Genomic DNA, 110596 nt, shown 5'->3' with positions numbered 1-110596 from the left:
GGCCAGTAGGGCGACTCCGGCATAGGACACCTGAACGAAAGCCAGCGGCGGAGTGCGGCCGATGACCAGATCGCGGATCACACCGCCACCGGTGGCGGTGGCGACCGCGAGCACCGCGATGCCCACCACATCGAAGCGGCGACGCACCGCGAGCAGCGCGCCCGACACTCCGAATGCGAACACGCCCAGCAGGTTTCCCACACTCTGTGCCGCGTCGACAGGCGTACCGAGTTCGACGAGATCACTCACGTGTGGCCCACTTCCATCCCTTATCGCTAACTCTCGGCTACCGGCGCACAGTATGCCGCGCCCGCCACACCGGCACTCCGCCGTACGGTCGTAGTCCCTTTATGGTTGAGTCACCCTGTGTGCCGCACAATTGCCCAGCTAGACACGGAACTTACCGCGTGTCGCGCCTGCCCCCGGCTGGTGGCATGGCGCGAGCAGGTCGCACACGAGAAGCGGGCCGCCTTCAGTGACGAGGATTACTGGGGCAAGCCGGTTCCCGGCTTCGGTCCCGCGGACGCCCGGCTGCTGATCGTGGGCCTGGCGCCGGCCGCGCACGGCGGTAATCGCACCGGCCGCATGTTCACCGGCGACCGCAGCGGCGACGTCCTCATCGCCTGCATGCACGCCGCCGGTCTCGCCAACCAGCCCACCAGCGTCTCCGCCGACGACGGCCTGCGGCTGCTGGGCACCCGCGTCACCGCCCCCGTGCACTGCGCCCCACCGGACAACAAACCCACCCCCACCGAGCGCGATACCTGCCGCCACTGGCTGACCACCGAATTGACCCTGCTGGCCCCCACTCTCCGCGCAATCGTCGTACTCGGCGCCTGGGGCTGGCAAGCCACCCTGCCCGCCCTGGCCGAATCCGGCTGGGCCATACCCAAACCCAAGCCCCGCTTCACCCACGGCGCCCGAATCGAGCTCGCCCCAACCACCCCCGGCCGCGCCCCCCTCCACCTGTTCGGCACCTACCACCCCTCCCAGCAGAACACCTTCACCGGCCGCCTCACCCCGGCCATGCTCGAGCAGGTCCTCACCGACGCCGCCCACGCCGCCGGCCTCCCCGGCCACCACCCTTAGCCCCGGCCGACCGCGGCAGACAGCTCGGTTCGGCTGTGCGGGCCTGGCATGCCACGAGACCGCCGCCGACAGGTAGACGGCACAGTTCGACCGCCCCGGCCCGGCGTGCCACGAGACCACCGCCGACAGGTAGACGGCACAGTTCGACCGCCCCGGCCCGGCGTTCGACAAGGTCGCCGCCGACAGGATGGGTGGGCACGACGGCCAGGGCACACGGCACCCTCGATGGTGGGGTCGCCGGACCGGATACGATGCGGGCGTGAGCAGGGCCGATGACGAATCCGAGCGGGAAGGGGCGGCTGCCGATGGGGCGGCCGGGGGTGTGAAGGTGCGGCGCAGCCGGGCCGGGACGCGGCAGCGGCTGCTGGATGCGGCGTTCGAGGCCTTCGCCGAGGAGGGATTCGGCCGTTGTTCGGTCGAACACGTATGTGAGCGGGCCGGATTCACCCGGGGTGCGTTCTACTCGAATTTCACCTCACTGGAGGAATTGTTCCTGGCCATGTGGGAGCAGCGGTCGGCGTCGATGCTGGCCGAGGCGGCAGCGGTACTGGATGCGCCCGGCGAAGTGGGCGGCGATCCGCGGCGGGCGGTCGAGCAGGTGCTGGCGGCAGTTCCGGTGGATGACAAGTGGTTTCGTATCACCTCGGAATTCACCGCGCACGCCCTGCGCAATCCCGCATTGCGTCAGGTGATGGTGGCCCGAGAGGAGGCGATAGCCGCGGCACTCACCCCGGTGGTGGTCGCGCTCATGCGCCGCAATGGCAGGTGGGTACCGGATCCGGCGGCACTGGGCCGGGCATTGGTGGCGGTACACGACGGCACGCTGGGCCAGTGCCTACTGGAACCGGACAACCCGGCAGTGCGCGAGTACCGGCTCGATCTGTTCCTGAGGGTGCTCGACTCCTACAGCGAGTCCGCCTGAGCGCTCAGTTCGGCGCCTCGAGCCCGAACGGAGTTCGACGATAGGCCGGTTGCCGGGCACCTGTCCGCCCCCCATCCCAAGAAACCCTCTCCAACCAGCCGATTCGTCGACTCCCCACCCCACCTGCTAAAGTTCTCCAGCGCGGGTCGGAAACGTCCCCGCGGGGCTATAGCGCAGTTGGTAGCGCGTCTCGTTCGCATCGAGAAGGTCAGGGGTTCGATTCCCCTTAGCTCCACCGAACAGCAGAGCCGCAGGTCAATAGCCTGCGGCTCTGCTGTTTTCGTAGCAGCGCACGAACGGTTCGAGGCGGTCATGGGTGTGCGTTCCATAGGGCACTGACCGGCAGGGCGCGGAATTTCGGCCCGAAGGGGAGGGTTTCGGTGCCGGTGTAGAGCACGTATCCGGCGAGGAGGTCGTCGCCAAGGCGTTCTGCGAGGTGGCGGAGACCGCGGAAGTCTTCGCCCTTGACGGTGGCGGCGGCCTTCACCTCGATCGCAATCACCTCGCGTCGGTTGTTCTCGAGGATGATGTCGACCTCGACGTTGTCGCGGGTGCGGTAGTGGAACATCCGGGCCTCCTGGTCGGACCAGGTGAGCTGACGAGCGAGTTCGGCGGCTACGAAGCCCTCCAGAACAGATCCGAGCGGGCCGTTCACGGCCCGCAGCGCGCGCGGGTCGGCACCGCACAAATATGTGGCGATGCCGGAATCGACCATGAACACCTTGGATGTCGCGACGGCCCGGGTGGTCAGGTTTCGGGACCAAGCGGGGATTCGTTTGATCAGGAAAACCTCTTCCAGGAGGCGAAGATAGCGGGCGACGGTGTCCTTGGGCAGGCCGAGTTCATTACCGAGGGCGCCGGGCACCAGAAGTTGACCGGACCGGGCCGCAACAAGATTGGCCAGGGTGAACATCTCCGCGGAACGTTCGATCTCGGACAGCTGCATCACGTCTCGGTTGATCAGATCGGCGACGTAGGAGGAGAAGAACCGGGAACGCCGTTTGCCCTCTCGCGCAACGGCTTCTGGGAACCCGCCGCGTGCGATCCGTTCGATGTAATCATCGCGATTCTCGGTCCCATCGTGCCGGAGCTGCGGTCCGCGCTCGAAGGCGCAATCGATGAATCTGTCGGGCGCGCCGTCGATTTCGCCTTGGGAAAGCGGCCAGAGTTCGATCGTCTCCATGCGCCCGGGGAGGGCATCGGGAACGCTCCGAAGCGCCATGACGTGAGCCGAACCGGTCAGCAGGAACCGGCCGGGTCGTCCATCGGCGTCGACGGTCTCCTTGATCGCCAGCAACAGCTCCGGTACTCGTTGCACTTCGTCGATGATCAACAGGGAATCGTCGAGGACGAACTGTGTGGGGTCATAGCCGGCCGCCTGCCGAGTCTCCGGCTTGTCGAGGCTGCGCCAGGTCGCGCCGATCTCCCTGCCTATCCGGGAGACCAGCGTGCTCTTTCCGCACTGGCGAGCTCCGTTGACGAGAACGACACGAGTATCAGCAAGAGCTTCATGCACTGCCGAATGGGCGTGACGGGGAAGGATCCGACCAATCGGCGATGACGAGAAGGACGAGGTCACCGCAGTAGTATTGCAGACTTAATGCGCGATCTGCCTCAGAACTGGTGCGCGATCTGCCTCAGAACTGGTGCGCGATCTGCCGCAGGACGGGTGCGCGATCTGCCGCAACATGTGTGCGCGATCTGCCGCAATGATCGTGCGCTTCTTGCCGCCGCTGCTTCGCCAGAGCGTCGTCATTGAGTCGACGCCTTCGTCCTCAGATGATTCGTTGCGATCGGGCAGTGGGAGCGGTGGCGATCACCGGGCACCGCCAACCAGGCCTGACCGGGAACGAACCGCTCGAATCATGACGTCCCGCCCATCAACCAGCACCGCCCGGTTCGTATGCTGGTCCGTCAGGTCCACAATCACCGCAGGTAAAGGCCGATTCTCGCAGAGGATCGGCCCTTTGCATTTCCAGATCTGCCCGCAGACTGCTCGGTCCAGCGCATCGGTGGCGGCCTGGGTCGGCGCCGCAAGCGCTGACCCACACTCACAGTCGGCCAATCGCCTTGGCGCGGAATTCAAAAGGGTTCGGCGTTTGAGCGAGATCCCTTCACGCTGTTGGGGACACTGCGTCGCCAACTATGCTATGTTGGCGACGCAGTGTCCCCAACATGTCGAAGGTGGTCGGATTCGCGATGCCGAAGATCGATGCTCCGACTGTCGCCGAGCACCGGGCCAATCAGGAACGGGCGCTCCTGGATGCCGCGCGCGAGTTGTTGATCGAGGGTGGTGTCGATGCGGTCACACCGGCGGCGGTCGGGGCGGCTGCGGGGCTGGCGCGCAGCAGCGTCTACAAGTACTTCCGGTCGGGTGACGAGATTTTGGCGCGGATCGTGGCCGACTCCTTCGCGGAATGGGGTGCGCGGGTTCGTGATTCGGTCGATTGCGGTGACACGGCCGACGGCCGGATCATGGCGTACGTGCGGGTCACGCTCGAACTCGCGGCCGCCGGTGCGCATCGGGTTGCCGTACTGGGCGGAGGCATGCCCGCAGATCCCGCCCGGCGGGCGGTACTCGCCCGGCATCACCGCGATCTCGGCGCACCGCTGCTGACTGCCCTCACCGAACGCGGCGACCCGGACCCGGAGCTCACCGCCGAACTGGTCGATGGCGCACTGGGACGGGCCATCGAACGACTCGACGCCGGGAAACCGGTCGAGTACGTGACCCGCGTGACTACCGAATTCCTGTATCGCGCACTGCGAATCGCCGATTCCGAACACTGATTCACCAGGAGTAGACATGTTCGTCGTTATCAATGAGCTGTTCGTCGCCGACGAGAATCGCGCCGTCTTCGAACGCAACTTCGCCGCCAGCATGAAAGGCACACTGCCGGAGGTCTACGGGTTGTGTGGCGCGCGCCTGCAACGACCCACCGAATCCGACCGCGGCTACCTCTCGATTCTGGAATTCACCGACGAGCAGGCATATTCCGCATATCTGGAGTCCAACGCGTTCCAGGCCGCCCATCACTGGCCCGACCATGCGCCGATCGACGGCAACCGACTCTCCACCTATGAGGTACTCACCGACATCGAACCGCGGAGGGAGATTCCGACAGCCTGACTCAATCGCGCAGCAGCGCCTCGACCAGCAACTCGGCCAGCCAGGCTTCGTATCGTTCTGAGCTCCAGCCTCTTTCGATGACGAGCATGCGATAGGTCTCACGGCCGGACAGTGTCCAGAGAATGTCGCGGGCGGTCGCCACGTCGAGCCCGGCTTTGAGCCGCCCCGAGCCGACGAGCACGTCGATCACGGGAGCCTGCTGCTCGAAACGCATCTGCTCCTTCTCCTGGCCGATCGCGGCCAACTCCGGCGACACCGCCGCGGCGCCGTGCAGTAGGTGCATCTCGGAGCGTTCCGCATCCAGCACGCGGCGTGCGATCGCCGCGACCAGGCGTAGCCGCTGCACGGGATCGGTGGTCTCCTTGGCGGTGCGGACGGTAACGAGGTAGTCGTCATCGAAGCGGGCATTGTCCATCAACTCGGCGAGAATGCCCTTCTTGGACCCGAACACGGCGTACACCGTCTGCGCCGAAACACCTGCGGCGCGGGCGATCTCGGCGATGGTCGCGCCGTCGAAACCCTTCTCGGTCATGAGATCGCGCGCCGCGGACAGAATGCGCTGCCGATTCTCCTCGGCTTGCCGTCGGCGGTTCGACGACGAGTAGCGACGCGGCGTTGACACAAGAGCCTCCCGGAGGCATGATCGACTACATTCGATAGAGCTTCATCTATTGAATAGATTCTGCTCAGGCAGTGTATCCGGCCGATCGACCGACGCTGCCATGGAACATCAAGGACACACCATGATTGTTCGCTACCTTGTCGCCGCCGCCCTCGCGTGCTCGGGATTTCTGGCCGGCGCGTTCTCCTACGGATCGCTGGTCGTGCGGCCCGCCTACTGGTCCTCACCCGACCCCGTGCACATCGCCTACCGCGCACAGTTCATCCCGCACAACAATCCCGTCATGCCCACGGCCCAAATCCTCGGCGTCGCACTGGCTTTGCTGCTGGCCGTCGTCGCCCCCGACGTGACAGGGCGCCTGCTATCGGTCGGCGCGGCCGTGGCGACCTCGGCATGCATCGTGGTCACCAAGCTCGGAAACGTCCCCATCAACAACAAGATTCGCACGTGGGACCCGAACCACCCACCCGCCGACTACCGCACACTCCTGCATCGCTGGGACACCTATCACGATATCCGCACCGCCGCAGTCGTTCTCGCTTTCGCGCTCGTCCTCGTAACAACCGCGCGCATGATCGGTGAGACGGCGCGACGATCCTCCGCGCCGAAGACCGTTGTCGCCGTGTAGCCGAACGACATTCAGGAGGAGCCGATGCTGCGACACCGGCGCGCGATGACGGCAATGCACTGGGGGATCATCTCCGACGGCGGCGTCAAGGTGGCACTTGCCGCCGCGTACGTCATCGCTAGCGCGACCCTGGCTCACCGGCTCGGCGTGGCGACCTGGCAGATGCCGGTCTCGGGCGCGGCGCTGCTGATCGCCGGGGGAATCGAGATCACATACCTGCGGCGTCGCCCGCTGCGCACCTACTTGCGGTTGATGGCCGCCTACGACAGCGGCTGGGTGGCGGCCACGCTCATCGGCGTGCTGCTCGCGTTCAGGGGTAACAGCGCGGCGGGTGTGGTGTGGATCGGCTACCAGATAGTGGCTCCCCTCGCATTCGCCGCACTCCTGGTGGCCGCCACCCCCGTGCGGGCCACGACACCCCCGCACATTTCAGACCGCATACGCTGACAACCACTGCGGTGCTGCGACCAATATGACTGGAGGACAGTGCAAATGGAACGACGAGACGCGTTGCGAGCGCTCATGGCGGTCGGAGGTGCCGCCGCCCTCGCTGCCGCCTCGCCCGGCATCCGACCATCGGAAGCGAAGGCCGACGGGCAAGGCACGACCGGGGCCCTGCGCGTCCACATCGTCATGTTCGACGGTGTCGAGGAACAGGATTTCATCGGGCCCTTCGAAGTGTTCTCCCTTGCCGGCATGCTCGCCGAGCGCGGCGTGGATGTGCGATATGTGACAACGGGCCAACCCGGAACAATCCGCGCGGCCTACGGCACCGTCGTCCAGGTCACGCAACCGTGGGCACCCCAGGACGCCGATGTCCTCGTTGTCCCCGGCGGCGGCTACACCCACCGCGACCAGCCGGGCATCTGGGCCGAAATCAATCGAGGCGTCCTGCCCGCGTCCCTGGCGGCCGCATCGCGCGACGGACTGACGATTACCTCATTATGCACTGGCGCAATGCTTCTGGGCGCGGCCGGACTGCTCCGCGGCCGTCCCTGCACCACTCATCACGGCGCCTTCGACACCCTGCAACAACAAGGCGGAATCCTCACGAAGGCCCGCGTCGTCGACGACGGCAACCTGGTGACAGCCGGCGGCATCACCTCGGGCCTCGACTTGGCGCTTTGGCTGGTACGCCGCGAACTGAGCGCGGAAACCGCGACCCGCGTCGAGGAAATCTTGGAATACGAGGCACGAGGACAGATCTGGACCCGATGACCAGAGCTGGGCACACCGCGCTGCGCTCGAACTTCCGCCAATTCCGGGGAGGGCTTCATCCAGGTCCGGTGTCTCCGGACAACTACCTCTGCCGCCCCCGTGGGTCCCGCCGAGCAATTCCCCGGCGCTCCAACGCTGCACCAATCGTGTCCGCGACAACACCGAATCGCGCACCGACCCGCGCAAGAGACTCGCCACCTCGATACCAGGCCACTGCGGCGTCGATCTCCGCCTCGGTCAACCGACGTGGCGTCCGAACGGCCGCTCCCCCGGCACGGAGAATTCCCAGCACGGTCCCCTTACCCAACCGATGCTCGACCACTAGCCGACTAACCGCACTACCGGCCTCGTACTGTTCCACGAGTGCCGCCCGATGCTCGTCGGTAAGACGTCGCCGCGCACCGACCGCGCCACCGAAACCGCGTTCCTTCCTGCGTCTCTGGCCCCGTCCGCCCCTACTCGTTGCCGAAGCCCCTCGAGAACCGCAGTCAGGGTGCCCTGGTTCGAATAACATCGCATCAGGTCCACAATCACCGCAGGTGAAGGCCGGTTCCTCGTGAGGGACCGGCCTCTTGCTTTTCCAGATCTTCCAACTAACTCCCAACTAATTCCGTTTCCCTTGGCGGATCAGCCTGCCCGCTGACCGCCCGATCCAGCGCATCGGCGGCGGCCTAGTGTGCCCGCCCGCGAGCCATGTAGTGCCGTTGAGTCATGGCCGGGTCAACGTGCATGAGCACGTCCGCAGTCACCCGCGCCGACAATCCGGCATCGTCCAGAATCGTCGCGACCGCGCCCCGGAAGCTGTGCGCCGTCACGTCCTCCGGAATGCCGAGGGCGTCACGTACCCCTGCCACTCGTGGCCGACATTCTGCGGATCGCGCAGAGTCCACACGGTCGACGGAAACGCCAGATCCAAGACCTCTACCTTCGGATCAGGAGGCGAAGCGGCGCCAATATCCGCGAAACTGCTATGGGCAGCAACACCTTTCGCGTTGCAACGCTCGACCTCTAGACCAGCGGCACCGTCCCCATCGAACAATCGTTCTGCGGTAACCAACCCGCGCATATCAGTCTGACCACGCCGTCGCCAACCCCCACGACACGACCCGAGACAGACTCCGCCCGACCGCACACGATGTCGATGTCGGCGACCCGGGCGTTTAGGCGGGCCTGTTCGTAGGCGCTGATTCCGGGCCGGGTGGTGACGCCATTCCTGCGATGGTCGATCAGATCCTGGATCACCGTGGTCGGGTCGTACCGAACTACTCGCAGTCGTTCTCGGGAGACGAAGATCAGCCCGTGCTCGAAAAGCTCCAGCCACTTACCGGCCTTACGCTGTCCGTGGAAGAGCCCGTGCACAGTGGCGTACAGCGCCGCCAGCCCACGATCAGCGCGATGGAGACTGCGACCTCCAGCCAGCTGTATCGGCAAGCGTCGAATGCATCCTCAACCAACAGATAACGGCCGACACAGCGAACCCCCATCCTGCCGCTCTGCAGGTGGGGGCGCCATATTCTCAGTTCGATTCTCCGTGCGCGCTCGCTTGACGACGCACGGGGCGCAGCCTATCCGCTGAGAGAACTCAGTAGCGGGCCGATGACCGGTATAGAGGCAGCGCTTCCAGTCGACGCCGGCGCGGCGGCTACGGAAATATTGGCGATGATGGTCGAGAAGTATTGCGTGGTGCCGTTAAGGTCTTCCTGGACCCAAATCTGGTGAGTACCGGCAGTTTTCGGTGTCCACTGAGTGGAACCCGACCAGTTGGGTGCTGGAGTCTTCGTCGTACTGTTCAGATTATTACCGGTGACGTCTTGGTCGACCAGATAAAAGGTTGCGCCCGCCAGGACCGGGATCGTCGAAGTGACGGTATAGCTCTGACCGGCAGAGTAGTTGCTACCGATGAGAGTGGTGCTGCCGTTAGTAATGTCGGCCAACGCGGACGGCGCTGTGAGCGCCGATGCGGCAGCCAGTGTCGCGAACCCGGTCATGCCGATCCCCACCCGGCGGGTTCGTGCCTTAAACCCCATTACTTCTCCTGAATGCATTGTTCGAACCACTGCACCCGAGGGCGCACCCTCGAGTCGCGTGACCCTAACCAATCTTCTCAACGGCTACAACAACGTCATATCGGTCGTCGAATCGGTTGGGAGAGTGCCTATCTCGTCTGCGTTCGGAAGATTCCGACCTCGGGACGAACCTGGCGGATACATACAACTCAGTTACTCGAGACTGGTGTCAGGACCGGATCCAGGCCAGGATTCGGGTTCAGGTGCCTCGTCCGCGATATCCCGGAGAGGCCGCTAGCGCTGGCCATGTGGCGACCTTCGGGTGGCCAGACTCGGTGCGGCACAGATCATCCCCTATCGAACCCTGTGATTGGCGCAGCGTTTTGTTTCAGCGCAGCCTGTCGGTGCCAGCGGGTAGGACTTGGCATGTTGACGCGAAAGTGCTGTCGGGAAGGCGAGTAGCTGTGGGTGCGCGTAACCAGGCTCAATGGACGAAGCAGATCATCACCCGGTTGACAAAGGCCATGGCAGCAGAGGATTTCGCGGTCTGCGCGCCGCTGGAGAGGTGGCCCAGTGCCGGGAAACGTCTTTGGACGGAGGTCTACTTCAGTCCGACGAGCGAGTCGATCCCCAGGCTGACCTCGACTGTCGATGCCCACATCGAGCGTCACCGTGATGGTGGCCTTCGTCTCGAAGGGACTGCGCGGATCGGATCGCCGGCCGTTGATGAGGTCATGCGTGATATGCCCGGTGATGGGCTGAGTTACGGCGACATCGATCGTGGGCGCTTCGATCTGTTGGATGTTTCGCCGAAGCCGCCGGTGATGTCGATCGATTTCGACGCCGAGCTCGATGTGTCGGTGGCTCAGTTCATGGACTACGTCCGCGGCCCGGTACGTGAATGGTTCGCCAAACGATCCGCGTTCCCCGCTCTACTGCAGACGGCACGCGAACCGACAACCGCTCCGTGGGAAACGAATCCGGATCCGACGCTGCTGCGCGGAACAGTCGTGCTGTGTGTACTGGACGGCCGGGCACAGGACGCGGCATCGCTGATGCGCTGGTATCTGCAGCGGGACCAGTTCCACCGGTGGGACTCCCTCGAGGATGCGTCCGCGTTCGACGCCGCGATGCGCGAACGGTTCCCCGCTTACGCCGCAGAGAGATCTCACTAGCCATAGCATATGGGAACCACTGCAGTACAAAACATCCGCTGTTGCCGCATAGTGCGCTGACCGATGCGGCCACGGAACAGCTAACCCAAAATTGGCCGACGGCGCGACAGTCGTGGAGCAACTCGGGCCCGCCCAGTGGGCACCGATCTTCGGGATGCTGACCGACCGTTTCGGCGTCAACTGGATTCTCGACGCCGAAACGGTCAGCTACTGAACAGGTTCCGTCACCGTCGGCCGCCGTGGGCGATGGCGGCGGTACGGGTCAGGCGGGGCAGTTGGTGGGGGCGGGTTTGCCGGCGAAGCGGTCGGCGGCCCAGGCGGGGAAGCGGTCCGCGGCGGAAGGGACGACGGTTTCGTGGTCTTGGCCGGTGAATTCGTTGTAGTCGACGGCGACGCCGGAGTGGCACAGGGCCGTCCGCTCACGCTGGGTCAGGTCCTTCGGCACGACCGTGTCATCGACGCCCTGGTAGACGGCGAAGGGCATGGTGCCGGCGGGCTGCCAGTCATCGACGGCGGACATGGCGTTCCACCAGGTGCTGCCGGGGCTCAGGGCGTTGGGCTGATAGGCGTCGCGCAGCGGGGCCGCCGCATCCCAGATGTCGAAGCAGCCATTGGCGAGGACGGGGAGCATTTCCATCGCATCGGGCTTCAGGAAGTCGCGGTAGAGCAGGTCGGGATATGCGGCCTTGATGCCGGGCAAGGTGGAGATGACGTATCCGGCGTTGTCGGGGCCGCTCATCGAGTGCAGGGTGAGGTCGCGGATGCGGACCGCGGGTGCGATGAGCGCGGCGCCGACGCCCTGGAATTCGGGTGCGTAGGAGCGAGCCAGGGATTCCACGCGCATGGTGGTCTGGCCGCCCTGCGACCAGCCGTATTCGACGAAACGGTTGGAGGCGTTCAGTTCCGGCAGGTTGTGGACGGCGCGCAGCATGTCCAGGGAGGCTCGCGCGTTGACCGCACCGACCATGTAATAGGACGGGCCCGGCAGGCCCTGGCCCGGGTAGTCGCTCATGGCAACGACGTGGCCGGCCTTCAACATCGCCTCGATGGCCGGGACCCGGGAGTGTTCGCCGTCGGACAGGCTGCGGCGGGACGGCGCGCAGGCGTCGGCCAGGCCGGTGGTCTCGTGGTTCCACAGCACCATGTCCCGCGGTTGATCGGAATGCGCTGTGGGCGCGTAGATCTCACCGGAGACGAACTTCTTCACCCCGGGCTGGATCTCCGACACGTAGACGACATTCCAGCCCTGCGTGTCCGCGGGCGCATCGGTGCGCGGCTGAATCCAGTAGATGTCGCCGGGTTTGGCGTCCGGGGCGGGCTTGTCCTGCACATCCCAGAACGTGGTGCCCGCCGGCCCGGCCTTCGCGTGCAGCGAGATCGGCTGCGGCGCTGACTTGTCCGAGCCGCACGCGGCCAGGGTGAAGACGGCCGCGACGGCCGTGGCCGCCGCCAGGGCCTTGATCGCGGCCGGGGCACAGGCGCGGATGGGGCTCAACATGGGCACTCCGTGTTTCGTCGTTGAAATCTCGCCATCGGATACTGCCGGGGCAATCACCCGGACGGTCGGTACCTTTTCATTGAATGGAAGTGCCGTAGTGGCACCGAATGCCGCGGACCGATTCTGTGCGTACTTCACCAGCACAGATGAGGAGTTCGGTACAGATGCGAACCCGAGTCGCGATCATCGGATCCGGTCCCGCCGGGCTACTGCTGTCGCAGTTGCTCGATCTGGCGGGCATCGAATCCGTGATCGTCGAACGCCAATCCGCCGACCATGTGAAATCCCGTATCCGCGCCGGCATCCTGGAATCCGCCAGCGTCGACCTGCTGCGACGGGCCGGCGTCGCGGACCGACTGGATCGGGCCGCGATCGAACACCGCGGTATCTACCTGCAGTGGCCGGGCCGACGGCAGCATCTGGACTTCACCGAGCTCACCGGGCAAGCGGTCTACGTGTACGGCCAGACCGAACTGACCGCCGACCTGATGGCGGTCCGGGAAAAGGCCGGCCAGCTCGCCTTCTACGAGGCGACCGACGTCGCGGTGCACGATGCAGACACCGACCGTCCGTCGATCACCTTCGTCGACGCCACCGGCGCGGCCCGGCGAGTGGACGCGGAGGTCGTCGTCGGCTGCGACGGCTACCACGGCCCCAGCAAACAGGCGATCCCGGTCGGGCTGCGGCAGACCGTCGAACGCGCCTACCCCTTCGCCTGGCTCGGCGTACTGGCCCAGGTCCCACCATCCACCGACGAGCTGATCTATGCCTGGCATCCGAACGGATTCGCGCTGCACAGTATGCGATCCGAACAGGTGAGCCGCTTCTACCTGCAGGTCGATCCGAGCGAGCGCATCGAGGACTGGAGCGACGACCGCATCTGGGACGAGCTGTCCACCCGATTGGCGCTCGACGGCTGGACCCTGCGCACGGGACCGATCCTGGAGAAGAGCGTGCTCCCCATGCGCAGCTTCGTCACCACACCGATGCGCCACGGTCGCCTGTTCCTGGCCGGCGACGCCGCCCACATCGTGCCGCCCACCGGGGCCAAGGGCCTGAATCTGGCCATCGCCGACGTGGCCGTGCTGGCCCCCGCGCTCACCGCACTGCTGCGTGACGGTTCGACCGGGCCGGCCGACGCCTACTCCGATACCGCGCTGCGCCGGGTGTGGCGCAGCACCCATTTCTCCTGGTGGATGACGACCATGCTGCATCGTCACGGCGACGACTTCGATGCCCAGCTCCAGCTCTCTCAGCTGCGCCGGGTCATCGATTCGCCCTCGGCGGCAAGGGAACTCGCCGAGAACTATGCCGGGCTGCCGATCGCCGGAGGCGAGGACCGTGGCTGAATTCGCCGATCTGCGCGACGCCGTGCGGGACCTGGTGTCCGACGGCGCGACGGTGGCCCTGGAGGGTTTCACCCACCTGATCCCGACGGCAGCCGCACACGAGATCATTCGCCAGCGCCGCCGCGATCTGACGCTGGTGCGGATGACCCCGGACCTGGTGTACGACCAACTGATCGGCGCGGGATGCGCCCGCAAACTGATCTTCTCCTGGGGTGGCAATCCGGGAGTCGGCTCGCTGCACCGGTTCCGCGACGCGATCCAGCGAGGCTGGCCGCGTCCGCTCGAGATCGAGGAGCACAGTCACGCGGGCATGGCCAACCGCTATGCCGCGGGCGCGTCCGGACTGCCCTTCGCGGTGCTACGCGGTTACGCCGGAACCGATCTGGCCCGGGTGACCTCGACCATCGCCTTCCTCGACTGCCCGTTCACGGGGGAACGGCTGGCCGCGGTGCCCGCCCTGAATCCGGATGTCACCGTCATCCACGCCCAGCGCGCCGACCGCCACGGCAATGTCCAGCTGTGGGGGCTGCTGGGGGTGCAGAAGGAGGCCGTGCTCGCCGCACGCCGCAGCCTGGTCACCGTCGAGGAGGTGGTCGACGAACTGATCCCGCTTCCGGGCGCAATCGTCCTGCCGCACTGGGTGATCGACGCCGTCGCCATAGCGCCCGGCGGTGCGCGGCCCTCATACGCGCAGGGCTATTACGAGCGCGACAACGACGCCTATGCGGCCTGGGATGCCGTCGGCCGCGACCGCGATTCCTTCTCCCGCTGGCTCGATTCCCTTCAGGCCGAGGAGGTTTCACGATGACAGTGGAGTACGACGCCGACGAGATGATGACCGTGGCGGCGGCTCGCGCCCTGACCGGCGACCAGCGGGTGTTCGTCGGCATCGGCCTGCCGTCCACGGCGGCGAATCTGGCCCGCCGCACGCATGCGCCGGAGCTGGTGCTGATCTACGAATCCGGCGCGATCGGCGCGAAACCCGGACGGCTGCCCGCATCCATCGGCGACGGTGTGCTCGCCGACACCGCCGACGCGGTCGTGAGCGTGCCGGAGATGTTCAACTACTGGCTGCAAGCCGGGCGCATCGACATAGGTTTTCTCGGTGCGGCGCAACTGGATCGGTTCGGCAATATCAACACCACCGTGATCGGCGACTACGCCGACCCCGCCGTGCGACTGCCCGGCGCGGGCGGAGCGCCCGAGATCGCGGCATCCTGCGGCGACGTGCTGGTGGTCATGCGGCAGAACCGGCGCAATTTTGTCGACCGGGTCGACTTCGTCACCTCGGTGGGGCACGGCCGTGGTCCGGGCGACCGAGAGGCGCTCGGGCTGCGTGGTGCGGGCCCGACCCTGATCATCACCGATCTCGGTGTGCTGCGACCGGATCCGGACACGCGGGAACTGGTGCTCACCGCCCTGCACCCGGGCGTCACCGTGGACCAGATGATCGCGGCGACCGGCTGGCCGCTGCGGGTGGCGGCTTCCCTGTCCACCACTCCCCCGCCGACCGACGCAGAACTCACCGCGTTGCGCCGGTTGAAGGAGGCCCGATGAATTCGGCTTACCTCCTCGACGGCGTCCGTACCCCCTTCGGTCGCTATGGCGGCGCGCTGTCGAGTATGCGGCCCGACGATCTGGCCGCGCACGTGCTGCGAGAGTTGGCCCGGCGCACCGATTTCGATCCCGCGCAGGTCGACGACGTGATCCTCGGCGCTGCCAATCAGGCGGGCGAGGACAACCGCAATGTGGCGAGAATGGCGGCGCTGCTGGCGGATTGGCCGACGACCGTGACGGGGACGACGGTGAACAGGCTGTGCGGCTCCGGGATGGACGCGGTGTTCCAGGCCTCGCGCGCCATCGAAGTGGGTGACGCCGCACTCCTGGTCGCGGGCGGCACCGAGTCCATGAGCCGTGCGCCCTGGGTATTGTCCAAGCCCGCCAAGGGTTTTCCGGCCGGGCACGAGACGCTGCACTCCACCACGCTCGGCTGGCGGCTGGTGAATCCGGCCATGCCGGAACAATGGACGGTGTCGCTGGGCGAATCCACCGAACTGCTGGCCGAGCGCTATGGCATCGACCGCGCCGCGCAGGACGAGTTCGCGGCGCGCAGTCATCGCCGGGCCGCACGCGCCTGGGCGGACGGCTTCTTCGACGACGAGGTGAGCGCGCTCCCGGGCACCGACCTGACACGCGACGAACCGGTGCGCGCCGACACCACTGCGGAAAAGCTTGCCGCGCTGCGACCTTCGTTCCGACGGCAGGGCACCGTCACCGCGGGCAACGCCTCCCCGCTCACCGATGGCGCGGCGGCGCTGCTGCTGGCCGATGCCGCCACCGCGGACCGGCTCGGGCGCGAACCGCTGGCCCGGGTGGCCGGTCGGGGCGCGGCGGGTGTCGACCCCGACCTGTTCGGCATCGGACCGACCCGCGCCGCCGAGATCGCGTTGCGCCGTGCGGGAATCGGCTGGTCCGACCTGTCGGCAGTGGAGTTGAACGAGGCCTTCGCCGCGCAATCGCTGGCCTGCCTGGCCGAGTGGCCCGACCTGGATCCGGCCATCGTCAACGTCCATGGCGGGGCCATCGCCCTCGGGCACCCGCTCGGCGCCTCGGGCGCACGCATCGTCACGACCCTGGCGCGCCGCCTGCGGCAGCGTGGCGGCGGCTGGGGCCTGGCCGCCCTCTGCATCGGCGTCGGTCAGGGGCTGGCACTGGTCCTACACGCCTGACAATTGGGAGTTCCCGTGTACACAACACATTCGGCCCTGCCGAGCTATCGATCCGATCCGCCCGGCACCCATCCGCCACTGCTGTATCCCGATTACGGGTCGACGCCGGTGCGCGCGCCGGGGGTGCCGCCCATCTTGCTGCCCCAACAGCTGACGGAGATCACCGGGCCACTGTTCGGCCCGGGCCGCCTCGGCGCGACCGATAACGATCTCACCGCGCAGCACGCCGACGAGCCGCTGGGACAGCGGATCATCGTCTTCGGCCGGCTCCTCGACGGCGACGGCCATCCGATACCGGATTCGCTGATCGAGATCTGGCAGGCCAATGCCGCGGGCCGCTACCGCCACACCGGCGACCGCTGGCCGGGACCGCTGGACCCGAACTTCACCGGCGTCGGCCGGACGCTCACCGACGGGCAGGGCCGCTATCGGTTCACCACCGTCAAGCCCGGCGCGTACCCCTGGCGCAACCACGACAACGCGTGGCGGCCCGCCCACATCCACTTCTCGGTATTCGGGCGGGCCTTCACCCAGCGTCTGGTCACCCAGATGTACTTCCCGGACGATCCGCTCTTCGGCCAGGACCCGATCTTCAACTCGGTCCCGGAAGCCGCACGGCCTCGCCTGATCTCGCGGTTCAGCCTGGAAGACACGCAGCCGGAATGGGCGCTCGCGTTCGAATTCGACATCGTGCTGCGCGGCCGCCACGCCACACCGTTCGAGGAGCCACACGATGACTGACCGCATCCTGCCGTCGACGCCGTCACAGACCGTCGGACCCTACCTGCACATCGGATTGTCCTGGCCCGACGGACCATTCGTGGTACCCGAGGGCACGCCGGGCGCGGTGTGGATCCGCGGGGCAGTCTTCGACGGCGAGGGTGCGGTGATCCCGGACGCGCTGATCGAAACCTGGCAGGCCGATCCGCACGGACGATTCGATCATCCCGACGACCCGCGCCCGGGCACCCCGGGCTGGCGCGGCTTCGGCCGCAGCGAGACCACGTCGGGCGAATTCGCCGTCCACACAGTGATTCCGGGTGCGCTACCCGGTCCCGGCGGCCGGGAGCAGGCCCCGCACATCGACGTGTCGGTCTTCGCCCGGGGGCTGCTGCACCGGCTGGTCACTCGGATCTATTTCCCGGAGCAGGCGATCGCGAACGCCGCCGACCCGGCCCTGGGATCAGTTGCGCCGCACCGGCGTAGCACGCTGATCGCGCAACCCGCCGTGGACGGATACCGCTTCGACATCCGCCTGCGCGGCGAGCACGAGACGGTGTTCTTCGATGTCTGAGCTGTTCGGCCCGATCCAGGCCGCCGGCCCGGTCGCCGCCGCCACCGATGACACCGCCTGGCTACAGGCGCTGCTGGATTCGGAGGCGGCGCTGGCGCGGGCATTGGCCGACTGCGGGATCATTCCCGAGGCGCACGCCGGAGCCATCGCCGCGGCGTGCCGGGCCGAACTCTACGATGTCCGCGAAATCGGTGCGGCCGCAGTCGATATCGGCAATCCGGCCGCACCGCTGGTGCGCGCGCTCACCGCGCGGGTCACCGACCGCGAGGCAGCCGGCTCCGTCCATCTGGGCGCGACCAGCCAGGACATCATGGACAGCGCCGCCATGCTGATCGCGGCCCGCGCCCTCGATGCCCTGGAGGCGGACCTGTCGGCGTGCGCAGACCTGCTCGCGGAGCTGACACGCCAGCACGCGGCCACCCCGCAGGTCGGCCGCAGTCTGTTGCAGCAGGCGCTGCCGGTCACCTTCGGCCTGACCGCCGCCGGCTGGCTGTCGAGCCTGGGCGCCGCAGCCGATCAGCTCGACCGGGTGCACCGCTCACGCCTGGCGGCACAGCTGGGTGGAGCCGTGGGAACCCTCGCGTCGCTGGGTGATTCCGGAACGGACGTAGCGGAGACCTATGCTCGCTACCTCGGCCTGACCGCTCCGGAGCTGCCCTGGCACACCGACCGCACCCGGATCGGTGAACTGGCGGGCGCGCTCGGCACCGTGAGCGGTGTGGTCGCCAAGATCGGCCGCGACCTCACACTGCTGGCGCAGACCGAGGTCGGCGAGGTCAGCGAGGACGGCGCGGCGGGCGGGTCGTCGACCATGCCGCACAAGCGGAATCCCATTGCCGCGGTTGCGGCGGTCGCCGCCGCCGCACAGGCCCCCGGGCTGGTGGCCACGCTGCTGTCGGCCGCCGCACACGAGCAACAACGCGCCGCCGGATCGTGGCACGCCGAATGGCGGCCGCTCACCGAATTGCTGCGCAGCACCGGGTCGGCCGTGCATTGGCTGCGGGAAAGCCTGTCCCGCTTGCAGATTCACCCCGCCCGGATGCGCGGAAATCTGGCACTCACCGGCGGGCTGCTGATGGCCGAGCGGGTCACCGCCGTGCTGACCCCGGCACTGGGCCGGCTGGCGGCCCACGACGCGGTGACCGACTGCGCGCGCCGAGCCCGCCCGGACAGCGCGGCGTTCGGCGACCTCCTGGCGGCGCACCCGCTCATCGCGGGTCATCTCGATCGCTCCCGGATCGACGCGCTGCTGGAACCGTCCGCCTACCTCGGCAGCGCACCGACCTTCACCCGACGGGCCCTCTCCGCACACGAGCAGGGTCGAATCCGCACCCGCCGCATGAGGGGCGGCGGTGATGGCGGCCCGGGTTCCCTCGCCGGAACCCGGGCCACCCGCGCTGTCACCGTGCACCACCTCGCCGACGGCGACCCCGGCGGCACACCGGTGGTGTTGATCAATGCCCTGGGCAGCACCCTCGAGATCTGGTCCGATTACGTACATCCGATGCGGGACAGCGGTTTCCGAGTCATCCGCTACGACACCCGTGGCCACGGCGACTCTCCGGTACCAGCGGGGCCGTACGGTCTCGCGGACCTCGGCGCGGACCTGGAAGCGCTGCTGAACCGACTCGAGATCGAGGCCGCGCACCTGGTCGGGGTCTCACTCGGCGGCATGACCGCACTGTGGCTGGCCAGGCATCGCCCCGAGCGGGTACGTGGACTGGTCGCGTGCTGTACCTCGGCCCGGCCGGGCAATCCAGAGAGGTGGCGCGAGCGGGCCGCACAGGCCGGCGCGCAGGGTATGCGAGCCATCGCTGACGGCAGTGTCGAGCGCTGGTTCACCCCGGAGTGGCGGGCCGACAATCCCGAAACCACCCGCCATATGCGCGATCTCACCGCCGATACGCCCGCCCACGGCTATGCGGCCTGCTGCGCGGCGCTCGCCGATCTCGATCTGAGCGGCGAGCTACCGCACATCACCGCACCGACCCTGGTGCTGTCCACCGTCCAGGATCCGGCGTTCCCGCCCGAGCACGGACGGCTCCTCGCCGACCGGATTCCGGGTGCGCGCCTCGAAATCCTCGATGGCGCGGCCCATCTCGGCCCCACCGAACGCCCCGACCTGTTCCTCCCACCGATCCTCGACCACCTCAGGGGTGCTCAATGACCGACCAGAACACCACCCGGCCCGACAGCGATGCCGCCATGCGGGTGCGCCGCGCCGTCCTCGGCGACGAGCACGTCGATCGCGCACAGGCGCGTACCACCGATTTCACCCGCCCATTCCAGGAGTACATCACCGCCGCCGCATGGGGCGGGATCTGGACCCGCGAGGGCCTGGACCGCCGTACCCGCAGCGCCGTCACCCTCGCCCTGCTCACCGCGCTCGGCTGCCACGAGGAACTCGCCCTGCACGTCCGGGCCGCGATCCGAAACGGCCTGAGCCGGGCCGAGATCGGCGAGGTGCTGCTTCACACCGCCGCGTACTCCGGAATCCCCAAGGCCAATACCGCTTTCGCGGTGGCCGAGCAGATCCTCGCGGAGATCCCCGCGGACCCGGCGTGACGCACCGCTGAGCGTGTACCCCACGCGCATCGGCCGACCCGCCCGAAGAGAACTCAGGCCCCCTGCGAGATCCGCAGGGGGCCTGAGTTTTTCAGCTGGCCGACGATTCAGCCGGGGAAAGGCAGCTGCTCGGTGGCGACGGTGACCCAGCGGGTGTTGGAAAACGCCTCGATGCCCCAGCGACCGCCGAAACGACCGTAGCCGGAGTTCTTCACACCTCCGAACGGAGCCTGCGGCTCGTCGCCGACGGACTGATCGTTGATATGAACGATGCCGGTGTGCAGCCCGGCCGCCACCCGCAGGGCGTGGGTCGCGTTCTCGGTGATCACGCCGGCCGACAGTCCGTGTTCGGTGTCGTTGGCCTTGGCCACGGCCTCGGCGTCGGTCGCGAAGGTGTCCACCACGCAAGCGGGGCCGAAGATCTCGGCGTGGTGGATGTCGGCGTCGACGGGCACACCGGTGAGCACCGTCGCCCGGTGCACCGCGCCCTCCGGTGTTCCGCCACCCGCGCGCACCACCGCGCCCTTGGCCACGGCGTCCCGCACGAGCGACGAAACACGCTGAGCGGCAGCCTCATTCACCATCGGACCGATGACCGTGGCCGGGTCGGCGGGATCGCCGGTCGGCAGCGATTCCACGGCCGCGCAGAACTTCTCGAGGAACTCTCCCGCCACCGACTCGTGCACCAGGATGCGATCGGCCGACATGCAGATCTGGCCGGAGTTGGCGAAGGCCCCGAAAACCGCCGCGCGCACGGCGTAATCGATATCCGCGTCCTCGAGCACGATCACCGAGTTCTTGCCGCCCAGCTCCAGCACGGCGGGCTTGAGATGCTCGGCGGCCAGCGTGCCGATGATCCGGCCGACGGTCGTGGAGCCGGTGAAGTTGACCGCTCGCACGCGCTCGTCGGCGATCAGGGCCTGCGCCACCGCCGGCGCGTCGGCGAGATCGTTGGTGATCACGTTCAGCACCCCCGCGGGCAGTCCCGCCTCGGCCAGTACGTCTGCGATGAACAGTCCGCTGGCCAGCGGCGCGGCCTCACTCGCCTTGAGCACCACGGTATTTCCCGCCGCCAGCGGCGCGGCCACCGCCCGGGTGGACAGGATGATCGGTGCGTTCCAGGGCGCGAACGCGGCCACCACGCCGAGGGGACGGCGCACCGCCAGGCCGAGCACCCCGGGCTGCGCGGAGGCCAGCACCTCGCCGCGGGGCGCGGTGATCGCGGCGGCGGCCTCACGCAGCACCCCGGCGGCCACCGCGGCATTGAACTCGGCCCATGGCCGTGCGCCGCCCACCTCACCCGCCATGTACTCCGCGCCCTGTGCCGCACGGGATTCCAGCAGATCGGCGGCGCGGAGGAAGACGGCTCGGCGCTGGGCCGGAGGCAGGTCGGCCCACTCGCCGAAGGCGGCGTGGGCGGCGTCCACGGCGGCGGTCACGTCGGCAGGTCCGGCTGCGGCGACACTGGCGTACACGGCCCCCGTGTACGGATTGACGACATCGGTTCTGGCCCCTGAACGGGCGGGGATCTCGGCACCGCCGATGAGCAGGGCGCGGGCGATGGACATGGGCATCCTCTGATCGTTTTCCGGCGGCCCGCGAGCGCGGGGCCAATGCGTTCGCCCGAGCATGGGACCGGACTCCCCCATGCCTCCACGCCCCTTCCATTGAATGGAAGCGCAGGTGAAACCCGGCGCCCGGCGGCGGATCGGCCCCGGACGCGATGCGAAGATGGCCGGGTGACCGGCATTTCCGATGATCGCGCCATCGACGCGCCACCCTCGACGCTCTACCTGATCAAGCAGCTGGAACTCGCGGTGCGGGCGCTCATGGACGACGCGCTGCGGCCCCTGGGGCTGACCACGCTGCAGTACACCGCGCTGACGGTGCTCGAGCGCCGCAGTGGACTGTCCTCGGCGCAGCTGGCGCGGCGGTCGTTCCTGCGTCCGCAGACGATGAACGTCATGGTGCAGACGCTCGAGGAGCGCGGGCTGATCCGCCGTGATCGCGATCCCGGCAATCGCCGGGTGCTGGTGGCGACGCTGACCGAGCAGGGCCGGGAAACCTTGCGCGAGGCCGCGCCCCGGGTCGGGGAGATCGAAGCCCGGCTGCTGAGCGGGATGAGCGATCGCCGCAGCACGGAATTCCGCAGCGTGCTGGCCCACGGGGTGTCCGCGCTGGCGGACGAGGCGGCGCGGCGGCGGATTCCCGAATCACCCGGCGAGTGAACGGGTTCGGCGTATCGCTGGACGAAAACGACTGTTGACGTTTCACCGTCGGGACCTGTAGAACCGTCTCCACAATCATCAGCATTACTGATAAAGGAGCCCGATGAGCACCGTTACCGAACCCTGGGGCGACACCGTCACGGTCGAATTCGACGAGGGCATCGCCTGGGTCAGCCTGAACCGGCCCGAGAAGCGCAATGCCATGAACCCGAAGCTCAATGACGAGATGGTGGCCACCCTCGACCACCTCGAGTACGACGACCGCTGCCGCGTGCTGGTGCTCACCGGCGCCGGCGAATCCTTCTCCGCGGGAATGGATCTCAAGGAATACTTCCGCGCGGTCGAGGCCAGCGGCAGCATCGCCGCCCAGCAGCGCGCCCGCCGCGCCAGCACCGAATGGCAGTGGCGGCGGTTGTCCTACTTCGCCAAGCCGACCATCGCGATGGTCAACGGCTGGTGTTTCGGCGGCGCGTTCACCCCGCTCGTCGCCTGCGATCTGGCCATCGCCGACGAGAAGGCGCAGTTCGGTCTGTCCGAGGTGAACTGGGGCATCCCGCCGGGGAGCGTGGTCACCAAGGCCATGGCCGCCACCGTGAATCAGCGCGACGCGTTGTACTACATCATGACCGGCGAGCCCTTCGACGGCGCTCGTGCCGCCGAGATGCGACTGGTCAACGAGGCGGTCCCGGCCGAGCGGCTGCGCGAACGGACCCGCGAGCTGGCCCTGAAGCTGGCCGGTCTGAATCAGGTCATTCTGCACACCGCTAAGGTTGGCTACAAGTTTGCGGCCGAGATGACCTGGTCGCAGTCCGAGGACTACCTGTACGCCAAGCTGGACCAGTCGCGGACGCTCGATCCCGCTCACGGCCGTGAGAAGGGCCTGAGCCAGTTCCTCGACGACAAGAGCTATCGTCCGGGCCTCGGCGCTTTCGATCCGTCGAAGTAGATCCGAGGGACTGGGATGAATGTGCGCAATCGGGGGCTGGGGTCGTGGCCCGCACGCCGCGCCCGCATGACCCCGGACGCGGTCGCGATCACCATCGACGACCGCTCCGTCACCTACGCGCTGTTGCACGAGCGCGCGACCCGCGCGGCCTGGATGCTGCGGGGACTGGGAGTCGGCCCCGGCGACCGGGTCGCCTATCTGGGCCCGAATCATCCCGTCTATCTGGAGGTGCTCTTCGCCGCCGGGTTGCTGGGCGCGGTCTTCGTACCGCTCAATGCCCGATCCGCGGCGGCGGAGATCGAGTACGTGCTCGCCGATTCCGGCACGTCCGTACTCGTTCACACCGGCGAGCACGATGCCCTGGTGGCTGCCCTGCCCGGCACCGACCGCCCGGGCATCGTGCGCGTCGGCGGCCCCGGCGGCTACGACGAACAGTTGGCCGGGGCCTCGACCGCGGTCATCGACGAGTCGGTGTTGCTCGAGGACGACTGCCTGATCATGTACACCTCCGGCAGCACCGGGCGGCCCAAGGGGGCCGTGCTCACCCACGGCAACCTGACCTGGAACTGCGTCAATGTCATTGTCGAGAGCGATGTCGCGAGCGACGAGTCGTCCCTGCTGGCCGCCCCGCTGTTCCACGCCGGCGCACTCGGCATGGTGTGCCTGCCGACGCTGCTCAAGGGCGGCCGGGTGGTGCTGCTGGCCAAGTTCGACGCGGGCACCGTGCTCGAACTGGTCGAGCGCGAACGCATCACCTGGATGTTCGGCGTCCCGACCATGTACAACGCGCTGGCCGCGCACCCGCGCTGGGACGACACCGACCTGTCGAGCCTGCGCACCCTGCTGTGCGGGGGCGCGCCGGTGCCGCACCGCACCATTCAGCGCTATCTCGATCGCGGGCTCGGCTTCGTGCAGGGCTACGGCATGACCGAGGCCGCGCCCGGCGTGCTCGTGCTCGACCGCGCGCATGCCGAGACGAAGCTCGGATCCGCCGGTGTGCCTTCGTTTTTCACCGATGTGCGAGTGGTGGACGGCGAGGGCGCGGAGGTCGGGCCGGGTGAGCGCGGCGAGGTGCTGGTGGGTGGCCCGAATGTCATGCGCGGCTATTGGAAGCAGCCCGAGGTGACCGCGGATGTGTTGCGGGATGGCTGGTTCCACAGCGGCGACGTCGCCACCGTCGACGCGGACGGCTATGTGTTCATCGTGGACCGGATCAAGGACATGATCATCTCCGGCGGGGAGAACATCTACCCCGCGGAGGTCGAGAACGAGCTGTGCCGCCATCCGGCGGTGGCCTCGTGCGCGGTCATCGGCGTGCCCGACGACCGGTGGGGCGAGGTGGGCAAGGCGGTGGTGGTCGCCGTCGGCTCCGATCGCCCGGACCCGGCCGAACTGCTGAGCTTCCTGCGTGAGCGGCTCGCGGCCTTCAAGGTGCCCAAGTTCGTCGAGTACGTCGACGAACTGCCGGTCACCGGCTCCGGCAAGATCCGCAAAGCCGACGTCAAGCGGCTGTACGGCCGATCCTGAAGTACCGCAACACGATTGCCCGAAACGAATGAGCCCCCGAGCCGGTGATCCCGGCTCGGGGGCTCTTTCTCGTGCGGGTCAGCCGACGAGTTCGGGTTCGGGATCCGCCTCGCGCGGGCGCAGGGCCGGGAGATGTGCGATCAGGATCGCGACGGCCGACAGCACCGTCACGACGGCCAGATACAGGCCGATGTAGAGCGAGTTGCCGGTACCGGCGAAGATGCTGGTGGCGATGATCGGCGACAGCGCGCCGCCGAGGATCGCACCGAACTGATAGCCGATCGAGGAACCGGTGTAGCGCAGCCGGATCGGGAACAGATCGCTGATCACCGCGGGCAGCGGCGCATACTGCGTGGTGTTGGCGACGATGGCCAACGAGCAGCCGACGATCGCGAACGCCACCACGCCCGTATCGAAGATGGGGAAGAAGGCCAGCGCCGCGACCGCCTGGAACGCCGAGCCGATCAGCATCAATCGGCGTCTGCCCCAGCGGTCGGCCATCAGCGTGAGCACCAGCGTGGCCACGAATTGCACCGCGCTGGTGACGATCACGACGATCAGCAGCGTATTGCGGGTGTAGCCAACCTCTTTCGTCCCGTAGGACAGAATGTAGGTGAGCACGATATAGCCGATGGCAGGGCTCGCAGTGGCCGCGAAAACCGCCGTCAGCACGTGGCCGGGATAGCGGCGCAACACCTCGAGAATCGGCGCGCGGGCGACATCCTTCTCCGATACGGTTTCGGTGAACAGCGGACTTTCACTGAGCCGCCGCCGAATTCGGAAGCCGTAGCCGACCAGCACGATGCTGGCCACGAAGGCGACCCGCCAGCCCCAGTGATTGAAGCCCGCACCGGTGAACTCCGACAGCACCAGCATCATCCCGTAGGCGAACACCGCGCCCGCGGGCACGCCCAGCTGGGTCGCCGAACCGTAGAAGGTGCGCCGGTTCGGCGGTGCGTGCTCGATCGCCATGAGCGCCGCACCGCCCCATTCCGCGCCTACCGCGAGACCCTGGATCAGGCGCAGGACGAACAGCAGAATCGGTGCGGCGACACCGATTTGGGCGTAGCCGGGCAGCAGGCCCACCAGCACGGTGGAGCCGCCCATCATGACCAGCGAGATGACGAGCACCTTCTTGCGGCCGATGCGGTCGCCGAAATGCCCGGCGATCACGCCGCCCAGCGGTCGGGTCAGGAAGCCCACCGCGAAGCTGGCGAACGAACCCAGTTGGCTCGCGGCCGGATTGCTGGAGGGGAAGAACTGCGGGGCGAAGATCAGCGCCGCCGCGGCACCGTAGAGGAAGAAGTCGTACCACTCGATCGCGGAGCCGATGAAACTCGCGGTGGCGGCCTGCCGGGCCGCCACCGGATTGATGGCTCCGCGATCCTTGTGCTGGCTGTTCATCAACCGGCTCCTGTTCGGAATGTGATCTGGATCGCCGAACAGGAAAGGTCATGCGACGCCTACCCTCAACAGGGCCTTCCGTTCAATGAGAACCGGCTCACAAGTCGGCGCGGAGAGCTATAGCGCGGGTCGGTCCACGCCCAGCCCGAGTGCTCGAATCGCATTGTCCTTCATGATCTTCGGCCGCAGCTCGGGTTTGATCTCGAGCTTCTCGAAGTCGGCGATCCAGCGCTCCGGGGTGAGCGCCGGATAGTCCGAGCCGAACAGGACCTTGTCCGAGAGCATGCCATTGGCGGCCCGGATCAGCTGCGGCGGGAAGTATTTGGGCGACCAGCCGGACAGGTCGATGTAGACGTTCGCCTTGTGGGTGGCGATGGAGATGGCCGCGTCCTGCCACGGCACCGAGGGATGCGCCATGATCACGGTCAGCCCGGGGAAATCGGCCGCGACATCATCGAGCAGCATCGGATCGGAGTAGCGCAGCTTGATGCCGCGGCCACCCGGCAGGCCGGCGCCGATGCCGGTCTGGCCGGTGTGGAACAGGGCGGGCACACCCAGGGACTGCAACTCCTCGTAGAGCGGGTACACGCGGCGGTCGTTCGGCTCGAACGCCTGCAGGCTGGGATGGAACTTGAAGCCGCGCACGCCGTATTCGGTCACCAGCCGCCGTGCGGCCCGGACCCCGGCCGCGCCCCGGGCCGGGTCGATGGACCCGAACGGGATGAGCACGTCCGGATGCGCGGCCGCGGCCTCGGCCAGCTCCTCGTTGCTCAATGTCGGGTGCCCGGTGGTGAATTCGGCGTCGACGGTGAACACCACCGCGGCCATGTCGGCGGCACGGTAGCGCTCGGCCAGGTCTTCGACGGTGGGCTGGGGCATCGCCGGGCCCTTGAAGTAGCGCTCGGCGGCCGCCAGCAGTTCGTCGTCGAGGGAGAAGTGGCCGTGCCGGTCGGCGTGGATATGCGTGTGGACGTCGATCGCGACCAGGCGGTCGAGGTCGAGGGTGGGTGCGTTGACGGATGTCGTCTCGGAGTGGTACACATCTCATCTATATCAGTAATACTGATAATTCCGAAAGGAGCGCCCATGGCCAGATCGACGAGCGGCGAATCCCTGCTGTCCCGCGTGGTACGGATCTACGAGGCCTTCGGCCCGGACCACCGCGCGGTCACGCTGTCGGAATTGGCCAGGCGCAGCGACCTTCCACTGGCCACGGCGTCCCGGCTGGTCAACGAGCTGATCGAGTACGGCTGGTTGCGCCGTGACGCGCAGCGCCGGGTCTGCGTGGGAGTTCGGATGTGGGAGTTGGCGTCCCGGGCCGCTCCGACGGTCGGCCTGCAGGAAGCGGCCATCCCGTTCATGTCGGACCTGCACGCCGCCACCGGCCACCACGTTCAACTCGGTGTCCTCCAGGGCGGGGAGGTCCTCTACATCGAGCGGCTCTTCGCGCCCCGCTCGGTCCGCAACAGGGTGCGAGTCGCCGGCCGGCTGCCCCTGCACGCCACCTCCAGCGGCCTGGTGCTCCTGGCCCACAGCCCGCTCGAGGTTCAGGAGGCCACTCTCCGCCGCCCGCTGCAATCCCTCACTCCGCGCACCATCACCAACCCCGCCCTGCTGCGCTCGACCCTCAGCGAGATCCGCCACACCGGCGTGGCCTACTGCCCCGGCTACGTGGACGAGTGCGCGACCGGTATCGCTGTGCCGATACGCGCAACCGGCGGCCGGGTCGTCGCGGCGCTGTCCCTGCTCATGCCCAACGACGGCGCGGCCCGCGGTGCGATTCCCGCCCTGCGCACCGCCGGCCGCGGCATCTCCCGGCTACTCGGCGACACCGCCGAGGTCCGCAATATCGCCTGAGCCGCCAGGGCTGCGCCGACATGATCACCGGATGGGGTCTTGGCGTCTTGCAGCAACAGTGGGCCGCGCCGGCCCGCGCTCATACTGTCCTGGTTGTCGGCGACCGCAGCTCCGGCGGCGGTGGTCAGTGGTTTTGGGTTGTCCTCGAACATGATTGGATTCCTCGCCTATTCGGGCCAGCCGTTGTTGCGGATTATGTCGACGAAGTCCTTCCGTTCGAACGACGGGTCGAAATGCGCCAGGACGTCGTCGTTCATCGTGCCGAACGTGGTGTCGGGACGATTCGCCATTCCTTGGTAGAAGGCGCGCAGGATGCGGTTCTTGAAATCCGGTCGTGGATGGGCCGCGACCACTTCGGCGCGCTGCTGCTCGCTGATCTCGTCGAGATCGAGCCCGAGTACATCGGTCTCCACGCCCAGGGTGACGACAGCGACCTGCGGGGCGAGCCGCAGCGGAATCTCGGGGGTGGTGTGCAGCGCGATCGCCAGCCAGACATCGCGAGCGTCCTGTTCCGCGCGGCCGTGGTCGAGCAGGAATCTCGAGGCGGCATCCGCGCCGTCGAGCTCGAAACGCTGGTCCTTACTGGCGTATTCGGTGGTCAATCCGAGATCGTGGAACAACCCGCCCACATAGGCGAGTTCGGGGTCGACCTCGAGTCCGCGTGCGGCTGCCTTCAATGACCCCCAGAGAAATACTCGGCGGGAATGGTTGAACAGCGTGTCGTCGGCTGCTCTCCGCACCAACGAGGTGGCCTCGCGGACGAGTTCGGTATCCGGAATATCGACTCCGGCAATGGTTTCAGACATGGGATCTCCCGGATCAGACGATGCGGTTCTCGGAACCGAGCAGCCACGCCTGCTTCTCGATGCCGTCGATGATCTGGTGCAGCAGGTCCGCGGTGGACGGATCCTCGGCGTCGATGTCGTCGTGGACCTCGCGCAGCACGGCCGCGGTGCGGTGCAGCTGCTCGACGATCAGGTCCACGATGGTGCCGGTGTTCTGTTCACCGGATGGCAGCTCGGGCAAGGCGGTCGTCGCCGCCACGGTGGCAGGTCGGCCGTCGGGTACCGCCTCCAGCGCGCGCATGCGTTCGGCGATGGTGTCACCGGCGTCGCGGGTCAGCTCGACGATCTCGTCGAGCTGCAGGTGCAGGTCCCGGAAATTGGGTCCGACGACGTTCCAATGCGCCTGTTTTCCATTGAGCTGCAATGCGATCAGTTCGACGAGCACGCGCTGCAGCTGGTCAGCGAGGCGAATCGAAGCGCGGAAACCGGTGGTGGTCGGTAGGGAGGTCATGGTCTACTCCTCGGTTAAGTTGACTGATTCCAGTCTTGCTACCGGGCTGGAATCGGCCTACCGCGAGGATTGACGACTGTCCCACAGATTCGGACACGGCCGAAATGGCTCAGACGGCGTCAGGGGAGATGGCCTGCCGCCCCGGGCCCGTGGTTTCGAAACGGGCGCGGTACTGGGTCGGGGAGATTCCTAAGCGGGAGACGAAGATTCGGCGCATGGTCTCCGAGCTTCCGAATCCCGCCGCCCGCGCGGTCTCCGCGACGCCGCGCCCGGCGTCCAGGAGGGCCTTGGCATGATCGAGCCGCACCTGTTCGACGAACCTGGCCGGTGTGGTGTCCAGCTCGGTGGCGAACAGCCGCGCCAGGTGGCGCGGGCTGACGCCGACCCGCACGGCCAAGGCGCTCGCACTGTGATCGAGGGCGGGTTGCGCGGCAACCAGATCGACCACGGTGCGCAGGCTCGGCGCGGTCGGAAGATGGGTCTCGAGCGGCGCGGAGAACTGCGACTGTCCGCCGGGCCGCTGCATGAACATCACCAGACTGCGTGCGACCTCCCGCGCGACGCCCGGGCCGTGGTCCTGCTCGACGAGGGCCAGCGCGAGGTCGATGCCGGCCGAGACGCCCGCGGACGTGAAGACACCGCCGTCTTCGACGAAGAGGGCGTCGGGTTGCACATCGATGTCGGGATAGACGCGGGACAGCAACCGCGCGTGTCGCCAGTGCGTGGTGGCACGCCGACCCGAGAGGAGTCCGGCGGCCGCGAGAACGAACGAGCCGGTGCAGATCGATACGAGCCGCCGGGTCCGGGGGTGGAAATTCCGCACCGCCGCAATCAGATCGGCCGGGACCGGTTGCTCGACGAGTACATCGCCGCCCGCGATGACCACCGTATCGACCTCCGGGGTGCCGGTGGCCGGTCCGTCGACAGTCAGATCGATTCCGACCGACGTCTTGACCGGCCGACCCGACGGCGAAACATACCTGAGCCGATAACCGGCCCCGAACCGATTCGCCTCGGTGAGCACCTCGGCCGGGCCCGACACGTCCAGCATCTTCACGCCGTCGAATACGACGAACACGATCTGCCGATCCTTCGCCACGACACCTCCCTTCCGCGCTCTGCCCCTCTCGAGAGCATGACAGAAATCGCCGGACGCATGCCGCAGGCCGGGCGGTATTTACGTGCTCTTCCACGAACGCGTCGCGAAATCCAACCTGCTCGTAGTCGCCGGTGAAACCCACCAGTGCTTCGGACATTTCAGCGGCCAGGTGCACACCGACGACAGACGCCGCCTCGATCTCGACGGCGTCGTGGGCTGGGCGGAGCAGGCGCACAACCCGTGGTGATCCGGGAGGGCCCTCGTCACCGGAATCGGGACATCGTGATTCGCGTCGAGTGCGCTGCGGCCGCTAAGAACTCGACAATTTCGCGCCCGCACCGATGATGGAAGCGTCAAGGACCAAGGGGCGCCTTCCGGCTTGGGTATCCAATGGGAACCCAGGCCATGTCGAAGCTGGAGGCGAGGTTATGGGCATCATCGGCAGGGAAGTCAGGCTGTCGTCGGTCCATGTGCGGTGGTCGCCCACGGAGGAGGTGTACATCGCGCGGTCCGATCGGCATCCCGGTCTCGCCGCTCGCGATGAGTGGTCCTCCCTCGCCGCCGTCGACACCCTGATGGATCTGATCGAATGTCAAGGGCGGCACGATGATTGGTCGGGGCGGCCGGCCGCCTGAAATATGCGGGCCCGCCTACACCTCGATCTGCGAGCCCATGATGACCGTGCGGTCCCGGGGGAGGCCGAAGTATTCGGCGGCGTCGGCGGTGATGTGGCTGGTGGCGATGAACAGGCGTTTGCGCCAACGGGCCATGGTGGGTTGGGGGCCGGTGCGCAGTTCGATGGTGGACAGGAAGTACGAAGCCTCGGCCAAATTCAGCGGGCCTTCGGTTTCGGCGGGGTCGAGCAATGCGAGCGCGGCTGGGACGTCGGGGGTTTCCATGTAGCCGTAGCGGGCGGTGACATGGATGATGCCGTCCTCGCGGTAGTCCAGGTGGTCGACGGTGATGCGCCGGTCGGCCGGAACCCGCGGGACCGGTTCGGTTTTGATCGACAGGAATACGACCTGCTGGTGCCGTACGTGGTTGTGCTCGACGTTGGCACGCATGGCCAATGGAGCGGTTTCCTTGCCGCGGTTGAGGAATACCGCGGTGCCGGGGACGGTGACCGTTGCCGGCACGCCCTCCTGCAACTGGTCGATGAACACGCGCAGTGATCCTTCACGCTGTTCGCGTTCGGTGGTGACGAGCTCCCGGCCGTGCTGCCAGGTGGTCATGATGGTGAACGCGGTCAGGCCGATCATCAGCGGCAGCCACGCGCCGTGCACGAGCTTGGTGAGGTTCGCCGCGACGAACAGCAGGTCGACGGCCAGCAGCGGGGTCGCGGCGAGCACGATCAGCCACATGGGCGTATTCCATTTCGCCCGTGCGACATAGAAGAACAGCAGGGTGGTGATGGTGATGGTGCCGGTCACCGCCATACCGAAGGCGAAGGCCAATGCGGCCGAGCTGCGGAAGGCGAACACCAGCGTCAGGACCGACACCATCAGCAGCCAGTTGATCCACGGCACGTAGATCTGCCCGATGGTCGATTCCGAGGTGTGCGCGATCCGCAGCCGCGGTAGGTAGCCGAGCTGGGCGGCTTGGGCGGCAACGGAATACGCGCCGGTGATCACCGCCTGCGAGGCGATGACGGTGGCCGCGGTGGCCAGCACGACCATCGGCAGCCGCCCCCAGCCGGGGACGAGCAGGAAGAACGGGGCGCTGGCATTGGCGGGGTCGTCGAGGATCAGCGCCCCCTGGCCGAGGTAGCTGAGCGCGCAGGCCGGGAAGACGAGGAACAGCCAGCCGCGGGTGATGGCGCGCCGGCCGAAATGCCCCATGTCTGCGTAGAGCGCCTCGGCGCCGGTGACGGCGAGCACGATCGCCGCGAGTGCGAAGAACGCGATTCCGAAGTGGCCGAGCAGGAATCCCAGCGCATAGGTGGGTGAGAGCGCCTTCAGGATTTCCGGATGCGCGGCGATGCCGGTGCTGCCCAGCACGCCGATGGTCACGAACCACACGATCATCACGGGCCCGAACATTCGGCCCACCGCCGCGGTGCCGCGCCGCTGCACGAGGAACAGCCCGATGATGATCACCGCCGTGATCGGCACGACCAGCTCCGCGAGCGAGGGCTGCACCACCTTCAGACCCTCGACGGCCGACAGCACCGAGATCGCCGGGGTGATCATGCTGTCGCCGAAGAACAGTGACGCGCCGAAGATTCCGAGCGCCGACAGCGCGAGCGCGGTGCGCCGCCCGCCCGGCGCGACCCAGCGCCGCAGCAGCGTGATGAGCGCCATGATGCCGCCCTCACCCTCGTTGTCGGCGCGCATCGCCAGCAGGACGTAGGTGACGGTGACGATGATCGTGACCGACCAGAACACCAGCGACGCGACACCGAATACGTTGTCCCGGCTCACCGGAACCGGGTGCGGGTCACCGGGATCGAACACGGTTTGCAGGGTGTAGATGGGGCTGGTGCCGATATCGCCGAACACCACACCGAGCGCACCGACCACCACCGCCAGCCGGGCCGTGTCGTGCGCGACGGACGCGCCCGGTGCCGACTGCGGCGCGGGGGCGTCACCTGTCGCCCCCGTGGGTCGCTGCTCGGTCACAGTGTTACCTCCTCCGAGCGGGCGGCCGTGCGGCTGCCCGCGAATCGTGCCGGACGTTACCGGCTCGGAGGCACAACGTCCGATACGGCCTCATTCCAGCGCGCCGGTAACCACCACGGCCGATACGGGTCTCGGACTCCGCTACCGTGGTGCCACGGTCAGACTCGAGACGTCGCGGCGAGCCCTCTCACCCTGTTGCGACGAGCGCTCAGCACTCGGTCGGCGGCTCTTGCCAGGACTGAGCGATGCTCTGCGAGTCGGCCAGCATCGTGAGGAGTCCTTCTTGCGGCGATGTTCGACAACGCTTGCGCGACCGCCTCGCCCCGGTCGGTCAGCCGCAGCGGCCCGGGAATCGTCAGGGGCTCGTCCCAACTGCCGTGGTCATCGGTGGCGAGGAGTCCATGCGCTGCGATCAGGCGCAGGGCCGACGCCAGATCCGCGCCCTGCGCCGACATGAATCTCCTCAGAAGTGCAGTATTGCAACCTGATTCGGAAAGCATGTCGAGTATCTCGACGACGTGGCAATGGTTTGCCAGCTCGTCCAGCAGCACCGCGTCATCATGATCGCCGGCCATTCGAACCATCTCCTCGTTGCCCGGAAATACTCCGGGCGGGAGTTGGAAGATAGGCGTGTCCGAGCGGTGGCAACAGCTGCTTTGACGCACCCTTGGCGCTGTCGACCTGCTTCTTTGCAAGATCCATACGACCCGATGGCGAAGCCGCCGCCCCCTTTCGGGTTCGCGGCGGCTCCTGTCCTCGGCGCAACCATCACATGCCGGTGACGGCCGCGCCGGAGGTCGATCAGCCCTGGCCGGGCTTGTGGCCGTGATTCGCCTTCTTCTTGCGGCGGGCGCGCTTCTTACCGGCTCGTTTGGACACGTATTCCTCCCGGAGGATCGCCGACTGGGTCAGGCGGTGTGGGTGAGCTAATTGCTCCACGCGGCGAGCCGGGTGCGGGCACGCGAATTACGTACCAGCGCTGCGGCTTTCGTGGACTCAGCGCCTTCGTAGTAGCCGCCGTTCATGACCGGCGTGCTGGGTGTGGCCAGCTGCACCAGTAGGGCTGCGGCGCGGTCGAGCGGCGCGGTGCGGTGGCTGCGCAGGCGCGGCAGGTCGATCTCGAAGTCGGCCGGATGCACGCTGACCGAGGTCAGGCCGTCCGGCCCGGTCTCGGCCAGCGAGCGGCTGAACATGGTCAGCGCCAGCTTTGACTGCGCGTAGATCGCGAATGGGGTGTAGATGCCGCGGTTGCGATCCAGATCCGAGTAGTCGATGTTTCCGGCGGCGTGCAGCTTCGACGTGACAGCGACGACCCGCCCCCGAGCTGCTTCGAGCGCGGGAATCAGCGCCATGGTCAGGCGGTGCGGCGCGAGATAGTTGACCTGGAGTGTCAGTTCGTGCCCGTCCTCGGTGTGAGTGCGCGCATCGGGAGCCGCGATGGACGCGACATTGATCAGTGCGTCCAGGCGAGTGAACTCCGCGGCCAGGGTACGGCCGAGTTCGTCGACCTCGGCCAAGCGGGTGAAGTCGGCCTGCACCATGCGCACCTGGCCGGGCTCGGCCGTGGCCTGCAGGCGCCGCATCGTCTCGTCGGCGTGGTTCTTGTCCAGAATGTGCGCGATGACGGTATCGCCGTCGGCGATCACCCGCTGCGCCGTCGCGAAACCGAGGCGCGTATCGGCCCCGGTCACGAGGACGGTACGGGCGCTGGACAGGGTTGCGGACATAGCTCTCCGATCACTGAGGGGGTGGCCCGCGTCGAGGGACGGGAGCACACGAAAGGTTCGCGATGACGCTCGCGGGAAGGTGTGGAACGTCGCACTGACACTGGCGACACCGCGGCGCGAATACGCTGCGCGGCAACGGATATGACGAACGGGCTAGACCGGACTCGGCGGCTCGTCCTCACTCTGGAAGCCGAAGAGCTCCAAAGCGGACGGCATGCGCTCGACTCGGTGCCGGGCAACGTCGACAGCGACGCGCAGGGCGCGACGAGGGCCGACGATTGCAGTCACAACAGGGATATCACCCTATCGAGCAACTCTGGGCAAGACCTCCGGGCCCGGTTTGACGGATCTTTGACATGCCCCGAGCCGGAAGGCCGATAGCCCGCCATGACGGGTCACGCCCGCCCGCGACCATGTGGTGCTGCCGGGTCATGGCCGCGGTTGCCACGAGCAGCGTCGTCCTGCTCCAGGGCGATTGAACCGCCGATAGCCATCGGTGAAAATGGACAGTGCCGCCTTGTACCGATACCCGGAGGAGAGCGCCGAATGTGGTTGCAACTGGTGCTCATCGCGCTGCTGGGCATTGCGGTGATCACCGTGTCGCGACGGCTGTGGCCCGCCCGCAATCGAGGCCTGAGTGCCGACGCCACCGACAGCGACAACGATCCCGCCCACGAGTGGGGCGGACTGGCTGGTCTACTGGTCGCAGGGTTTCAACGCTTCGTAACCCCGAGAGTATGGCCACGGATCCAGAAACGACTGGACCGCCAGCGGGAGCGGCGGGAGCGGCGGCGACGCTGAGCCAACGGCGAGGCCGAACACGCAGATCGTGCCGTCCTCGTTGGCGCTGTATACGAATCGGCCGGGGTCGACGATGACGGATTCGGGTGGTGTTCGACGCCGCGGGCCTCGAAAGTTGTTGTCGCGGTTCGGCGGGCGAATCGGCGTCTCGACATGGACCGGTCGAATCGGGTGGGTGATGAATCCTTTTCGCGGTTGGTTGCTCTTATGGACGTGCGGGCATCGAGGTCGGCACGTGGAGAAAGGGTTCTCATGACCGTAGTCGTCGTCGCCGTGGTTGTCGCGGCTGTGTCGGTGTGTAGTTGCGTACTGTTCCTGCGTAATCGGAAGCGCTCGCGTGGGTAGGGGCGTGCCGTCCTCGTGGCCTGCGGCGGACATCGTGGTCGCGGCCCAGGGCGGAGATGAGGCGTCGATCGGGGCGTTGGTTTCCGGTGCGCATCCGCACGTGCGGCGGTTCGCGTATTCGTTGTGTGCGAGCAGCCAGGATGCTGAGGACGCGGCGCAGGAGGCGATGATCGTGCTGTATCGCAAGATCGGAACTCTGCGAGCCACGGGTGCGCTGGCCTCCTGGATGTTTCGGATCGTGCGGAACGAATGCTTGCGGCGAGTCACGGACATGGCCCGCCGCTCCGAAACGAGTGCCGAGGCGTGCACCGCCTCGGCCGAGGACGACGTGCTGGCCCGGCTGGAGATCGAGCGGGTGGCCGCGGCCATCGCATCCTTGCCCGCCGATCAGCGCCGGGTACTGATCATGCGTGACGTTCAGGGTCTGCCGGGAAGTATGGTGGCCGAATCGGTCGGGCTGAGCACTGCGGCGATGAAATCCCGGCTGCACCGTGCCCGCACCACCGTGCGCTCCGAGCTGGATTCCTGGAACGAGGCGGCAGCGGAATGACCAGTCGACTCACCTCGGGCGAACGGTCTTTCGCCAGCAAGTCCGTCCCCGCCCATCTGGCGCGAGGAGTCATCGGATTCGGGCTGCTCGCCGGATCGATCGCACTGGCACCGGTTTTCGGCGTACTCGGTCTGCTACTGCTGCCGGTCGGTGTCCTGGCCCTGCGCGGCTGTCCCATGTGCTGGGCGATCGGCCTGATACAGACGATCTCACGAGGGCGCCTGCAACGCTCCTGCACCGACGACGCCTGCCACCTGACCCGCGCGGGGCGTCGAGCCGGTGGTCGGTGACGGCACGTCATCACCCCGTGCCGGTGCCGATCTGCTGGGCACGGCGCAGCAGGAAAGGATCGTGGGCATTGATCAGCAGCAGGTCGGGGGCCTGCCCGGTCCACAGCTCGGCGAGGCGTTCGTGGTTGGCGCGAACTGCGTTCATGTCGTGCGCGACAAAGCGTTCCATCGCGGTCAGGGCTCGTGGCACCGGGCCGAGGCCGTCGATCTGGCCGTGGTGGTAGAAGGAGTCGCCGGCGTGGAGGATCCATCGTCCGCCGGTGTCGACGGCGATGGCGGCGTGGCCGCGGGTGTGGCCGGGCAGGCTGATCATGACGAGGCCGGGTGCGATCTCGGTGAGTTCCTTGGCGGCGGCGAAGCCGTACCAGGGATCACCGTCGCCGGGGGTGTGGCAAACCAGTGTCGGGTGGTGGTCGCGGTGGGTGGGCAGGTAGCGGGCCTGCTCGAGGAAACCTGCCGGTCGCCGGGCGGCATTCGCTTCATCGGCGGTGAGATGAACTCTGGCCCAAGGGAAGTCGGCGAGCCCGCCGGTGTGGTCGGCGTCGAAGTGGGTCAGCACGATATCGCGGACATCACGCGGGTCGAAGCCGAGACGTTCGAGTTGCCGGATGGCGGACTCGTTCGCGTCGAACCTGGGGCGCACGTAGAAGCGTCCCGGACCGAATCGGGCTGCGGGGTCGGCGGCATCGCGCAGACCCAGCCCGCTGTCCACCAGTACGAGTCCGGTGTCGGTCTCCAGGAGCAGGGCATGGCACACCAACCCCGCGGGGGTGCGTGGGGGATGCATTGTGCCGCAGTTGAGGTGGTGGACTTTCATCCCAGCGCTTCCAACATCGCCGTCATCACTGCGGGATCGCCCCGGATGAGGCCCGCGTCGATGGTCTGGATCGGGTTGCTGCCGTCCCAGTTCGCGGCTGCCATCCGCCGATGAGTGCACGCATTGTGGTCTTCTCCTTGCGTTCGTTCGAGTCCATCGTGGGAGTCAGTCGCCGAGGTCCGGGGGTGTGGTGTTCAGCAGGCGCGGGTCGGGTTCGCCGCCGGTGGCGGTAGCTCCGGCGAGGGCTCGCACGAGGGTGAGCAGGTCGCGGGGTTTGCGTCGGTCCAGCCCGGCCAGCAGTTGTTTGAGGACGGTGAGCTGGTCGAAATAGATCCGCTCGATCACCAGGTGCTCGTGCTCGTCGAACACGAAATAGGCGGTCATCCTGGTCCGATGGGCCGACCCGGTGGGCGGGATTTTGCCCAGCGGCCCCAAATGGGTTCCCAGCAGCCAGAATTCGACGATCACCGCGTCGTGACTGTGGCGCAGGGCGATGATCTCGTGGTCCTGGTCGGGGAACGCGACGCGGGTGTCGCGGTAGTAGTCGCGGACCTCGGTGTCGCCGTCGTGGACGACCATCGGTGCGATCAGCTCGTAGTGCGGGTGCGGGAACGTCGACAGCGTGGCGTCCCAGTCCTGGGCCACCTCGTCGTGGAAATGATCGAGGACCAGCTGCTCCCGAGCGCGCAGCACGGCCTCGGGCGGCAGGGTGAATCGTGAAGACATGGTTGGTCTCTCCTCAGCACTGAGGGCCATGAGTGAGGTGGCCGTGGTGGAAGGTGGGGTGGGTACCCGGGTTCGTCCACACGCCGGTGAGTTCGCTGGACGGGAAGAACTGCAGGAAGCGTGGGTCGGCTTGGCTGCGGTCGGCCAGCGTCTTCTCGAGGATGATCGAGTTGTACTGGTCGGCGGTGGTTTCCATGGTGTTGGCGTTGAGCACGATCTCCTGTCGCCATTCCCGCGCCCACCGCGCCAGCCCCGGCAATCGGGAGTGTTCCGGGGTGAGCGCCTCGGCCGCGATCACGTTCTCGCTGCTGACCCAGATCCCGGTCGAGGTGTTGACCACCAGGCTCTGATTGCCGAACACGTGCCCGGGAGTCTTGACCACGGCCACACCGGGCCCGAGGACGACCGAGCCCTCGATGGGCAGGAACGCCTCGGCGGGAACATCCCGGTAGGCGGCGGGCTGGTACCACGGCTGCTGCAGCGGATGCAGCTCGGCCATGCCCGCGAGCTCGTCGCGTTGAACGATGACCTTGGCGTTGGGGAAGATCGCCGCGGGTGTGGTGTCGAGGTCGGTCTGATGGACGGTGGTCCCGATCCAGCGCCGCAGGTCCTGGGTGTGGAGGTGGTCGAACATCAGATAGTCGACCTCGTCGCGCGCGATCCCCAGGCGCGACAGATGGCCCAGCACCGTGCCGTGTTCGGTGACCATCCGCCGCTCGATCATCGCCGGGGTCCGCTGGGAGAGACTGTCGAAATACGGTGTGTAGCGGCCGAGTTCGACGTCGGAGGGCTCGAACAGCAGGGTGCGGGGGCGTCCGCCGGAGTCTTGCCAGCGGATCACGAGCATTCGGTTGGTGATCGACAGGAACGGCGCGATCGCCCGCGAGGCGCGGAACAGACCGAACCGCGTCGGGTAGGGCAGGGTCACCAGATCGCAGGTGGTGATGCTGTCGGGGGTGCCGGTGCCCGGGAATTCGCGACGAAACGCTCGAGCCTGTTCACGAGCGACCCGCAGCCGTGCGCCCGGACCGCCCTCGACGTGCGCGAGATCGGTGAGAGTGTCGATACGGGTTCCAACGGTCGGTAGATCGACCACATCGGAAGTGCCCCAGGGGAAACGCATGCCGGACTCCAATATCCACAGCGTGGGTTTTATGCGGTCGTGACGATATACCCACGGTGTGGATTTAATCAAGGGTGTGCGGCAGAATGGCCGCATGACCAGCCCAGCCCCCTCGACGCGCCGGGGACGGCCCCCGAAAGGGACCGGCCAGCTCACCCGGGCGGGGATCGTCGCAGCGACCCTCACGGTGATCGACGGCGACGGCGTCGACGCTGTCGGGATGCGAGCGGTCGCACGCGTGCTCGGCGTCGATCCGAAGAGCCTGTACAACTACGTGGACGGCAAGGACGGGCTGCTCGATGCGGTGGCCGAGCATCTCCTGGGCTCGATCGAGCTGCCCGCCCGTCGCGGTGATCTCCGCGGCGACCTGCGAGCCATCGCGGAGGCGTTCCGCGATCGCGCTCTGCTGCATCCGGCGGCCGCCGCCCTGGTGCTCACGCGGCAACTGGCATCGGTGGAGGGCCTGGCACCGATCCAAGCCGTTCTGGAAGTACTTCTCGCGGCAGGCTGCGACCCACGGGAAGCGGTCCATCTGATGCGGACGATGGTGGCCGCCCTCATCGGCACCCTGCTGCGCGAAGTCAATGCCGGCCCCACCTACGGAACCAGCGACATCGCCGGGATCGCAGCACGCCAGGCGACGCTCGAACAGTCGGGATTGCCCGCCGTCGCGGAAGCCGCTCCCTACCTGGCGCGATTCGACAAGCAGGAGGAATTCGACTACACGATCGAGCTGGCACTCGACGCGGCCATCGCCCGCATCGACGGTTCGATGCGGAACCCCCGGTAGTCGGCGAAAGTCGCAGTCCTCACACGGATCCGAGATAGGCCAGGGCCGCCTCGGCGGCGTTGGCGCCGCACATGCCGTGGGCACCCGGGCCGGGTGGGGTCGCGGCGGAGCAGATGTACATGCCGGGGATTCCGATTGCATACGGGGACAGGGTGATTCGCGGTCCGAAGAGGAGCTGGCGGATGTCCTTGGATCCCGTCATGATGTCGCCGCCCGTGAAGTTCGGGTTGTGGGTGGCGAACTCGGTGGTCGGGTGGACGGTGTAGCCGATGACGCGGTCGCGAAAGCCGGGGGCGAACTGCTCGATGCGTCCGATGATCGCCTCGGCGGCATCGCCGGTATAGCCGTGCGGAACATGCGCGTAGGCCCACACGGGGTGGACGTCGCCCACCGAGCGTTGCGGGTCGGCCAGATATTGCTGGCCGACCAGGACGAACGGTCGCTCGGGCAGCCGACCGGCACGAATCTCGCGCTGCGCGGCGGCGACCTCAACGAACGGACCGCCCAGATGGACGGTCCCGGCGCGGCGGGCGTCCGGGTTGGTCCAGGGCACACCCTCCGCGACCGCGAAGTCGACCTTGAACGCACCCGGTCCGCGCCGGAATCGCCGGTACGCGTGCGAGATTCGCGATGGCAGCCGGTCGCCGAGGATCTCGGCCACCGATTCCGGGGCCAGATCGAACATGGTGAGGTCGGCCTGCGGCAATTGGGTGGCCGTCTCGATCCGGACGCCGGTCTCGAGCTTGCCGCCGAGGTCGGCGAGCAGGGCCGCCAGCGCGTCGGCGATGGCCTGCGAGCCACCGGCCGCCACGGGCCACCCGTAACGGTGCCCGGCGGTGAGGATGCCCAGGCCGATGGCCGAGGTCATGGGCAGGTGCAGCGGCCGGAAGGCATGCGCCGCAACACCTCCGAACAGCGCCCGCGCTTCCTCGGTCCGGAAGATCCGGGCCAGCGCCGAGGCGGGCAGCGGGGTCGGTGCGCCGAAGCGGGCCAGGGTCAGCGGGTGCCGGGGCACCCGCAGCAGGGGTCGCAGGATGTCCTCGGCCAGGGCGTCGTAGCGGGCGGCGGGCGCGCCGAACAACGACGTCCACCGCTGCCCGTCGCGGCCGAGTCCGGCGGCGGTGCGCTCGACCGACCGGTGCAGGACGCCGGCCCGGCCGTCGGCGAGGGGGTGCACGCAGTCGATCTCTGGTGTGCGCCAGGACAATCCGTATCGATCGAGTCCGAGTTCGCGCAGGAACGGCGAGCCCGCGGCCATCGGGTGAACCGCCGAGCAGTGGTCGTGCAGCAGGCCGGGAACGATGGCCTCCACGGTGCGGGTGCCGCCGCCGATCTCCCGGTCGGCCTCCAAGACGGTGACCCGCACACCCGCTCGGGCGAGGGCCACGGCGGCGGCGAGTCCGTTGGGCCCGCCGCCGACGACGGTCGCGGTGGTCATGCCAGCGCTCCGTGACCGTGCGCCTGCTCGGCGCGAATCTCCGCCGGGCCGGGCAGTGCCGGCTGCGGCCGGGTCCAGGTGACCGCGAGCGGGATCGGGCCGTTGGGCAGCCAGGGCTGCTCCGCCACGGCGTCGGCGACCTTCCAGGCGCCCCGCTCGATCACCCCGAGTGCGGCGTCGATGACCTGGTAGTGCTGCACCTTGCTGCCCCACGCCTGCGACTCCACCCACACGACGATCGCCTCACCCGGTTCGAAGCGGGCTTCGCGCTGCACGGCGGCGACGAAGTCCGCATTGTGCAGGTGCCCGTCGCCGAAGTTGAAGCCGATCACCGAGTTGCAGAGGAATTCGCCCTCGCGCACGGTGCGGGCATCGAGGTCGGGCAGGTTCTTCAGCAGCACCGAGAACAGGCCGCGACCCTGGCTGTGCATGGTGCGCCAGGCGACGACCTGCTGCATGGTCACCTCGGCCCACGCGGGCTCGTACCCGAATTCGACGAACTGGTCGACCTGGTTCTTGGCGGAGCGCGTCACCTGATCCAGTTTGCCCTCCGCGCCGGGGGCGAAGGCCCACACCGCCGAGGCCCAGTTGCCGGCGTACTGCCGCATGGACGGTAGGAACGACACCTTGTCGGGCCGGAAATTGCCGAGGATCGGGAAGACCAGCAGCCCGGCGATCAACCCGAGGGCCAGCCACGGCGAGGAGATGTCGAAGACGCCGTAGCCGTGCCAGTTCGGGAAGCCCAGGAACAGGAACACCGTCGCGTAGGCGAAGAGCGCGTTCCATTCCAGCGGCACCGCCAGCGGGAAGGTCGACACGATGAACAGATGGAAGATCACCATCACCGCGACGGCCGCCAGGGTGAGCCAGCGGTTGGTGGAGAAGAGCAGCACCAGCGGCGCGATCACCTCGACCGTGGTGCCGCCGACGTGCGCCATCACATCGGCGATGCGGGACGGGCGCAGATCGCGCGGGAAGTCCCGGTAGTGCGCGCGTTTGAACCAGGTGAACGGCACCGACGGGCTGTTGCTCACCATGGGCGGCACCACCAGCGCGAAGTGCTTGCCGAACTTCGACACACCCGCGCCCACCCATACGACGACGATGAGCAGTTTCAGCGCGATGATCATGTCGACGAAGGGCAACACCGCGAAGAAGAACAATGCGGGCAGGTACTGTTCGCCGCGCGCGGCCAGGAAAATGGTCTTGTCCCGCAACCCGTTCAGGACGAGCAGCACGATCGGCGCGACGAGCAGCGCCGGATTCACCAGGCCGGAGGTATTGCCCGGCACCGCCGCCGACAGCGAATCACTGTGCACGCCGGGCGAGAACAGCGCGACGGCCACGCTCACCAGCAGGGCGGCGTACAGCGTGATGTCGAACCAGCCGCGCCGGTCGCCCGCGGTGAACGGCACCCACGTCCACGGCCGCAGCCGGATGGTGCGCGGCCGCGCCCAGAACCGGATGCCGCCGGTCATGGGTTTCACCTTGCCCGCCAACGGCCCCCACGACCCGGCAATGCCGATGCTCTCCAGCAGGACGGTCCACAGAATGGCCTTCTGGTAGACGATCGGCTGATTCCACCACTGGCTCACGTGCCAGAACGCGGGCAGGTGTGAGGTGGTGGTGGCGACGACGATGCCGCCGAGGGCGTACAGCACGATCAGTTTCAGAATGTAGATCGTGTGCACCACGCGCGGTGAACCGAAGCCGTGTTCGGCCCAGTTGACGGCCAGGATCCGCATGCGCTCCATGAGCGGCAGCCGCAGGAAGTGCTCGGGCTCCACGGCGGGCAGATCGGGTTCGATGAATCCCATGACGATGCTCATTTCTGAAAAGTGTTGGTAATCAACGTGTTTGCGCGTCGAGTCGGCGCAGCGCGGGTTTGTCGATCTTGCCGACCGCGTTCTTGGGCAGCTCGTCGAGAATCGAGATGGACACCGGCAGTTTGTATTTCGCCAATCCCCGGCGGGTGTGCTCCCGAATGCTGTCGGCATCCAGGGCGGCGCCGGCGGTGAGGGCGGCGAACAGGATCGGCTGTTCGCCGTAGACCGGATCGGGCCGGCCCACGACGGCCGCCTCGGCGATCTCGGGCAGCTGGTAGACGACGGTCTCGATCTCCTTGGGATAGATGTTCTCGCCGCCGCGGATGATCATGTCCTTGGCCCGGTCCACCAGGACCAGATAGCCGTCCTCGTCCAGCCGCCCGATATCGCCGGTGTACAGCCAGCCGTCCACCACGGTGGCGACGGTGGCCTCGGGCCGATTCAGGTAACCGCGCATGACATTCGGGCCGGAGATCAGGACCTCGCCCGCCTCCCCTACCGGTGTGTCGTCGCCGTCCAGACCGACGATGCGGACGCGCTGGCCGGGCAGCGGCAGACCGACCGTACCCGGCTTACGTAGTCCGACAACCGGATTGAGCGTGCTTGCACACGTGCCCTCGGACAGGCCGTAGCCCTCGACGACCGGGATACCGTAGCGGGCCTCGAATCTCGCCAGCACCCCGATGCTCGCCGGGGCGGCCCCGCAGATGGCGAAGCGCACCGACGAGGTATCCGGGCGTACGTCCGCTGGCCGATCGGCCAGCATGGCGTAGATGGTCGGCACGGCGGAAAAGTATGTGGGACGGGCCTTTTCGATCCGGTCGAAGAAGGTGCCCGCGTCGAACCGGCCCGCGACGGTGGTGCGCCCGCCCGCCAGCAGCGGGGAGAGCACGCTCACCACGATCCCGTTGACGTGGAACAGCGGCAGGACGAGCAGGCTGTGGTCGCTCTCGTTGAGATCCAGCGCGTCGATGACCATGCCGCACATGGCGAGCAGGTTGGCGTGATCGAGCATGACCCCTTTGGGCCGCCCGGTGGTGCCGCTGGTGTAGATGACCAGGGCCAGCGCGCCGGGGTCCGCGTCGATCGGCTCGACGTCCATGCCAGGGCCCGCGAGCAGCTCACCCACGGGGACGACCGCGCACCCCGGGCCCTCGATCGGCGCATCGGTGACCAGAGCCTTCGCCCCGGCGTCGGTCACCTGGTACGCGATCTCGTCGGCGACCAGCGCCGGATTCACCGGTGTGACCGCCGCGCCCAGCCGCCATGCGGCGAACAGCGTCACCACCAGGTCCGCGGTATTGGGCAGCCGCACCGCGACCACGTCGCCCGCGCCGAGACCGTGCCCGCGCAGGGTCGCGGCGGCCCGCCGCACCGCCGCGAGGAATCGGGTGTTGTCGAGGTCGGCCCAGTCGTCGGCGAGGGCGGGGGCGGTCGGACGGGCGGCGGCCCTGCGATCGGGTAGTGCCGGGAGGTTCATGAGTTATGTCCTTGCGGGAGGAAAAGTGATGGCGACCACGGTAGAAATCGCCGACCGCCGCGCCACCGTCGTGCGTGAACGAAGTTCCTGGCCGCTTTTGTCGCCGGGAGACAACCCGCTCGGCCAATCCGCCGCCGCCGCGCGGTCGCAGATCTACCGTGGAGAGGTGACGGTTGCGCGGCGCGATAGCGATGTCGCGGTGGGCCGCTATGTGGAAGCGATCGCCGCCCGGCTGAACGTCAGGGTGACGCAGGTGAGCGCCGCCATTCGCGACGCGCTGGAGGACGATATCGTCGTGCTGCGTGGCGATCCCCGCACGGTGGACCTGCTCGGCGCGAGCGTCGAAGCCAATGTGGACACCCTGCTGCACGCCATGCGCCACGACATTCCGGTGGACCGCATCCAGGCCCCCGGCGCGGCCGTCGAGTACGCCAGACGTCTTGCGCAGCAAGGTGTTCCGGTCAATGCGCTGGTGCGCGCATATCGGCTCGGGCAGCGCCGGATGACCGAGATGGTGTTCACCGAGCTGCACACCATGGACATTCCGGCGGCCGAGCGCATCACCGCCATCGAGCGCATCACGGCGATCCTGTTCGAATACATCGACCGCATCACCGAGCAGGTCGTGGTGACCTACGACGACGAGCGCGAGCGGTGGTTGGAGAGCCGGAACAGCCTGCGCGCGCTACGCGTCCGCGAATTGCTGACCAGCCGCAAGACCATCGACACGGACGCCGTGTCCACGGCCCTCCGGTATCCGCTGCGCTGGCATCACGTGGCGCTGGTGCTCTGGTATTCGGACTCCGAGGACGACGAGATCCCCCGCCTGCAGCAGTTCGTCCGCGAGCTCGGCCAGGAGCTGGCCGTGGAGGCGAATCCCCTCTTCGTCGCCACCGATCCGGCCGGCGCGTGGGCCTGGCTGCCCTATCGCGCGGATCCCGGCGATCCGGTCGCGCGCATTCGGGCCCGGGTCTCCGCCGAGTCCGGCCCGCCCGGTATCGCCATCGGTCCGGCCCGGCCGGGCCTCGACGGTTTCCGGGCCTCCCATCGGCAGGCCGAGCGAGCCCACGGCGTAGCGCTCGCCCGCGGACTGCCGAATCCGCTGCTGGCCGCGTCGGAACCGGGTCTCGCGGCGGCGGCGCTGCTGGGCGGCGATCTCGGCGAAACCCGCGAGTGGGTGGGCGAGGTACTGGGAAAGCTGGCCTGCGACACCGGCAATGACGAACGCCTGCGCGAGACCCTGCGCGTATTCCTGCGCACCGGTTCGAGTTTCAAGGCGGCGGCCGGTGAACTGGATCTGCATTTCAATTCCGTGAAATACCGCGTCGGCCGGGCCATCGAGCGCCGCGGCCGGCCGATCACCGGCGATCGGCTCGATGTCGAACTCGCCCTGCTGGCCTGCCACTGGTACGGCCCGGCGGTGCTGCGACCGCAGGGCTGAGATCGCGAGCGGCTGCCGCACGCGGAAGACAAGACCCGGACTCATCTTCGTCTCCACGAGACAATGGCAGCGGCGCGCCGGCGGCCTACCTTTCTCGCCATGAATTCCCCCAATTCCACGAGGAGTGACTCATGGTGACCAATTCCGACTACGCCCGCGAACCAGCACAGGCCGACGAACTGGCCGCGCCGCTGGATCTACTGCTGACCGGCTCGGCAGTCGGCATCGGCCGCCGGATGCTGCCCAACAATTCCTGGAGCCGGCTGGCCGTGCACCTGGCCCGGCGGCCCGGCGTGGTGGGCGAGCGGGTGTCGGCGCTACGGCACGAGCTGACGGATATCGCGCGCGGACGGTCCCAACGGGCTCCGGCCAAGGCCGACAAGCGCTTCGCCGATCCGGCCTGGCAGAGCAATCCGATCCTGAAGCGCAGCATGCAGGCGTATCTGGCCGCCAGCGACACCGCCGACGAGCTGCTCACCGACGCACATCTGGATTGGAAGGACGAACAGTGGATGCGCTTCGTGATCGACAATGTCCTCGAAGGGGTGTCGCCGAGCAACAATCCGCTGCTCAATCCGCTGGGTTGGAAGGCGCTGGTCGACACCGGGGGGATGAGCGCGGTGCGCGGGCTCCGGCGCTTCGTCGGCGATATGACCCGAGCGCCCCGGGTGCCCGCCATGGTGGAGCCGAACGCCTTCACGGTGGGCGAGAACGTCGCGGTCACGCCGGGTTCGGTGGTGCTGCGCACCGAGGTCTTCGAGCTGATCCAGTACGCGCCGCAGACCCCGCGGGTGCATACGGTGCCCTTGCTCATGGTGCCGCCGGTGATCAACAAGTACTACATCATGGATATCGCGCCGCACCGCAGCATGATCGAGTACTTCCTGTCGCAGGGCCAGCAGGTGTTCGCCATATCGTGGCGCAATCCCTCTGCTGCGCAACGTGATTGGGGATTCGACACCTACGGCCAGGCCATCCTCGACGCGCTCGGCGCCGTCGAGACGATCACCGGTTCCGAACGCACCCACCTGCAGGCGTCATGCTCCGGCGGCATTCTGGCCGCCATGACCGCGGCACATCTCACCGAGATCGGGCAGGATCACCGGCTGGCCGGGCTGACCCTGATGGTGACCGTGCTCGACCAGGCCCGCGCCGGATTCGCCGCGGCCGCCATCGACGAGGAGACCGCCAAGACGGCCATCGCGGTCTCCCAGCGTCGCGGCTACCTGGACGGCCGCGCGCTGGCCGAGGTGTTCGCCTGGCTGCGGCCCACCGACCTGGTCTGGCGGTACTGGGTCAACAACTATCTGCAGGGTCGCGCGCCCGCGCCCTTCGACGTGCTGTTCTGGAATGCCGACACCACCCGCATGACCGCCGCCCTGCACCGCGACATGGTGCTGATAGGTGTGCACAACTCGCTCACCGTCCCCGGAGGGGTGCACATGCTCGGGACGCCCGTGGACCTGTCGCGGGTGACCGTGGACACCTATGTGGTGGCCGGGCTGGCCGACCACATCTCGCCGTGGCAGGCCTGCTATCGCAGCGCCCGGCTGCTGGGCAGCAAGGATTGCCGATTCGTGTTGTCCACCAGTGGCCATATCGCCGCGCTGGTGAATCCGCCCGGAAATCCGAAGGCCGCCTATCGCGTCGGCGCGCCCGACGACGCTGATCCGAGCGCATGGGTGGAAAACGCCGCGCAGCAAGCCGATTCCTGGTGGCCCGACTTCGCACACTGGCTCGCCGAACGTAGCGGACCGGACCGGGACGCACCGGCGACCCTCGGCGCCCCCGATCTGCCGGCACAGGACCCGGCCCCCGGCACCTTCGTGCTCACTCACTGAAAGGCATACCATGACAACACGACTCGACTCACCGGCCGACCTGATCGGCCTGACCGGACAGCAGCTCGGTACCACCGAGTGGATCGAAATCACCCAGCCGCAGGTAGAGCTGTTCGCCGACGCCACCGGCGATCATCAATGGATCCACACCGATCCGCGGCGGGCCGCCGACGGGCCCTTCCACGGCACCATCGCGCACGGCTATCTCACGCTCTCGCTGGCGCCGGTGATGATCGCCGACGTCCTCGAGATCCGCGACCTCACCGCGGCGCTGAACTACGGCCTGAACAAGGTCCGCTTCCCCGCGCCGGTGCCGGTGGGGTCCAAGATTCGGGCGGTGGTGACGCTGAATGCCGCCCAGCGGAAGACCTCCGGTGTGGAGGCGGTGTTCGGCCTCACCTACGAGATCGACGGCGGCAACCGCCCCGCCTGCGTCGCCGACGTCGTGGTGCTCTACCCGTGAGCACGCCGCTGCCCGCCGACGACGTCGAGCAACGGCTCATCCCCGTACTGGGACAACAGATTCAGGATCTCGCCGCGATTCTGGGCGAGCTGCTGCGCAAACTCGAATCCACGGGCAGGTCGATGTCCTCGGCCTGTCCCGGGGTGGCGCGCCGGCCCAGCAGTTCGCCTTCCAGCATCCACGCCGGTGCCACGCCCTCATCCTGGTCTCCACCGGCACCGGCGTGCTCATGGTCCCGGCGAACCAGGCGCGGGAATTGATGGGCGGCAATGACATTCCGATAGGGCACGCGGTGGTGCGAATCGACCGCACCGCCCGCGGCATCAGGAGACGACGCGGGCGGTATTCGCCTGTCGGAGCGCGGATTATTTGGCGGGTTCGGGGTGGGTCGTCGGGGTGTGGATGATGTCGAAGTAGACGGTTCTGTCGTCGGCCGTGGGATAGACGCGGTAGGTGAAGTCTTTATCGTTCAAGGTGACGATGTCGACCACACGGGTGAATTGTTCTTGGCCCGCATCATTTTTCGCGATGATGGTGCGAGTTCTGCCGTCCGGGGAGACTGACCAGTCGCCGTGCATTTTCGGAGTGTCGTCGAGGTTGAACATCGTGAAGGTGCCGTCGGACTTGAAGTAGGCGAAGCCCACGTAGTTTTTGACATGGTCGTCGGTGAGGGGGACCACGGTGCCGTGGGCGTCGGTCGCGGAAGTGGTTTCCCAGGGTGTGGCGGCCAGCATGGCGGCGGGCGAGCCCGGGGTGACCGCCGCGGATGCCGGGGTGGAGATGGTGGTCGGGATCGGCTCGCTGCTGTTGCTACTGCAAGCACCGAGCAGACCGACCGCCGCGAGGGCTACGGCAAGAGTCGCGATCCTTTTCGTCATCTCTTTACCTGTCATCGGACTCACTGTAGTTATCCGGCGGCGAGACTCCGCTCAACGAACCGCTGGCAGGCCTGGACCGCCGCGGCGAGGTCGAAGGCGTCGGGCGCGATGGGATGCTGGGCGTCGACGCCGCTCTCGAGGACGCGATCCGCTGCCGTCTTCACACTTACTGAACGCTCAACAGGTGTCGTGACGTTGGTCGGACGCCTTCGGCCGAACCGGGGATCCCCGGCAGGCGCACACAGCGAAAAAGCCCGGCCGGTCGGCGGGCCGGGCCACCAACCGGAGATACGACTCCGGAGGACGGGTCCGCCCGCCTGACCGGCCGGGTCGGGTTCGTCGACTCAGTTGCCCTGGGCGGCAACCGAAATCGGCTGCCACTTGCGCCAGGTCTCCAAGCGGGATTCGTAGTCCGCGGTGGCGATGGCCAGCGGAACCTCGCCGAGGAAGATGCGCAGCGGGGGCTCCTCGGCATCGACGACGGCGAGGATGGCCTGCCCGGTGGCGCCGGGGTCACCGCGGCGAACCGACGAACGCTGGGCGGCGCGGGCCGCACGGGCGCCGTCGTAAGCGGGATTGGGGCTGGCGTGCCGCGAGGACGGACCGGCCCAGTCGGTGTCGAAGCCGCCCGGCTCGATGAGGGTCACATGAATGCCGAAGGGCGCGACCTCCTGAGCCAAGGACTGGGACAGGCCCTCGAGTGCCCACTTCGAGGCGTGGTAGGCGCCCAGGTTCTGGAAGGCGGAGATGCCGCCGATGCTGGAGACCTGCAGGATGTGCCCGCTGCCCTGGGCGCGCAGGATGGGCAGTGCGGCCTGGGTCACCCACACCGCGCCGAACACATTGGTCTCCAGCTGATCCCGGAGCTCCTGCTCGGTGAGCTCCTCGATCATGCCGAACTGGCCGTAGCCGGCATTGTTCACGACGATGTCGAGGCGCCCGAAATGGTCGGCCGCCTGCCGCACGGCGGCGAAGTCGGCCGCGCGGTCGGTGACGTCGAGCCGCAGCGCCAGGAAGGTCTGCGGGTACTTGGCGACCAACTCGTCGAGGGTGCTCAGATCGCGTGCAGTACCCGCGACCCGGTCCCCGCGCTCCAGTGCGGCGAGCGCCCATTCCCGCCCGAAACCCCTTGATACACCGGTAATGAACCACACTTTGCTCATGTTCTCCGACCCTAAACAGCTGGAGTGCACTCCAAGCAAGGGTCGAGTCCGTCGACCCCGGACAGATGTGCCGATTCCGCCACGCATGCATATTGCGAGCCGGGTCACACCTGTGGCAAAGTGAGCTCCGCAATATTGAGACTATGCGGTCTCACAAGTGGGGATCAGGGTGAGGAAGTGGGTCGATGAAGACCAGGCGACTGACCGAGCGGTTACTGCGGCTCGGGACGGTGTCCATCAGTGCGCTGGTGGTGACGGGACTGACCGTGGGACCGGCGCCGGCCGATCCCGCCGCGCCCGTCCTGCCCTCGATTCAGCCGGCGCAGATCTTGCCGCTGCCACCGGAACTCGACCCGGGCTTCTACCAGCCACCCGCCGACGTGGTCGCAGCCGCCGCGCCCGGTGAGATCATCGCGGCCCGGCAGGTCAACCTCGCCAACCTCGGCCTCATCCCGCTCAATGTGGATGCCTGGCAGGTCTCCTACCGCTCCAACAACGGTCGCGACGAGGCGATCCCCGCGGTGGCCACCCTCATCAAGCCGCGCGGGGTCGCGCCGACGCCGCGCAAGCTGCTCTCGGTACAGATCGCAGAAGACTCGACCGCGGGCTACTGCAGTCCGTCCTATGCGCTGCAACATCTTTCGGCCGCGCCGTTCGTCGGGCAGATCGTCGCGCCCGCCGAGTTCCTGTTCGCGCAGGCCGCGCTGCAGAAGGGCGACGCGGTGGTGATCCCCGATCACGAGGGCCCGAATTCGGCCTATGCGGCGGGTCCGCTGGGCGGGCGCATCACCCTCGACGGCATTCGCGCGGCCACGTCCTTCGCACCCCTCGAGGTCGGCGCCGGCGCGCCGGTCGCCCTGTACGGCTATTCGGGTGGATCCATTCCCACCATGCATGCGGCCGAATTGCGCAAAACCTATGCGCCGGAACTGAATATCGTCGGTGCGGCGTCCGGTGGCACCGGCGCGGATCTGGGCACGGCCCTCCTCATGGCCAACAACCAGGCGACGGCGGGCCTGGTGCTCGGCGCGGTGCTGGGCCTGTCTCGCGAATATCCGGACTTCAACGCCCTGCTCGATCAGAAGCTCGATCCGCTCGGGCAGCTGCTGCGCGCAGTGAAGGCCCCGTTCTGTGTGCAGTACCAGACGGCGCTGCTGCCGTTCCTGAACATCACCGGCCTGATCAATTCGACCGACCCGCTGCAGGAACCGGCGGTACAGGCCATGCTCGAGGACACCCGCCTGGGCAAGAGCCTGCCCGATATGCCGCTGTTCATCTGGCACTCGCGCTGGGACGAGATCCTCCCGCTGCCCTCGACCAACCAGCTGGTCGACACCTATTGCCAGCATCCCGAGGCACAGGTGACCTATACCCGGGACTGGGCCAGCGAGCACATCATGGCCGAGGTCACCGGCGGCCCCGCCGCTCTCATGTGGCTGTTCGATCGACTGAACGGCGTTGCGGCGCAACCGGGTTGCGCCACCACCGACATGCCGTCCATGCTCGGCACACCCGGTGAGCTGCAGACCCTCGGCGACACCCTGGGAGAGACCCTCGCCTCCTTCTTCGGCAAGCCGATCGGAGCCTGACCGACGTCTGCAATGCGAGCCCAGTCCAGGCGTAGCAACGTGTCAGCTACCTTGGATTGGGCAGAAGAAATCGACTCCGTGGAGGGTGAGCATGCTGCATACAGATATCCCCACGCACGGCGAGATTCTGGCGCTGGCGTCGACCGCCGGACCGTGGTGCGTATCCGTCTACACCCCGACCGAGGCGGACACCCCGACCCCGGACAAGAACCGGCTGGTCTTCGAGAACCAGGCGAAAGAGGTGCTCGACCGGGTCACCGACAAGCAGGCCCGGATCGCGCTGACCGACGCGTTCGCCGACCTCGTCGACGACGAGGACTACTGGCGTTTCCAGTCCCGCACCCTCGCCGTGCACGCGACACCCGAGGGCATGCGCACCTACCGCCTGCCGAATCGGCTCGAACCCAGCGCCACCCTCGGCGACCGCTTCTACATCAAGCCGCTGCTCCGGGCGGTGACCTTCCCGCAAACCGCCTTCGTGCTGGCCCTGTCCGAGAACGCGGTGCGGCTGGTGGAGGTCGCGGCCGAGGGCCCGGCCGCGGAGGTGGCGGTCGCCGGACTCCCGACCGATCTGAACAAGTACCTGGATCTGCCGCCGCTGGGCCGCAGCCCGCACGGCCGCCTGCAGGGCAGCGAGGGCCGCAAGGTGCGGGTGCGGCAGTTCTGCCGGGCGGTGGACCAGGCACTGCGGCCGGTGCTGGCCGGCCACGACATTCCGCTCATCCTGGCCGCCGCCGAACCGACGGATTCGCTGTACCGGTCGGTCGACAGCTACCCGCTGCTGCTGGCCGAGGGCATCCCGGGCAATCCCGAGCACCTCTCCGACGGCGACCTGGCGACCCGCGCCCGGCAGCTGCTCGATCGGCACTACGCCGCCGAATTGGCCAATGTCCGAAGCGAATTCGAGAAGCGCCGCAGCGACGGCCGCGGCGTCATCGATCTCTCCGACATCGCCCGCGCCGCCACCTACGGCATCGTGCACACCCTCTTCGTCGATATCGACGCGTCGGTTCCCGGCGCCGTGACCGACGACGGTGCACTCACCGCGGCCACCGGTGACGGCGAGACCCCGGGCGTCCTCGACGAAATCTCCCGGCGCGTGCTCCTTTCCAATGGTCGTGTGCTGGCGGTCCGCGGCGACGACATTCCCGACGGCGCGCACGCGGCGGCCATCCTCCGCTACGCGCCCTAGCCCCACCCGGACACGCCGGGATCACACGGTCACCCGCACCCGACCGGTCCGCCGGAACCGGGCGCGGGTGACCGCGTTTGCGCTGCTCCAGCCCCCGCGCCGGGCCTGATCCAGGTCCTGGTGCGGTAACGACTCATTCGATCAAGTAACGTTCGGATCTCCTGTGGCGACGTCTCCGGTGATAAACGGCCCGGATGCGCACGGGGCCTGACAGTTCACTTGTCGGGGTGAGATGGGGATTCGGGCATGGATATTCGTGGCTTCATGAAGCGACATAGGATCGCGTCGGCCGTGGCAGCGCCGGCGACGCTGGGCGTAGCGGTGGCGGTAGCGGCCACGTTCGCGATCACATCGTCGCCGGACTCGAAGCAGGCCGATCCGGCGCTGAAGGCCTCGGTCACGGAGTGCCATGACATGGTGACCATCTCGGTGGCCGGGCGCAACGACTCGCCGCAGCAGGGCACCACGAAGATGCTGGTCGACGCCAATGGCAACGAGCTGCCCGCGGCCCTGTCGGACGACTACCAGAGCCACTGGGTGGATCCAGTGGTGAACGCGCCCGGCGGATCGGTCGACTCCAACTCGTACTGGGCCGTATACGTCTCCTATCCGGCGAACCTGAACAGCTACGAGGACGCCGTGAACACCGGTGTCGCCAATACCGAGCAGGTGATGCGCGACATCTCCGCGGCCTGCCCCAACACCAAGTACGCCATCGTGGGCTACAGCGAGGGCGCGGATGTCACGCGCCGCGTCGCCATGGACATCGGGCACCAGAGTGCGGGGGCGGACGGCAAGTACGGGATCGTCGATCCGGGCAATGTGGCCGGTGTCGTCATTCTCGCGGACTCGGGCCGGACGGCGGGCGAGGGCCCGTTCCCGGGCGCGAAGGACCCCAGCCATCCCGACAACTTCGACCAGAGCTATCAGACCGGCAAGGACGTCGCCGGCGGCCAGGGCGCGCTGCCGGACCACTCCGGTGATTTCGGCGCCTTGAACGGCCGGATCGCCTCCTTCTGCTCCGACGGCGACCTCACCTGCGCCGCGCCGAAGAACATCTCGCTGCTCCAACTGGCCATCAATGTCGGCCGCCAGATCAATGCCGACCAGATGCAGAGCGACGGCCTCACCCCCACCACGGGCATGGATGTGGCGGTGGTGCTGGGGAAGATCGCCGGTAACGCCTTCGCCGATATCGCGCACGACCCGGGCTGGTGGTCGAGCAAGGAGACCTTCCTCGACGTCCTGCTCAAGGTCTCGCAGCCGGGCTACAAACCGAATCAGGACAACCCGACCCCGGTGGCCGCGGATTCCATTCAGGCCGAGACCATGTCGCCGCTGGCGTACCTGCCGCAGAAGGTCTTCAACGAGGTCGTCGGTCTGATCACCACCAACCAGAACACCATCCCGGTGCTCCTGAACGACCCGTACAACCTGACCCTCGGCCCCAACGGCACCGGTCACCACTTCGACTACTGGCGAGATTCCAACCCGGACAACGGCAAGCCCCTGACCTCCGCGGACTACGCCGCCGCGTGGCTCACCGAGCTCGCCAAGGAGGCCCAGGCGGGCCAGCTGAACCCGAAGACGCTGACCTCGACCGCCACCACGGCCCCCAACGTGCTGGCCGCGGCACCGCAGAGCCTCACGTCCGGAACCACCACTCCCGCAACCGGTTCCACGACACCGGCCGCCGGTACCACCACCCCGGCCACGACGACGCCCGTCACCACGACGGCGACGCCGCCGACCACCACGGTCACCTCGGACGCGGCCACCCCGGCGACGACCACGCCGCCGGTCACGACCACCCCGCCGGTGACCACCACGACGGTTCCGGTCACCACCACTCCCCCGGTGACCACCACGACACCGCCGACCACCACTCCCACCCACTGACCCACCGACGAAACGAGCATGCGCTGGGCACACCCGGAAGGGTGACCCAGCGCATGCTCGTTTCCGAAGGAGCTCGCCGGTTCCGGCTCAGCGGATGGTGAACCAGACCAGGCTGCCGAGGCCCGCGACCAGGCAGTAGATGGCGAACGGGGTCAGGGTCTTGGTCTCGAAGTAGGCCGTGAGGAACTTGACCGAGATATAGGAGAGAACACCCGCGACCACACTGCCCGCGAAGGCCGGGCCGAGGATGGCGTGGTTCTCGTGCTTGAAGAGCTCCGGCATCTTCAGCACGCCCGCCGCCAGGATCACCGGCGTGGCCAGCAGGAAGGCGAAGCGGGCGGCATCCTCGTGGCGCATGCCCTTGAACAGGCCCGCGACAATGGTGCTGCCGGAGCGGCTGATTCCGGGGAAGAGGGCGGCGATCTGCGCGGCGCCGATCAGGGTGGCATCGCGCATGCTCAGCCGGGACAGCCGGACATCGGAGGCGCGGGCCGGGTCGGTCATGGGGAGCACGATGGTGTCCTCCATGGAGAGGTCACCGGTGCGGCCGGTGGGGCTGGCGAGCTGGAACTCGGGTTCGTGCTCACGCTTGCGCATGAGCTCGGCCGACAGCAGCACGAAGCCGTTGATCGCCAGGAAGATCGACGTCGGGATGGGCGTGCCGAGATAGTTGCGGACCGCCTTCTCCAGCAGCAGTCCGGCCAGGCCGACCGGAATCGTGGCGATCACCAGCAATACGCCCAATCTCGCTTCGGGCGTACGTATTTGGCGTGTCAGCACGACATCCCACAGCCCCTGAACGATGCGCACCCAGTCCCGCCAGAAGAAGATCACCAGGGCGAGCGCGGTGGCGACGTGCATGGCCACCAGCAGTGCCAGATACGGGGAGTCCTTGGCGGACATGCTCAGATCGTCGGCCCATTTACCGCCGACCCAGGCGGGCAGCAGGATGCTGTGGCCCAGGCTGGACACCGGGAAGAGCTCACTCACCCCCTGGAGCGCGCCGACGATGATCGATTCCAGGTAACTGATGGCCATTCGAATTCCTGTCGGGGGCGGTGCGGGGATCCGAACACCCCGGGCCGATACACGGGCATTGTGTGATCGCGCCGGGGCAGCTCGCTTGGCGAGGCTACTCGATGCGGTGTCCGCGTGCGCACACGTGGTGGATCGGCGGACGATGCGGCAGGATGAGAACGATCGGTATACCGGCGACTACCGGCGGGAGACGGAAATGCGAGCGGAACTCACGGAGTGGATGTCGCGGGGGAGCTACTTCGACTTCGGCAGGCATCGGATCTTCTACATCCGGGAGGGGAAGGGACCGACGCTGCTGTTGATCCACGGCTACCCCTTCAACTCCTACGACTGGCATCGCATCTGGCCGGACCTGACCGCCCACTACGACGTCATCGCGCCCGACATGCTCGGGATGGGCTTCTCCGACAAGCCCATTCGCCACCACTACAGCGTGCTCGAGCACGCCGATATGCACGAGGCCCTGCTGCGGCATCTCGGCATCGGCGAAACCCTGCTGCTGGCACACGATCTCGGCGTGAGCGTGGCGCAGGAGCTGCTGGCCCGCCGCCTCGACGGCACCGCGGCGGCCGACATCCGGGCCGTGGTGTTCCTCAACGGCGGGCTGTTCGTGGAGGCGTATCGCCCGCGCCTGGTGCAGAAACTGCTGGGCACCCCGCTCGGTCATCTGGTCGGTCCGCTCATGACCGGCGGGGTCATCGCGCCCGCGGTGCGCGAGGTGTTCGGCCCGGACACCAAACCCACCGACGACGAGATGCGGACGCTGCAGGAGGTGCTGCGCTACGGCAACGGCCGCTTCGTCAATCATCTGGTCGGTCGCTTCGTGGCCGAGCGCACCACCTACCGCGACCGCTGGGTCGAACCGCTGCTGCGCAAGGAGATTCCGATGCGACTGATCAACGGCCCGCTCGACCCGAACTCCGGTGCGCACATGGTGGCCCGCTACCGCGAACTGGTGGCCGACCCGGATGTGGTGAGCCTGGACCGGATCGGGCACTGGCCGCAGCTCGAAGACCCCGCCGGGGTATTCGATGCGGCGCACGCATTCCTGCGCGCGGCGAATTCGGCCTAGACGCAATCCATTTGCGCGACGCGGAGCCCGGCTGCGTGGAATACTTCCGCGATATGCAGTACAGGGGATTCGACAATCCCGACGCCGGCGAGGATCCCGAGTTAGCTCAGGCCCGCATCTTCCTGGACGAATTGGAAAGGCATGTAGTCAAACTGACCCGGCGATTGCAGACCGCGCCCACCCCCGAAGCCCGGCAGTCGATCAGTGCCGAACTCTCCACGGTGCGCCGGTATGTGGATCGCATTCACCGCAGATTCCCGGGAATTGCCGTCGCGAATCCATTTCGCGGCTCACCCCCCGGAGCGCCCGCGCTCTAGACCGGCCGCCGAGCCGGGTTCGATCGCGGCTCGACGAGCAGGCCTCGATTGCGGATCACCCGGCCAGGTGTGCGCGCCAGGCGTACAGGCGGGCCAGCACCGCCGATGCCATGCGCGGCATGCCGGACCGGGCGAACAGCGCCGCGAACTGGGCACTGAAATCGTCCAGCAGCGCCGCATTGCGGCCGTATTCGTCGACGGCAGCGGACCTTTCGCGGGGCCGGGGCCGGGGTGCGCGACGGCGTGAGCCCACCGCGGTGGCGGCCTGCGCCAGATCGGCGCGATAGCGGCCGGGCCCGCCATTGCGGGTCACCTCGCGGCTCACGGTGGACGTCGGCCGTTCGAGGCGGCGGGCGATCTCGGCATAGCCGAGTCCATGGGCCAGCCCCGCGGCGATGAGACGGCGATCCTCCTGGCTGAGTCTTCCTCCGGGCATCGGAGCGGCTCCTTCATCAGATGCCGCCGAGGCGGCGCGACTCACCCCATTGCAACACACGGCCTGCGGAACCGGCCTGGGATACGGTTGCGCCGAGACGCGAATTCCCTTGTCACACAGTCATTATCCGGGTCACGACGGCAGTCCCGCATTGCCATCCGTGTGAACGCAACGTAGCGTCCGCCCGCATTCGAACGAGCCCCCGGGGGCGAACGGCGGACGAGGACAGCCGATTCAGCGCCCGGTCAGATCGGCGATCACGCTGAAGTCCATGACATCCGCCCCCGCCAGGTACACCGGCTGCGTCGTGTGCGCCCCACGCACCCGCACCTCACCGCGCGGACCCCCGTAACTCACCCGCGCCGCCCCGCGCTCGATGACCCGCACATCCAGACTGCGTGCCGCCTCCGCCAGCGAGGCGAACAGCAGCAGGCCCTCGTAGCAGGATTCGCCGATATTGTTCAGCGCCGGGGACAGCTGCCCGAAGCGGGCCAGGTAGCGGCCGCCGAACGCCATGCCCTCGCGCGACACCAGACTCTCGAAATAGCCACAGGCCGTGAACAATCCGCGCGCGCTGTCCGGACCGCCCGCGTACAGCACGTCCTCACCGATCATCATGCTCAGCCGCAGCCGCCCGTCGTCCAGCCCCGCCGCCGCGAACGCCCGATTGAAGGCCGCGCAGTCCGCGCCCACCATGAACACCAGTACTCCCTGCGCGGGCGAGCGCCGGATCAGGTTCAGGGCGGCGGTGAAATCGCGGCCGCCCAGCGGGAGGAACACCTCGCCGACCACCTCGATATCGGTGCCGAGCGCGAATTCCCAAGTGGCCATGGCAGTTTCACGCGGCCACACGTAGTCGTTGCCGACGATGCACCAGCGTCGCACCCCCAGTTCGGAGCGGAACCAGCGCAGCGCGGGGAACAGCTGCTGGTCGGGCGTCTCCCCCACCATGTAGACGCCGTCGGAATCCTCGCCGCCCTCGTAGAAAGTGGTGTAGACGTAGGGCACCCGCCCCGCGGTGTGCGGCGTGATCACCTTGCGGGCATTGGACAGGTGCCAGCCGACCACCCCGTCGATCATGCCCCGGCTCACCATCCGGTCGATCTGCGCAGCCAGCACCGGCAGCGGCGCACCGGCGTCCACCGTGTGCAGCCGGACCGGCCGGCCCAGAATGCCGCCGACGGCATTGATGTCTTCCACGGCGAGCGTCGCACAGGCCTCACAGGACGGCCCGAAGATGCCCGCGGGACCGCTCAGCGGCACCACCAGCGCGAGGTCCACCGTGGCCCGGCGCGACCGGAAATCCCGTCGCGTCATCGATCATCACCACCGTCATCTCTGCCTGCGTCCGCCCGGTACGGAGCGGTACATGCCGAAGGGGCACGATAGTACCGTTTCGCGGCGAACCGGCGAATCGCTACAGCCGGGCCCGGCCCTATAGTGACCCCGGTGAACAGTCCTGACGCGCGCGAGCTGATCCTGCTCGCCGGTGAGCGCACCATCGCCGAACGCGGACCGGACGTGGCCCTGCGCGATATCGCGGTGGCGGCGGGACAGCGCAACAACTCCGCGGTGCACTACCACTTCGGTTCCCGGGACGGGCTCATCGCGGCCATCATCGAACGGCATCAACCGGCACTGGAATCCCGGCGCACCGCACTGCTGGCCGAACACGAGGCCACCGGCGCACCGGACAGCGTGGCCGCGCTGGTCGCCATTCTGGTGCGGCCCATGTTCGACGTGCCCTACGCCGAGGGGTCGACGCACTACGCGCGATTCCTCGAGCAGGCGCGCGCACATCCCGCCGTGACCGGGCCGAACCTGCACGAGAAACGCTGGGCCGCAACACGAGTCCTGGTGGCGCGGCTCTACCGCGCCATGCCCGAACTCACGCCGGCGCAACGCCGGTACCGGCTGCAGGCCATGACCACCGTCATGTTCGCCCTGCTCGCCGACTACGAGCGCCAGGACCTGCCCACCGCGGCCGAGCGGGCCGATGCCCGGGACAGCATCATCGCCATGATCGTCGGGCTGCTGACCGAACCGGTCGGTCAGGGCGCGGCGGTCCGGGCGTCCGGTTCGAAGCCGCCGGGGATCTCGTAAACCATCCCACATGCCCACCAACATGAACGCCATAGCCGAATGACTACGCCACACGAACTTTCGGCCCGGGAGCCGCCCCGGCGACGTCATCGTCGACTTCACCCGGGACGGGCATCCCGTCCTCGATGCGGCCCGCACGCCCACGTACTTCACGACCGGCGGACCGGCCGCGGCCCTCAACGCTCCGCCGGAACCGCTATGGGCCTGGGACCCTGGGCTTTTCGTGAGCGGGCAGCGGCTGCCCGATTCCGATCGCCCACTGTTGCGTGGCTCCGTGCTCTTCCTCTGATGCGATGATCCTGCCGCCCTGACTCCCGAGCAGATCGTCGCTCCGCTACGCACCCGGCTACCGATCATGGCCCAGCAATTGTGGGCGGGCACCAGCCGGACTTCCTCGGCCGCGCGTCCGCGGTCGGCTGGTCCTGATCAGAAGCGTCTGGCTCCGGCCATCGGCATGGTGGTCAGTGGTGAGATCTTCACGCCGGAACCGTAATCGCTGGCGTGGATGACGTTTCCGTCACCGAGGTACAGCGCCGAATGGCTGCCGCCGTAATAGGAGACCAGATCACCCGGCTGCAGATCGTCGACCGACACCGGCGTTCCGGCGGCCAGCTGCGAATAGCTGGTGCGCGGCACTTCGACTCCGGCCTCCCGATACGACCACTGCACCAAACCCGAGCAGTCGAAGGAGTCCGGGCCATCACCGCCCGTGCTGTAGCTCGCGCCGAGCTTGGTGCGGGCCGCCTCGACGGCACGTTCGCCGACGGTCTTCTTCGGCATGGCAGCGGGCACCGGTATCGGGGCCGCCGCGGGATCGGTCACGCCCGGAATTCCGACCAGCGGGGGCAGGATGCTGGGCACCGCGAAGGTGCCGAGACCGGCCACCACCACCAAGCGGGATTCCGGAGCCGGGCTCACGGGGTGCAGCAGCTCGGGCAAAAGCGACTGGACCGGAATCTGATCCGGCACGGGGTCGGCCGGAGGGACAATGATATGTCCCGGAATCCCGACCATGCGCGAGGCATCCGGCTCGTCGACGGCGAAGGTCTCGCCGACCGCGGGCTGCGGCGCGATATCCACACTCGGCACCGAAGCGAGGCCGAACTGGGTAGCGATCTCGGTGGGAATCTCGATCTCCCCGATACCGGGAACCGAGACCGGCGCCGCCTGCGCCTGGCCCGCTGTGAACAGCAGGGCTGCTCCGACGGCTGCCGCGCCGAGGACTCCTGTCACCAGGGTCCGCTGGCTCAGGCGCGGTAGAACTCGAACCTTCTGTCTATCACCGTTGGTTTCCATGAGCGGTCGTCCTCCGATCAAGCCGTGAAAGCTATTCGGTATCCGTCCATCACACTCGAACTCTTCGGTCCTGCAGCCGATCCGAGAGTGCATATTTCGCCGGAAGTGCAGAGGGTGCAACGAGTGACATGCGTGTTATCGATAACAAAACAGTAAACATTGACGATTGGGTCCAATTGGACACAGCCGATTTTCATCGAATTCGACGACATCGCGCGAGCCTTCACAGGCCTGGACGCGCGACCGTGTGAGACTGATCGACGGAAAAACAGCCCTCCCCATCATCAGGAGGATGATCGATGACCAAATCCGGTGCGCTGCCGAATCTTCCCGAACCCCTGGTTGTCACACTGGGGAATCTCAAAGGCGGCGTCGGTAAAACGACCTCTGCCTTCTTCCTCGCCTCGTATTTCGCTACGGTGCACGAACTTCGGGTGCTCGTGATCGACGCCGACCCGCTCAGCCAGACCGGTTATTCCTGGTATCGGCGGCTACAGCGGGCCGAGGTCGGTATTCCCTTCGAATTGCTCGCCTTCCCGTCCCGGCACGTGAACGACTGCATCACCGACAATTCCGCAAACTACGACGTGATCCTCGTCGACGCCGGCGGCGAATCGGCCGACATCTTCAAGGCCGCCGTCCCGGTCAGCGATGAGCTCGTTCTCGTCACCAGCGTCAGCCCGTCGGAGGTCAAACGCGTGCCCAGTACCTATCGCGCCGCGGAAGAGGCGGCCGCCGAATACGAAAAGGCCATCCGGGTACGGGTGCTCATGACCAAGGTGCCGGTCACCATGAAGAACGGCGTCAATGTCTCCACCGAATACCGCACACAGCGCGGCAATCTGCAGGACGCCGGATACGACGTATTCGAATCCTATGTGAGCGCCTGGAAATGGTACCGCGAAGCCGCCGACGGTGAGGTCGGCGACGGCGCCGAGAATCCGATCGAAGACCTCGGCGAATACCGCGCCGTCGGTGACGAATTGATCCGACCCTATCTGGAGGCCGCGCAGTCCGCTCGCATTCCGGTGGAGGTGTCGGCCTGATGCCGCCCCAGCGCCGCAAGAGTTCCATCGGCGGGGGCCTGGGCCGCAACCCGCTCGCCGACGAGGCCGAGCACACTCCCCCGGTCTCGCCGCTGCGCGACGCCAAATGGCCGCGCACCCCGAAGCTGTCCCAGGCCGCGACCACGGTGCTCATGGCACCGGCCAAACCCGCTCCGCCGGACGCGGACTCGGCGATATCCGCACCCGAACCCGAGCAGTCGAGACCGGCTCGGGCGACGGCCGCACCAGCGCCGGGAAAGCCCGAACCTGTGGCGCCGGCGCCCGAGCCCGCAGCGACCGTACCCGAACCGGTTGCCGCCCCGGCCGCTTCGGGACCGTCCGAACCGGCGCCGGCCCGGACGGTCACCCCGGCGGAGATCGAGCCCGTGCCCAGCGTGCTCGATCTCCCGCTGCCCAGTGCGGGTGGTGAGGGACCGCTCAGCCGGACCGAATTCGATCAGCTCGAGCTCTGCGAGTCCTCCATCGACGCGCTGCGGGTGGCCTTCTGGACCGCCGGGCGCGCCCTGCAGATCGTGCGCGACGGGCGGCTCTACCGCGCCGATCACGCCACCTTCGACGAGTACGTCGAGAAGCGGTGGGACATGCAGCGGTCCTACGCGCACAAGCTGATCCGGGCCTGGCCGCTGGCCGCCCGGCTGCACCCGCTCGCGCCCGCCATCAACGAGGGACAGATTCGCGAGCTGCTGCCGGTGGCCGCGGCCCACGGAGAGGATGCGGCGGTCACCATCTACACCACGCTGGCCGCCGACGTGAAGGTCACCGCGGGCAAACTGCGCGAAGCGGTCGCGGTGCTGCCCGACGACTACGACGAGGGCACGGTGGTGCAGCGGCTGCGGGCGTGGCTGCGCGGCGACCTCGTCGAGGAGCAGACGCAGACGCCCGACCTGTTCAGCTCGGCGGAGTCACGGCTCGCCGCGCTCACCCAGAAGGTGGTCAAGGGCTCCACCGACCATCCGGTCGCGGCCCGCGAATTCGCGGCCAAACTGCGGACGCTGGCCGAACTCATCGAGCGCCAGATTCCGGTTGCCGGGCGAATACCCGACCCCGAATAGCGTTTCTCCGTATCGCCGAAAAGGCCCGGCCGAGTGCCGGGCCTTTTCGATGTCCACGATCGAACCGTGGATTCTATAGGAATAGAGTCTTTCTGAAATAGAAATAACCTATTAACGTGGACTTTGCCCGCACAGCGAGAGGGCTCCCCGATCTCTCGGGGAGCCCTCGCACTGTGTCCGGTAGGTCTACTCGCCCACCGCGCGGCGTTCGCGGGCGCCGGCGGCGCGCTGGCGGGTGGCGCGGGCGGCCGCGGCGTCGAACAGCTCCAGGTGCTCGAACAGCGGGTCCTCGTCATCGGATTCGACCAGGACCGCCCGGCGCAGCTGGGTGCGGGTCTGCTCGCGATCCGGGCGCGGGCGTTCGCGGCGGCGCGACTCCTCCTCGCCCTCGCCGTCCTCGGCGAGCTTGCGGGCCAGGCGGGCAGCGCGGCGGCGGCGGATGTCCTCCTCGATGCGGACCTGTCTGCGTAGGTAACCCAGGTATGCCACCAGGACCGTGCCGGACAGGGCGCACAGCCACCACAGCACCGCCGAGACGGCGAGACCGGCGGCGGCCAGGATCAGGGTGGCCAGCGCCAGGCCCAGCACCGCGCGTTGGCGGAAGGTGTAGCGGGCCGCCCGGGCGGCGGCGTCGGCCTCGGGATCGAAGCCGCCGCGGCCGCGGCGGGACGGCACGAAATCCGGGTCCTCGTCCTCGGATTCGGGCTCCGGTTCCGGGGCCGGATCGGGCTCGCGCAGCGCGGGGGTGCGGGCGCGCTGGGGCGCCTCCTGCCGTTCTTCGCGCTCGGCCTTGCGGTCGGCGTCGTCTGCCACTGCCCCATCGTTCTCGGATTCATCCGCGGCCGTGGCGGTTTCGACGACCGTCTCGGACTCGGCGGGCTCGGACTCGGATTCGGCCGCGATATCCGCCGCTTCGACGACGTCGGCCGAATCCCCTTCGGGCTCGGGCGCTTCGGCCGGCGGCGTCTGCGCTTCGGCGATGGGCGCAGCCTCGGTGTCGACTTCCTTCTCGTCCGATGCAGCGGCGTCGTCCGATCTGGTCATCCGATCCTCCGGATCCTCGCTCGGGTGAAGCTTCCTGCGAACCGGCACGTAGTCCGGGTCGGTGTCATGTCCGGTCGCCGGACCTTTCCTGGTGCGCTGTTCGGCACCACCGCGATGCAGGACCCGCGTGGAGAGCGCGGCGTCGGTGTGCTGCCGGATACGGGGATGACGGTTGGCCAGCATCGGAAACAGGACGAAGACCCAGAGCACCACCAAACCGATCCACAAGATCGAATTCGGCATTGCTGTCACACCTCCGTCCCGCCCAGCTCATAGTCCCTTCGACGTGCACCGCAACGCCTACCGGTGGGAGAACAGACGTGCCACCGACGTCCGTAGGTTAATTCCACACCGAGGTTATTCCCCACAGGCGCGCCGACCACACAAGTAACACTAGTAACAGCCAACCCCTCGGTCGTTCTCCGGGTCCGGCCCCGGAAACCCGATTTCGAGGGGCAATTCTGGTGAGGCGCAGGCAGCGGCGGCAATCGGGCCGCCGAAATACACAGCGAGTTATCAGGCTCTGGCGGCGCGTCCGGCGCGAATCAGCCTGTCCACCACCGTCCCTGAGACCTCTTCGACCGTCATGCCGACCAGCAGGTGATCGCGCCAGGCCCCGTCGACATCCAGATAGCGCTCCAGCAGGCCCTCCTCGCGGAAGCCGACATTGCGCAGAACCGCCTGGCTGGCAAGGTTTTCCGGCCGCACCGTGGCCTCCACCCGATGCAGGCCCACCTCACCGAAGCAGTGGTCCAGCCCCAGCGCCAGCGCACCGGTGGCCACGCCCTGCCCGCTCAGCTCGCTCGACACCCAGTAGCCGATCCACGCCGAACGCAATGCGCCGCGCACGATATTGCCCACGGTGAGCTGCCCGCTGAACACGCCGTCGACCTCGATGACGAACGGGATCATGGCGCCGCGCCGGGCCTCGGCCTTCAGCGCCGACCACAATGCGGGCCAGTTGCTCGAGTGGTTGCGCGCCTCCCACGGGCCACGACCGGTCGGCTCCCACTTCTCCAGATAGTCCCTGTCCCGGATGCGAATCCGGCTCCAGGCGGAGGCATCACGCAAACGGATCGGACGCAGGGTGACGAGGCCCGCGGCGACCCGCACCGGCCCCAGATGCGCCGGCCAGCCCGGATGCTGGGCGGTCCGGAAGACATTCACGCTGTGCCCATTCGACATGCCCGGGGGCCCTCCATGGTTACGCTCGCAAGCACAGGGTGGTGGAGCGGCGACTCCGGGCCCTGACCGATCATGTCGGGCCTCACCCTCGCTGCGCAAGAAACGCGACCTGCACCTCGTCACCGGTGCGCACCTCGGTCACCTCGGGATCTATCACGATGAGGCTGTTGGCCTCCGCCATGGTCGCCAGCAGATGCGAGGACGCGCCGTTCGGGCCGCCCAGCGGCTGCACCAGGTAGTCGCCGGTCTGCTCGTCGCGCATGAGCTGCGCGCGCAGGTACCCGCGCCGGCCCGGAATCGAGGCGATCGGCAGGATGGTGCGCGCCCGCACCATCCGCCGCATGGGATGGCGGCGGCCCAGCGCGATCCGGATGAGCGGACGCACCATGACCTCGAAAACCACCAGCGCGCCAACCGGATTCGACGGCAGCAGGAAGGTCGGCACCTCGTCGCGGCCCAGCAGGCCGAAACCCTGCACCGAGCCCGGGTGCATGCCCACCCGGGTGATCTCCAGCTCGCCCAGGCCCTCGAGGGCCTCGCGCACCTGTTCCGACGCCCAGCCGCCGACCGCGCCCGCGATCACGACAACCTCGGAGCGAACCAGCTGGCCCTCCACCACATCTCGCAGCCGCTTGGGATCGGCGCTCACGATGCCGACCCGGTTCACGTCCGCGCCCGCGTCGCGCGCGGCGGCGGCCAGCGCGTAGGAGTTCACGTCGTAGACCTGACCCGGACCGGGGGTGCGGTCGATGTCGACCAGCTCGCCGCCGACCGACAGCACCGACAGCCGCGGCCGCGGATGCACCAGCACCTTGTCCTTGCCCACCGCGGCCAGCAGACCCACCTGGGCCGGGCCGATGATGGTGCCGGCGCGCACGGCCAGATCACCGGGCTGCACATCGTCGCCGATGCGACGCACGTAGTCACCGGAGCGCACCGACTCGTAGACCTTCACCCGAGCCCGGCCGCCGTCGGTGTTCTCCAGCGGCAGCACGGCATCGGCGAGGGTGGGCAGCGGCGCGCCGGTGTCCACGCGCACGGTCTGGCGCGGCTGCAGCCGGATCGGCTGACGCGAGCCCGCGACCACCTCACCCACCACCGGCAGGCTCAGGTGCACCGAATTACCGTCCTCGTCACGGATATTCGCGCCCGCGCCGGCCACATCCACACTGCGTACGGCGTATCCGTCGATGGCGGCCTGATCGAAGCCCGGCAGTGGACGCTCGGTCACCACGTCCTCGGCGCACAGCAGTCCCTGGGCCTCGCTGATCGCGACCCGGACCGGCCGCGGGGCCACGGCCGCAGCGGTCACCTTGATCTGCTGATCCTCAACCGAGCGCATGCCGCCCTTCCGTTGTCTCGCCCGCCGCCGTCGACGTGTCGCCCGCCGGACCGCCCACGCGACCCCGGCGTCTGTCCTTCACTTCTGTCCGTTGCGGCTATTCGTACGAGGTCAGCTGGGGATTCCAGCCGGACCCGAGTCGCTGCTCGAGCCACTCCCGCAGGGCGGGACCGTATTCCTCGCGTTCCAGAGCGAAATCGACCGCTGCTCGAAGATAACCGCCCGGGTTCCCCAGATCGTGTCGCGACCCACGATGCACCACGACGTGTACGGGGTGACCCTCGGCGATCAGCAGCGCGATGGCGTCGGTCAGTTGCAGCTCACCACCCGCGCCGGGGGTGATGCGGCGCAGCGCGTCGAAGATGGCGCGGTCCAACAGGTATCGCCCGGCCGCGGCGAAGGTGGAAGGGGCGTCGGCGATGGCGGGCTTCTCCACCATGCCGTTGACCTTGAGCACGTCCTGCGGGCGGCCCGGCAGCTCCTCGACGTCGAAAACGCCGTAGGCACTGACCTCTTCCTTCGGCACGTCGATGGCGCACAGCACCGAGCCGCCGTAGGTGCCGCGCACCTCGGCCATCAGCTCGAGCACGCCGCCGGGGAGCACCAGGTCGTCGGGCAGCAGCACGGCGATGGCGGACTCGTCCGCGTCGAGCACCGATTCCGCCTGTGCCACCGCGTGACCCAGGCCCAGCGGCTCCTCCTGCACCACCGAGGTCACGTCCAGCAGCGCGGGCGCCTTGCGCACCTTCTCGAGCAGATGGAACTTGCCGCGCTCGGCCAGGGTGCTCTCCAGCACCAGATCCTCGACGAAATGTGCGACCACACCGTCTTTTCCGGGCGAGGTCACGATCACCAGCCGATTGGCGCCGGACTCCGCGGCCTCGGCGGCGACCAATTCGATGCCCGGGGTGTCGACCACCGGCAGCAGCTCCTTGGGCACCGTCTTGGTCGCGGGCAGGAACCTCGTGCCGAGCCCCGCCGCGGGAACCACCGCGGTACGGAAGCACGACTCGGCTGCGCCGCCGTTCGACGACTCGGCTCCGCCGCCATTAGCTGTCATGAATTCACCCTATCCATCCGTCACACGCCCGAAACCGGCCCGGGGCCGCCTCGATATCCCCGAGAGCCTAAGGGGCGAGAGCGTCGAGAGCCCACCGAACGCCGGACCGGAGCGGAACTGGCAGACCGACCTGTTCATTTCATTTCATATTCGCCGCACTGTGACCTCTCACGTACCCAAAGGTTGTTAGCTGACACCCATGACCGACCGTGAGGATTCCCACAGCCCCGATTCGACCTCGGACAACCCAGCCGGATCCGCCGCGAACTCGCCCGACGCCGCGCGCGGGCTGAGCCGCCGCCGGCTGTTCGGGGCGTCCGCGGTGGCCGGCCTGGCCGGGCTCGCGGTCGGCGCCGGCGGAGCGGTCGCACTGCGCGGCAGCGCATCGAACGCCGAGGCGTGGCCGCGCTCGGCCGAACTGGTGACCACCCCCGACCGCGCGGCCGCGCCCCGGGTCGCGGGACTGCACCTGCAATTCGGATCCGACGCCACCCGCGAGGTCGTGGTCAGCTGGCACACCACCGGATCGGTCACCAAGCCCACCGTGCGCTACGGCACCGCCGACGCCGGCTTCGGCACGAGCGTGCAGGCCGAGACCCGGACCTACCGGGATGCCAAGTCCGGCATCGAGATTCAGGCCCACCACGCCCGGATCACCGGCCTGTCCCCCGACACCGACTACGTGTACGCCGCCGGGCACGACGGCGCGCCGCCCGAACTCGGCACCATCCGCACCGCGCCCGCGGGCCGCGCCAAGTTCCGGTTCACCAGCTTCGGCGACCAGGGCACCCCCACCGTCGGCAAGATCGTCGACGGCAAGGCCCTCAACGACAACCTCGGCTCCCAGTACGCCGGCGACGTCACCTCGGCGGTGGAATCGCTGGCCCCGCTGTTCAACCTGGTCAACGGCGACCTCTGCTACGCCAATATCGCCACCGACCGCATCCGCACCTGGAACGACTGGTGGGCCAACAACTCTCGCTCCGCCCGCTACCGGCCCTGGATGCCCGCGCCCGGCAACCACGAGAACGAGCTCGGCAACGGACCCATCGGATACCAGGCGTTCCAGACCTATTTCACCGTCCCGGACGCCGGCAGCGAGGACCACGCCAAGGGCCTCTGGTACTCGTTCACCGTCGGCGGCGTGCGGGTGATCGCGGTCGCCAATGACGACATCTGCCTGCAGGACGCCGGCAACTCCTACGTCAGGGGGTACTCGGGCGGCGCCCAGAAGCGCTGGTTGGAGAGCGAACTGGCCCGAGCCCGCGCCGACAAGGGCATCGACTGGGTGGTGGTGTTCATGCACCAGGTCGCCATCTCCTCGGCCGACAAGTTCAACGGCGCGGACCTGGGCATCCGGCAGGACTGGCTGCCGCTGTTCGACAAATACCAGGTCGACCTGGTGCTGTGCGGGCACGAACACCATTACGAGCGTTCGCATCCAGTGCGCGGGGTGACCGGGTCCGAGACACTGACCCCCAGGCCCGCCGACACCCGCAAGGACGTCGTCGACACCAGCAAGGGCACCGTGCACCTGGTGATCGGCGGCGGTGGCACCTCCGCGCCGTCGAATCAGCTGTTCTTCCCGGGCGACAAGTGCCGGGTCATCACCGCGGTCGGCGAGGTGGATCCGGCCACCGGCAAGAAGGCGCCGGTGTACGTCCTCGAGGACGCGCCCTGGTCGGCCTTCAAGGACGCCGAACACCCTTACGGTTTCTGCGCTTTCGACGTGGACCCGGGCCAGCCGGGCGGCCACACCACCATCACCGGCACCTACTACGCCCTCACCGGGCCGACCAGCGATCTGAAGGCCGTCGACACCTTCACCCTCACCCGGCCGCGCTCGGACCGCTGAACCACCCGTCCTAGGGTGGAAGCGTGACCGACGAGCGGGACAAGCGCGCCTGGCGCGAGGAGATCCTCGCGCGCCGCAAGGCGCTGCCCGCCGCCGACCGGGAGCGCGAGGCGGCGGCTCTGGCCACGGCGGCCGGGGCGCTCGCCGACGCGGAGTGGGTGTGCGCCTACGTGCCCGTCGGCGGGGAGCCCGGCTCACTCGCCATGCTCGACACACTCCGGGCCGCCGGAGCGCGGGTGCTGCTGCCGGTCACCGGCGAACCCGGGCCGCTGGAATGGGCCGAGTACACCGGGCCGGAGGGGCTGCGACGCGGGCGCTTCGGACTCCGGGAACCCGAAGGCGCGCCGGTCGCGAATGGGATCGCGAAGGCCGCCGCGATTCTGGTTCCGGCATTGGCGGTGGACCGGCGCGGGGTTCGATTGGGCCGCGGGGCCGGTTATTACGATCGAAGTCTGAGCGCATGCCGCACCGACGCGCGATTGATCGCGGTGGTCCGCGACGACGAACTCGTCGACCGTTTGCCGGAGGAGTCGCACGACCACCGAATGGGGTGGGCACTGACCCCGTTCGGGGGGCTGCGGCGGCTCGAAGATCGGATCGGGAATTGATACCCGATTGGCAGCGTTGGCACTGCCAGCTGTAGAGTGCTAATTCGACGAAGAGCGTGGAGGTTTCCCGATGCCTACTTACTCGTATGCATGCACCGAGTGCGACAACAAGTTCGACATCGTGCAGTCCTTCTCCGATGACGCACTGACCACCTGCGACCGGTGCAACGGCAAGCTCCGCAAGCTGTTCAACTCGGTCGGCATCGTCTTCAAGGGCAGCGGGTTCTACCGCACCGACAGCCGCAACGGATCGACCTCCTCCGAGCCGGCCAAGTCCTCGTCCACCTCCTCGGACAGCAGCAGCTCCAGCTCCACGGCGTCGAGCTCCTCGACCTCGACCTCGTCGACCAGCAGCTCCAGCACCTCCGCCGCCTGATCCGAGTTTCTCCACAGGCTTTTCGTTATCCACAGCCCGGGTTCCGCCCGGGCCTGTCGGTACCGGGGCGACCGTACGCTGCCCCGCATGACGCGACCGTATCGAGCCATCCTGCAGGAATTCCGTAGCCGCCTGATCTGGGCGGACTCGGTGCTACTGCGTCGGGCCGGGGCGGTCGCGCTGCTCGTTCTGGCCGGGTTTCTGGCCGTGCGCGCCGACCCCGCGGCCGGACACACCCCGGTCCTGGTCGCCACCCGGGATCTGCCACCCGGACAGGTGCTGAGCGACGGCGATGTGCGGGTCGCGGCGCGGGAGACGGCGACCCTGCCCGCCGGCGCCGTGCGGGAGGCCGCACGGCTACGCGGGGCCACCCTGGCGGGCGCGCTGGCGGCTGGTGAGATCGTCACCGAGGTCCGGGTGGTCGGGCCGCGGCTGGCGGCGGTGGCGGCGCAATCCGCCGATGCGCGCATCGTCCCGATTCGCCTGGCGGACAATGCCGTTGCCGAAATCCTGCGAGCCGGGGACCGGGTGGACGTGGTGGCGGGTGAGGACTCGGGCGGGGGCGGGCGTCCCGCGCGGCTGCTCGCCGCCGACGCGGCCGTGGTGCTGGTATCGGGAACGGAGAACTCGCGCGGGCGCACCGATCGGATCGTGCTGGTGGCATTGGATTCCCGGCGGGCCGCCGCGGTGGCCGCGGCCTCACTGCGCACGGCACTCACCGTCGTGTTCCACTGAACCGGCCCACGGGTGAACTAGCATCCCGTATACCCCTATTACTCTGCGTTCGATCCCTCAGGTAGAGGAGCTTCCGCAATGCTCAAGGGTTTCAAGGATTTTCTGATGCGCGGCAATGTCATCGACCTGGCGGTGGCCGTGGTCATGGGTACCGCCTTCGTCGCCATCGTCACCGCGTTCAGCGACGGCATCATCACGCCGCTGCTCGCCGTGTTCGGCGGCAACAGCCAGCTCGGCCTGGGCTTCCAGCTGGTGGCCGACAAGCCGGCGACCTATGTGGCCGTCGGACCGATCATCACCGCGGCCATCAACTTCGTGATCATCGCGGCACTGCTCTACTTCGTCATCGTGCTCCCGTACAGCAGGGCCAAGAAGCTGTGGGGCACCGCGGAGAACCCGGTCACCGACACCGAACTGCTGACCGAGATCCGGGACCTGCTCGCCGCGCGCAGCACCGGGGGCAAGCACGAGATCTGAAGGGGGACACAGCAATATCGAAGCGGAAATACGACGAACGGGCTCGGCGCGAAAAGCGCCGAGCCCGTTGCCATTACCAGCTGACGGGTTTTACCCCAGGCTGAAGGGCTGGCCCCACAGGGTGACCCAGCTGATGACGTTGTCGGTCTCGACCTCGACGCTCACGAAGGAGCGCGCCTGGGCGTAACCGGCACAGCCGTTCAGGCCGATGGTCTCGTCCGACCAGGTCACCGAACCGTCGGTGCCACTGAACTTGTTGCGGGTCTTGTGGGCTTCCTTGCCGTAGTCGTCCGGCATTTCCTCGTCGAGGACGTAGAACGACTTGGCCTGACCCGGACCCAGGGTCAGGTTGGCGCCGGAGTTGACGCCGGCCTGCGGGGTGACATTGCCGGAGTTGTCCCAGCTGGCACCGCCGGTCGCACCACCGTTGACGTTGCCGCCATCGATGGTGACCTGGCAACCCACGACGTAACCCGGGAAGATCTTCCCGCCGGTCGCGGTGGTGTCGCCATCGATGTGGACCTGCGCCGAGGCCGAGACCCAGGCGTTGCGGTGCACGGGGGTGGCACCCATCGACGGGCTGATGTTGGCGGACTCGCCGACCAGCTTCACCGTGACAACGGTGCCGTCGGACAGCGTCTGGGTGATTTCGCCGCCCGGCAGCGGCACGAAGGTGTCGGCGTTGGCCGCACCGGTGGAAAAAAGGCCAAGGGCAGCGGTGGCGACGGCACCGACACCGGCCACCCGCGCCGCGGTCTTACGGATGTTCATTTCTGGTTGTCCCTCAAAGGTTGAATTCGCTTACGCGAGAAAGGAGTTGGCGGGCGGGGACCACTAGCCGATGCTGAACGGCTGGCCGTAGAGAGTGGTCTTCGAGTAGTTGTCGCCGATGACCTCGACGACCGTGTACGCACGCGCCTGGGCGTAACCCGCGCAACCCTGGATCTGGATCTCGGCATCCCGGTACTCCACGGAGTAGGTGCCCGACTTCGGCACGTCCTTGGAGTCGATCTGCACGAATGCCACCTGGCCGGGGCCGAGGTTGACACCGATCGATCCGCCGACACCCGCGCTGTTGAGGCTCACGTTGCCGGAGATACCCGCCGAGATCGCGTCCTCGCCGATGGAGATCTGGCAGCCGACGATGTAGCCGGTGTTGATCTGCGACGTTCCATGCGTGGACGAATTGTTCGAGCCGGGGCCGCCGACCGGGCCGTTGTTCGGGCCGACGGTGCCGTCCGGCGTATCGATCACCGCGGAGGCGACGCCGCTCACCCACACCACACGGCCGGCACCGTTGGCTGAGAGTGACGGCGACACGATGGCGTGCTCGCCCGTCCGGGTAATGGTGACGGTGCCCGCCGGGTTCACCTTCTGGCCGTCCGGCAACGGCACGAAGGTGTCAGCGTTAGCGGCACCAGTGGAAAAAAGGCCGATGGCCACGGCCGCAGCCGCGCCGACGCCCGCAAAGCGGGCCGCGGTGCGCACACCGTGGGTGCGGTTCTCGCTCATACTTCCCCTCATCAGGTTTCAAGCAGTTCAACCTCGACCACCGAGGTTGAAAAGGGACCCTTCCGAATCCCCGGTTGAGTTTGTCGCCACATTGTTGCCGCCGTGTTACTGGCCACAAATTCTTTTGGCGTAGCGACGCAGGGCACTTTACATCACAGGAGTGGTCTCTGAGACGTGAGCGAACAGGATCGCTCACTCGCCAACACAAACCCGCAGGTATGTCGAGAAAATAGCGGATAGCAAAAGGGGCCCGGTGCGATATGCACCGGGCCCCTTGGGATTCCGCTGGAGGGAAACTGACTCAGCCGAGACTGAAGGGCTGACCCCACAGCGTGTAGGCGGTGATGACGTTGGCGGTCTCGATCTGGACCGCGACGAACGAGCGGGCCTGGGCGTAGCCGGCGCAGCCGCTCAGGTTGATGGTCTCGTCGGACCACGTCACCGAGCCGGAGTTGCCCCGGAACTTGTTGCGCACGTAGTGCGCCTCCTGGCCGTAGTCGTCCGGCGCTTCCTCATCGAGCAGGTAGAACGCCTTCGACTGGCCGGGACCCAGGGTCAGGTTGCCGCCGACATTGGCGCCGGCGGTCGGGCTGGAACCGTTGTAGTTGGCGCCCACGCTGGGACCGCCGTTGGCCCCGCCACCGGCGATATTGACCTGGCAGCCGACCACGTAACCGGGCACGATCTTGCCGCCGACATCGCCGTTGGTGCCGGACAGCTGCACCTGCGCGCTGCCGGAGACCCAGGCATTGCGGTGCAGCGGGGTGGCGCCCATGGAGGGGTTGATGTTTGCGGACTCGCCGGTCATGGTGATGGTCACGACGGTGCCGTCGTCCATGGTCTCGGTGATCGAGCCGCCCGGCAGCGGCACGAAGGTGTCGGCATTGGCGGCGCCGGTCGAGAACAGGCCCAGGGCGGCGGTGGCGACAACGCCGACGCCGGCGGCCCGCGCCAAGGTCTTGCGAACGTTCATAATGAAATCCCTCTAGGGTCGAATTCGCTTACGCGAGAAATGAATCGGGTGGTCGACCACACGTCAGCCGAGGCTGAACGGCTGCCCGTAGAGGGTGGTCTTCGAGTAGTTGTCGCCGATGATCTCGACCACGGTGTAGGCGCGCGCCTGGGCATAGCCCGCGCAGCCCTGCACGTCGACCGGCACATCCTGGTAGTCGATCGAGTAGGTACCCGGCTTCAGGATGTCCTTGGAATTGACCTGAACGAAGGTGACCTGACCGGGGCCGAGGTTCAGACCGATGGAGCCGCCCGCGTTCGCGCCGGTCAGGCTCACGCCACCGGAGACGCCGGCGGAGACCGCGCTGTCGGAGATGTTCACCTGGCAGCCGATGAGGTAGCCGGTGTTGATCTGCGACGCACCGTGGGTGGATGAGTTGTCGGAGCCCGGGCCGTTCTTGGGTCCGTTGTTCGGGCCGACGGTGCCGTCCGGGGTGGCGGTGACGTCGGCGACGGCCTTACCCGAGAGCCAGGCGGTACGGCCCGCGCCGTTCGCCGACAGCGACGGCGAGATGACGGCGTGCTCGCCGGTGCGAGTGACGGTAACGCCGGGTCCGACCTTCTGACCGTCCGGCAACGGCACGAAGGTGTCGGCGTTGGCGGCGCCGGTCGACAGGAGGCCGAAGGCCACGGAAGCCGCCGCGGCAACACCTGCGACACGTGCCGCGCGACGCAGACCGGCGGTCCGGTTCTCACTCATAGTTCCCTCATCAGTTTTCTTGCGGACAACCCCGACCACCGAGGCTGAAGAGGCCACTACGACACAGAATTCCGACGGAGGCAACGTTCAAGCACGCTACTCACACCTGTCAGAGCCGTAGCTTTGGCAACTAGAGAGAGATTTTAGCCACAACAGCTACTAGATGGCAACAATCTGATAACGGGCAGATCAAATCAGATAACAGCGCATCGGCAATTTTTTGGCGAATGACGCCGTCAGCCAGTGAACAGGCGTGCGGCATCGACGGCATCCAGCCGGACATGAATACGTCGCGAGCGACTCGACCGTGATACGGGAGCAGACTCAGCCGTGATGCGGCGGAACTTGGGAACGCAGCCAATCATCGGAGGATCGGCCGGATTCGGGCTCGGGAGTGCGCTCGTCCGTGGTCGTGGACGGCAGCTCGTCACCGAAGATGCGCGCCAGCCGGGCGCGCTCGGCGGGTGTCAAACGACGAGACCCCGCCCGGCGCTCGGCCGGACGGGGTGAGTCCGAGGTCTCGGATGACCCTGAAGTCTCCGATGACGCTGGAGGCTGCTCGGCGTCTGTCATTCCGACAGACCGGACAATTCATCGATGACCCGGCTGGCCAGCGGGCCCAGGGTGGCCATGCCGTCGCGGATCGCGGCACGCGAACCCGGCAGGTTCACCACCAGCGTGCTGCCCGAGACCCCGGCCAGACCGCGGGACAGGCCGGCGTCCAGCGAACCCGAGGCCAGCCCGGACGAACGCAGCGCCTCGCTGATGCCGGGCAACACCCGGTCCAGCACCTCCTCGGTGGCCTCCGGGGTGACGTCACGCGGCGACATGCCGGTGCCGCCGACCGAGATGACCAGGTCGACGCCACCGATCACCGCGGTATTGAGCGCATTGCGGATCTCCACCTCATCGGCCTGCACCGACACCGAGGCGTCCACCAGGAACCCGGCCTCGGTGAGTAGTTCGGTGACCAGCGGACCCAGGGAGTCCACCCCGCCATGGGCGGTTCGATCGTCGACGACCACGACAAGAGCACGGCCCGCCACAGCGGTATCGATTTCCATGGTGCTCACCGTAGCGCCCTTGTCCGACAACAGCTCCCAGCCCCCGTCCGTGGTGACGCGAATCGCCGGGGTCGGTTCTCTACCGCTCTCGTGAATCATCATCGGCCGCCCTCCGTAGCTGCCACGCCGAGGGTCACCTCGACGGTCTTGGGGTTCTTGCCCTGGTCGTCGGTGTAGGTCACCTTGACCTTGTCACCGGGCCGGTGCGAGCGCACCCCGGCGATCAGCGAATTGCCCGAATCCACAATCTGGTCATCGATTTTCGTGATGATCGCGTTTTTCGGAATGCCGGCCTTGGCGGCGGGGCCGTCGGGCGACACGTCCATCACGCGCGCGCCGTTGACGTCGTCTTGCGCCCGCACGGTCACCCCGATCTGGGCGTAGGTGGCCTTGCCGTTCTTGATCAGCTCGTCGGCCACCCGGCGCGCGGTGTCCACCGGAATGGCGAAGCCCAGGCCGATGGAGCCGCTCTGCGCGCCCGCCGACTCGGCGGTGCCCAAGGTCGCGATGGCGGTATTGATGCCGATCAGCTTGCCGCTCATATCGACCAGCGCGCCGCCGGAATTGCCGGGGTTGATGGCCGCGTCGGTCTGGATGGCATCGATGACAGTGCCCTGCGAACCCGGCTCGCCACTGGTGGAGACCGGGCGGTTGAGCGAGGACACGATGCCGCTGGTCACCGTGCCAGCCAGGCCCAGCGGCGAACCGATCGCCACCACGCCCTGGCCGACCTGCAGGTTCGCCGACTGGCCCAGGTCGATCGGCTGGAGACCGGTCTTGCCGGTGACCCGGATGACCGCGATGTCCGACACCGAATCCGCGCCCACCACTGTGGCCGGGGCGGTCGAGCCGTCACTGAAGGCCACATCCATCTTGGCGTTCTGGCCCGCGCCGCTGACCACGTGGTTGTTGGTGAGGATCAGGCCGTCCGAGGACAGGATCACGCCCGACCCCTCGCCCTCGGCCCGCGCGCCGGCGACCCGGATCATGACCACGCTGGGCAGCACCTTCTGCGCCACCGCCTGCACCGAACCGTCCGGCGCGGGCGCCGTCTTGCCATTGCCGACCGGCTGATCGAGTGCGTTGGTCACGGTGGAGCGGGTGTCGTTGTGGTGGGTGGCCAGCGCACCGACCGCGCCACCGATGCCGCCGCTGAACAGCGCCAGCACCACCGCACCCGCGACCAGACCCGTGCGGCCGGACCGCTTGGGCGCGGGCGCGCCCCCGTAGGGCATCCCCGGCACACCCGGCATGCCCGGGCCGTTCGGCGCACCCGGAATCATCTGTGTCGGATGCTGTCCGGTGGCGTACCCGGCCCCCGACGCCGCGTACGCCTGCCCGTAGGCGCCGACCGGAATCTGCTCGGTCGGATGCTTCCCTACCCCGTACTGCTCCGAATAGGGCTGTGCCCCACCGAAAGCCGCGCCGTAGGCCGGAGCACCCTGCGGCGCACCGTAACCCGCGCCCGGCAGGATCTGGGTCGCCGGGTCTGCGCCGTAGGCGGGGCCACCGGCACGAGGAAAGGCCGGTACGGGACCCGGAACCGGTTGTCCCGTAACGCCGGAACCGGGTCCGGGACCCTGTCCCTGCGCGGTGCCGGTGGAAAAGGACTGCGCCGCACCGAGTCCGGCGGGAGCCGCGGATTCGGGGGTGGCCGCCTCGGGGGCCGCGGGCGGGCCGGCGGGGGCGGGCGGGCCGGCGGGGGCGGGATGACCCGGCTGCGGCTGCGGGGCCGCGGAGGCGGCGAAGCCGTCGAAGGGCTGGGATCCGGCCTCGGGGGTGGCGGAGCCTGCGGGGTCGCGCTTGGGCAGGCCGGAGGCGGTGGTATCCGGGGTGTCGCCTTCGGGCCCGGTGCCCCGGGTGTTCGAATCCTCGGTCATTTCTCGTTTTCTCCTCGAGTCTCGTCGCCAAGCCTGGCGGGAACGACTGAGAGTGGACTGAGACCGTGCTTGCTTTTCGCCGAGCTTTCCAGCGCTCAGTCCGGCGCCGAGTCTGGCAGCGGCGGTGCGCCTTCTCCAGGCAGCACGATACGGATCAAAGCGCCACCACGGTCGGAAGTATCGATGTTGATGGTGCCACCGTGTTTGGTCACCACCTGCTTGACGATGGCCAGCCCGAGTCCGGAGCCGGGCATGGAGCGCGAGGCGGTGGTCCGGTAGAAGCGTTCGAACACCAGCTCCCGTTCGGCGGGCGGAATGCCGGGCCCGGCATCGTCGACGGCGAACTCCAGCAGCCCGCGTCCGCTCTCGCGCATGGCGACGAAGACCTTGGCGCCGTGGGGGCTCCATTTGGCAGCATTGTCGAGCACATTGAGCAGTGCGCGTTCCAGTCCCGGTTCGTCGCCGTAGATGAACCAGGGGCGCAATTGGGCATCGAATTCGATCCCGGTGCGCCGCCGCCGGACTCGCTCCAGCGCCCGCTCGGCCACGTCGCCGAGGTCGATCTGCTCGTAGACGGTCTCGGGCGCGTCCTCGCGGGCCAGGTCGACCAGATCGCCGACCAGTGTGGACAACTCCTCGATCTGGGCCATCACGTCGGAGCGCAGTTCGGCCATGTCCTCATCCGGGATGCGGGGCGCGCCCGGCCGGGAGGAGGCGATGAGCAGTTCCATATTGGTGCGCAAAGAGGTCAGTGGCGTCTTCAGCTCATGACCGGCGTCGGCGACCAACCGGCGCTGCCGTTCCCGAGATTCGCCCAGGGCCCGCAGCATGGTGTTGAAACTCTCGGTGAGCCGGGCGAGTTCGTCGTCGCCGGTGACCGGGATGGGGGTCAGGTCGTCGGTGCGGGCGATGCGTTCGGTGGCCGCGGTGAGCCGGGCGATGGGCCGCAAGCCGGTGCGGCCCACGGTGGTTCCGGCCGCCGCGGCCACGATGACCCCGCAGCCGCCGACCACGAACAGCAGCCAGGCCAGCCGGTCCAGCACCTCCTTGGTGGGCTCCAGCCGCTGCGAGACGACCAGGGTGGATCCGGAGTGCGTGCGCCGCGCCAGCACTCGCTGATCCTCGACGGTGCGCAGCGAGAAGCTGATCTCGCCGCGGGCCACCGCGCGCTCCTGATTGCCGATGGGCGGAAGCGTGGTCTGCGGGGGCACGTATTGCGACTGGTCCGGGAAGACCAGGGCGACGCCGACATCGCTGGAGTACAGCCCGGCGAACACCAGCGACTGGAAGCCGAGGCTGTCGAGGTTGTTGTCGATCATCACCGAAGCCCGCGCCCGCAGTTGCGAATCCACGTCCGCGTACAGCGAGCGCGCCACCATGGCGTAGGCGGCGATCGAGGTGAAGGCGACCGCGACGGCCACCACGGAGGCGGCCAGCAGCGTGACCCGCCAGCGCAGCGAAACCGACCGGGTCAGCGGCATGGGCGGCCGCAGCTCGGCCGACTCCGGACGCGACCCGAGTCCGGCGACCACCGGCCGCCGGGGAACGGTTCTTCCCACGAGCACGGCTCCTACGGCGGGGTCTCGCGCAGCACGTAGCCGACGCCGCGCACGGTATGGATGAGACGCGGTTCACCGTCGGCCTCGGTCTTGCGGCGCAGATAGCCGATGTACACCTCGAGCGCATTGCCGGAGGTGGGGAAGTCGTAGCCCCACACCTCCTCCAGAATGCGGCTGCGGGTGAGCACACGACGGGGGTTGGCCATCAGCATCTCCAGCAGCGAGAACTCGGTGCGGGTCAGGCTGATCTGGCGTTCGCCGCGGGTGACCTCGCGGGTGACCGGATCCAGCGACAGGTCGGCGAAGGCCATGGCCTCCGAGGAGGCGTCGACCGGATCGCCGGCGGTGCGGCGCAGCAGCGCGCGCAGCCGGGCCAGCAGTTCCTCGAGGGCGAAGGGCTTGGGTAGGTAGTCGTCGGCGCCGGCGTCCAGTCCGGCGACGCGTTCGGAGACCGAATCCCGTGCCGTGAGTACCAGAATCGGCAGATCGTCGCCGGTGCTGCGGAGTCGGCGGCACACCTCGAGCCCGTCGAGCCGGGGCATCATGACGTCCAGGACGAGGGCGTCGGGTCGCTGACTGGCGGTCTTCTCCAAGGCGTCCAGACCGTCGACCGCGAGGTCGACGGTGTACCCGTTGAAGGTCAACGAGCGACGCAGCGATTCCCGGACCGCGCGGTCGTCGTCGACTACCAGAATGCGCATGGTAACCAGTCTGCCCACAGCGACTGAGAGGTGACTGAGAAGGTCCCCTTCGACACGCCGGACGGGTTGGGCAGATGACCTGCGCATTTCGCGGAGGACCGACGCCAAGTGGTTGCGGTGTCACCCAAATTCGCGCGAAACCCCTTGCGGGAAGCCCTCATTCGGAAACTAAACCTCAAAGTCCTACGAATTGCCGTTAGTCAGCCCACGCGGTATGTTGCAGGCCGTAAAAGAAGACCCTTAGTTGGTTCCGCGCGGGTTCGACCCCAAAGCCGTACAACCGCATACGTACCCGAGGGGCAATCGTGAAGCGGAGGCGACGGAAGCGGGATGGAAGCAGCACCCCGGTCCTGGCAATTCAGCCTGTCCAACTGGCCCGTTACCCGCAAGGTCGGGATCGTACTGGTGCTCCCGGTGCTCCTCGCCGCGACCTTCGCGGTACTGCGCATCAACAGCGAATTGCAGACCATCTCGAAACTGAGCGCGGCGTCCGAGCAGATGGACGTGCTCCACCCCACCGTCAAATTCCTCGTCAGCAGCAACGAACTCGCGGTCGCCGCGATCACCGGCGGCAATCAGGACGCCGATCCCGACCTCGACGGCGCCACGGCCAAGTTCGATCAGGCCGAGGCCGAACTCGAAACAGTCCTCAAGTCCTCCAACGCCGATCCGGGTGTCACCAAGGAACTCGGCGCCGCCATCGCGGTCGCCAAGACCATGCGCAACAGCCTGCGCACCAGCTCCCCGCAGACCATCGGCGATCAGGTCGACGAGGTGCAGACCCGGGCGCAGAACGCGCTCGCGGGCGCTCCCACCGTCGGCGACCTCCGGGTGCAGCAGTCCTTCCTGCAGTTCGGTGCGGCCCAGACCGCCGCCCGCCTGCTCACCCAGGAGCGGATCATGCTCGCCGCACCCGGAGCGGGTTCCAATCCGGCGCTGCGGACCAAGCTGCTCACCGCCATCGGCGCCGAGATCACCATGATCGAGGTGTATCGCGGCATGGCGCCGGACGCGGCGCAGAACGCGAACACGCTGAAGGACAATGCCGGTGCGCGTGTCGGCATCCTGATGCAGAACGTGCCCGATCCGGGCAGCCTGCCGGCCATGCAGGACTCGTTGCGAGGCAGTGCCGACACCTACGACAAGGAAGTGTCCACGGTCGCGAGCTCGATGGACTCCAAGCTGGCCCAGCTCACCACCGAGGCGCGCAACAACGTCCTGCGCGATACCTCCATCGTGATCGGCATGCTGCTGGCCGGTCTCGCGCTGGCGCTGGTAGTGGCCCGCTCGCTGGTGGTCCCGGTCCGTCGCCTGCGACGAGACGCCTTGCAGGTGGCCCACATCGACCTGCCGCAGGAACTCGAGGTGGTGCGCGCCGGCGGCGCGACCCCGGAGATCTCGCCGGTCGACGTGCACACCACCGAGGAGATCGGGCAGCTGGCCCGAGCCGTCGACGACATCCACTCCCAGGCCCTCCACCTGGCCGCCGAACAGGCGCGCCTGCGCCTGCAGATCGGCAATATGTTCGAGACCCTCTCGCGTCGCAGCCAATCCCTCGTGGAGCAGCAGCTGTCGCTGATCGAGGAGCTCGAGCGCGACGAGGACGACTCCGAGCGCCTGCAATCGCTGTTCCGCCTCGACCACCTCGCCACCCGCATGCGCCGCAACGGCGACAACCTGCTGGTGCTGGCCGGAACCGCCCTGCGCCGTGGCCATCTCGCGCCGGTGCCGCTGTCGGACATGCTGTGGTCCTCGGTCTCGCAGGTGGAGGACTACCAGCGCGTCGAGATCGGCACCGTGCCCGACGGCATCGTCGCTGGTGAACCCGCCGTCGACATCGAGCACCTGCTGGCCGAGCTGATCGACAACGCGCTCCGCTACTCCCCGCCCACCACCCCGGTCGCGGTATCGGTGGCGCGCGCCGTGGACGGCGGCTACCTGATCGAGATCACCGACCGCGGCCTCGGCATGAACGCCGAGGACCTGCAGGGCATCAACGACCGCCTGGCCTCCGGTGGCGAGGTCAATGTCGAGACCGCCCGCCGCATGGGTCTTTTCGTCGTCGGCCGCCTGGCCAAGCGGCACAACATCACCGTCAGCCTGCGCCGCACCTCCGCCATGGTGCAGCAGCCGGGCATCACCGGCAGCGTGCACCTGCCGGGCAGCCTGGTCTCGCCCGCGCCTGAGCGCGTCGGTGACCCCACCGGGCAGTACCCCGTTGCCTCCCCGCTGCCGGTGCCCCCGGCGGCCCTGGCCTCCGGCCCGATCGCGGTGCCGTCCGGGCCGATTCCGGTGCCGTCCGGGCCGATTCCGGCGCCTGCCGGCCTGATTCCGGCACCCTCGGGCCCGATCACGGGCTCACAGCCCGCGCTCACCCCGCCGCGGCTGACCCCGGTGCCGAACCTGCCCGAGCCCGCCGCGGCCACCACCACCGGACGTTTCACCAGTTCCGGCCTGCCGCAGCGCAAGCCGGGCCCCGACACCGGTGAGCAGCCGATCGTCCCTACCTTCACCGAGCCGCCGCAGGTGGCGCAGGTGGAGGACCGGTTCTCCGACGGCTTCACCGACGCCTTCACCGAACCCGAGGACGCGCGCGCCTACAGCGTGTCCGCCCCGCGGCCGGAACCGGCTGCGCCGCAGCAGAGTCCCGCGCCGACGCACTACTACTGGGGCGAGGCGCGCACGCCCGAGCCGGAGCAGACTGCCGAGCCCGTCCGGATGCCCGAGCCCGTCCGGATGCCCGAGCCCGTCTGGATGCCCGAGCCCGTCGCGCCGGCCCCCGAGCCGCAGATCACGGAGCCGGCGCGAGGCTGGAACCCGAACGGCCCCGACACCGGCAGCTACTTCGGCAACGGGTACAGCGCCTTCGGCGACAACGATCGGCCCACGGTCCCCGCTGACGCCAACGGCGGCACGAACGGCAACGCCGACACCATTGTTCGCGGCGACGAGGCCGCACCCGCTGCCGCGCGCCCGGTCGCTCCCCCGCCCGGCCTGCGCCCGGTCGGCGCGGCCCCGACCCCGATCTATCAGCGCATGGTCTCCGAGTGGCTGGTGGAACCGGCCGACGGGAACCAGAACGGCGCTGCCTGGTCGTCGAGTTCGGACAGCGGCTGGGCCGCGGCCGAAGAGGCGGCCAACCCGACCACAACCAGTCGCACCGAGGGCGGCCTGCCGATTCGGCGACCCGGCGCCCAGCTGGTGCCCGGTGCCGTCGCCCAGGAGGACGACGGCAGCGGCCGCAATCCGGACGAGATCCGCGACAGCCTCTCCAGGCACCTCAGCGGCGTCCGCTCCGGGCGGGCCGACTCCCAGTACAACGACGGAGGGCATGCATGACCGACACACAGCGCACCACCACCGATGAGAATCTGAACTGGCTGGTCACCCGCTTCACCCGGGAGGTACCGGGCGTCTCGCACGCCGTCCTGGTCTCCGCGGACGGTCTGCTGCAGGCCACCAGCCCGCATCTGCCGGCCGACCGGGGTGAGCAGCTGGCCGCGGTGACCGCCGGTCTGGCCAGCCTGTCCGCCGGGGCCGCACAGCTTTTCGAGGGCGGCAAGGTGATGCAGTCCATCGTCGAAATGCAGCGTGGCTACCTGCTGGTCATGAGCGTCGGCAATGGCTCGCACCTGGCGGTGCTGGCCAACAAGCAGCACGACATCGGCCGCATCGGCTACGAAATGGCCCTGCTGGTCGACCGGGTCGGGTCCGTGGTCTCGGCCACCGCCCGTACCGCCTAGACGAGCTGCGCATGACCAATCCCCTTGGCGGCAGTAACCGGCCACCGACCACACGTGTTCGTCCCTACGCGCTGACCTCCGGCCGTACCGAGCCGGCGGTGGAGCTACCGCTCGAGGCGGTCGTCGAAACCCTGTCCTATACCGCCCATTTCGACTGGCCCGCCGGTGACGTGCGCACCGAGATCCTGCGACTCGGTACCGCGCGGCTCTCGGTCGCCGAGATCGCGGCTCATCTGGGCCGGCCGCTGGGTATGGTGCGAGTCGTCATCGGCGATCTCGTCGTCGCCGGAACCCTGCGTGTGCATTCGACTTTGAGCGATCAGGCGACCTTCGACGAGCGCCGGTCACTAATGGAGAGGACACTGCATGGACTCCGCGCCCTATGACGGCGGAGGCTACCCCGGTGGCCCGCACGGGGCCCCCGCATACACCACCGGGCAGTTCCCGAACCTGGCGCTGCAGTACCCGCCGCGACCGGGTGAGGAGTCGCGCACGGCCTCGACCAAGATCGTCGTAGCCGGCGGTTTCGGCGCGGGCAAGACGACCTTCGTGGGCGCGGTCTCGGAAATCGTGCCGCTGCGCACCGAGGCCATGGTGACCGGCTACTCCGACGGGGTCGACGACCTCGCCGCCACGCCGGGCAAGGAAACCACCACGGTGGCCATGGATTTCGGCCGTATCATCCTGCCCGGCAACCTGGTGCTGTACCTGTTCGGCACGCCCGGGCAGCGGCGGTTCTGGTTCATGTGGGACGACCTGATCCGCGGCGCCATCGGCGCGGTGGTGCTCGTCGACACCCGTCGCATCGAGGACAGTTTCGCGGCCGTGGACTTCTTCGAGGCCAAGTCGCTGCCGTTCCTGATCGCGGTCAACCGTTTCCCGGACGCACCGCGCTTCCCGGTCACCGAACTCCGTGAGGCGCTCAGCGTGCGCGAGGGTGTGCCGATCGTGGACATCGACGCGCGCGACCCGGCCGAGGTGCGCCGGGCGCTGGCCGCCGTCACCGAGTACGCGATCGAACGGCTGGCGGCCGCGCAGCGCGAAACCGCGCAGCACGGTTAGCGGTTCGCACGTCCAGGGTCGCAGCAGACGAAGACAGAGGTGTCGGGATGATCTACTTCTCCATGGGCTACTGGGTGCTGGCGCTGGCGTTGATCGTGTCGTTCGCGGGCGCGGCATGCGGTCTGGCCTGCATTCGCCAGTCCACCAAGTCGGTGACCCAGCGGTTCCGGATCGTGTGGCTGTTCGTGGCGGCGATATCCATCGGCGGCGTCGGCGTCGCCATGCCGGTCTTCGTGTCGATGCTCGGCTTCGATGTGCGGGGCAGCCAGCTGCGCTACGACAACGTGTCCATCACCCTGTTCTCGGTGCTGTCGGCGGCCACCGTGTTCGCGGCGCTGCTCATCAACGGCAGGCGGCTGGCCTGGTGGCGGCTGCTGGTGGCGGCGGCGGTAATGGCCTTCGGCTTCGGTGACGTCCACCAGTTGCTGCTGGGCGCCATCCGGATTCAGGGCAGTGTGGACCGCAGCCTGGTGTCCTCGGTGGCGGTGTACGTGATCGCCTTCGTGCTCTCGGCGCTGATGCTGTGGTTCAGCCTGTGGGTCGGCTCGGTGCCGATGGTGCTGGCCGGCGCGGTGCTGTACGCGATCCTGGTGATCGGCATGCACTACGCCGGGCTGACCGGGCTCCAGGTGCACGTGGATCCGGCCGCGGCCACACCGCACGGAAACGTGCTGTTCAACTTCTTCGTGCCGACCTTCATCATCGGCACGCTGTCGCTGGCGATTCCGATCACGGCCATTCTGGTCGCTCCGGACCGGCGCGCGGCGCGGGCCCCGATGACAACCGCGGATCCGCAGACGGCACAGGGCACTTCGCTGCAGGCGGCGTCGCAGCAGGCCGCGGCACGGCAGGGTCTGCGACGGCCGGAATCGGTGCGCTGAGCGTTCTTCCGCAGCGCGATCGTTCCTTTCAGCCTGCGGCTGCGGGCGTCTCGGCGGTGGTGGGATCGAGCAGGCCGAACAGTTCGCCCTGGGGCGCGGCCATGATGGCCATCCGGCCGAACGGTCCGTCGGTGGCGGACATGAGCACGGTCGCGCCCAGCTCCACGGCCCGGGTGAGGCCGGAGTCGATACGTTCGAACTGGAACCAGGTCAGCCAGTAGGGCTGGGCGGCGGCCACGCCGTTGACGCTGTCGTCGTTGATGCCGCCGACCGACTCGGTCCCGCCGGGCGGGGTGAAGGTGGCGTAGCGGATGGCCTCGTCGTCGAATTCGGTGAAGGTGAAGCCGAAGACCTCGCCGTAGAAGGCCTTGGCGGCCGCGAAATCGCCGGTGTGCAGGTCGTTCCAGACGTAGGCGCCGTGTTCGTTGTACACCGCCGCGCCATCGTGCGCGCGGGCCTCCCAGACCGCGAAGGGCGCGCCGGAGGCGTCGGCGGCCACGAACATGCGGCCGAACTCCATCACGTCGAAGGCCGGCACCAACAGGCTGCCGCCCGCCGCGGTCACCTGCTCGGCTGCCTTGTCGGCATCGGCGACCGCGAGATATGTGGTCCACACCGACGGCACCCCGGCCTCCGGCTTGGGCCCGATGCCCGCCACCGCCTGTCCGTCGCGTAGGGCCATGAGGTATCCCCCGGCGTCCTCGCCGCCGCCTTGCATGTCCCAGCCGAAGAGCGCGGCGTAGAACTCACCGGCCTTGGCCGGATCGTCGACCTGACAGTCGACCCAGCACGGTGTTCCCGGGGGCCAGGCCTCATTGCGTATCGGCATCGGTCATCACCTTTCCGCCTCTCCGCGACTTCAGCGCCCGGCTGAGAGCCGTTGACAGGCATGCATGCGGAGTGAAGTTGAGAGCCAACCCGATTCTGGACGTCCCCGGCGAGTTACCCCGATCGTGCGAAATCAGTTGTCGCGTTCGCTCATAGCCGACCAGTCAACCACCGCAATCCAGCACAGTCGGCGTGTCCACCGAATTACAGTGGGAACCATGCGTTTCGGGCTGGACTACGCCGCAGGTCGTCCCGCGCCGAGTGCCATCAGGGCAGCCGGATACGACTTCGTGATCCGCTACCTGTCCGATGGCGGGCCCACCCTGCCGGGCAAGCTCCTCACTCCCGCCGAGGCGGACGGCCTGCGCGCACAGGGCATTTCCATCGTCTCCAACTGGGAGACCACCGCCGCCCGTATGCTCGACGGCTATGGCGCGGGCGTCACCGATGCGCGCGCCGCGCTGGCCCAGGTGCTGCGCTGCGGGGGCCGGGCGGACCGGCCCATCTACTTCTCCGCCGATTTCGACGCCACCCCGCAGCAGCAGGTGCCCATCGACGCCTACCTGGACGGTGCGGCCAGCGTCATCGGACGCGCGAATGTCGGGATCTACGGCGGATATTGGCCGGTGAGCCGGGCGCTGGACAGCGGGACCGCGGCCTGGGCGTGGCAGACGGTGGCCTGGTCCGGCGGGAATGTCGATCCGCGGATCGCCCTCTATCAGACCGGCGAGCAGGTCACGGTCGACGGTGTGCAATGCGATGTGAACCAAACCGACAGAGCCGACTTCGGCCAGTGGGATGTGGAAACGGAGGAACCCGACTTGACTCCCGAGCAGGACGAGGTGTTGCGCGACATCCAGACTCAGCTGCGCGGTCCGGGCCTGCACGGCTGGCCGCAGCTGGGCACCGACGCCCAGGGCCGCGACCGGACGGTGGTGGACGGGCTGGCTGCGGCGCTCGCTCAGATCGACGAACTGCGTACCGAGATCAGCGATCTGGAGACGACGACGGCCGAGCTCAAGGACGAGGTGGCGCGGTTGTCGGGCCAGCATCGCTGGCCGTTCCCCTTCTCGCTGGTGGAGGGTCCGGCCACGGCGATCGCCGATCAGCTGGCAAAGCTCGAGCAGTTGCTGCCCGGAGTGCCGCTGCCCGGCTGGGGCACCGGCCCGAACGGTCATCCGGCCGCCGCGGGACAAGCTCCGGCGGAGCAGCAGCCGAAAGCGGTATCCGACAGTTGATTTGGCTGATTTGTCGGATTTATTTCAGCACACGGCCAGCGACCGAACGGACTGCACGTTACTGCGGAACAGTGCGTGAACTGCCGTTGAAGCGAGCCCGAACCGGCCCTGAAGTGGCGATGAGCGGGTTCTTCTGTAATCAGAAGAACCCGCCCTCAAGGCATGAGGATACCGTCGCCAGGCCACGAGTTCACAACTTCGGGGAAACTTTTTCGCGCCTGTGCAATATTCGGACGACCGAGCCCTGGCCGGGCCACGCTCGAGCAGATCTCCGGCGGGACAGCAATTTTGGGGCTATTGTCGGGCTTGTCCGATCTTCTTGTTGCGGTTCCCGACGGAGGAGGCTCCCGTGGCCGGCAGCGTGGTACTCGACAAGGCTCTCGAAGGCTGAGGCCGGGCAGCCTGATCGATCAGAGCTTCGCCGGATCGATCAGGCCGCGCTCCACCGCCCGCGCGAGTCGGCGCGGCACCTGGTACACCGCTCCCCCGACCTTGACCGGAATCAGATCCGGCGGGGCCGCCTTCCACTGCGAGCGCCGGCTGCGGGTATTGGCCCGCGACATTCTGCGCTTCGGAACGGCCATGGTCAGTTCTCCTCATCCGCAGTCGAATTGCGATTGCCGCGAACACGTTTGCCGTAGCGGCGCTCGAACTTCTCCACGCGGCCCGCGGTGTCGAGCACACGCTGATTCCCGGTCCAGAACGGATGCGAATCCGAGGTCACATCGACCACCAGCAGCGGGTAGGTATTGCCGTCCTCCCACTCGATTGTGCGAGTGGACACCGCGGTGGAACGGGTCAGGAAGCATTTTCCGGTGCTCACGTCCTGGAAGACCACCGGATGGTAGTCGGGGTGAATTCCCTGTTTCATCACTTCACCTTTCGTTGTTGCGAGTGGCGCTGTCCCCGGCGGCGGGCGCGGATCGAGCTGTGTCACAAGGCTCTTCGTGCTGGTCGGCGAACGGGTCCGGCCACAGCGCGAGGCGTTCGGGCGCGAATCGCACCTGTCGCAGTTCGTCCTCGTCCACCAGCGCCCAGTGCAGCGCGTGGCGGATCTCCTCGGCATCGGCGTCGGCGACCAGGATCACCAGCGAGGTGTGGCGGTCACCGAAGTGTTCGTGCCAGCGCAGAGACGCGAGCGCGCGGCGCTCCGGATCCACCTCGTCCAGTTCCCGGGATGTCATGGCGGCCAGCCATTTTCCCGCGCCGCCGACCCGCAGCCCGCCACCCGCGGACTCCAGCCAGACCACCTCGTCGGGCTGGGTGGCGAGCCACACCCGGCCGTGAGCGCTCACCACACCCGCGAGCAGGACATCGATCGCCGAGTGCAGTCGATCGGGGTGAAAGGGGCGGTCGGTGGCGAATTCCACCAGTGCCACACCGCAATCCGGCTCCAGCGGCGGACCGCCGGCCAGCAGCGGCGCGTGCGGGTCGAAGGGTGCGCCGCGCCGCGCGTCGGCGGGCACCCGACGCAGCAGCCAGGTCAGATCGTCCACCCCCAGCCCGGCCGGCCCCGCCACCCAGGCGACCGGAGCGCGCGGGGACAGCCGGGCCAGCACAGCCGCGGTGCGCTCGCGGTCTACCAGATCGGCCTCGCCGTCGAAAACCATCAGGGCATCGGCGAATTCGACCTGACCGACGGCCAGTTGCGCCACCGTGCGCTCGTCTTCGGCGGTAGCGTGGCCGCGTTCGGACAGCGACTCGTCGCCGGTGGCGTCGGCCAACCAGTCGCGGGCGTCGACACAGGTGAGGACGGTGTCGATGCGAACGCTGCGCCCGGCCGGGCCGTCGACGCGCCCGACCACGCCGGTCACCGTCACGTCGGTGATGGCCTGGCACACCGCCTCCGCCTCGAAGGCCGGGTCCAGCGCGAGCACGATGCGCCGCACCGAATCCCGCTCGGCCAGCAGACACAGGTAGGGCAGCAGGTCGGCGCGCAAGGTGCACGAGACACAGCCGTGCGCGAGTTCCAGCACGGTCGTGGTCTCCCGACCGTCGATGCGGACGATGCGCCGCACCACGCCCTGGCGCAGCTCGCTCAGGTCGTGCCGGACCACGACCGTTCCGGGCTTCCCGCCCAGCAGGTGGGCGGCCTGCTCGACACCCTCGGCGGCGCGTCCGGGGAGTCCCGCGAGGACGAGCACAGGCTTGCGTTGGGACGGCACCGGTCCCCCTTTCGACAATGATTTTCAATTACCGGAGAGTCAATGTACCTTGGAATAACTTCGTTGTCGAAAACGATTGTCATGAACGTCTACCACCGGAAGGGAGTGCCCATGTCGGCCATCTGCCAGGTCACCGGCCGCAAGCCGGGCTTCGGCAAGTCCGTATCGCACTCGCACAAGCGGACCAACCGGCGCTGGGACCCCAATATCCAGCGCAAGACCTACTACCTGCCCAGCGAAGACCGGCGCATCACGCTGACCGTCTCCGCCAAGGGCATCAAGACCATCGACCGCGACGGCATCGAGGCAGTGGTAGCCCGGTTGCGCGCCCGCGGCGAAAGGATCTGAAAGGGAGAACGATGGCATCGAAATCGACCGACATCCGGCCCGTAGTCAAGCTGAAGTCCACGGCCGGGACCGGCTACACCTACGTCACCCGCAAGAACCGGCGCAACGATCCCGACCGCATGATCCTGAAGAAGTACGACCCCATCGCCCGCAGGCACGTCGACTTCCGCGAGGACCGGTGACATGGCCAAGAAATCCAAGATCGCCAAGAACGAAGCGCGCAAACTCGTCGTGGCACGGTGGGCGCAGCGGCGCGCGGAATTGAAGGAGATCATCCGCAAACCGGCGAGCAGCGACACCGAACGGGCGGCCGCGCAGGCCGCCCTGCAGAAACTGCCGCGGGATGCCAGTCCGGTACGATTGCGCAATCGGGACGCCGCGGACGGACGCCCGCGTGGTCATCTCCGCAAGTTCGGCCTCTCGCGCGTGCGCGTTCGCGCGATGGCCCATCGAGGAGAGCTGCCCGGTGTGCACAAATCGAGCTGGTAAGCAACCACGATTCGTGAGTGAGGAACCGCTGACATGGCAGTGAAGCGAGCACCGTCGAAGAAGATCCGTGCCGAGCAGGCCCGTCGCCCGAAGAAGAATCCCCTGATCGCCGCCGGCGTCGAGACCGTCGACTACAAGGATGTGAACCTGCTCCGCACGTTCATCTCCGACCGCGGCAAGATCCGCAGCCGTCGCGTGACGGGGCTGACCCCGCAGCAGCAGCGCCAGGTCGCAGTCGCGGTGAAGAACGCCCGCGAGATGGCTCTGCTGCCCTTCACGAGCCGATAGCTCGCGACATCGCCGGACGAAAACCCAAGAGTTGAAACAACTCTCGGACTCTCAGGGGCTTCCCCTGAAACCCCAACTACGAAAAACAAGGCCCCCGAGTGCATTTGCACTCGGGGGCCTTGTTTTCACGTATGCGTGACGGAGCCGCGATTACGGGATGGTCAGCACCTGGCCGGGCTGGATGAGGTCGGGGTTGTCGATGCCGCTGGCGTCGGCGATCTCCTGGTAGCGGTTGCCGTCGCCGTAGAAGCGCTCCGCGATGGCCCACAGGGTGTCACCCGGCTCGACGGTGTAGGTCTGGGCGGCGGGCGGCGGCGGCGGGGGCACGTCCTCGACGACCGCGGCGGCCTGGACCTGGACCGGCTCCGGCGCGGGGAGCGGGTTGTCGGTGTTGGTGCCCGACGACCACACGGCGCCGTCGGAGCCGTACAGCACCACATTGCGGTCGGCCTGGACGACCAGGCGGTCCACGCTCTTGCCATTGGTCTCGGTGGACCAGGCGGCGCCGTCCTCCTTGTAGAGAACGAAGTTGCCGTCGTCTTGCAGGGTGGCCCGGACGACGCCCTGGCCGTTGGTGCCGGTGGCCCACACGACATTGCCGTTCGGTTCGGACAGCACCAGGTTGCCATCATCTTGCAGAGTCAGGGTGTAGGCACCGCCTTGCAGCGCCTGTCCACGACCGAGTTCTTCGCCGACCTTCAACGAGTCGCCCACGGTGTGTCCTTTCGGGAGGGGTGATCAAGAGATAAGCCGATGGCGCGGAACCGCATTCGCGCATCTGTCACGACACTACCGATCCAGCGCCGGTCATCGCACGGTTACGCGCCGGTTCTGCGAAGATTTCGGCGTGTCTTCGCCAGCAGTTCGCCAGGGGGTCGAATCCGGTGCGGGGAATCGGCCGCGCGGTCGCGGACACTAGGGTGTCAGCCATGTACTGGACATGGGGACGCCGCCTGATCGCTGCCGCCGCAGCCACTCTGATCGGACTCGCCATCGCGGCGTGCGGAAGCACGGAAAGCACTGGCGGCCAATCGAAGGCCAGCGCCGCCGCGACCAGCACCAAGACCACGCCCACCGAGGCACCCAGCGGACAGATCGGACGCGCTTTCACGGCGGATCCGAGTATCGTCAGCCCACACGGCATTTCGTTCGACAGCTGGACCCGCGTCGCACCCGACCGGATCGCGGTCAACTTCCAGACCGGCTCCCCCGAGTGCTACGGCGTGAACGCCACCGTCACCGAAACCGAAACCTCCTCGACCGTCACCGTCGACCTGAAGTCCGGGACCCTGCCCGACGCGGTCGGCAAGATGTGCACCATGATCGCCGTCTTCGGCACCCTCGAAATCCAGCTGAAGTCTCCGCTGGGTGATCGAAAAGTCCTCAGCGCCAACTAGTTCCCGGCACTGCGGCGGAGCCGGTCCACGCACGCGGCAGGGGCCCGGATCGATGTGCGATCCGGGCCCCTGTCCCGATGTTGTCGTCCCGCTACATGACTCGCGTCAGCGGGGGCTCACGCTCAGTGTGCGAAGTGCCGGGAACCGGTCAGGTACAAGGTCACTCCGGCCTCACGGCACAGCTCGATGGTGTCCTTGTCACGGATCGAACCGCCCGGGTGCACGATGGCGCGCACGCCGGCGGCCACCAGGATCTGCGGGCCGTCCGAGAACGGGAAGAACGCGTCCGAGGCCGCCACCGAACCCTTGGCGCGGTCACCGGCCCGCTCCACCGCCAGCTTGCAGGAATCGACCCGGTTGACCTGACCCATGCCGACGCCGACGGCCGCGCCGTCGTCGGCCAGCAGGATGGCGTTGGACTTCACGGCACGGCAAGCGCGCCAGGCGAATTCGAGATCGCGCAGGGTGGCCTCGTCGGCGGCCTCACCCGCGGCCAGCGTCCAGTTGGCGGTGCTGTCACCCGCGGCGTCGAGGATGTCGCGCTCCTGCAGCAGCACACCGCCGCTGACCGGACGCAACTCCGCGCCCTTGCGCCGGGCCGGCTCGGCCACCAGCACGCGCACGTTCTTCTTGCGCTGCAGCACCTCGACCGCGCCATTGGCGTAGGACGGGGCCACGATGACCTCGGTGAAGATGTCGGCGACCTGCTCGGCCATCTCCACGGAGACCTCGCGGTTGGCCGCGATCACGCCGCCGTATGCGGAGACCGGGTCGGTGGCGTGCGCCTTGCGGTGCGCCTCGGCGATGTCCGCGCCGACCGCGATGCCGCACGGGTTGGCGTGTTTGATGACCGCCACGGCCGGCTCGTCGAAGTCGTAGGCGGCGCGCCAGGCGGCGTCCGCATCGGTGTAGTTGTTGTACGACATCTCCTTGCCGTGCAACTGCTGCGCCTGCGCCAGCCCGACCGGGCCACCCTGGTTGGTGTACAGCGCGGCCGCCTGATGCGGGTTCTCGCCGTAGCGCAGCACATCCGCGCGCTGCCAGGTGCCGCCGATCCACTGCGGGAACTGCTGCGCGCCTTCAGATTCCGGCGCGACGGCCGGGACCGCGACACCGGTCATCCAGCTGGCGACGGCCACATCGTAGGTGGCGGTGTGCTGGAAAGCCTTGGCGGCCAACGCGGTCCGCTCGGCGAGGGTGAAACCGCCCTGCTGCACGGCGGCGATCACGCCGGCGTAGTCACCGGTGTTCACCACGACCGCGACCGACGGGTGGTTCTTGGCGGCGGCGCGAACCATGGACGGCCCGCCGATGTCGATCTGCTCGACGCACTCGTCGACGCTCGCGCCGGAGTCGACCGTCTGGGTGAACGGGTACAGGTTCACCACGACGAGCTGGAAGGCCTCGACACCCAGCTCGACAAGCTGGTCGACGTGCTCCTCCTTGCGGGTGTCGGCCAGGATGCCGGCGTGCACCCGCGGGTGCAGCGTCTTGACCCGGCCGTCCAGGGTCTCTGGGAAACCGGTCAGGTCTTCGACCTTGGTGACCGGAATACCGGCGTCGGCGATCTTGCCGGCGGTCGAGCCGGTCGACACCAGCTCGACACCGGCCTGGTGCAGACCGGTGGCCAGTTCGATCAGACCGGTCTTGTCGTAGACGCTTACGAGGGCCCGCTTGATCGGCTTGCGTTCACTCACCGGAGAACTCGCTCATCTGGGATAACTGCCTTTCGTCCATCGGAGACAATGCCTCGGGTAGCGACAGCGGCGACGACCTCCGCCAGCAGCCGGCGCTCCACAACCTTGATGCGCTCGTGCAGGGTGTCCTCGTCGTCATCGGGCAGCACCGTGACCGCCTCCTGCGCCAGGATCGGCCCGGTGTCGACACCCGTGTCGACCAGATGCACGGTGGAACCGGTTACCCGCACGCCGTAGGCGAGCGCGTCCCGCACCCCGTGCGCGCCCGGGAAGGCGGGCAGCAGCGCGGGATGGGTATTGATGATGCGACCTCCGAAACGCTCCATGAAAGCCGGGCCGAGAATCTTCATGAAGCCCGCGGACACCACCAGATCGGGTTCGAAGGCGGCGACCACCTCGGTGAGCGCGACATCCCATGCGGCGCGGTCGGCGAAATCGCGTAGCGCGACCTTGAACGACGAAACGTTGAAGGCTTCCGCGTGCTCGGTGGCGGCGCAATCGCGATCCACCCCGACGGCGACCACCGTGGCCGGATAACCCGGCTGCTGCGTCGCTTCCAGCAGCGAACGCAGCAGGGATCCGGTGCCGGAAGCCAGCACCACGACGCTCGCGGGCGCGGTCGGCGGCAGCTGCGGGGCGGGCGTGGACGTCAGCGCACTACTCCCTGTCGATCGGAGCGGGATGGGGACGGCGGAAGCGAACCCGCCGCCTCAAGCGTAACGACCGTCCAATTGCTACTTGTCCGGCAGGTCTCCCTCTACCACTTCGGCGTCGACAATGTCGGGGTTGTCGGTGGATTTCACAGCGGTATCGGTGGCGTACTCGTCCTGGTCGTCGACCAGTTCGGCGTCGAGGGCGCCATCGAGATCCTCGTCGTCGTACCAGCCGCTCTCGTCGTCGTGGCCGGCGCGGGGTTCGGTGTCGCCGGCGGCCTCGTCGTCGAAATCCTCGTCGTAGTCGTCGTACTCGTCATCGTCGTAGTCGTCGTAGTCGTCGTCCTCGTAGCCGCCGGGCTCGTCGTCGTAGTAGTCGTCCTCGTATTCGTACTCATCGTCATAGGCGTCGTCGACGGCCGCGGGGGCCACCACGGCCGGGCCACCGAACCACCGGGCGCCCAGCATGCCCACGTATCCGGCGAGGGCCAGCCAGACGAACACCAGCGCCGCGCCCACCGCATTCGGCGCGATCCGGCCGAAGGTGCCCAGCTCGCCCCCGGCCACCACGCCCAGCAGCGCCACCACGACGGCCGCCACCCCGGCGGCGGTCAGCGTCGCCCACGGCCCGGTCGCCCGATCATGCGAGGTGCGACCACAATCCAGGCCCGACAGCACCCCGATCGCCGCGGGCACCAGGAGCAGCACCAGCCACCACACCGCCACCGGACCCGACGGCACCGCGGCCGCCACCGGCACCGCGGGCACCGGCGCGCCCTGAATCGCGAACAGGCTCAACGATCCCGGGCCGATCTGTACCTGGCCGCCGGCCAGCACGCTCACCGCGTCGACCGCGACATTCGGCAGGTAGGCCAACGACAGCAGCGTCAAACCCAGTGCGCCGACCACGTTTCCGGCCGCATGGTAGGTGTCGCCGAGGCGGGACCAGTGCAGCAGGAACGACACCACCGTCACCGCGGTCGCCGCCAGCAGCAGGCGGCCCACCGCCCGCAGCCCCGCCCGGAAACCGGGAACCACCCAGTCCGGCAAGGGAATCGGCAGCAGATCGGCGAAGTCGCGCCAGCGCCGCGAACCGATGCCCACGAGCGCCGCCAGTAGATTCAGCCCGAGTACCCAGGCGAAGGCGGCCAGGGTGTCCGGCGGCTGCAGCGACACCACCGCCGCCGCGTCCTCGGCCACCGCGAGGCACACCGCGGTGATCAGCAGCGGGCCGCCCACCGCGGCGCCCACCACCCAGCCCAGCTCGGCGGTCTCGCACTCGGGCCCGGCGGCCTGCGCGCTGTCCCGCGCCACCAGCCACAGCATCAGCAGGGTGGGCAGCAGCGGCCACAGCCCGATCCCGGTCTTGCCGATCACCAGCGGAACCTGGTGCACCGCAAGCCAGCTCGCGGCAATGGCGCCCGACGAACCGCTCATCTCGCTGCCCGCCGCGAACAGGGTGCCGTACACCAGCACGAAGATCACCAGCAGCGTGATGGCCGACGCACGCGCGGCGACCAGCATCAGCACCCGGGCACGTTCCGGCGTCAGCGATCCGAAACCCCCGCCGCTCCCGCCGCGCCGCCGGACCGGCGGCCGCGGCCGCTCCCGGAGATCGGGGTCGCTCAGGCGAGCCAGGGCAGCTCTCGGGGCACTCATGGACATCCAGCGTGGCAGCATCTCGGAAACCGTAGGGTCAGGCGCGCCGGGACGACCGGCGCGCTGGCAAAAGAGAACGGCCCCCGGTGACATACCGGAGGCCGCTCCTGACTGGAGGCGAAACTACTTGTCGTCCTGGCCCGGCCGGAAGGCCCGGGTGGCGTCCGCCGACGGATCCGCCGCCTGCTCGCCGCCGAACGGCTGCGCCGGGCGCTGCGCCTGAGCGCCGAAATGCTGGGTCGCGTCCGCGCTCCCGGCCGGCTGCTGCGGCGCGCCGTACGGCGACTGCTGTCCGTAACCGGGCTGGGCGGGCTGCTGACCGTAGGACGGCTGCTGCTGACCGTAGGTCGGCTGGGATCCGGTGCCGTAGCCCGCGGGCTGCTGACCGTAGCCGGCCTGCTGACCGTAGGCCGGCTGCTGCGGCTGCTGACCGTACCCGGCCGGCTGACCGAACGACGGCTGCTGCGGCTGCTGACCGTAGCCGGCCTGCTGGCCGAACGCCTGCTGCTGGTACTGCGGCCCGGTGGAGCTGAACGGCTGCGGCTGCTGACCGTAACCACCCTGCGGCACGGCCGGTTTCGGCTCCGGCGCCTTCACGATGCCGAGCTCGAACAGCAGCGCCAGCACGGCCACCACGGCCTGCACGAACGACAGGAACAGGATCACCCAGCCGCCCCACTTCAGCGTCACGCTGTCGCCGAGGTCGAAGGAGCCGAACAGGATGCCCAGGAACGCGCCGAACGAGGCGGCCGCCACGATGCCGGTGTTGCCGTTCTGCTTGGGCAGCAGTGACAGGCCGGCCAGCAGACCCGCGATCAGCAGGATCGTCACCAGCGCCGCGGAGCCGGTGCTCTCGAACAGGCTGAAGCTGGTGTCACCGCCGACCCGGGTGTTGCCGATCTCGACGGCCTTGGTGCCGACATAGGGCGCGAAGCCGAGCAGGAAGTTGATGACGCCGAGGACGGCCACGCCCACGGCGAGGAAGAACGGCAGGCCCTTACCCGCAACGGGCGACGTGCCCGACCCGGCAGCAGGAGCGCCCATGGGCTGCGAGCCGTAGCCGGGTGCGGAGGAGGGCGTCGGCTGGGGCGCGTTGTATCCCGAGCCCCCGGTCGGGTATGACATGTCGTCGTCTCCTATCGAGTCGTTCACGAACCTCCACCGACGCTACTGCACTCGACGGCCGCGGGCCATCTACCACCAGCCGTGCCCTGACCGCAATACCCGAATCGGCGCAGCACACGATCGCCTCACCCGCCCCGCCGCGCCTGGAAAACCCCGCCCCGGCAGGTAGGTCACAGTCCCGCGAATCACGAAGGCCGCCTGTCGAATTCGACAGGCGGCCTTCGTATTCAGCGGTTGAGCCAGGCGGGACGAACCCACCGCCTCCCGGCCTGCGCCCCGCTTCCGCCGGGAAGCGGGGCACGAGAATTCATCAGGCGCTGATGGAAGCCTTCTCGAGGATCTCGCGCGCCAGGGCGGCGGTCTCGGACGGGGTCTTGCCGACCTTCACGCCCGCGGCCTCGAGGGCGTCCTTCTTGGCCTGGGCGGTACCGGCGGAGCCGGAGACGATGGCGCCGGCGTGGCCCATGGTCTTGCCCTCCGGCGCGGTGAAGCCCGCGACGTAGCCGACGACCGGCTTGGTGACGTTGGCCTGGATGTAGGCCGCGGCCCGCTCCTCGGCGTCGCCGCCGATCTCGCCGATCATGACGATGAGCTTGGTCTCGGGGTCCTTCTCGAACGCCTCGATGGCGTCGATGTGGGTGGTGCCGATGACCGGGTCGCCGCCGATGCCGATGGCGGTGGAGAAACCGAAGTCCCGCAGCTCGTACATCATCTGGTAGGTCAGGGTGCCGGACTTGGAGACCAGGCCGATCGGGCCCTTGCCGGTGATGTTGGCCGGGGTGATGCCGACCAGCGACTCACCCGGGGTGATGATGCCGGGGCAGTTCGGGCCGATGATGCGGGTCTTGTTGCCCTTGTCCACGTTGTAGGCCCACGCGTAAGCGGTGTCCTGCACCGGGATGCCCTCGGTGATGACCACGAGCAGCGGGATCTCCGCGTCGATGGCCTCGATGATGGCGTCCTTCGAGAAGGCCGGGGGAACGAACGCGATGGAGGTGTCCGCGCCGGTCTTCTCCATGGCCTCTGCGACGGTCGCGAAGACCGGCAGCTCGACCTCGTTGCCCTGGGCGTCGACGTGCTTGACGGTGGTGCCCGCCTTGCGCGCGTTGACACCGCCGACCACGTTGGTGCCCGCCTTCAGCATCAGGGCGGTGTGCTTGGTGCCCTCGCCGCCGGTGATGCCCTGGACGATGACCTTGTTGTCCTTGTTCAGGAAGATAGACATGTTGGTTCGTGTCCTTACTTGGCCGCAGCCAGCTCGGCGGCCTTGTCGGCGCCTTCGTCCATGGTCTGAGCGAGGGTCACCAGGGGGTGGTTGGCGTCGACGAGGATCTTGCGACCCTCCTCGACCTTGTTGCCGTCCAGGCGGACGACCAGCGGCTTGTTGGCCTCGTCGCCCAGGATCTCCAGAGCCTTCACGATGCCGTTCGCGACCGCGTCACAGGCGGTGATGCCGCCGAAGACGTTCACGAACACGGACTTGACCTGCGCGTCGTTGAGGATGACGTCCAGGCCGGCGGCCATGACCTCGGCGGACGCGCCGCCGCCGATGTCGAGGAAGTTGGCGGGCTTGACACCGTTGTGGTTCTCACCGGCGTAGGCGACGACGTCCAGGGTCGACATGACCAGGCCGGCGCCGTTGCCGATGATGCCGACCTCGCCGTCCAGCTTCACGTAGTTGAGGTCGTTCTGCTTGGCCTTGAGCTCGAGCGGGTCGGTGGCGTCGATGTCCGCGAACTCGGCATGGTCGGCGTGACGGAACTCGGCGTTCTCGTCCAGGGTCACCTTGCCGTCGAGGGCGAGGATCTCGTCGTTGGGGGTACGCACCAGCGGGTTGACCTCGACCAGGGTCGCGTCCTCCTTGATGAACACCTCCCACAGCTTCTGGATGGTCACCGCGGCGGCGTCGAGGATGTCGGCGGGCAGGTGGCCCTGCTCGGCGATGGAACGGGCGAAGGCCAGGTCCACGCCCTTGACGGCGTCGACCGGCACCTTGGCCAGGCGGTCCGGCTTGGTGGCGGCCACCTCCTCGATCTCCATGCCGCCCTCGACCGAGCACATGGCCAGGTAGGTGCGGTTCGAGCGATCGAGCAGGAAGGAGATGTAGTACTCCGAGGCGATGTCCTTGGCCTCGGCAACCAGGATCTTCTTGGTGATGTGGCCCTTGATGTCCAGGCCCAGGATGTTCTGCGCGTGGGTGAGGGCGTCGTCGGGGGTGGCGGCGTACTTCACGCCACCGGCCTTACCGCGGCCACCGACCTTGACCTGCGACTTGATCATCACCGGCTTGCCGATTTCTTCCGCGATCGCACGGGCGTCCTCGGCCGAGTCCGTGACGCGGCCCTCCGACGAAGGCACTCCGTGCTTCACGAAGAGTTCCTTCGCCTGATATTCGAAGAGATCCATGTACTCACCGTCTCGTCTGCGTTGTTGTGACAACGTCTTGGTTGGCGGCCCGTCGTCGGAGGCGGGTCGGATCGGACTCTAATCAGTCACATGGAGCGGAAATCAGCCGCATACAGCCTAAGTGGCGCAGGTCACGGTACTGTCTCCGCGATCCCAAAAGCCCTCGTCAATGCTACTCATCGGTAGCTTGTTGACCCCGCGCCAGGTGGGACACACGAACCCCGGACGGTGATACCGGCTACTACGTTGCGTCGTCGACAAACCTCACCCGGTTACCCGATGCACAGTGAGCGCATTCCCGCTCGGAATGTGATCAATATCACAGCAGCGTGTCGAACCAAGTCCATCGCTTGCTGAGCCGCAATCGTTTCGTTACCGTCGTTGCGGTCGATGTCACAACCCGGTCACGGACAGGAGGACGGCAGGCTTGACGCAGCACAGCGCTCCCCAGGAAATGAGCCGCTCCGCAGGCGACTTGTCGGCCCCGCAGCACTCTCCGGACCGGCGCAAATGAGCGACGGCCCCTTCCCCTCGCAGCCCCGCGCCCGCCGCGGACATCGCTATCGCGAGGACGCAGAGAATTACGGCGGCGCGATCACCTTCGATGATTCCGCCACTACGCACAGCGGGGTCGCCCACGGCGACTGGGAGGCCACCCAGTCCTGGAACGGCGACACACACTGGGATTCCGGTGCCGAGTGGAAGTCCGATGCGGACTGGAACGGCGGTCAGCAGTGGGGTGAGTCCCCGCAGTGGGACGAATCCGCCGACCGGCAGCCCGAACCGAACTGGGACTACAACGCCCAGACCACCGTGAACGGCTGGGCCGCACCGAATCCGAGTGATTGGGCCCCGCAGTCGCGGACCAACTGGGATCCGACCGCGGACCCGACCCCCTCCGACGAGTACCGACCGGTCTACACATTCAAGACCGCGTCCGGCGAGAAGCTCCAGTTCTCCGGCGACGGCGCCCGCCTGAATCGCAGTGCGCGGGAAGCCGATGTCGAGCACGACGCCGACTACGACGAGCCGCGCCCGACCCGCTCCGGCGGCAAGCGTCGCTCCGGCGGCACCCACCGCCTACCCGCCCCGCCCACGGCGCTCAAGGGCCGTGCCGCGGTCGTCGCGGTCGCGGCCGGTGCGGTCGTGGCCGCGGGCCAGGCCACCATCGAGTCCACGGGCCACGACAACAGCAATGTCGACTACCAGGCCGCCAATCAGGTCAAGGAGGTCGCGGCGACCTCGGTGGTCGGCGACGGCGCTCCCGGATCGCCCCAGGTGGTGAGCCCGAACGCGCCCGCGAGCCTGGACCAGTTCAACGACATTCTGGCCAAGGGCAAGCAGTTCGCCACCGACATGGCCAACCAGGAGGCGTCGAAGAACCGGCCGCTGTGGACGAGGTTCGCCAACGGCACCTTCACCTCCGGCTTCGGTATCCGCTGGGGCGTCGCCCACCAGGGCGTGGACATCGCCGCACCGATCGGCACCCCGATCTACGCGGTGGCCGACGCCACCGTGCTCGAGGCCGGTCCCGCCTCCGGTTTCGGCATGTGGGTCCGTCTGCTCCACGACGACGGCACCGTCACCATCTACGGGCACATCGACACCGCGACCGTCTCGCAGGGCCAGCGCGTGCTGGCGGGCGACCAGATCGCGACCGTCGGTAACCGCGGCTTCTCGACCGGCCCGCACTGCCACTTCGAGGTCTGGCTGAACGGCGTCGACAAGATCGACCCGCTGCCCTGGCTGGCCTCGCGCGGCATCTCGCTCGGCCCCGAACGGGACTGACCCGCAACCGAACCCGATCGAAAGGCGCGCCCGGCAGGGCGCGCCTTTCGGCGTTCGGGCGGCTCCCGGCGGAATCGGGCACGGCGGCGTCAGGGTGACCCTGCTGGGCCGGTCGGGGCGTGCCGGACGGGCTGACCCCCGTCGACAGGATCGAACCCGTCATGCGAATCGTGCGGATAGCCGATGATGCGGAGGCGTCGTGGCGGACCGGTCGGGTGCCGCGGTCGCGGAGGTCTATCAGGCGCTCGCGGAGGACCGGCCCCATCGCGCGGCCCTGACGGCCTCGGAGCGGGTCCGGCCGCTGCGGCCGAGGCACGGTCCGGGCGATTGGATCCCGTCGCGGTACGGGCGGTTCTGGACGCCGCGGGGCATCGACCGCCACGCCGCGCACCAATGGTGCCGCCCGGCCCGTTCGAGCTGACCTGGCGCGGGAGGTGGCGGGCCGGTTCGAATCGGCCGCGCGGAGCGGCGAGACCCGATCAGCGCGGCCCGGACCCGATCAGTTGCGGTTGGAGCGGTACCAGCGGATCAGTTCGTCGGTGGACGAATCCGATTGCGGCGCGGGCTCTTCCGCCGCGGTCAGCAGCGGCGCCAGGGCCAGCGCCTGCTGCTTGCCGAGCTCCACTCCCCACTGGTCGAAGCTGTCGATGCCCCAGATCGCGCCCTCGGTGAAGACCTGGTGCTCATAGAGGGCGATCAGCTGGCCCAGCACCGACGGGGTCAGCTGCGGCGCCAGGATGGCCGTGGAGGGCCGGTTGCCGGGCATCACCTTGTGCGGCACCAGGTTCGGGGCGGTGCCCTCGGCCGCGATCTCCTCGGCGGTCTTGCCGAAGGCCAGCACCTTGGTCTGGGCGAAGAGGTTGCTCATCAGGATGTCGTGCATGCTGCCCGAGCCGTCCATGGTGGGCAGATCGCTGACAGGACGGGCGAATCCGATGAAGTCGGCGGGCACCAGCCGGGTGCCCTGGTGCAGCAACTGGTAGAAGGCATGCTGGCCGTTGGTGCCGGGCTCGCCCCAGAAGATCTCGCCGGTGGAGGTGGTGACCGGGGTGCCGTCGGCACGCACGGACTTGCCGTTGGACTCCATGGTCAGCTGCTGCAGGTAGGCCGGGAAACGGGCCAGGTCATTGGAGTACGGCAGCACCGCGCGGGACTGCGCGCCGAAGAAGTTCGAGTACCAGACGCCCAGCAGCCCGAGCAGGATCGGGCCGTTCTCCGCCAGCGGCGCATTCGCGAAATGCTCGTCCACGGCGTGCATTCCGGCCAGGAACTCGGCGAAGCGCTCCTTGCCGATGACCGCCATGACCGACAGGCCGATGGCCGAGTCCACCGAGTAGCGGCCGCCGACCCAGTCCCAGAAGCCGAACATGTTGGCGGTGTCGATTCCGAAGTCCGCCACCCGCTGCGCGTGGGTGGACACTGCCACGAAATGCTTTGCGACAGCGTCCTCGCCGAGCGCGGCCACCAGCCACCGCCGGGCCGCGGTGGCATTGGTGAGCGTCTCCAGGGTGGAGAAGGTCTTGGAGGCGACGATGAACAGCGTGGTGGCCGGGTTCAGGCCGTCCAGCTTCGACACCAGATCCGCCGGATCGACATTCGAGACGAACCGCGCCGAGATGCCCGCGTCCGCGTAGTGCCGCAGGCCCAGCGTCACCATGGCCGGGCCCAGATCCGAGCCGCCGATGCCGATGTTCACCACCGTGGCGATACGCTCGCCGGTGGCGCCGCGCCACTGCCCCGAACGCACCTGGTCGGTGAATTCGCTCATGCGACGCAGCACTTCGTGCACGTCGGTCTCGACGTCCTGGCCGTCCACCGTCAGCCGCCGGCCGACGGGCCGGCGCAACCACACGTGCCCGACCGAGCGGTCTTCGGAGGTGTTGATGCGCTCGCCCGCGAACATGGCGTCGCGCCGCTGCTCCACCCCGGCGGTCTGCGCCAATTCGGCCAGCAGATCCAGGGTTTCGCGTGTCACCCGATGCTTGGAGTAGTCGATGTGCAGGTCGGCGACCTGCACGGTCAGGTCCCGACCGCGCTCGGGATCCTCGGCGAAGAACTCACGCAGATGCCGCCCGGCGAGAGAGGCGTGGTGATCGTGCAGTTTCCGCCAGACCGCCGATGCGGTGATGTCGCTGCTCACGATCGCCGAGGTTACAACCACTGTGACTTTTTTGCCCTCCGCTTCACTCCGGGCGGGTTCGCGGCCCTGAGGTCTCGATTCTTCCCTCCTCCGCTCCTCCGCTCCGCTCCCCCGTTCCAAGGCGGAGGTCTATTCCAGCCGCAGTCCAGGATCGAGACGGCCGCGAACCTTTCAGGTGAACGAATAAGTGCTGGTTGCAAACAGACACGGCCTGATTCAGGCCAGCAGGTAGCGGTCCGTCCTAGGCTGGCGGCATGGTGTCTGCGAGCGAGCTACTTTCGTCCATTCCCACGCGACTTTGGATCGGCGGACCGGTGGATGCCACCGGTGGCGCGACCTTCCCGGTGCACAATCCGGCCACGGGTGAGGTCATCGCCCGGGTCGCCGACGCGACGCCCGAGGACGCGGTGCGCGCTCTCGACGCGGCCGCGGCCGTGCAGGCCGAATGGGCCGCGACCCCGGCCCGGCAGCGCGGGGAGATCCTGCGCGCGGTGTTCGAGGCGATCACCGCGCGGGCCGAGGAGTTCGCTCTCCTCATGACCCTCGAAATGGGTAAAGCGCTGCCGGAGAGCCGCAATGAGGTCCGCTACGGCGCGGAGTTCTTCCGCTGGTTCAGCGAGGAGGCGGTCCGCATTCACGGCCGCTACCAGCCCGCCCCGGCCGGGACCGGGCGAATCCTGGTGCACAAGCAGCCCGTCGGCCCGTGCCTGGCCATCACGCCCTGGAACTTCCCGCTGGCCATGGGCACCCGCAAGATCGGCCCGGCGCTGGCGGCGGGCTGCACCATGATCGTGAAGCCCGCGGGCGAGACCCCGCTGACCATGCTGCTGCTGGCCCAACTCTGCAGCGAGGCCGGCCTGCCCGACGGCGTGCTGTCGGTCATCACCACCTCGCACTCGGGCGCGGTCACCGCGCCGCTGCTGAACGACCGGCGGCTGCGCAAACTGACCTTCACCGGTTCCACGCCGGTCGGCAAGAAGCTGGTCGAGCAGTCCGCGCACGGCCTGCTGCGCACCTCGATGGAGCTCGGTGGCAATGCCCCGTTCGTGGTCTTCGACGATGCCGACCTGGATGCCGCCGTGCAGGGCGCGCTGCTGGCCAAACTGCGCAACGGCGGTGAGGCGTGCACCGCAGCCAACCGCTTCCACGTCCAGAATTCGGTTCGCCAGGAATTCACCGACAAGCTGGTGGCGGCCATGGCGGAGTACAAGCTCGGCAATGGCGTGGACCCGGACACCACGCTGGGCCCGCTCGTCAACGAGAACCAGCTCGACACCGTGAGCGAGCTGGTAGACGACGCGGTGTCGGCGGGCGCGCAGGTGAAGCTGGGTGGCAAGGCCCCCGGAGGCCCGGGCTGGTTCTATCCGGCCACAGTGCTCACCGATATTCCGGCGCAGGCCCGCATCCTGCGCGAGGAGGTGTTCGGCCCGGTCGCCCCGATTGTCGGCTTCGACACCGAGGAGCAGGGCCTGGCCGCGGCCAACAACACCGAATTCGGCCTGGTCTCATACGTTTACACGCGCAGTCTGGACCGGGCGCTGCGGGTGGCCGAGGGCCTGGAGACCGGCATGGTCGGGGTCAATCGGGGCGTCATCTCCGATCCGGCCGCGCCCTTCGGCGGCGTGAAGGAATCCGGTTTCGGCCGTGAGGGCGGCTTCGAGGGCATCGAGGAATACCTCGACACCAAGTACATCGCCCTGCCCTAGACGGACACGGCGAGACCGTTCAGCACCGAGTCCAGTGCCAGCGCCCAGCGCCGGTCCACGGATTCGGCGGTGCCGCCGAGGCGTCGCGCTGCCTCGGCGGCCGCCAAGCCCTGTACCAGCGCCACCACCACGTGCGCGATGTCGGTGGCGTCGCCGTGCACCACGCCCGCGTCCACGCAGCGTTGCACCAGGTCCACGATGAAAACCCGCAGTGCGGCACTGCGTTTCAGCTCCTCGGGGCCGGGGTCGAAGTCGGTGAACGGCCGCGCGAACATGATCTCGGCGAGCACCCGGTGGTCGAGCATCCATCCCCGGTAGGCGTGCATGACGGCCTCGAGATCGGCGCGTGGATCAGTGGTCCGGGGGAACTCGCCCAGGTGCGCACGCAGCAGACGGAAGCCTTCGAAGTACACCGCACGCACCAATCCGGCCTTGTCACCGAACGACCCCGGGGCCACGGTGGCGCTCGGACTTTCGATGAGCGGTTCCGAGTACCTGACCGCCATGGCCGAGGGGAGGCTGCCGTCCTCACCGATCGTGTCGACCACCGGAATGGAGGCGATCCGCATCGAACCCGGCGACGTGCTCATGCGCTGCGCCGCCGCCGAATCGTTCCTCAATCCGATCGGCGTGGTGCACGGCTGCGTGCGGTGCGCGCCGGCGACGAACTGCTGGTGCACGGCTGGGTGGTCAAGCCGGGCTCGCGGATCGCCTTCGCGGAGGCCGACATCCGCTCGGCGGAGGGCAAAACAGTGGCCACGGCCTCGACCAGCCTGCTCGTCATCGGCGGCTGAGCTCCGAACAAGACAAAACCGCCCCGGGGCCGAAACACCCGGGGCGGTCTAGGGGAGCTGCATCCGTGACACGCATGCAGCGTGGTCTGCGCGGTGCCGCACTTCGCGACGTGCCGCATGTTGTATCGAGCATGCAATGCCCGCCGTTAACGGGCCATGCCGAACGCGGCAGGTCCGGAGGTTTCAGGGGGGCGCAGCAGGTCCCCGAGAGTCGTCAGTGCCCGAGACGGCCGCGGCCCAGGCGCAGCAGCAACATCGCCAGGGTGTGACCCTCCTGACCCAGCTCGCTGAATCGCTCCAGCACCTTCATCTCGCGGGAGTGGACGAGCTTGGGCCCGCCGTTCGCCATGCGCGTTCGCCCGATGATGCGCGAGACCTCGGTGCGGCGCTTGATAGCGGCGAGGATTTCGGCGTCCAGCTTGTCGATTTCCAAGCGCAGCTTGTCGATCTCAGCCTCGGAGGGCAGGGCGGAGTCCGAGCCGGTGGCAGACTCGGAATGTCCCGTCGTCGAGATGCTCATTCTTCAACTCCTCGTGGTCCAGAACGTCGATCGGCGGGTGGACCCAACCTGTTACCGATCGGTTCTTCACCAAGAATCAGACCTGTTGGCCATACATTGTCCCCCTGGGACTGCACAACATTGTCCCCCCGGGATCGGGCTCAGGTGCAATGCGTCGCCTTCGAGCCGGTCATGGGACGAGTGTGCCATGCATAGGGACCTATGCAAAACAGGTACGTTTGTGAATCTCCTGAATTTCCCGACCAGGTACGGTTCACCGGATGTTCGCCGGACCGGCACTTATCGGACACCTGTGCGATCCGCCCCGCCGCCTGTCGGTGCGCGCCGGTAGCGTGGATGGGCGATGAATACGACGGTGGCACAGGACGAGCAGAACACCGAGCAAGCGCGGGGAGGCGAAGCGTTGCTCGAGGGATTGAACCCACAACAGCGCGCCGCAGTGATGCACACCGGCACCCCGCTGCTGATCGTGGCCGGGGCCGGGTCGGGAAAGACCGCGGTCCTCACCCGTCGCATCGCCTACCTGCTCGACGCCCGCGGGGTGCGGCCCGGCGAAGTGCTGGCCATCACCTTCACCAACAAGGCCGCCGCCGAGATGCGCGAGCGGGTGGCCGGGCTGGTCGGCCCGCGCGCGGCCGGCATGTGGGTATCCACCTTCCACTCCAGCTGCGTGCGCATCCTGCGCACCCAGGCGTCGCTGCTGGCGGGGCTGAACTCCAACTTCTCCATCTACGACGCGGACGATTCCCGGCGGCTGCTGGGCATGATCATTCGCGACTTCGAGATCGACGCGAAGAAGTACTCGCCGCGCCTGCTGGCCACCGCCATCTCGAATCTCAAGAACGAGCTCATCGACCCGCCGCAGGCCGCGGCCGACGCCGAGACCGAGGACAGCGAGCTGCCGCGCATCGTGGCCCGGGTCTACGACGAGTACCAGCGGCGGCTGCGCGCGGCCAATGCCCTCGACTTCGACGATCTGATCGGTGAGACGGTGTCGCTGCTGCAGCGGCATCCGCAGGTGGCCGAGTACTACCGGCGGCGCTTCCGGCACGTGCTGGTCGACGAGTACCAGGACACCAACCACGCGCAGTACGTGCTGGTGCGTGAACTGGTGGGCCACCATCGGGGCGGGCGGGGTGACGATGCCGCTTCCGCGGATCGGGTGCCGCCCTCGGAGCTGTGCGTGGTGGGTGACGCGGACCAGTCCATCTATGCCTTCCGCGGCGCCACCATCCGCAATATCGAGGAGTTCGAGCGCGACTTCCCGGATGCGGAAACCATTCTGCTGGAACAGAACTACCGCTCCACCCAGTACATCCTGACCGCCGCCAACGCGGTGATCGCCCGCAACGAGGGCCGCCGCGAGAAGAAGCTGTGGACCGATCAGGGCGACGGCGATCTGATCGTCGGCTATGTGGCCGACAACGAGCACGACGAGGCCTCGTTCGTGGCCCGCGAGATCGACAGGCTGGTGGATCAGGGCGACGCCAACTACGCGGATGTGGCGGTCTTCTACCGCACCAACAACAATTCGCGGGCGCTGGAGGAGATCTTCATCCGCATGGGGCTGCCCTACAAGGTGGTCGGCGGGGTGCGCTTCTACGAGCGCAAGGAGGTTCGCGACATCGTGGCCTACCTACGCGTCCTGGAGAACCCGGATGACGCGGTGAGCCTGCGGCGGGTGCTCAACACCCCGCGCCGCGGCATCGGCGACCGCGCGGAGGCCTGCGTGGCCGTGCACGCCGAGCAGCGGAATATCGGCTTCGCGCAGGCGCTCCGGGACGCCGCCGCGGGCAAGGTTGCCCTGCTCAACAGCCGCTCACAGCGGGCCATCGCCGGATTCCTGGAGCTGCTGGCGGAGATCCGGGCGGCGGGCGCGCAGGCAGACATGGACTTCCCGGATGTGGGTTCGGTGGTGGAAGCGGTGCTGGACCGCACCGGCTATCGCGCCGAGCTGGAGGCCTCCGACGATCCGCAGGACGGCGCGCGCCTGGACAACCTCAACGAATTGGTCAGCGTCGCACGCGAATTCAGTTCCGAGGCGCGCAACAATGTGGAGGCCGCGCGGGCCGAGGGCATCCTGCCCGAGCAGGCCGAGGGTGAACCGGAGCCGGGTTCGCTGGCGGCGTTCCTGGAGCGGGTCTCGCTGGTGGCCGATGCGGACCAGATTCCCGAAGAGGGTTCGGGCGTGGTCACGTTGATGACCCTGCACACCGCCAAGGGCCTGGAGTTCCCGGTCGTGTTCGTGACCGGCTGGGAGGACGGCCAGTTCCCGCACATGCGCGCCCTGGGCGATCCGACGGAGCTACAGGAGGAGCGCCGGCTGGCGTATGTGGGCATCACGCGCGCCCGCAAGCGCCTGTATCTGACCCGGGCCGTGGTCCGTTCGGGCTGGGGGCAGCCGGTGTCCAATCCGGAATCCCGCTTCCTGCAAGAGATTCCGGGTCATCTCATGGATTGGCGGCGGCTGGAGCCCGCCCAGTCACAGACTTCGCGCGGTTTCCGTCGGCGCGGCGAAGACGAAGGGCTGGAACGGGATTGGACCCGCGGTGACGGCTGGTCGGAGCCCCGCCCCGGTCTGCGCGATCGCGGCGAACGAC

Annotated in this window: 111 protein-coding genes, 1 tRNA gene and 3 pseudogenes (2 of these 115 only partly in view); 58 read left to right on the top strand and 57 right to left on the bottom strand. The window is 68.0% G+C overall.

The features are described 5' to 3' along the window. Nucleotides 1–249 carry the 5' portion of a trimeric intracellular cation channel family protein gene (locus tag ABZ909_RS00810; RefSeq protein WP_356995520.1) on the bottom strand. It extends 411 nt beyond the left edge of the window, so 249 of the gene's 660 nt are visible here — the first part of the coding sequence; the start codon lies at nucleotides 247–249; its stop codon lies beyond the left edge, outside the window. A 117-nt stretch (nucleotides 250–366) separates the two neighbouring features. On the opposite strand from ABZ909_RS00810, the gene ABZ909_RS00805 reads away from it, so the two are divergent. The 3 genes from ABZ909_RS00805 to ABZ909_RS00795 all read left to right on the top strand — a co-directional run bounded on the left by ABZ909_RS00805 (nucleotide 367) and on the right by ABZ909_RS00795 (nucleotide 2246). Next, a complete protein-coding gene (locus ABZ909_RS00805) occupies nucleotides 367–1089 on the top strand; it encodes a uracil-DNA glycosylase (RefSeq protein WP_356995519.1) in 723 nt (240 codons plus the stop codon). Nucleotides 1090–1417: 328 nt separating this feature from the next. Next, nucleotides 1418–2011, top strand: a complete 594-nt coding sequence (locus ABZ909_RS00800) for a TetR/AcrR family transcriptional regulator (protein WP_356995894.1) — start codon at nucleotides 1418–1420, stop codon at nucleotides 2009–2011. A gap of 162 nt (nucleotides 2012–2173) precedes the next feature. Then, a tRNA-Ala gene (locus ABZ909_RS00795) sits at nucleotides 2174–2246 on the top strand. 75 nt (nucleotides 2247–2321) lie between these two features. On the opposite strand, the gene ABZ909_RS00790 is transcribed toward ABZ909_RS00795, so the two are convergent. Beyond that, the gene (locus tag ABZ909_RS00790; protein ID WP_356995518.1) at nucleotides 2322–3527 is read right to left on the bottom strand and encodes an ATP-binding protein; all 1206 of its coding nucleotides are present in this window, start codon (nucleotides 3525–3527) and stop codon (nucleotides 2322–2324) included. Nucleotides 3528–4186: 659 nt separating this feature from the next. On the opposite strand from ABZ909_RS00790, the gene ABZ909_RS00785 reads away from it, so the two are divergent. Together ABZ909_RS00785 and ABZ909_RS00780 are read left to right on the top strand one after the other, a co-directional pair. Beyond that, nucleotides 4187–4801, top strand: a complete 615-nt coding sequence (locus ABZ909_RS00785; protein WP_356995517.1) for a TetR/AcrR family transcriptional regulator — start codon at nucleotides 4187–4189, stop codon at nucleotides 4799–4801. Nucleotides 4802–4817: 16 nt separating this feature from the next. Beyond that, nucleotides 4818–5141: an antibiotic biosynthesis monooxygenase gene (locus tag ABZ909_RS00780; protein ID WP_356995516.1), complete on the top strand. Its 324-nt coding sequence runs from the start codon at nucleotides 4818–4820 to the stop codon at nucleotides 5139–5141. A 1-nt stretch (nucleotide 5142) separates the two neighbouring features. On the opposite strand, the gene ABZ909_RS00775 is transcribed toward ABZ909_RS00780, so the two are convergent. After that, nucleotides 5143–5763, bottom strand: coding sequence for a helix-turn-helix domain-containing protein (locus tag ABZ909_RS00775; protein ID WP_356995515.1), 621 nt, complete (start codon nucleotides 5761–5763; stop codon nucleotides 5143–5145). Between the two features lie 121 nt (nucleotides 5764–5884). On the opposite strand from ABZ909_RS00775, the gene ABZ909_RS00770 reads away from it, so the two are divergent. From ABZ909_RS00770 to ABZ909_RS00760, 3 genes are all read left to right on the top strand, one after another. After that, the gene (locus ABZ909_RS00770) at nucleotides 5885–6391 is read left to right on the top strand and encodes a DUF1772 domain-containing protein (RefSeq protein WP_356995514.1); all 507 of its coding nucleotides are present in this window, start codon (nucleotides 5885–5887) and stop codon (nucleotides 6389–6391) included. A gap of 24 nt (nucleotides 6392–6415) precedes the next feature. Then, the gene (locus tag ABZ909_RS00765) at nucleotides 6416–6838 is read left to right on the top strand and encodes a hypothetical protein (protein WP_356995513.1); all 423 of its coding nucleotides are present in this window, start codon (nucleotides 6416–6418) and stop codon (nucleotides 6836–6838) included. Nucleotides 6839–6913: 75 nt separating this feature from the next. Continuing rightward, nucleotides 6914–7609: a DJ-1/PfpI family protein gene (locus ABZ909_RS00760; protein WP_356995512.1), complete on the top strand. Its 696-nt coding sequence runs from the start codon at nucleotides 6914–6916 to the stop codon at nucleotides 7607–7609. Nucleotides 7610–8280: 671 nt separating this feature from the next. Here ABZ909_RS00760 and ABZ909_RS00755 read toward each other — a convergent pair. From ABZ909_RS00755 to ABZ909_RS00745, 3 genes and pseudogenes are all read right to left on the bottom strand, one after another. After that, nucleotides 8281–8522 (bottom strand): annotated as a pseudogene (locus ABZ909_RS00755) (tyrosine-type recombinase/integrase); the annotation flags it as partial. 95 nt (nucleotides 8523–8617) lie between these two features. After that, on the bottom strand, nucleotides 8618–9040 hold the full coding sequence (locus ABZ909_RS00750; protein WP_356995511.1) for a hypothetical protein: 423 nt from the start codon (nucleotides 9038–9040) through the stop codon (nucleotides 8618–8620). Between the two features lie 134 nt (nucleotides 9041–9174). Next, nucleotides 9175–9636, bottom strand: a complete 462-nt coding sequence (locus ABZ909_RS00745; protein ID WP_356995510.1) for a hypothetical protein — start codon at nucleotides 9634–9636, stop codon at nucleotides 9175–9177. A 443-nt stretch (nucleotides 9637–10079) separates the two neighbouring features. On the opposite strand from ABZ909_RS00745, the gene ABZ909_RS00740 reads away from it, so the two are divergent. Continuing rightward, nucleotides 10080–10790: a hypothetical protein gene (locus ABZ909_RS00740; RefSeq protein WP_356995509.1), complete on the top strand. Its 711-nt coding sequence runs from the start codon at nucleotides 10080–10082 to the stop codon at nucleotides 10788–10790. A 262-nt stretch (nucleotides 10791–11052) separates the two neighbouring features. On the opposite strand, the gene ABZ909_RS00735 is transcribed toward ABZ909_RS00740, so the two are convergent. Next, entirely contained in the window at nucleotides 11053–12288 is a 1236-nt protein-coding gene (locus tag ABZ909_RS00735) for a lipase family protein (RefSeq protein WP_356995508.1), read from the bottom strand. A gap of 164 nt (nucleotides 12289–12452) precedes the next feature. Here ABZ909_RS00735 and ABZ909_RS00730 point away from each other — a divergent pair, with 164 nt between their 5' ends. From ABZ909_RS00730 to pcaC, 8 genes are read left to right on the top strand one after another with little or no spacing between them, the layout of a single operon-like run. Then, nucleotides 12453–13637: a 4-hydroxybenzoate 3-monooxygenase gene (locus ABZ909_RS00730; protein WP_356995507.1), complete on the top strand. Its 1185-nt coding sequence runs from the start codon at nucleotides 12453–12455 to the stop codon at nucleotides 13635–13637. Next, on the top strand, nucleotides 13630–14445 hold the full coding sequence (locus tag ABZ909_RS00725) for a CoA-transferase (RefSeq protein WP_356995506.1): 816 nt from the start codon (nucleotides 13630–13632) through the stop codon (nucleotides 14443–14445). Before ABZ909_RS00730 ends, ABZ909_RS00725 begins: the two co-directional genes overlap by 8 nt. Nucleotides 14446–14447: 2 nt before the next feature. After that, nucleotides 14448–15194: a CoA-transferase gene (locus tag ABZ909_RS00720; RefSeq protein WP_356995893.1), complete on the top strand. Its 747-nt coding sequence runs from the start codon at nucleotides 14448–14450 to the stop codon at nucleotides 15192–15194. After that, the gene (locus tag ABZ909_RS00715) at nucleotides 15191–16366 is read left to right on the top strand and encodes a thiolase family protein (RefSeq protein WP_356995505.1); all 1176 of its coding nucleotides are present in this window, start codon (nucleotides 15191–15193) and stop codon (nucleotides 16364–16366) included. Before ABZ909_RS00720 ends, ABZ909_RS00715 begins: the two co-directional genes overlap by 4 nt. A gap of 36 nt (nucleotides 16367–16402) precedes the next feature. Next, nucleotides 16403–17107 (top strand): protocatechuate 3,4-dioxygenase subunit beta, encoded by a 705-nt coding sequence (gene pcaH, locus ABZ909_RS00710; protein ID WP_356995892.1) that lies wholly within the window; start codon nucleotides 16403–16405, stop codon nucleotides 17105–17107. After that, on the top strand, nucleotides 17100–17660 hold the full coding sequence (gene pcaG / locus ABZ909_RS00705; protein ID WP_356995504.1) for a protocatechuate 3,4-dioxygenase subunit alpha: 561 nt from the start codon (nucleotides 17100–17102) through the stop codon (nucleotides 17658–17660). The genes pcaH and pcaG overlap by 8 nt, the downstream gene beginning before the upstream one ends. Beyond that, nucleotides 17653–19827 (top strand): 3-carboxy-cis,cis-muconate cycloisomerase, encoded by a 2175-nt coding sequence (pcaB, locus tag ABZ909_RS00700; RefSeq protein ID WP_356995503.1) that lies wholly within the window; start codon nucleotides 17653–17655, stop codon nucleotides 19825–19827. The genes pcaG and pcaB overlap by 8 nt, the downstream gene beginning before the upstream one ends. Continuing rightward, nucleotides 19824–20225 (top strand): 4-carboxymuconolactone decarboxylase, encoded by a 402-nt coding sequence (gene pcaC, locus ABZ909_RS00695; RefSeq protein WP_356995502.1) that lies wholly within the window; start codon nucleotides 19824–19826, stop codon nucleotides 20223–20225. Before pcaB ends, pcaC begins: the two co-directional genes overlap by 4 nt. Before the next feature lie 107 nt (nucleotides 20226–20332). Here pcaC and ABZ909_RS00690 read toward each other — a convergent pair whose 3' ends face one another. After that, on the bottom strand, nucleotides 20333–21799 hold the full coding sequence (locus tag ABZ909_RS00690) for an aldehyde dehydrogenase family protein (protein WP_356995501.1): 1467 nt from the start codon (nucleotides 21797–21799) through the stop codon (nucleotides 20333–20335). A gap of 165 nt (nucleotides 21800–21964) precedes the next feature. Here ABZ909_RS00690 and ABZ909_RS00685 point away from each other — a divergent pair, with 165 nt between their 5' ends. From ABZ909_RS00685 to ABZ909_RS00675, 3 genes are all read left to right on the top strand, one after another. After that, entirely contained in the window at nucleotides 21965–22453 is a 489-nt protein-coding gene (locus ABZ909_RS00685; RefSeq protein WP_356995500.1) for a MarR family transcriptional regulator, read from the top strand. A gap of 103 nt (nucleotides 22454–22556) precedes the next feature. After that, entirely contained in the window at nucleotides 22557–23399 is an 843-nt protein-coding gene (locus tag ABZ909_RS00680; RefSeq protein ID WP_356995499.1) for a p-hydroxycinnamoyl CoA hydratase/lyase, read from the top strand. A 15-nt stretch (nucleotides 23400–23414) separates the two neighbouring features. After that, nucleotides 23415–24926, top strand: a complete 1512-nt coding sequence (locus ABZ909_RS00675) for a long-chain fatty acid--CoA ligase (RefSeq protein ID WP_356995498.1) — start codon at nucleotides 23415–23417, stop codon at nucleotides 24924–24926. 78 nt (nucleotides 24927–25004) lie between these two features. Here the strand turns inward: ABZ909_RS00675 and ABZ909_RS00670 are convergent, their stop codons facing one another. Both ABZ909_RS00670 and ABZ909_RS00665 read right to left on the bottom strand, forming a co-directional pair. After that, nucleotides 25005–26330, bottom strand: coding sequence for an MFS transporter (locus ABZ909_RS00670; protein ID WP_356995497.1), 1326 nt, complete (start codon nucleotides 26328–26330; stop codon nucleotides 25005–25007). A gap of 117 nt (nucleotides 26331–26447) precedes the next feature. Then, entirely contained in the window at nucleotides 26448–27371 is a 924-nt protein-coding gene (locus ABZ909_RS00665) for an amidohydrolase family protein (RefSeq protein ID WP_356995496.1), read from the bottom strand. Between the two features lie 45 nt (nucleotides 27372–27416). On the opposite strand from ABZ909_RS00665, the gene ABZ909_RS00660 reads away from it, so the two are divergent. Next, the gene (locus ABZ909_RS00660) at nucleotides 27417–28187 is read left to right on the top strand and encodes an IclR family transcriptional regulator (RefSeq protein ID WP_356995495.1); all 771 of its coding nucleotides are present in this window, start codon (nucleotides 27417–27419) and stop codon (nucleotides 28185–28187) included. 167 nt (nucleotides 28188–28354) lie between these two features. On the opposite strand, the gene ABZ909_RS00655 is transcribed toward ABZ909_RS00660, so the two are convergent. From ABZ909_RS00655 to ABZ909_RS00645, 3 genes are all read right to left on the bottom strand, one after another. Further along, nucleotides 28355–28993 carry an HD domain-containing protein gene (locus ABZ909_RS00655; RefSeq protein WP_356995494.1) on the bottom strand — a complete coding sequence of 213 codons (639 nt, stop codon included), beginning with the start codon at nucleotides 28991–28993 and terminating at the stop codon, nucleotides 28355–28357. Nucleotides 28994–29006: 13 nt separating this feature from the next. Next, nucleotides 29007–29483 carry a DNA starvation/stationary phase protection protein gene (locus ABZ909_RS00650; RefSeq protein WP_356995493.1) on the bottom strand — a complete coding sequence of 159 codons (477 nt, stop codon included), beginning with the start codon at nucleotides 29481–29483 and terminating at the stop codon, nucleotides 29007–29009. A gap of 109 nt (nucleotides 29484–29592) precedes the next feature. Then, on the bottom strand, nucleotides 29593–30582 hold the full coding sequence (locus ABZ909_RS00645) for a GlxA family transcriptional regulator (protein ID WP_356995491.1): 990 nt from the start codon (nucleotides 30580–30582) through the stop codon (nucleotides 29593–29595). Nucleotides 30583–30664: 82 nt separating this feature from the next. Between ABZ909_RS00645 and ABZ909_RS00640 the strand changes: the two genes are divergently transcribed. Further along, nucleotides 30665–30829 (top strand): DUF2804 family protein, encoded by a 165-nt coding sequence (locus tag ABZ909_RS00640; RefSeq protein ID WP_356995489.1) that lies wholly within the window; start codon nucleotides 30665–30667, stop codon nucleotides 30827–30829. Nucleotides 30830–31232: 403 nt separating this feature from the next. Here ABZ909_RS00640 and ABZ909_RS00635 read toward each other — a convergent pair whose 3' ends face one another. From ABZ909_RS00635 to ABZ909_RS00620, 4 genes are all read right to left on the bottom strand, one after another. After that, nucleotides 31233–33101 (bottom strand): potassium transporter Kup, encoded by a 1869-nt coding sequence (locus ABZ909_RS00635; protein WP_356995891.1) that lies wholly within the window; start codon nucleotides 33099–33101, stop codon nucleotides 31233–31235. Between the two features lie 257 nt (nucleotides 33102–33358). Further along, nucleotides 33359–33775, bottom strand: a complete 417-nt coding sequence (locus tag ABZ909_RS00630; RefSeq protein ID WP_356995487.1) for a hypothetical protein — start codon at nucleotides 33773–33775, stop codon at nucleotides 33359–33361. A 226-nt stretch (nucleotides 33776–34001) separates the two neighbouring features. Continuing rightward, nucleotides 34002–34139 carry a hypothetical protein gene (locus tag ABZ909_RS00625; RefSeq protein ID WP_356995485.1) on the bottom strand — a complete coding sequence of 46 codons (138 nt, stop codon included), beginning with the start codon at nucleotides 34137–34139 and terminating at the stop codon, nucleotides 34002–34004. Further along, nucleotides 34127–34927, bottom strand: coding sequence for an SDR family NAD(P)-dependent oxidoreductase (locus ABZ909_RS00620; RefSeq protein WP_356995483.1), 801 nt, complete (start codon nucleotides 34925–34927; stop codon nucleotides 34127–34129). The genes ABZ909_RS00625 and ABZ909_RS00620 overlap by 13 nt, the downstream gene beginning before the upstream one ends. Before the next feature lie 546 nt (nucleotides 34928–35473). On the opposite strand from ABZ909_RS00620, the gene ABZ909_RS00615 reads away from it, so the two are divergent. The 3 genes from ABZ909_RS00615 to ABZ909_RS00605 all read left to right on the top strand — a co-directional run bounded on the left by ABZ909_RS00615 (nucleotide 35474) and on the right by ABZ909_RS00605 (nucleotide 36913). Further along, nucleotides 35474–35728 (top strand): hypothetical protein, encoded by a 255-nt coding sequence (locus tag ABZ909_RS00615; protein ID WP_356995481.1) that lies wholly within the window; start codon nucleotides 35474–35476, stop codon nucleotides 35726–35728. Between the two features lie 337 nt (nucleotides 35729–36065). Continuing rightward, entirely contained in the window at nucleotides 36066–36623 is a 558-nt protein-coding gene (locus tag ABZ909_RS00610; protein ID WP_356995480.1) for a sigma-70 family RNA polymerase sigma factor, read from the top strand. Further along, on the top strand, nucleotides 36620–36913 hold the full coding sequence (locus ABZ909_RS00605; protein WP_356995478.1) for a hypothetical protein: 294 nt from the start codon (nucleotides 36620–36622) through the stop codon (nucleotides 36911–36913). The genes ABZ909_RS00610 and ABZ909_RS00605 overlap by 4 nt, the downstream gene beginning before the upstream one ends. 10 nt (nucleotides 36914–36923) lie before the next feature. On the opposite strand, the gene ABZ909_RS00600 is transcribed toward ABZ909_RS00605, so the two are convergent. The 3 genes from ABZ909_RS00600 to ABZ909_RS00590 all read right to left on the bottom strand — a co-directional run bounded on the left by ABZ909_RS00600 (nucleotide 36924) and on the right by ABZ909_RS00590 (nucleotide 39579). Next, nucleotides 36924–37730 carry an MBL fold metallo-hydrolase gene (locus ABZ909_RS00600; RefSeq protein WP_356995476.1) on the bottom strand — a complete coding sequence of 269 codons (807 nt, stop codon included), beginning with the start codon at nucleotides 37728–37730 and terminating at the stop codon, nucleotides 36924–36926. 165 nt (nucleotides 37731–37895) lie between these two features. Further along, nucleotides 37896–38456, bottom strand: a complete 561-nt coding sequence (locus tag ABZ909_RS00595; RefSeq protein WP_356995474.1) for an ester cyclase — start codon at nucleotides 38454–38456, stop codon at nucleotides 37896–37898. A gap of 13 nt (nucleotides 38457–38469) precedes the next feature. Continuing rightward, entirely contained in the window at nucleotides 38470–39579 is a 1110-nt protein-coding gene (locus ABZ909_RS00590) for a hypothetical protein (protein WP_356995472.1), read from the bottom strand. A gap of 94 nt (nucleotides 39580–39673) precedes the next feature. Between ABZ909_RS00590 and ABZ909_RS00585 the strand changes: the two genes are divergently transcribed. Continuing rightward, nucleotides 39674–40369, top strand: coding sequence for a TetR family transcriptional regulator (locus tag ABZ909_RS00585; RefSeq protein ID WP_356995470.1), 696 nt, complete (start codon nucleotides 39674–39676; stop codon nucleotides 40367–40369). 19 nt (nucleotides 40370–40388) lie between these two features. On the opposite strand, the gene ABZ909_RS00580 is transcribed toward ABZ909_RS00585, so the two are convergent. Genes ABZ909_RS00580 through ABZ909_RS00570 form a run of 3 tightly spaced genes read right to left on the bottom strand, consistent with a single transcriptional unit; the run spans nucleotide 40389 to nucleotide 45113 of the window. Continuing rightward, on the bottom strand, nucleotides 40389–41807 hold the full coding sequence (locus ABZ909_RS00580) for an NAD(P)/FAD-dependent oxidoreductase (protein ID WP_356995468.1): 1419 nt from the start codon (nucleotides 41805–41807) through the stop codon (nucleotides 40389–40391). Continuing rightward, nucleotides 41804–43624 carry a DUF3556 domain-containing protein gene (locus ABZ909_RS00575; RefSeq protein WP_356995890.1) on the bottom strand — a complete coding sequence of 607 codons (1821 nt, stop codon included), beginning with the start codon at nucleotides 43622–43624 and terminating at the stop codon, nucleotides 41804–41806. The genes ABZ909_RS00580 and ABZ909_RS00575 overlap by 4 nt, the downstream gene beginning before the upstream one ends. Nucleotides 43625–43655: 31 nt before the next feature. Further along, a complete protein-coding gene (locus tag ABZ909_RS00570) occupies nucleotides 43656–45113 on the bottom strand; it encodes an AMP-binding protein (protein WP_356995466.1) in 1458 nt (485 codons plus the stop codon). 28 nt (nucleotides 45114–45141) lie between these two features. On the opposite strand from ABZ909_RS00570, the gene ABZ909_RS00565 reads away from it, so the two are divergent. The 4 genes and pseudogenes from ABZ909_RS00565 to ABZ909_RS00550 all read left to right on the top strand — a co-directional run. Beyond that, nucleotides 45142–46554 (top strand): helix-turn-helix domain-containing protein, encoded by a 1413-nt coding sequence (locus tag ABZ909_RS00565; RefSeq protein WP_356995464.1) that lies wholly within the window; start codon nucleotides 45142–45144, stop codon nucleotides 46552–46554. A 131-nt stretch (nucleotides 46555–46685) separates the two neighbouring features. Then, nucleotides 46686–48395, top strand: coding sequence for an alpha/beta fold hydrolase (locus ABZ909_RS00560; RefSeq protein ID WP_356995462.1), 1710 nt, complete (start codon nucleotides 46686–46688; stop codon nucleotides 48393–48395). A 10-nt stretch (nucleotides 48396–48405) separates the two neighbouring features. After that, on the top strand, nucleotides 48406–48858 hold the full coding sequence (locus tag ABZ909_RS00555; RefSeq protein ID WP_356995460.1) for a MaoC family dehydratase: 453 nt from the start codon (nucleotides 48406–48408) through the stop codon (nucleotides 48856–48858). Between the two features lie 68 nt (nucleotides 48859–48926). Next, a pseudogene (locus ABZ909_RS00550) lies at nucleotides 48927–49102 on the top strand (alpha/beta hydrolase); the annotation flags it as partial. Nucleotides 49103–49223: 121 nt separating this feature from the next. Here ABZ909_RS00550 and ABZ909_RS00545 read toward each other — a convergent pair. The 3 genes from ABZ909_RS00545 to ABZ909_RS00535 form a co-directional block, all read right to left on the bottom strand. Further along, on the bottom strand, nucleotides 49224–49751 hold the full coding sequence (locus ABZ909_RS00545) for a DUF4822 domain-containing protein (RefSeq protein WP_356995889.1): 528 nt from the start codon (nucleotides 49749–49751) through the stop codon (nucleotides 49224–49226). A 14-nt stretch (nucleotides 49752–49765) separates the two neighbouring features. Continuing rightward, nucleotides 49766–49900: a hypothetical protein gene (locus ABZ909_RS00540; RefSeq protein WP_356995458.1), complete on the bottom strand. Its 135-nt coding sequence runs from the start codon at nucleotides 49898–49900 to the stop codon at nucleotides 49766–49768. Between the two features lie 180 nt (nucleotides 49901–50080). After that, nucleotides 50081–50899, bottom strand: coding sequence for an SDR family oxidoreductase (locus tag ABZ909_RS00535; RefSeq protein ID WP_356995456.1), 819 nt, complete (start codon nucleotides 50897–50899; stop codon nucleotides 50081–50083). Between the two features lie 185 nt (nucleotides 50900–51084). On the opposite strand from ABZ909_RS00535, the gene ABZ909_RS00530 reads away from it, so the two are divergent. From ABZ909_RS00530 to ABZ909_RS00520, 3 genes are all read left to right on the top strand, one after another. Beyond that, a complete protein-coding gene (locus tag ABZ909_RS00530; protein WP_356995455.1) occupies nucleotides 51085–52488 on the top strand; it encodes a lipase family protein in 1404 nt (467 codons plus the stop codon). A gap of 91 nt (nucleotides 52489–52579) precedes the next feature. After that, a complete protein-coding gene (locus ABZ909_RS00525; protein ID WP_356995453.1) occupies nucleotides 52580–53680 on the top strand; it encodes a hypothetical protein in 1101 nt (366 codons plus the stop codon). Between the two features lie 246 nt (nucleotides 53681–53926). After that, the gene (locus tag ABZ909_RS00520) at nucleotides 53927–55579 is read left to right on the top strand and encodes a cutinase family protein (protein ID WP_356995451.1); all 1653 of its coding nucleotides are present in this window, start codon (nucleotides 53927–53929) and stop codon (nucleotides 55577–55579) included. A gap of 87 nt (nucleotides 55580–55666) precedes the next feature. Here ABZ909_RS00520 and ABZ909_RS00515 read toward each other — a convergent pair whose 3' ends face one another. After that, entirely contained in the window at nucleotides 55667–56623 is a 957-nt protein-coding gene (locus ABZ909_RS00515) for an undecaprenyl-diphosphate phosphatase (protein ID WP_356995888.1), read from the bottom strand. 190 nt (nucleotides 56624–56813) lie between these two features. Between ABZ909_RS00515 and ABZ909_RS00510 the strand changes: the two genes are divergently transcribed. Both ABZ909_RS00510 and ABZ909_RS00505 read left to right on the top strand, forming a co-directional pair. Next, on the top strand, nucleotides 56814–57689 hold the full coding sequence (locus ABZ909_RS00510) for an alpha/beta hydrolase (RefSeq protein WP_356995449.1): 876 nt from the start codon (nucleotides 56814–56816) through the stop codon (nucleotides 57687–57689). Between the two features lie 53 nt (nucleotides 57690–57742). Then, the gene (locus ABZ909_RS00505) at nucleotides 57743–58006 is read left to right on the top strand and encodes a hypothetical protein (protein ID WP_356995447.1); all 264 of its coding nucleotides are present in this window, start codon (nucleotides 57743–57745) and stop codon (nucleotides 58004–58006) included. A 256-nt stretch (nucleotides 58007–58262) separates the two neighbouring features. On the opposite strand, the pseudogene ABZ909_RS00500 reads toward ABZ909_RS00505, so the two are convergent. Next, nucleotides 58263–58442, bottom strand: a pseudogene (locus ABZ909_RS00500) (helix-turn-helix domain-containing protein); the annotation flags it as partial. 234 nt (nucleotides 58443–58676) lie between these two features. After that, nucleotides 58677–59759, bottom strand: coding sequence for a substrate-binding domain-containing protein (locus ABZ909_RS00495; protein WP_356995445.1), 1083 nt, complete (start codon nucleotides 59757–59759; stop codon nucleotides 58677–58679). 132 nt (nucleotides 59760–59891) lie between these two features. Between ABZ909_RS00495 and ABZ909_RS00490 the strand changes: the two genes are divergently transcribed. Beyond that, nucleotides 59892–60545, top strand: coding sequence for a TetR family transcriptional regulator (locus tag ABZ909_RS00490; protein ID WP_356995443.1), 654 nt, complete (start codon nucleotides 59892–59894; stop codon nucleotides 60543–60545). Nucleotides 60546–60971: 426 nt separating this feature from the next. On the opposite strand, the gene ABZ909_RS00485 is transcribed toward ABZ909_RS00490, so the two are convergent. After that, entirely contained in the window at nucleotides 60972–61841 is an 870-nt protein-coding gene (locus tag ABZ909_RS00485) for a C40 family peptidase (RefSeq protein ID WP_356995441.1), read from the bottom strand. A gap of 299 nt (nucleotides 61842–62140) precedes the next feature. Between ABZ909_RS00485 and ABZ909_RS00480 the strand changes: the two genes are divergently transcribed. Together ABZ909_RS00480 and ABZ909_RS00475 are read left to right on the top strand one after the other, a co-directional pair. After that, entirely contained in the window at nucleotides 62141–62887 is a 747-nt protein-coding gene (locus tag ABZ909_RS00480) for a ParA family protein (RefSeq protein WP_356995439.1), read from the top strand. Next, nucleotides 62887–63960, top strand: coding sequence for a hypothetical protein (locus tag ABZ909_RS00475; protein WP_356995437.1), 1074 nt, complete (start codon nucleotides 62887–62889; stop codon nucleotides 63958–63960). The genes ABZ909_RS00480 and ABZ909_RS00475 overlap by 1 nt, the downstream gene beginning before the upstream one ends. Nucleotides 63961–64146: 186 nt before the next feature. Here the strand turns inward: ABZ909_RS00475 and glpR are convergent, their stop codons facing one another. The 4 genes from glpR to ABZ909_RS00455 form a co-directional block, all read right to left on the bottom strand. Next, the gene (glpR, locus tag ABZ909_RS00470; RefSeq protein WP_356995435.1) at nucleotides 64147–65247 is read right to left on the bottom strand and encodes a gephyrin-like molybdotransferase receptor GlpR; all 1101 of its coding nucleotides are present in this window, start codon (nucleotides 65245–65247) and stop codon (nucleotides 64147–64149) included. 273 nt (nucleotides 65248–65520) lie between these two features. After that, complete coding sequence (locus ABZ909_RS00465; protein ID WP_356995434.1) at nucleotides 65521–66189, bottom strand: GNAT family protein; 669 nt, start codon at nucleotides 66187–66189, stop codon at nucleotides 65521–65523. 82 nt (nucleotides 66190–66271) lie between these two features. Continuing rightward, entirely contained in the window at nucleotides 66272–67531 is a 1260-nt protein-coding gene (gene glp / locus ABZ909_RS00460; RefSeq protein ID WP_356995432.1) for a gephyrin-like molybdotransferase Glp, read from the bottom strand. Nucleotides 67532–67628: 97 nt separating this feature from the next. Next, nucleotides 67629–68591: a UTP--glucose-1-phosphate uridylyltransferase gene (locus ABZ909_RS00455; protein ID WP_356995431.1), complete on the bottom strand. Its 963-nt coding sequence runs from the start codon at nucleotides 68589–68591 to the stop codon at nucleotides 67629–67631. Between the two features lie 199 nt (nucleotides 68592–68790). On the opposite strand from ABZ909_RS00455, the gene ABZ909_RS00450 reads away from it, so the two are divergent. The 5 genes from ABZ909_RS00450 to mscL all read left to right on the top strand — a co-directional run bounded on the left by ABZ909_RS00450 (nucleotide 68791) and on the right by mscL (nucleotide 72642). Next, nucleotides 68791–70446 carry a metallophosphoesterase family protein gene (locus ABZ909_RS00450; protein WP_356995429.1) on the top strand — a complete coding sequence of 552 codons (1656 nt, stop codon included), beginning with the start codon at nucleotides 68791–68793 and terminating at the stop codon, nucleotides 70444–70446. Nucleotides 70447–70469: 23 nt separating this feature from the next. Then, complete coding sequence (locus tag ABZ909_RS00445) at nucleotides 70470–71054, top strand: 5-formyltetrahydrofolate cyclo-ligase (RefSeq protein WP_356995427.1); 585 nt, start codon at nucleotides 70470–70472, stop codon at nucleotides 71052–71054. Between the two features lie 70 nt (nucleotides 71055–71124). Further along, entirely contained in the window at nucleotides 71125–71430 is a 306-nt protein-coding gene (locus ABZ909_RS00440) for an FmdB family zinc ribbon protein (RefSeq protein ID WP_356995425.1), read from the top strand. 87 nt (nucleotides 71431–71517) lie between these two features. After that, nucleotides 71518–72165: an SAF domain-containing protein gene (locus tag ABZ909_RS00435; RefSeq protein WP_356995423.1), complete on the top strand. Its 648-nt coding sequence runs from the start codon at nucleotides 71518–71520 to the stop codon at nucleotides 72163–72165. Between the two features lie 78 nt (nucleotides 72166–72243). Continuing rightward, the gene (mscL, locus tag ABZ909_RS00430; RefSeq protein ID WP_356995421.1) at nucleotides 72244–72642 is read left to right on the top strand and encodes a large conductance mechanosensitive channel protein MscL; all 399 of its coding nucleotides are present in this window, start codon (nucleotides 72244–72246) and stop codon (nucleotides 72640–72642) included. 90 nt (nucleotides 72643–72732) lie between these two features. On the opposite strand, the gene ABZ909_RS00425 is transcribed toward mscL, so the two are convergent. From ABZ909_RS00425 to ABZ909_RS00385, 9 genes are all read right to left on the bottom strand, one after another. Further along, nucleotides 72733–73413 carry an MspA family porin gene (locus ABZ909_RS00425; protein ID WP_356995419.1) on the bottom strand — a complete coding sequence of 227 codons (681 nt, stop codon included), beginning with the start codon at nucleotides 73411–73413 and terminating at the stop codon, nucleotides 72733–72735. 63 nt (nucleotides 73414–73476) lie between these two features. Next, a complete protein-coding gene (locus ABZ909_RS00420) occupies nucleotides 73477–74154 on the bottom strand; it encodes an MspA family porin (protein ID WP_356995417.1) in 678 nt (225 codons plus the stop codon). A gap of 301 nt (nucleotides 74155–74455) precedes the next feature. Next, nucleotides 74456–75127, bottom strand: a complete 672-nt coding sequence (locus ABZ909_RS00415) for an MspA family porin (RefSeq protein ID WP_356995416.1) — start codon at nucleotides 75125–75127, stop codon at nucleotides 74456–74458. Between the two features lie 63 nt (nucleotides 75128–75190). Beyond that, the gene (locus ABZ909_RS00410; RefSeq protein WP_356995415.1) at nucleotides 75191–75865 is read right to left on the bottom strand and encodes an MspA family porin; all 675 of its coding nucleotides are present in this window, start codon (nucleotides 75863–75865) and stop codon (nucleotides 75191–75193) included. A 324-nt stretch (nucleotides 75866–76189) separates the two neighbouring features. Continuing rightward, nucleotides 76190–76438 (bottom strand): hypothetical protein, encoded by a 249-nt coding sequence (locus ABZ909_RS00405; protein ID WP_356995413.1) that lies wholly within the window; start codon nucleotides 76436–76438, stop codon nucleotides 76190–76192. Then, nucleotides 76435–76929 carry a MogA/MoaB family molybdenum cofactor biosynthesis protein gene (locus tag ABZ909_RS00400; RefSeq protein ID WP_354836561.1) on the bottom strand — a complete coding sequence of 165 codons (495 nt, stop codon included), beginning with the start codon at nucleotides 76927–76929 and terminating at the stop codon, nucleotides 76435–76437. Before ABZ909_RS00400 ends, ABZ909_RS00405 begins: the two co-directional genes overlap by 4 nt. Before the next feature lie 98 nt (nucleotides 76930–77027). Further along, nucleotides 77028–78809, bottom strand: a complete 1782-nt coding sequence (locus ABZ909_RS00395; RefSeq protein WP_356995411.1) for a trypsin-like peptidase domain-containing protein — start codon at nucleotides 78807–78809, stop codon at nucleotides 77028–77030. 95 nt (nucleotides 78810–78904) lie between these two features. Continuing rightward, nucleotides 78905–80290, bottom strand: a complete 1386-nt coding sequence (locus ABZ909_RS00390; RefSeq protein WP_356995887.1) for a HAMP domain-containing sensor histidine kinase — start codon at nucleotides 80288–80290, stop codon at nucleotides 78905–78907. Between the two features lie 89 nt (nucleotides 80291–80379). Then, nucleotides 80380–81069, bottom strand: a complete 690-nt coding sequence (locus ABZ909_RS00385; protein WP_356995409.1) for a response regulator transcription factor — start codon at nucleotides 81067–81069, stop codon at nucleotides 80380–80382. Between the two features lie 330 nt (nucleotides 81070–81399). On the opposite strand from ABZ909_RS00385, the gene ABZ909_RS00380 reads away from it, so the two are divergent. Genes ABZ909_RS00380 through ABZ909_RS00360 form a run of 5 tightly spaced genes read left to right on the top strand, consistent with a single transcriptional unit; the run spans nucleotide 81400 to nucleotide 86755 of the window. Then, a complete protein-coding gene (locus tag ABZ909_RS00380; RefSeq protein ID WP_356995407.1) occupies nucleotides 81400–84408 on the top strand; it encodes an ATP-binding protein in 3009 nt (1002 codons plus the stop codon). Further along, the gene (locus tag ABZ909_RS00375) at nucleotides 84405–84812 is read left to right on the top strand and encodes a roadblock/LC7 domain-containing protein (protein WP_154789962.1); all 408 of its coding nucleotides are present in this window, start codon (nucleotides 84405–84407) and stop codon (nucleotides 84810–84812) included. The genes ABZ909_RS00380 and ABZ909_RS00375 overlap by 4 nt, the downstream gene beginning before the upstream one ends. Before the next feature lie 11 nt (nucleotides 84813–84823). After that, nucleotides 84824–85198, top strand: a complete 375-nt coding sequence (locus ABZ909_RS00370) for a DUF742 domain-containing protein (protein WP_356995405.1) — start codon at nucleotides 84824–84826, stop codon at nucleotides 85196–85198. Further along, nucleotides 85179–85874 (top strand): ATP/GTP-binding protein, encoded by a 696-nt coding sequence (locus tag ABZ909_RS00365; protein WP_356995404.1) that lies wholly within the window; start codon nucleotides 85179–85181, stop codon nucleotides 85872–85874. The genes ABZ909_RS00370 and ABZ909_RS00365 overlap by 20 nt, the downstream gene beginning before the upstream one ends. Nucleotides 85875–85921: 47 nt before the next feature. Then, nucleotides 85922–86755 carry a hypothetical protein gene (locus ABZ909_RS00360; RefSeq protein WP_356995402.1) on the top strand — a complete coding sequence of 278 codons (834 nt, stop codon included), beginning with the start codon at nucleotides 85922–85924 and terminating at the stop codon, nucleotides 86753–86755. Between the two features lie 28 nt (nucleotides 86756–86783). On the opposite strand, the gene ABZ909_RS00355 is transcribed toward ABZ909_RS00360, so the two are convergent. Beyond that, a complete protein-coding gene (locus tag ABZ909_RS00355; protein ID WP_356995400.1) occupies nucleotides 86784–87584 on the bottom strand; it encodes a VOC family protein in 801 nt (266 codons plus the stop codon). 217 nt (nucleotides 87585–87801) lie between these two features. Between ABZ909_RS00355 and ABZ909_RS00350 the strand changes: the two genes are divergently transcribed. After that, on the top strand, nucleotides 87802–88821 hold the full coding sequence (locus tag ABZ909_RS00350) for a DUF1906 domain-containing protein (protein WP_356995398.1): 1020 nt from the start codon (nucleotides 87802–87804) through the stop codon (nucleotides 88819–88821). A gap of 410 nt (nucleotides 88822–89231) precedes the next feature. On the opposite strand, the gene rpmF is transcribed toward ABZ909_RS00350, so the two are convergent. The 3 genes from rpmF to ABZ909_RS00335 are packed head-to-tail and all read right to left on the bottom strand — an operon-like array spanning nucleotide 89232 to nucleotide 90986. After that, nucleotides 89232–89405, bottom strand: coding sequence for a 50S ribosomal protein L32 (rpmF, locus tag ABZ909_RS00345; RefSeq protein ID WP_356995396.1), 174 nt, complete (start codon nucleotides 89403–89405; stop codon nucleotides 89232–89234). Between the two features lie 2 nt (nucleotides 89406–89407). Further along, nucleotides 89408–89692, bottom strand: a complete 285-nt coding sequence (locus tag ABZ909_RS00340; RefSeq protein ID WP_356995394.1) for a type B 50S ribosomal protein L31 — start codon at nucleotides 89690–89692, stop codon at nucleotides 89408–89410. Nucleotides 89693–89696: 4 nt separating this feature from the next. Continuing rightward, complete coding sequence (locus ABZ909_RS00335) at nucleotides 89697–90986, bottom strand: GTP-binding protein (RefSeq protein ID WP_356995392.1); 1290 nt, start codon at nucleotides 90984–90986, stop codon at nucleotides 89697–89699. Between the two features lie 111 nt (nucleotides 90987–91097). On the opposite strand from ABZ909_RS00335, the gene rpmB reads away from it, so the two are divergent. From rpmB to rpsR, 4 genes are read left to right on the top strand one after another with little or no spacing between them, the layout of a single operon-like run. Next, nucleotides 91098–91334: a 50S ribosomal protein L28 gene (gene rpmB, locus ABZ909_RS00330; protein WP_356995886.1), complete on the top strand. Its 237-nt coding sequence runs from the start codon at nucleotides 91098–91100 to the stop codon at nucleotides 91332–91334. A gap of 11 nt (nucleotides 91335–91345) precedes the next feature. After that, nucleotides 91346–91516 carry a 50S ribosomal protein L33 gene (rpmG, locus tag ABZ909_RS00325; RefSeq protein WP_040861501.1) on the top strand — a complete coding sequence of 57 codons (171 nt, stop codon included), beginning with the start codon at nucleotides 91346–91348 and terminating at the stop codon, nucleotides 91514–91516. Between the two features lies 1 nt (nucleotide 91517). Beyond that, complete coding sequence (rpsN, locus tag ABZ909_RS00320; protein WP_354836292.1) at nucleotides 91518–91823, top strand: 30S ribosomal protein S14; 306 nt, start codon at nucleotides 91518–91520, stop codon at nucleotides 91821–91823. A 33-nt stretch (nucleotides 91824–91856) separates the two neighbouring features. Then, nucleotides 91857–92111, top strand: coding sequence for a 30S ribosomal protein S18 (gene rpsR / locus ABZ909_RS00315; RefSeq protein ID WP_356995390.1), 255 nt, complete (start codon nucleotides 91857–91859; stop codon nucleotides 92109–92111). Between the two features lie 150 nt (nucleotides 92112–92261). Here rpsR and ABZ909_RS00310 read toward each other — a convergent pair whose 3' ends face one another. After that, on the bottom strand, nucleotides 92262–92825 hold the full coding sequence (locus ABZ909_RS00310) for a LysM peptidoglycan-binding domain-containing protein (protein WP_356995388.1): 564 nt from the start codon (nucleotides 92823–92825) through the stop codon (nucleotides 92262–92264). A 215-nt stretch (nucleotides 92826–93040) separates the two neighbouring features. On the opposite strand from ABZ909_RS00310, the gene ABZ909_RS00305 reads away from it, so the two are divergent. Further along, nucleotides 93041–93508, top strand: coding sequence for a hypothetical protein (locus tag ABZ909_RS00305; protein ID WP_356995387.1), 468 nt, complete (start codon nucleotides 93041–93043; stop codon nucleotides 93506–93508). Nucleotides 93509–93630: 122 nt separating this feature from the next. Here the strand turns inward: ABZ909_RS00305 and purH are convergent, their stop codons facing one another. From purH to sucC, 6 genes are all read right to left on the bottom strand, one after another. Next, nucleotides 93631–95205 (bottom strand): bifunctional phosphoribosylaminoimidazolecarboxamide formyltransferase/IMP cyclohydrolase, encoded by a 1575-nt coding sequence (gene purH, locus ABZ909_RS00300; protein WP_356995385.1) that lies wholly within the window; start codon nucleotides 95203–95205, stop codon nucleotides 93631–93633. After that, nucleotides 95202–95834 carry a phosphoribosylglycinamide formyltransferase gene (gene purN / locus ABZ909_RS00295; RefSeq protein WP_356995885.1) on the bottom strand — a complete coding sequence of 211 codons (633 nt, stop codon included), beginning with the start codon at nucleotides 95832–95834 and terminating at the stop codon, nucleotides 95202–95204. The genes purH and purN overlap by 4 nt, the downstream gene beginning before the upstream one ends. A 105-nt stretch (nucleotides 95835–95939) precedes the next feature. After that, nucleotides 95940–97517: a DUF6350 family protein gene (locus tag ABZ909_RS00290; RefSeq protein ID WP_356995383.1), complete on the bottom strand. Its 1578-nt coding sequence runs from the start codon at nucleotides 97515–97517 to the stop codon at nucleotides 95940–95942. Nucleotides 97518–97640: 123 nt separating this feature from the next. Next, a complete protein-coding gene (locus ABZ909_RS00285; protein ID WP_356995381.1) occupies nucleotides 97641–98642 on the bottom strand; it encodes a DUF5336 domain-containing protein in 1002 nt (333 codons plus the stop codon). A gap of 310 nt (nucleotides 98643–98952) precedes the next feature. Next, nucleotides 98953–99867, bottom strand: a complete 915-nt coding sequence (gene sucD, locus ABZ909_RS00280; protein ID WP_356995380.1) for a succinate--CoA ligase subunit alpha — start codon at nucleotides 99865–99867, stop codon at nucleotides 98953–98955. A 14-nt stretch (nucleotides 99868–99881) separates the two neighbouring features. After that, nucleotides 99882–101048 carry an ADP-forming succinate--CoA ligase subunit beta gene (gene sucC / locus ABZ909_RS00275; protein ID WP_356995378.1) on the bottom strand — a complete coding sequence of 389 codons (1167 nt, stop codon included), beginning with the start codon at nucleotides 101046–101048 and terminating at the stop codon, nucleotides 99882–99884. A gap of 510 nt (nucleotides 101049–101558) precedes the next feature. Here sucC and ABZ909_RS00270 point away from each other — a divergent pair. Further along, entirely contained in the window at nucleotides 101559–102836 is a 1278-nt protein-coding gene (locus tag ABZ909_RS00270; protein ID WP_356995376.1) for a M23 family metallopeptidase, read from the top strand. Nucleotides 102837–103335: 499 nt separating this feature from the next. On the opposite strand, the gene pgi is transcribed toward ABZ909_RS00270, so the two are convergent. Then, the gene (pgi, locus tag ABZ909_RS00265; protein ID WP_356995374.1) at nucleotides 103336–104976 is read right to left on the bottom strand and encodes a glucose-6-phosphate isomerase; all 1641 of its coding nucleotides are present in this window, start codon (nucleotides 104974–104976) and stop codon (nucleotides 103336–103338) included. Between the two features lie 254 nt (nucleotides 104977–105230). Between pgi and ABZ909_RS00260 the strand changes: the two genes are divergently transcribed. Beyond that, nucleotides 105231–106682, top strand: a complete 1452-nt coding sequence (locus ABZ909_RS00260; protein WP_356995373.1) for an NAD-dependent succinate-semialdehyde dehydrogenase — start codon at nucleotides 105231–105233, stop codon at nucleotides 106680–106682. Here ABZ909_RS00260 and ABZ909_RS00255 read toward each other — a convergent pair. Further along, nucleotides 106679–107272 carry a TetR-like C-terminal domain-containing protein gene (locus tag ABZ909_RS00255; RefSeq protein ID WP_356995371.1) on the bottom strand — a complete coding sequence of 198 codons (594 nt, stop codon included), beginning with the start codon at nucleotides 107270–107272 and terminating at the stop codon, nucleotides 106679–106681. The two genes, ABZ909_RS00260 and ABZ909_RS00255, sit on opposite strands and share 4 nt — an antisense overlap. Nucleotides 107273–107332: 60 nt before the next feature. Here ABZ909_RS00255 and ABZ909_RS00250 point away from each other — a divergent pair, with 60 nt between their 5' ends. Beyond that, a complete protein-coding gene (locus tag ABZ909_RS00250; protein ID WP_356995369.1) occupies nucleotides 107333–107476 on the top strand; it encodes a hotdog domain-containing protein in 144 nt (47 codons plus the stop codon). Nucleotides 107477–107690: 214 nt separating this feature from the next. On the opposite strand, the gene ABZ909_RS00245 is transcribed toward ABZ909_RS00250, so the two are convergent. After that, entirely contained in the window at nucleotides 107691–107996 is a 306-nt protein-coding gene (locus ABZ909_RS00245; RefSeq protein ID WP_354836317.1) for a chorismate mutase, read from the bottom strand. Nucleotides 107997–108339: 343 nt separating this feature from the next. On the opposite strand from ABZ909_RS00245, the gene pcrA reads away from it, so the two are divergent. After that, on the top strand, nucleotides 108340–110596 hold the 5' portion of the coding sequence (gene pcrA / locus ABZ909_RS00240; RefSeq protein WP_356995367.1) for a DNA helicase PcrA. Its footprint extends 209 nt past the window's final position; the window shows 2257 of its 2466 coding nt (coding positions 1–2257); it begins with the start codon at nucleotides 108340–108342; its stop codon lies beyond the right edge, outside the window.

Origin of the sequence: Nocardia sp. NPDC046763 (assembly GCF_040645495.1) — a bacterium.
GTDB lineage: Bacteria > Actinomycetota > Actinomycetes > Mycobacteriales > Mycobacteriaceae > Nocardia.
Note: the sequence above shows the minus strand (reverse complement) of the source record. Positions and strands in the feature narration are given on the sequence as shown.

What these genes read in the sequence shown, in the direction of transcription:
- ABZ909_RS00350 (WP_356995398.1), top strand. Translation starts at nt 87,802, where the DNA reads ATGCGTTTCGGGCTGGACTACGCCGCAGGTCGTCCCGCGCCGAGTGCC.
- ABZ909_RS00730 (WP_356995507.1), top strand. Translation starts at nt 12,453, where the DNA reads ATGCGAACCCGAGTCGCGATCATCGGATCCGGTCCCGCCGGGCTACTG.
- ABZ909_RS00465 (WP_356995434.1), bottom strand. Translation starts at nt 66,189, where the DNA reads ATGTCGAATGGGCACAGCGTGAATGTCTTCCGGACCGCCCAGCATCCG.
- pcaG (WP_356995504.1), top strand. Translation starts at nt 17,100, where the DNA reads ATGACTGACCGCATCCTGCCGTCGACGCCGTCACAGACCGTCGGACCC.
- ABZ909_RS00260 (WP_356995373.1), top strand. Translation starts at nt 105,231, where the DNA reads ATGGTGTCTGCGAGCGAGCTACTTTCGTCCATTCCCACGCGACTTTGG.
- ABZ909_RS00355 (WP_356995400.1), bottom strand. Translation starts at nt 87,584, where the DNA reads ATGCCGATACGCAATGAGGCCTGGCCCCCGGGAACACCGTGCTGGGTC.
- ABZ909_RS00455 (WP_356995431.1), bottom strand. Translation starts at nt 68,591, where the DNA reads ATGACAGCTAATGGCGGCGGAGCCGAGTCGTCGAACGGCGGCGCAGCC.
- ABZ909_RS00555 (WP_356995460.1), top strand. Translation starts at nt 48,406, where the DNA reads ATGACAACACGACTCGACTCACCGGCCGACCTGATCGGCCTGACCGGA.
- ABZ909_RS00485 (WP_356995441.1), bottom strand. Translation starts at nt 61,841, where the DNA reads ATGGAAACCAACGGTGATAGACAGAAGGTTCGAGTTCTACCGCGCCTG.
- sucD (WP_356995380.1), bottom strand. Translation starts at nt 99,867, where the DNA reads ATGTCTATCTTCCTGAACAAGGACAACAAGGTCATCGTCCAGGGCATC.
- ABZ909_RS00380 (WP_356995407.1), top strand. Translation starts at nt 81,400, where the DNA reads ATGGAAGCAGCACCCCGGTCCTGGCAATTCAGCCTGTCCAACTGGCCC.
- ABZ909_RS00605 (WP_356995478.1), top strand. Translation starts at nt 36,620, where the DNA reads ATGACCAGTCGACTCACCTCGGGCGAACGGTCTTTCGCCAGCAAGTCC.
- ABZ909_RS00570 (WP_356995466.1), bottom strand. Translation starts at nt 45,113, where the DNA reads ATGAACCTCCCGGCACTACCCGATCGCAGGGCCGCCGCCCGTCCGACC.
- rpsR (WP_356995390.1), top strand. Translation starts at nt 91,857, where the DNA reads ATGGCAGTGAAGCGAGCACCGTCGAAGAAGATCCGTGCCGAGCAGGCC.
- ABZ909_RS00560 (WP_356995462.1), top strand. Translation starts at nt 46,686, where the DNA reads ATGGTGACCAATTCCGACTACGCCCGCGAACCAGCACAGGCCGACGAA.
- ABZ909_RS00525 (WP_356995453.1), top strand. Translation starts at nt 52,580, where the DNA reads ATGCTGCATACAGATATCCCCACGCACGGCGAGATTCTGGCGCTGGCG.
- ABZ909_RS00670 (WP_356995497.1), bottom strand. Translation starts at nt 26,330, where the DNA reads ATGAACAGCCAGCACAAGGATCGCGGAGCCATCAATCCGGTGGCGGCC.
- ABZ909_RS00780 (WP_356995516.1), top strand. Translation starts at nt 4,818, where the DNA reads ATGTTCGTCGTTATCAATGAGCTGTTCGTCGCCGACGAGAATCGCGCC.
- ABZ909_RS00575 (WP_356995890.1), bottom strand. Translation starts at nt 43,624, where the DNA reads ATGGGATTCATCGAACCCGATCTGCCCGCCGTGGAGCCCGAGCACTTC.
- ABZ909_RS00285 (WP_356995381.1), bottom strand. Translation starts at nt 98,642, where the DNA reads ATGTCATACCCGACCGGGGGCTCGGGATACAACGCGCCCCAGCCGACG.
- ABZ909_RS00255 (WP_356995371.1), bottom strand. Translation starts at nt 107,272, where the DNA reads ATGAGCACGTCGCCGGGTTCGATGCGGATCGCCTCCATTCCGGTGGTC.
- ABZ909_RS00505 (WP_356995447.1), top strand. Translation starts at nt 57,743, where the DNA reads ATGCAGTACAGGGGATTCGACAATCCCGACGCCGGCGAGGATCCCGAG.
- rpmF (WP_356995396.1), bottom strand. Translation starts at nt 89,405, where the DNA reads ATGGCCGTTCCGAAGCGCAGAATGTCGCGGGCCAATACCCGCAGCCGG.
- ABZ909_RS00675 (WP_356995498.1), top strand. Translation starts at nt 23,415, where the DNA reads ATGAATGTGCGCAATCGGGGGCTGGGGTCGTGGCCCGCACGCCGCGCC.
- ABZ909_RS00360 (WP_356995402.1), top strand. Translation starts at nt 85,922, where the DNA reads ATGATCTACTTCTCCATGGGCTACTGGGTGCTGGCGCTGGCGTTGATC.
- ABZ909_RS00365 (WP_356995404.1), top strand. Translation starts at nt 85,179, where the DNA reads ATGGACTCCGCGCCCTATGACGGCGGAGGCTACCCCGGTGGCCCGCAC.
- ABZ909_RS00585 (WP_356995470.1), top strand. Translation starts at nt 39,674, where the DNA reads ATGACCAGCCCAGCCCCCTCGACGCGCCGGGGACGGCCCCCGAAAGGG.
- ABZ909_RS00530 (WP_356995455.1), top strand. Translation starts at nt 51,085, where the DNA reads ATGAAGACCAGGCGACTGACCGAGCGGTTACTGCGGCTCGGGACGGTG.
- mscL (WP_356995421.1), top strand. Translation starts at nt 72,244, where the DNA reads ATGCTCAAGGGTTTCAAGGATTTTCTGATGCGCGGCAATGTCATCGAC.
- ABZ909_RS00580 (WP_356995468.1), bottom strand. Translation starts at nt 41,807, where the DNA reads ATGACCACCGCGACCGTCGTCGGCGGCGGGCCCAACGGACTCGCCGCC.
- ABZ909_RS00660 (WP_356995495.1), top strand. Translation starts at nt 27,417, where the DNA reads ATGGCCAGATCGACGAGCGGCGAATCCCTGCTGTCCCGCGTGGTACGG.
- ABZ909_RS00400 (WP_354836561.1), bottom strand. Translation starts at nt 76,929, where the DNA reads ATGGAAATCGATACCGCTGTGGCGGGCCGTGCTCTTGTCGTGGTCGTC.
- ABZ909_RS00450 (WP_356995429.1), top strand. Translation starts at nt 68,791, where the DNA reads ATGACCGACCGTGAGGATTCCCACAGCCCCGATTCGACCTCGGACAAC.
- ABZ909_RS00415 (WP_356995416.1), bottom strand. Translation starts at nt 75,127, where the DNA reads ATGAACGTTCGCAAGACCTTGGCGCGGGCCGCCGGCGTCGGCGTTGTC.
- ABZ909_RS00745 (WP_356995510.1), bottom strand. Translation starts at nt 9,636, where the DNA reads ATGGGGTTTAAGGCACGAACCCGCCGGGTGGGGATCGGCATGACCGGG.
- ABZ909_RS00305 (WP_356995387.1), top strand. Translation starts at nt 93,041, where the DNA reads ATGTACTGGACATGGGGACGCCGCCTGATCGCTGCCGCCGCAGCCACT.
- ABZ909_RS00390 (WP_356995887.1), bottom strand. Translation starts at nt 80,290, where the DNA reads ATGCCGCTGACCCGGTCGGTTTCGCTGCGCTGGCGGGTCACGCTGCTG.
- pcaC (WP_356995502.1), top strand. Translation starts at nt 19,824, where the DNA reads ATGACCGACCAGAACACCACCCGGCCCGACAGCGATGCCGCCATGCGG.
- ABZ909_RS00600 (WP_356995476.1), bottom strand. Translation starts at nt 37,730, where the DNA reads ATGAAAGTCCACCACCTCAACTGCGGCACAATGCATCCCCCACGCACC.
- rpmB (WP_356995886.1), top strand. Translation starts at nt 91,098, where the DNA reads ATGTCGGCCATCTGCCAGGTCACCGGCCGCAAGCCGGGCTTCGGCAAG.
- ABZ909_RS00630 (WP_356995487.1), bottom strand. Translation starts at nt 33,775, where the DNA reads ATGGCCGGCGATCATGATGACGCGGTGCTGCTGGACGAGCTGGCAAAC.
- ABZ909_RS00510 (WP_356995449.1), top strand. Translation starts at nt 56,814, where the DNA reads ATGCGAGCGGAACTCACGGAGTGGATGTCGCGGGGGAGCTACTTCGAC.
- glpR (WP_356995435.1), bottom strand. Translation starts at nt 65,247, where the DNA reads ATGCCGAATTCGATCTTGTGGATCGGTTTGGTGGTGCTCTGGGTCTTC.
- rpsN (WP_354836292.1), top strand. Translation starts at nt 91,518, where the DNA reads ATGGCCAAGAAATCCAAGATCGCCAAGAACGAAGCGCGCAAACTCGTC.
- ABZ909_RS00410 (WP_356995415.1), bottom strand. Translation starts at nt 75,865, where the DNA reads ATGAGTGAGAACCGGACCGCCGGTCTGCGTCGCGCGGCACGTGTCGCA.
- ABZ909_RS00765 (WP_356995513.1), top strand. Translation starts at nt 6,416, where the DNA reads ATGCTGCGACACCGGCGCGCGATGACGGCAATGCACTGGGGGATCATC.
- ABZ909_RS00785 (WP_356995517.1), top strand. Translation starts at nt 4,187, where the DNA reads ATGTCGAAGGTGGTCGGATTCGCGATGCCGAAGATCGATGCTCCGACT.
- ABZ909_RS00690 (WP_356995501.1), bottom strand. Translation starts at nt 21,799, where the DNA reads ATGCCCATGTCCATCGCCCGCGCCCTGCTCATCGGCGGTGCCGAGATC.
- ABZ909_RS00370 (WP_356995405.1), top strand. Translation starts at nt 84,824, where the DNA reads ATGACCAATCCCCTTGGCGGCAGTAACCGGCCACCGACCACACGTGTT.
- ABZ909_RS00520 (WP_356995451.1), top strand. Translation starts at nt 53,927, where the DNA reads ATGGATATTCGTGGCTTCATGAAGCGACATAGGATCGCGTCGGCCGTG.
- ABZ909_RS00535 (WP_356995456.1), bottom strand. Translation starts at nt 50,899, where the DNA reads ATGAGCAAAGTGTGGTTCATTACCGGTGTATCAAGGGGTTTCGGGCGG.
- ABZ909_RS00680 (WP_356995499.1), top strand. Translation starts at nt 22,557, where the DNA reads ATGAGCACCGTTACCGAACCCTGGGGCGACACCGTCACGGTCGAATTC.
- ABZ909_RS00290 (WP_356995383.1), bottom strand. Translation starts at nt 97,517, where the DNA reads ATGAGTGCCCCGAGAGCTGCCCTGGCTCGCCTGAGCGACCCCGATCTC.
- ABZ909_RS00440 (WP_356995425.1), top strand. Translation starts at nt 71,125, where the DNA reads ATGCCTACTTACTCGTATGCATGCACCGAGTGCGACAACAAGTTCGAC.
- ABZ909_RS00435 (WP_356995423.1), top strand. Translation starts at nt 71,518, where the DNA reads ATGACGCGACCGTATCGAGCCATCCTGCAGGAATTCCGTAGCCGCCTG.
- ABZ909_RS00760 (WP_356995512.1), top strand. Translation starts at nt 6,914, where the DNA reads ATGGCGGTCGGAGGTGCCGCCGCCCTCGCTGCCGCCTCGCCCGGCATC.
- ABZ909_RS00480 (WP_356995439.1), top strand. Translation starts at nt 62,141, where the DNA reads ATGACCAAATCCGGTGCGCTGCCGAATCTTCCCGAACCCCTGGTTGTC.
- ABZ909_RS00595 (WP_356995474.1), bottom strand. Translation starts at nt 38,456, where the DNA reads ATGTCTTCACGATTCACCCTGCCGCCCGAGGCCGTGCTGCGCGCTCGG.
- ABZ909_RS00715 (WP_356995505.1), top strand. Translation starts at nt 15,191, where the DNA reads ATGAATTCGGCTTACCTCCTCGACGGCGTCCGTACCCCCTTCGGTCGC.
- ABZ909_RS00420 (WP_356995417.1), bottom strand. Translation starts at nt 74,154, where the DNA reads ATGAGCGAGAACCGCACCCACGGTGTGCGCACCGCGGCCCGCTTTGCG.
- ABZ909_RS00405 (WP_356995413.1), bottom strand. Translation starts at nt 76,438, where the DNA reads ATGACAGACGCCGAGCAGCCTCCAGCGTCATCGGAGACTTCAGGGTCA.
- sucC (WP_356995378.1), bottom strand. Translation starts at nt 101,048, where the DNA reads ATGGATCTCTTCGAATATCAGGCGAAGGAACTCTTCGTGAAGCACGGA.
- ABZ909_RS00620 (WP_356995483.1), bottom strand. Translation starts at nt 34,927, where the DNA reads ATGTCCGCAACCCTGTCCAGCGCCCGTACCGTCCTCGTGACCGGGGCC.
- ABZ909_RS00385 (WP_356995409.1), bottom strand. Translation starts at nt 81,069, where the DNA reads ATGCGCATTCTGGTAGTCGACGACGACCGCGCGGTCCGGGAATCGCTG.
- ABZ909_RS00565 (WP_356995464.1), top strand. Translation starts at nt 45,142, where the DNA reads ATGGCGACCACGGTAGAAATCGCCGACCGCCGCGCCACCGTCGTGCGT.
- ABZ909_RS00590 (WP_356995472.1), bottom strand. Translation starts at nt 39,579, where the DNA reads ATGCGTTTCCCCTGGGGCACTTCCGATGTGGTCGATCTACCGACCGTT.
- ABZ909_RS00425 (WP_356995419.1), bottom strand. Translation starts at nt 73,413, where the DNA reads ATGAACATCCGTAAGACCGCGGCGCGGGTGGCCGGTGTCGGTGCCGTC.
- ABZ909_RS00475 (WP_356995437.1), top strand. Translation starts at nt 62,887, where the DNA reads ATGCCGCCCCAGCGCCGCAAGAGTTCCATCGGCGGGGGCCTGGGCCGC.
- pcaB (WP_356995503.1), top strand. Translation starts at nt 17,653, where the DNA reads ATGTCTGAGCTGTTCGGCCCGATCCAGGCCGCCGGCCCGGTCGCCGCC.
- ABZ909_RS00375 (WP_154789962.1), top strand. Translation starts at nt 84,405, where the DNA reads ATGACCGACACACAGCGCACCACCACCGATGAGAATCTGAACTGGCTG.
- ABZ909_RS00655 (WP_356995494.1), bottom strand. Translation starts at nt 28,993, where the DNA reads ATGTCTGAAACCATTGCCGGAGTCGATATTCCGGATACCGAACTCGTC.
- rpmG (WP_040861501.1), top strand. Translation starts at nt 91,346, where the DNA reads ATGGCATCGAAATCGACCGACATCCGGCCCGTAGTCAAGCTGAAGTCC.
- ABZ909_RS00735 (WP_356995508.1), bottom strand. Translation starts at nt 12,288, where the DNA reads ATGTTGAGCCCCATCCGCGCCTGTGCCCCGGCCGCGATCAAGGCCCTG.
- ABZ909_RS00395 (WP_356995411.1), bottom strand. Translation starts at nt 78,809, where the DNA reads ATGACCGAGGATTCGAACACCCGGGGCACCGGGCCCGAAGGCGACACC.
- ABZ909_RS00270 (WP_356995376.1), top strand. Translation starts at nt 101,559, where the DNA reads ATGAGCGACGGCCCCTTCCCCTCGCAGCCCCGCGCCCGCCGCGGACAT.
- ABZ909_RS00545 (WP_356995889.1), bottom strand. Translation starts at nt 49,751, where the DNA reads ATGACAGGTAAAGAGATGACGAAAAGGATCGCGACTCTTGCCGTAGCC.
- ABZ909_RS00340 (WP_356995394.1), bottom strand. Translation starts at nt 89,692, where the DNA reads ATGAAACAGGGAATTCACCCCGACTACCATCCGGTGGTCTTCCAGGAC.
- ABZ909_RS00615 (WP_356995481.1), top strand. Translation starts at nt 35,474, where the DNA reads ATGTGGTTGCAACTGGTGCTCATCGCGCTGCTGGGCATTGCGGTGATC.
- ABZ909_RS00650 (WP_356995493.1), bottom strand. Translation starts at nt 29,483, where the DNA reads ATGACCTCCCTACCGACCACCACCGGTTTCCGCGCTTCGATTCGCCTC.
- glp (WP_356995432.1), bottom strand. Translation starts at nt 67,531, where the DNA reads ATGCGCTCGGTTGAGGATCAGCAGATCAAGGTGACCGCTGCGGCCGTG.
- ABZ909_RS00245 (WP_354836317.1), bottom strand. Translation starts at nt 107,996, where the DNA reads ATGAGCATCTCGACGACGGGACATTCCGAGTCTGCCACCGGCTCGGAC.
- ABZ909_RS00495 (WP_356995445.1), bottom strand. Translation starts at nt 59,759, where the DNA reads ATGACGCGACGGGATTTCCGGTCGCGCCGGGCCACGGTGGACCTCGCG.
- ABZ909_RS00770 (WP_356995514.1), top strand. Translation starts at nt 5,885, where the DNA reads ATGATTGTTCGCTACCTTGTCGCCGCCGCCCTCGCGTGCTCGGGATTT.